Source organism: Bacillus sp. D386 (assembly GCF_006346415.1).
In genome coordinates, this window is the sequence record NZ_VEMV01000002.1 from 634,386 (window position 1) to 749,728 (window position 115,343).

A 115,343-nucleotide genomic window follows, 5' to 3' on the forward strand; every position below is an offset into this window, starting at 1 on the left:
TGTTTTGTTAATTTGCTCCAGGGCTTCATCCTTGTGGCCCTGTTGATTTAAACAAAGAGCAATATAGATTCCTGCAGACTGTACCATTCCTACATCGATTGGATGCACCAACGCACCGGATAGATGACATTTAAGCAGATTTTCCAAAGCTCGATCAATTTCTCCCAGACCATATAGTGCTCTCCCATATTCCAGATAATAAAGTTCGTCTATCTTTTCCGGATTTATCGCAAATTCTTCTAGGTAGTGAATAGCTTTTTTGTAGTCTTTTGTTATTTCATTATGATAAACCGCATATAAAAGTGGAAACATCATCAATGCAATCTTATTTTCCGAAAAAATCGCATATTGACGAGATTTACTGATTAATCTAAGAAACTCCTTATCATCCTTCATCACAAGCGGATAATTGGAAGCAATCCTGTATATATCATCCATACGATAATAGACATTCGTCTCTTTGGACAATGCGATGGCTTCCTGCATTCTTGTATGGGATTCTTTATATTCTTCCAACGCTAATAAGACGATTCCTTCATCCAATAAAAGCTTTAATTGAAATACCGTATTTTCTTCAAGTCCATTACCAGAGTAGAATTTTCTAATTTCACTCAAAATGGATAAAGATTCATCCCAATTTCCATGAGACAAACGATACTGATGATAAATCCATAATGTTTCAGCACTGTCTAAGAATAAAGAATTCATCTTAAAATAGGAGGCTGCCAATTCGATATATTTCTTCATGTTTGGTTTATCTAAATAAAGGCCTGCTTCCGCATAAAGGCTGTATAACTTCGCCTCCATTACTCCCTGAGGCATATTTTCAGAAACCACATGGGATAATTTATCGTAAATAGCTGAATAATTCTCTTGTTTTTTATCATTCTTTATCTCATTTAATAAAGGTAGATAATCCTCTTTCTCATTCAGAAGATCACTAGGTTCACAACCAAGCTGTTGAGCAAGATATTCAAGTGTGCTCATCGATGGGGTTGCTTTACTGTTTTCAATTTGGCTCAGCATTCCTTTTGTCAATCGATTTCCAGCCAACTCGGATTGGGTCATCCCTAAAGCTTTCCGTAACGTTTTAATTTTATTGCCCAGCATGGTTATCCCCTCCTTATGGAAAGTATACGGTAAATAATTCTGATCCACAAATTAAAGTTTAATTATTTTAAACTTTTTGTTGACTTCCAAAAATTAGTATTTATATAATAAGTTTAATGACATTAAACTTTTAAACTAAAGGAGAAAAGCCCATGAGTGTACGTTATACCGAAGCAGAACAAGAGAGATTAAGCGCAAGGAATATTTTATTGTTTTTTATTGGAAAATTTATTTCATTATTTGGTGCAAGCATCTATTCATTCGCCATCGGATTATACATTTTAAAAATTACCGGTTCGGGTACAAGTTTTGCACTTGCTCTTGTGTTTGCCTCTGTTCCCAGAATTATTTTTGGACCAATTGCCGGAACCCTTGCAGATCGCTTTAACCGCAAAACAATCATTATATTGACGGAAATTCTTAGCGGAATACTCATGTTTTTTATGATTGCCTATTCTCACTTTTCGGGGCTCTCACTTGCATTGTTATATACATCAGAAGTACTGCTAGGGATTTTTTCTACTTTCTTTTCTGTGACTGCATCTTCAACCATTCCCTCAATGGCTGGGGATAAATCTATACAAAAGGCTGGCTCTTTAAATCAATCCGCATCATCGCTTGCCGGTATACTCGGTCCAATCATAGCTGGTATTTTATACGGGTTCTTAGCAATTGAGGAAATCATTCTGCTAACTGGAATCACCTTTATACTTGCCGGTATAATTGAATTATTTATTATTTTCAACCTGTACACTGAGAAAGCGGCACAACAGGAAAAGACGCAATTCATGAAGAGTTTGGCTGAAGGCTTCTCCTATTTAAAAGAAAACGATTTTTTATTCTCCCTGCTCAAAGTATCACTTTGGATTAACTTCTTCTTTGCGGGTATAAATGTTGCAATCCCCTACATCCTGAACACATCACTGAATTTTTCTTCTCAATCATACGGAATTGCTGCTTCGATGGTATCTGTTGGAGCACTTATCACATCATTGATCATTTCACAACGTCCTGAAATGAAAGATAAATTAAAGAAAATTAGATTGGGCTTAATTGGTTTAGCAATACTTGTCATTATGATTGGCTTGCCTCCTATGCTCCAAATGACTTCTGTGATTGCCAATGTCAGTTACTACATCATCGTCCTTGGAATGATAGGTTCCATCGTCATGGTTGTAAATATTCCTATTCATGTATTAATACAGCGTACAACCCCGAGCCACTATCTTGGTCGTATTTTCGGATTAGTTGAAACGATTGCATCTGCAATCTCACCGCTTGGGATGATTCTTTTCGGTGTCTTGCTTGACTACATACCAGCTTTTTATATACCTCTCATCACTGGATTTTCACTGCTCTTAATTAGCTTTCTTGCCATGTCAAAAGTAAAAGAACCAAAGGAATCTGAATTGGCAAGTTAATGATAAAGAAGTATCGCCCGGCTTGGGTTATATCCAGCCGGGCATTTTTATACTCCCCTAATTGTTTTTACTCGATTATAGGCGTATCTTGCAGATTCCTCTATAATGAATTGATTCTGATTGAATTTCTAGCTGGTTACTGTCTGTATCGACTTCGATTCGAGCCGAATCGGGCTAGATTCCGGCTGATTCACTGCTTTAATACAGCCGATTCCTCTTCGAATCCAGCCAATCTGAGCTTGAATCCGGCCGATCGCCCCTTGAATCCAGCCAAGCTCTAAATCAAGCATGACACAAACCGTCTCAGCAATTCAAAAAAGCCCCTTTATGCGATAATCTAAACTATCGCATAAAGGGAGCTCCAACTCTCATTTACTATTATTTTTCTTTAGGAAATGCCTTAGAATACAAATTATATCCGCCATCAAGGTTCTTAACTTTAATGCCGTTTCCTTCAAGTATTCTGGTAGCTAAGTAACCCCTCATACCTACCTGGCATGTAAGATATAAATCTTTATCAGTCGGTATCTCTGATAATCGCTCTCTCAGTTCATCAACAGGAATATTGACCGAGCCGGCAATTGCTCCTTTAGCAACCTCAGCAGGTGAGCGGACATCAATTAAATAACCTCCGTTTTCCACAATCTCATCAATTTCATGCCATTGCACTGTGCTGACCATTCCCTCAATAATATTGGTTGCTGCGTAACCAGCCATATTTACAGGATCTTTAGCTGAGGAATATGGAGGAGCATAGGCAATCTCGATATCCGGAAGATCCAATACAGTTAAGCCACCTTTGATAGCTGTCGCGATAACATCAATACGTTTATCTACCCCATCCTTTCCAACTGCCTGCGCTCCGTATATTTTCCCCGTTTCCTTATCGAAGATCAGTTTCAAATGCAATTGGGAAGCACCTGGATAATAGCCAGCATGGCTGCTTGGTGCAACATGAACAACCTCATATGGTATACCTAAACGCTTCAGCATCTTTTCATTGCTTCCTGTTGAAGCAACGGTCAATTCAAACACCTTGGCTATGGAAGTGCCCAATGTACCGTTATAAACACTTTCTTTCCCGTGAATATGATCCGCTACTAAACGCCCTTGACGATTGGCAGGCCAAGCGAGCGGCACATAAGTATCCGTTCCGTTAATATAATCCTTTACTTCAATGACATCACCGACCGCATAAATAGATGGGTCTGATGTTTGCAGATGCTCATTGACTTTTATCGCATTCCGAACCCCAAGCTCGAGGCCGGCATCTTTCGCAATGGTACTTTCAGGTTGAACACCAATCGCTAAAAGTATCATATCCGTTTCTACTTCTTTGCCGCTTTTCAAGCGAATGATACGACCATTCTTTTCAAAAGATGATACACCATCCTCAAGTATTAAATGAACTCCATTGTCCCGCAAATGTGTGTGGACCATTTGAGCCATCTCCAAATCAATTGGCGCCATCACCTGATTTCCCATCTCAATAACTGTTACATCTATGCCGCGCTCCCGTAAATTTTCAGCCATTTCAATCCCAATAAACCCGCCGCCAATGATAACAGCCTTCTCAGGTTTATCCTGATCTACCTTTTCTTTGATACGGTCCGTATCAGGAACATTCCGAAGCGTATAAACAGATTTAGCCTCATCGATTCCCGGAATGGCTGGCCTAACCGGTTTTGAACCCGGAGATAGGATTAGCACATCGTAGGATTCCTCATATTCCTCGCCTGTCATTGCTTTTCTGGCTATGACAGTCTTCTGCTCCCGATTGATTTTGATAATTTCTGTCCAATTACGTATATCTAAATTATAGCGTTGCCCCATTCCTTCAACTGTTTGAACAAGCAGTTTATTACGGTTTTGGATAACTTCTCCTATATAATATGGAAGACCACAATTCGCAAATGAAATATATTCACCTTTTTCAAACATGATGATTTCATCTTTTTCGCTTAGACGGCGCAGTCTTGCCGCAGCAGATGCTCCGCCTGCCACACCGCCAACAATTAAAATCTTCATTTTAATAGACCTCCATTAGTTCATCGATTAGTCTAATCGTAATATACCCTATTGGGTATGTCAATTTATCAAACTCACATGATTACACTCTATCATTGCTCCCGATAACAGTTTTCATAACACCGTTTTACTTTTAAATAATACCCAAAAAAAGCAAACCCACTTTTAACAATGGGTTTGCTTCTTATTACAGTTAAAAAGATTTTTTCAAATAATAGTTCTCGTGTTGTTTAACTTCCTCCATATTTTTAGGCAGTAAACGATAGAATAGGATTCCGCTTGCCAGAAGGATAACACCGAAAATAAATGTTTTTAAATCAGCCGTTCCTTTGATGATCACCCAAATGGAATATGCCGTCGCCAATATGGCTATGGTACCATCAATAATTCGTGAACGCATTTCATCAGATTTATATGTCTCGCCAGTCCAAACTAATTTCAGTTGGAATGAGGAGGAAATTAAATATGGCACTAAATAAGAAAGTGTCGCGATATAAATAATAAAGTCAAATGCATGAGCAATTGAATTTGAAATAGTTGAGAAAATAAATAATTGACCTAAACCATTTGAAACAATCATAGAGAAATTAGGAATCCCACGCTTATTGACCTGTAAAAACTTAGGGATAAATAAACCTTGTTTTGCTGCCTGATACGGGATTTCAGCGCTTAACAAGATCCAGCCAATTGTTGAACCAAATAAACTGATCAATCCAATGACCGCCAATGCTTTCCCACCAACAGGTCCCAGCACCGTTTCAATTGCATCGATTAATGGTTTTTCTGAATGGATAAGTGCATCCTGTGTTAATAATCCCATAACAAGTGTACTGATTCCCATATAGATAGCCAGGGCAATCAATAGCCCTAAAATGGTCGCTCTCTTTACATCTGCCTTTCTCTTCGCCCTTGATGCGAATACAACAGCGGATTCAACCCCTACAAAAGCCCATAAGGTTGAGACGGCAGCAAAATTTACCTGGCTGAGTAATCCCCGACTCTCACCATCAATTATACGAGTTTCCGCAAACGGTACAATATTAGATTGTTCAAAGGCAAATAGCCCAATTACTATGAATAATCCAAATCCAAGTACTTTTGCCGCAGTCGCAACAAAGTTTAATTTACCAGCATTCTCTATGCCTCGCATAATAAAGAAATGAACGCCCCAGAGCATGATTGTGCAGACAAGGAATGTTAAAGCATTGCCAACTTTTAGACTAAAATCCCCTATACTGAACAATTCAGCCGTACTGGTCAAACTTGGGAAGAAGGTAGATAAATACCCTGCAAACGTAGTAATGATGGCAATATTACCTGCAAAATTACCAATCCAGTATCCCCATGTAGACATAAACCCGGATAATCTTGAGGCTAAAGAATTTTCCTTGAACAATTCCTTAGCATAAATCTGAGGGCCACCTGTTAAATGTGGCTTACGAACAGCCAGATTCCCAAAAACCAGCGCAATAGTTAGTACACCCAATCCTGTTAATCCCCATGCCATAATTACTCCGGCAGGACTAGCTACTTCTGCCAGCGTACGCGGCAACATAAAAATACCAGACCCAACCATATTGCCGACTACAAATGCCGTTAAAATCCAAAAACCCAGTTGCTTCTTATTGTGCACGATAATTCCCCTTCCAAAGCTGTCATGTTACTCTCTATTTTTGAATTATCCATTTCTGTGTAAATAAACTAAATAAAAAACACACCTTATTGTTAAGGTGTGCAACATTTTATGATTAGCCACACCAGACAATAAATGGATAGTTCTCCATGGTCTATATACATATCGCGATGTATATATTCCATGACAGTCCTGCACCTATTCGGATACAGTCCCAGCTGCTCTCTTCGGAAAAAAAGAGCGCTTCGGCAGATTTTCCTTTCAACTAAAGTCAGCAAGCTTTCCGGCTCTCTTTTTAGTTTACTAATAAAATCTGCGACCTCTACCTCATCTTTTAGTCCGATGAGGATTTGTATTAAATTAAATTATTCCTGTATAAAGGATACAGTGAAAACGCGAATGCTGTCAATATTATTCGACAATGTTATTTTCAAATCAACTTATTTATGATTAATCCATTTGTTTTGGAAAGCTGCTATACTGCTATATTCAGTCTCCAATTTTCTGTATATATTGATGTAAATTGGCAGTAATTCCTCGTATCTTTCTACATTTGCTTTAACCGGCGTATGGACATGTGTAGTTCCCACATAATTTGATACAACGGATAGGTCTTCAATTTCACCGAGTGCATATCTGCCGAGTACAACTGCTCCTAAACAAGAGCTTTCAAAGCTTTCTGGCACATCTACTTCCTGATTAAAAATATCCGCAAGCATTTGCCTCCATAACTCTGAGCGCGCAAATCCCCCCGTTGCCCTGATTTTACTTGGCACACCTATCAATTCCTGCAAAGCTAATAAGACTGTATAGAGATTAAAAATGACTCCTTCAAGCACCGCTCTGACCATATGTTCCTTTTTATGATGAAGTCCCAAGCCAAAGAACGATCCTCTGGCATCAGGGTTCCAAATGGGCGCTCTCTCTCCAGCTAAATATGGGTGGAATAGTAGTCCATCTGCCCCCGGCGCTACTTTTGATGCTATCTTGGTGAGTACTTCATATGAGTCAATTCCGAGGCGTTTAGCTGTTTCTACTTCCGCTGAAGCCAGCTCATCTCTTAGCCATCTAAAAGTCATACCTCCATTATTAACTGGTCCGCCAATCACCCAATGCTTATCCGTCAATGCATAACAAAAAATTCGGCCCTTTTCATCCGTAATCGGCCTATCTGTTACCGTACGAATGGCTCCGCTCGTTCCAATCGTGACTGCTACAATCCCTGGATCAATCGCATTGACACCCAGATTGGAGAGAACGCCATCACTGGCTCCTATTACAAATGGAGTATCCGGCAACAGCCCCATATCCGCAGCATAGGCGGAGTCCATGCCAGATAAATAATATGTAGTTGGTACTGGTTTAGACAAATGGGTCTCTGTAATACCCGCGATTGCCAATGCCTCAGAATCCCATTCTAAATTTTTAAGATGAAACATTCCTGTTGCTGAGGCAACCGAATAATCAATCACATATTGCCCAAATAATTTATAAAAAACATATTCTTTAATGGAAATGAATTTATATGTCCTACCCGCTAATTCGGGATAATCATTCATCAACCAGGTGATTTTTGTAAGAGGAGACATTGGATGGATTGGCGTTCCAGTTCTCCGATAAATTTCTTGTCCATTCCTCTCATTTTTAATATAGTCGGACCACTTCTTTGAACGGCTGTCAGCCCATGTAATGCATTGAGTTAATGGATTTCCATTTTCCTCAACCGCAATTACGCTGTGCATAGCCGAGCTAAAGGATACTAACGACAGTTCATCAGGATTTATTTGGCTTTGGACCATTACTCCTCTTATTGCATTAAGTACAGCATGAAAGATCTCATCAGGCTTCTGCTCTGCTGTAAGTGGAGTCGGGCTATATAATGGGTACTCTACATGATAGGTGCTGAGCACAGATGCGTCTCCCGAAAATAATACAGCCTTTGTACTCGTGGTTCCTATATCAACTCCTATATAAAACATCTATCTTCCCTCACTTCCCTAAAAGCTCAATACTAGATTCTTACCTTTATTCATATTTTTATAAACAACTTAACACAATTTGATGCCCATTGATTAATTTTTTCACGACTGGCAAATACTTTCTACTAAATAAAAACGACATCAGGAGGCCTCATCCAAATTGAAGAATAAAACAATTGCCATTCTTGCTCCATTCTTTTTATTCATATTTCTATTTATTTACACGCAGACACAAAAAGAGTCTATTACAGAGGAAACTATACCTGTTTTGACTCAAACAGGAATTAAAGAAGGTCAATCTGCACCTGATTTCGAATTAAAAACTCAGGACGGAAAAAGCATAAAATTATCTGATTATCGCGGTCAAAAAGTTTTATTAAACTTTTGGGCAAGCTGGTGCCCTCCCTGCAAAAAAGAGATACCAGACCTCAATGAATTTTATGGTGAACATAGTATGGAGAAGATTACTGTATTAAGCGTGAATATGACCTATTCAGAAAAAAACAAGCAAATCATACAAGCATTTCAAGATATGTATAAGATCAGGTATCCTGTATTACTGGACCAAACAGGAACTATTGCAGGATTATATAAAATTATAACAATCCCAACCAGTTATTTCATTGACTCCAACGGTATCATACAAAAGCGAATAATCGGACCCTTGCAAAAAGAAACGATAAAAAATCTGATGGAAACAATTGATTGAGGAGCGACCCAAAGTATACCCAATAAAAAATAACAAAAAAGACAAAATTATACTTTTTTATTTTATACCTAAACCATAGTAAAATAAAATCTATGAAAAAAATCAATTACAAATCAAGGGGTGTTGATTCACGAATGAAAGCATACAATATTTTAATTACATTAATGCTTGTGTTAATCAGCGTGTTGTCTATTAAAAATTTATATGCAGGCCATTGGGATTTGCAATACTCCCTATTAAACGGCGGAATGGCTATTATTGTATTAGGTATCTTTACGGCTTATACACAGTCTTTAAAAGAACAATCCAATTAAATAACAGCTGGTTTGGGAGAATCCAAACCAGCTATTTTTGTATCATTCATGATTTCTTGCAATCGCTTGAACACAAACGGGTTTCGAAAGAGAAATCGTATTCCCTGTAAAGGTTGGAATACCTTCTTTATTAATTTCAAATAAAACTAATGAATCACTTTGCTCATTTGCTGCAATGAGTACTTTTTCTTCGTCTATTAACTCGAAATTTCTCGGTCCCTTTCCTTCCGTATGTGTAAATGCGATAATTTCCGGTATACCTGATTCTGCCACTTTGTACGTTGCAATACTGTCATGCCCTCTATTTGAGGCATATAAGAATTGGCCATCCTCTGAAATATGCAAATCGGCTGCTGTATTTTCCTCTTTGTAATCATCCGGCAATGTAGTAACCACCCCTAGAAGAGAATCCGGTATATGTTGGTCATTTAATTCAAATACTGCGATTGTATTGCTTAATTCCTGGATGACATACATGATTGGCAATGTAGGGTGAAAGGCAAAATGTCTTGGACCCGATCCAGGAATAGTAGACATTTTAGCCAAATTGGCAAAATCCTTATCATCGTATACATAAATTTTATCAGTACCTAAATCTGCTGCAACTACAACGGAGGAATTCGGTACCGGTACGATTGAGTGAGCATGCGGTGCATCCTGTCTGTCTGCCCAAACCCCTGATCCAACATGTTCATTTGTTGTCGTATGTTCTCCAAGTGTTCCGTCCTCTTGTAGTTCTATCCTAGTTACCGTGCCACCATAATTACTAATGTATAAACAAGATTCATTTTCACTAAGACTGACATAGCAAGGTGCCATCCCATTCGTAGATTTGCGATTTAACTCTCTAATCTGTTCGGATTGCCGATTGATTGCATAAGAGACAACCATCCCATACTCAACTTCACTTACCGCGTATAAATGGGTCTGAGCTTTATTTATAACAAGAAAGGAAGGATTTTCAATACCCGTATATTTCTCAACTAAGTCAAGTTTTTTTTCTTTCACGTTCAATTTGAATAGATGAATACCCGTACTTGTTTCTTCTGCATAAGATCCGGTATAAATCATCCATTCATTTTTCTTATTTCCTTGAATTTCATTCATCTTGACTGCCCCCATCCCGTGTTAAATAAACTAATAGTTTCTGTTTCATTTCTATTCCCCTTTTTAAAGATATTGAATCTTAAAAAAAAACCCACAACCTATATTTCAAGGAAGTGGGGTCATTTATCCGTATTTATATTAATTCGTAACCAGCTCGGATTGTGGATACGCAGCATCATGCAATTCAGTTTCAAGCTCTTTAGTATACATTTCTGTTTGCTGTTCAGTCCAATGCAGTACTTTTTTCATATACGAAATCACTTGATCTTTGTATTCATGAACATGCTTAATATCAAATAGGACCATGCCAGTTCTGCGATTAAAGAAATCAAGCGGCGTATAAGCCAATTCATATTCAATTGCATAGCCCAATTTAGCCAATACTGGTAATGGCAGCCCTATTTCGCTCGCTTTTTCTTTGTTTTTTCGGGCTATTTCAAACAGAAGCGGAGCATTGGATCCATATGTTGAAATAATCTCTCTTGCTTCTGTATCTGATAACCCGGTTCCGATTGCTTTTTCTTTAGTTTTGCTTATATATGAACTAAATTTCGTTGAGCCTCCAACACGGCCGCCGGATATCGGCATTTTTTCAGTATAGCAGCTACCGAAATGTTTATATCCTTCATCTCTGAATTGTTTAGCTACTAAATCCAAAACGGTTTCAGCCATTTTACGATATCCTGTCAATTTTCCGCCTGCAATCGTAATTAACCCAGAATCAGATACCCATGTTTCATCTTTCCTGGATATCTCAGAAGCACCTTTCCCCTCCTGGCTGATTAATGGGCGCACTCCAGCCCAACTGGATTCCACATCCTCTTTAGTAACGTTTACTGAAGGGAACATATAGTTAATAGCATCCAATATATAATCTCTGTCTTGATCAGTCATTTTTGGATTGATTGGATCTTGACCATAGAATGTATCTGTTGTCCCAACATAGGCTTTCCCTTCACGCGGAATCGCGAATACCATTCTTCCATCAGGGGTATCAAAATAAACCGCTTGTTTCAAAGGGAAACGGGATTGGTCAATCACTATGTGTGCACCTTTAGTAAGCTGAAGCACTTTACCTTTTTTAGAATTGTCTTTTTCACGTATAAAGTCTACCCATGGACCCGTTGCATTTATAATCTTCCTAGCTTTAATTTGGAAGGAATCCTCATCCAATATATCCTTAACATTTACACCTACTATTTTTCCATTTTCATAGATTAAATCCTCGACCTTGGCATAATTCAGTAAGCTTGCTCCTTGTTCAAACGCTTCTTTCATGACTTCCATCGTCAGGCGGGCATCATCGGTTCTGTATTCAACATAGTAGCCCCCACCCTTTAAGCCATCTTTTCTAACCAATGGAGCTTTTTCAATTGTTTCATCTACTGTAAGCATAGTGCGGCGTTCTTCCTTTTTCACTCCAGCAAGAAAATCATACATCTGTAAGCCAATGGAAGTAGTAAATTTACCAAATGTACCGCCTTCATGGAAGGGTAATAACATCCATTCAGGTGTTGTAACATGAGGACCATTTTCGTAAACAATAGCCCTTTCTTTCCCAACCTCTGCAACTACTCCTACTTGCAATTGCTTTAGATAGCGCAATCCACCGTGAACCAGCTTGGTTGAACGGCTTGATGTACCGGCTGCAAAATCCTGCATTTCAACTAGGCCCACCTTCATCCCTCTTGTAGCTGCATCTAAAGCAATCCCTGCTCCGGTAATTCCTCCACCAATGACAAGCACATCGAAATGTGTGTTTTGTAATTTATTTTTATATTCATGTCTATTTAAACTATTTAAACCCATCCTCTTGTTCCTCCTCTGTTGATAAGTGCTATTGAGATAATAAAAAGAGACCACAAAATACATTACCCTTATTTAAAGGAATGTACTCGCGGTCTCTTAAAATCTCTAACCTTATATTAACTTATTTTCATTATATCATTTTTTGAGTAAAACTCATACAAAATTGAATTATCATTTAAAGGTTCTGGTACTTGCCACAGCTCTTTCCCAACCATCAACTAATTCATTACGTTTCTCTTGTTCCATAGTTGGTTCATATGATTTATCAATGATCCATTGGGCAGCAATTTCATCCTGGCTTTCCCAGAATCCAACAGCCAGCCCAGCTAAATAAGCAGCTCCAAGGGCAGTCGTTTCATTAATTTTTGGTATTTCAACCGGCACGTTTAAGATATCACTCTGGAATTCCATTAAGAATGAATTCTTAACGGCCCCGCCATCGGCACGCAATGTTTTCAATTCAATTCCGGATTCCTCTTCCATTGCATCAATAACAGCTTTTGTTTGGTAAGCTAAAGATTCAACTGTTGCTCTGATAAAGTGATCTTTTGTAGTCCCTCTTGTCAGACCGAAGACCGCTCCTCTTGCATCACTATCCCAATATGGAGTACCAAGACCTACGAAGGCTGGAACGACATATACTCCATCTGTAGAGTCAACTGCCCGGCAATATGTCTCGCTATCAGCAGCATCCTTAAGCATCCTTAATCCATCTCGGAGCCATTGAACAGCAGAACCCGCTACAAAGATACTACCTTCCAATGCATATTCAACTTTACCATTTAATCCCCAGGCTAAAGTCGTCAATAATCCTTTTTCCGATTTAACCGGTTTTTCACCAGTATTCATGAGCATAAAACAGCCTGTTCCATATGTGTTTTTAGCCATTCCTTTTTCAAAGCATGCCTGGCCAAACAATGCTGCCTGTTGGTCACCAGCAATACCGGCAATTGGGATACTCTTACCAAAGAAGTGATAATCAATGGTTTGTGCATATACTTCAGATGAAGGACGCACTTCTGGAAGCATGGATTTCGGAACATCTAATATCTCCAGCAATTCATCATCCCATTGCAGGTCATAAATATTGTACATCATTGTTCTTGAAGCATTGGAATAATCAGTTACGTGAGCTTTACCGCCGGATAGCTTCCAGATTAGCCATGTATCAATTGTCCCGAATAACAATTTTCCTTCATTGGCTAAATCACGCGCACCTTCTACATTATCGAGGATCCACTTAACTTTTGTCCCAGAAAAATAGGCATCTATTAATAAACCAGTTTTGGAATGAAAAAGATCATTGTGGCCAGCATTTTTCAATTCCTCGCATATATCTCTTGTCTGGCGGGATTGCCAAACTATCGCATTATAAATAGGTTGACCTGTTTCTTTATTCCAAACCACCGCTGTTTCACGCTGATTTGTAATTCCGATTCCTTCAATATCTGTTGCCTCTATACCTGATTCTGAAAGACAGCCCGCAATAACAGCAAGCACTGAACCCCAAATTTCGTTGGCATTATGCTCCACCCAGCCCGGCTTTGGAAAGTACTGTGTAAATTCCTTTTGAGCACTATGTACAATTTCCCCTTTTTTATTGAATAAAATAGCTCTGGAACTAGTGGTCCCCTGATCAATTGATAAAATATATTTCTCCATTTTTTTCATCTCCCATCTACTAATTTTTATATTATAATCGATTTCTCTAAAGTTAGTAACTTATAACCTTGCTTTTGCTGGATCATTAGCTTGTCGTAGTGCTTGTTCTGAATCTTTATTAGTCATAAAATAAGCGATTACCAAGATAACTACAGTGCCAGCTAATACTGCCCAGAAAGCGCCTGTCAACGTATTATTGAAGACCGCTTTATGGAACAAAGCCCCCAAGGATCCGCCGAGAATAGGACCTACAACCGGAATCCAAGCATATCCCCAATTAGATGGGCCTTTCCCCGCTATCGGAAGAATCGCATGTGCAATACGCGGACCTAAGTCACGTGCCGGATTGATGGCGTAACCAGTTGTTCCCCCAAGAGCCATACCGATTCCTACGATTAAAAGACCGACTGCGAATGGATTTAGGCCTTCCGTAAAATCATTTGCTCCAATAAATTGCAGACCAAGCAATAAAATAAATGTTCCTATAATTTCACTAAGTAAATTTGAAAATGTATGAGGAATAGCCGGACCAGTTGCGAAAACCCCTAATTTTGTCCCTGGATCTTCAGTCGCCTTCCAATGTGGTAAGTATTGTAAATAAATAAGAGTTGCCCCAATCATTGCTCCAATCATTTGCGCCAAAATATATCCAGGTACATCTGCCCAAGCAAAATCTCCGCTAAACGCAAGACCAAATGTAACAGCAGGATTTAAATGAGCACCGCTAATGCCGCCGACTGCAAATACGCCTAATGTAACACCAAGCCCCCAAGCTATAGTGATAACAATCCACCCAGCATCCTTTGCATAAGATTTAGTTAAGTTGGCTCCAGCACACACTCCTGCTCCAAAAACAATCAAGATCATCGTGCCTACTAATTCACCCCAAAATGGTGTCATTCCTTCCATCTCCCTATCATATAATTTCAAAAAAAAATGAAGAAACAAGCACTAAAGTATTCCTACTTATTAAGGAATACTGCCACCTGTGTCTCCATGTCTTTCCACATACTTATTAACTTAAACACAGTGTAAAACTTTTTGTAAACGCTGTCAAATAAAAAGAAATAAATAGGGAATTCGACTCATTCCCCTGCAAAATACTGCCAAAGTTCTCGTTTAGACGAGGTTATCGAGACAGCACCAGCTTCAAGTGCTTCTTTCGCTTCCTCAACTGTTCGGATTAAACCACCCGCAAAGATCGGCAGCTGAATTTCCCCTGCAACTTCTTTAATCATATTAGGAAGTGCGCCCGGTAGTACTTCAATATAATCAGGCTGTGATTTTTTGACCATCTTATAGCTGCGTTCGAGCGCATGGCTATCAATCATAAAGATTCGCTGCACAGCTATTGCCTGATGTTTTTTTGCTTCTTGGATAACCGCTGATTTTGTGGATATGACACCAAATGGTTTAAACTCCTGACATAAATATTGAGTACCATATTCATCATTTTTTAATCCATTGATTAAATCCACGTGAAAAAACAGTTGTTTATCTGCCATTTTGGCCATTTGAGTAATATGTTTGATTTGCCCAAGATGAGTCTCTAAAATAACACCTGTTTTAAATCCTGATTGTAAAAACTTTTCAAAGTCCTTCATAGTTGAAGCTGCCGGTAATATTTTCTGATTCAATCTAATCTCTCCCATTCGGACCCCTTATTCATAAGTAAAAATCCCTTTCAATATAGAATACAATTAATCTATGCATTCTTCTACTAAAAGGGATTTATATAATTATATTTACCTTACTATTTCTGCATCTCCTCCTGATTCATTTTTTTTGAAAAAGGATAATCCAACGGACAGTCCAGCAAACAGGAGCAGGAACACAACTAGTATCGTTGCATTCGCAAACATCATACCGATGTCATCCAATGATACTAATGCTCGGAAGCCTGCAATCGAATAAGTCATCGGCAAGAAATTGCTTAGAGTACGTAAATATTCAGGCAGCATATCAATTGGCAATGCAGATCCGGTAGTAGATAGCTGCATAATCAGAAGTGCCACGCCTATAAACAAACCAATGTTGCCGGCAAGCATAGTCAGGAAGAACACAATGGACATAAATGAGATACTCGCCAATACAGCAAACAAGATAAGCAACAGGCTATTCGCAAATCCTGAATTAACAAAGAATATGGTAAAGCCAGAAAGAAGGATGGCCTGACCAGCTACCAATAAAGCAAGCAAACCAAATCTTTTTGAATACCATGCGAAGCCTGAACTAGCTTCATCCATTGGTTTTCTAACCCCAACAACTAACATCATTAATAAAACACCCACAAATAATGCTAACGATAGTACATATGGTGCGTTTGCGTAACGATAATACGGATAACTATTAATTTTCGAATCGATCAGCTCAACCGGCGAGGAGAACATGCTAATCGTTTCATCAGTAGCATTTATACCGGCCGTTTTTTCAGCTCCGTCACCTAAGCCGTTGGATAATTCAAGTGTACCATCTTTGATTTGACCGACACCTTTATCAATTTCAGTTACCCCTTCCTTCATCGTACCCCAGCCAGTATTAACCGTTGCGTTACCATCGGCTACTTGCTTAGATCCATCAAATAGCTGCTTAGATCCATCAACAGCTGTTTTCCAGCCTGCATTCACTGTGGCATTACCACCAGCCACTTCAGCAGCACCATTTTTCAACGTATTCAAAGATGTTGATAATGTACCCCATGCGCTATTCACTGTTGCTGTTCCATCGGCCACTTGCTTGGAACCATCATAAAGCTGTTTAGAACCTGCTACTGCGGTTTTCCAGCCATCGTTTACCGTAGCATTACCGTCTGCCACTTGCGCAGCACCTTTATTTAGCGTGTCTAAAGATGTTGTTAACGTACCCCATGCAGTATTAACTGACCCTGTGCCTGCTGCTACTTGTTTGGATCCGTCATAAAGACGTTTGGATCCGTCTACTGCAGTTTTCCAACCTTCGTTAACTGATTGATTTCCGGCAGCTACTGTGGTAAGACCGCCATTAATTTCACCAACACCATTAGTGATTACTCCCCAATTTGTTTTTACTGAATCCGTACCAGATTTTATTTGTTCAGCACCCACTGTTAATTCTGATGCTCCTTGAACAATATCCTTTTGACCCGGTATTATTTGATTTTCAAATGCACCATTTAATTGTTCTATACCTGGTTTAAGCTTTTCAGAAATACCTGAAGCCAATAAAGCTGCACCTGCATTGAGACCATTTTCTCCCTTTATACCTCCATTTACCAGAGCAGTTCCTTCAGCTACAGCTTTTGCACCTTTTAATAACTCTTGATAATCTGGGTTAAGTTCTATCCCAGGAATTTTCTCAGCTAATTTTTCTATACCTGCCGCAACTCTGGCAGCTCCATCTGCTAAGTCAGGTGTTTTCGCTGCTAATTGATTTAAACCTCCAGAAATTTTAGCGCTTCCATTTTCCAGTTCAGGCATACTACCATTTAATTGTTTGACTCCTGTTTGAGCTGATTGTAAACCAAGCAACATATCAGAAGTACCTTTTTTCAACTTTTCAGTCCCATCATAAATAGCTGCTCCACCATTAGCCAACTCCTCAATCTTACCTTTATTGCCATCAAGCTGGGAATAAAGATAATCTGATCCATCTTTAAGTTCTTTGGATCCTTTTGCAAGAGCCTCAATATCCTTCTCCTTCGCACTAAATGTTCCTGACAAGGTCCCTAAACCGTCTTCAATTGACTTTGATCCATCTGCTAGTTGTTGAATTTCAGCGGCCTTACCGCCAACGGTTGAATAAATTAAACCTGAGCCGTTTCTGAGATCAGCTGCCCCATCAGCCAGCATGGCAATACTAGCTGAACTTCCTGCCATTGTGCCATTCAACTGGCCTAACCCATCCTCAACCTGCTTCGACCCACTTGCAAGTGTATTGATATCGCCGGTCTTACCACTTACTGTTGAATGCATAAGGCTCGACCCATCACTGACCTGAGCTGCTCCATTTGCCAATCTTGCGATATCAGCTGATTTTCCAGCCATTGTTCCATTCAATTGACCGAGTCCCTGTTCAAGTTCCTTTGAACCGTCTGCCAGTTTTTGAATATCTCCTGATTTTGTCGTTAAAGAATCCAGAAGAGTTCCAGTACCATCCTTCAGTTTAACAGAGCCTTCATGGAGCTTTGTTGAACCATCCGCACCGGATTTAAATCCTTCTGCTACATCACCAAGCTGGGCAAAAACTGTACTGGTATAGGTAGCGGTGATTGTATCAGCAAGCTGCTCTTTAATTGTTCCTATAGCTGTTTTCGTTGCTGTTGCAGCTATAAAATGCAACCCTTCATTCTGCGTATACTTTAGTTCCGGTTTTTCCGGATTTTCATCCATTACGGTTGCTACCTTTTGGGAAAAGTCTTCAGGAATCTCAATTACCATATAATATTCATTATCATTAAGTCCGCGATTTGCTTGTTCCTTACTGACAAATCTCCATCCCAGGTCATTCCCGTCTTTCAGTTTCGCTACCAAATCTCTACCAACATTAACTTCCTTACCGTCTGTTACAGTACCTGAATCATTATTCACAACTGCGACCGGCAAGTTTGAAAGATTATCATATGGTCCCCAACTTGGCGTTAGCATAATCAATCCATAAACTAACGGTACCAATAATACAGCAATTAATGAGATCCAAAAACCTCTCCTGCGACCGAGTTCTGACATCCGATTCCCATTACCTAAAGCGTTCATTCATTACCCCCACTTGTCTGATTTATCTATATTAAGGTGGTTATGAAAGCGCAACCACTCGTATACTGATTATATATTCTGAATATTTAGTGAAAGTCCTTCTAGTAATTTAACAAATTTGTAAATTAATTAGATATTTTGTACCTTTTTTTAATTTTTAATAAGAAAATCTTATGACTTAATTAAAGAAAAACTTATCTTTTATAGTCTTTTAGACCTTTTCTATTACCAAAAGAACCCATAAAAAAACCTCCCTACTTGAAGTGGGAAGTTTTGTACTCTATTATTTTGGTCTTTCCAGAATAAATTGTTCACCAATCTTCATAAAATTTTGGCCAGCAAGCCGGGAAACAGGCTTGAGTAATTCTGTACTGATTGTACCATCCTTGTAGATGGCTTCATCTATATGATAAAAAACAATATTACCGATTAGTAGATCACAACCTGCATCTTCTGCGGTATGGCCTCCAAGCGGTATTACTTTATGTACGGTACATTCCATCCGAATCTTCGCAGGGCTAAGCCCTGGGACTCGTACATGAACACTATCTACTGTTTGAAAGGGAGATCCTTCTAGTTCACTTTGGTCCGGAGGCAATTCAGCTGCTGTCCAATTCGCTCCCTCCACGTTTTCTTCATCTGTAATATGGAGGACAAATTCTCCCGAATCGATTGCATTTCTTGCTGTATCCTTTCTTTCGCCATTCCGTCGCTGGATTGATACAGCAATCAGCGGGGGATTTGAACTAACGATCGTAAAATAACTAAAAGGTGCAATATTCATAATTCCTTCGTTAGAAATGGTTGAGATAATGGCAATCGGTCTAGGAACGACTGCCCCTGTTAAAAAGGTATAATTCTCTCGCTCACTCATTTCAGTTGGATTTAGCGATATCATCTAATCATCTCCAATTTATTTAAATTGCTGAGAAAACCATAATCCTGCAGCCTCTACCTCTGATTGTGTCAGCTGGTGTCCATTTTGTTCCCAATAAACCTCTACTTTGGCTCCGGCAGCCTTCAGTATTTCACTCAGTTCTTTTGTTTCTTCCGGTGAACAAATTGGATCGTTTTTGCCGGCACCTATAAAGATTGGCAGACGTTCCATTTCTGGCAGCTTTATTCCTCTTAAAGGAACCATAGGATGATGCAAAATAGCTCCTTTTAATACATGTTGGTAGTGAAAAAGCATACTGGCAGCTATATTAGCTCCATTTGAATAACCGATTGCCAACACATTGTTTCGGTCAAACCCATACTTGACTGAGGCTTCGTTTAAATAATCGTTTAGTTCCTTTGTACGAAACTTTAAATCTTCAACATCAAAAATACCTTCAGCCAATCTTTTAAAGAACCTTGGCATTCCATTTTCCGAAACGTTGCCTCGTACACTTAAAATGGAGGACTCAGGTGAAATTAATTTAGCAATCGGCACTAAATCATGCTCTGTTCCACCTGTACCATGCAGCATAAAAAGTGTTGGAAGTTTCATATTTGTTCCCTTTATAAAATAGTCTCTCATGCATATTCCCCCAATTGATCGCTTGAAACGTTCCAATTTATCCCTCGAATTCTTGAGATTCTTACCTCACAGGATTTCAATTCTATTAAGATCACTTTAAATTTATCTTGAAACTAGTATATTATACAACTTTATTTATTACAAAATTGAGTAGCAAGAGTATTACCTCTATTAAAATAATCGATTAGCATAAAGGGTCATTATAGGGAATGACCATTAACATTATTCAGATAACCACTCAATACAAAAAGGTCCCGATCAGTATGGAAAAGCTCTGATCAGGACTAATCATTGATACCGATAATATGGTTCCACATTGTTTCTTCTAACCTTTCTTTCCATCATGGTTTTGTCTTTTTTGGTACGAATCATTTAAACTATCTTATTAAGCAGTTAAACTATATGTTTGGAGTCTTTCGATAAAATAGGGACAATATTAAATACATACATGCTTTGAATTCTACTTTTCCAAACATCTCATTGCCATGCATAACTCTTTTTCATATATAGTGCCTTCAATCGGGATAATTTCAATTGATTTACCCGTATGCGGTGAATGAAGAAGTTTACCTTGTCCATAATAAATCCCGACATGATGAATGGCTCCTTTTCCATTATCATATGCAAAGAAAAGCAAGTCCCCCCTTTGTACCCCATTCAGCGCAATCGGCGTACCATATTGCGCCTGCTCACTTGCATCACGTGGAATACTATAGCCATTTGCCTTATAAATTGTATAGGTAAATCCTGAGCAATCATACCCATAACTGCTCAGTCCACCCCACAAATAGGGTAAGCCGACGAATTGCTCTCCAGAAGTGACAATGTCTATATCACTCCCTGGCTTCCCTCTCTCTTTACAGTTAAATAAAGCTATATCATCTCTGTGTAAATTTCCAATACCTAAGGGGGTGTCTACAAGTATCCGTCCATCTTTTTCACCAAGGTATGATAACTTCGTTTGATAGCTTAGCACTAGGGTATCTTGTGTTTTTTCCAGTGTAAGCAAAGCCTTCCGACTTGTAATCAAGGCAAAAGTGTCATTGGATGCAGGTTCATAATTCTCCAGCTGGCATAGAGGTACCCAGCCTGGATATCCTCTGGAATCTTTCTTTGAAGACTGCTCGATGGCAATGATATGGGCCCATCCATGTTTATATTCGAGCAGCAGGACCTGTTCACCAAATAATAATTGGGTCTGGATTCTATTGGATTCGCATAAATCAAGCCGCTCAGCCTCATTCATAAATAGAAGCCAATCCTCCAATCGGACCGGATGGCTAATGGCTGGACGATCAAGCTCTCTATAAGACTGATTTGTAGTCCAAACGGTCGCTACAGTTACATTAACGGTCATGATTTTGTGAGTAAATCCCACTTTTTGATCCTCCTCTCACTTGAGCTGAATATTCCTTATACCTAAGCCTTCTATTTCGGGTAAAGTAAATTTACTACCCTTATATTGTATGCCGCCTTCAATCAGGGAGCGGGATAACATGAGAGGGGCATCAAAATCATAGCGGGTAATATTACGTTTACTTGCAGCAAAGTGAGCAGCAGCTGTTAAACCTAAATGTGTTTCAATCATACTGCCCATCATGCATTCCATCCCTGCCGCCTCAGCTAATTGGTTAATGTACTGGGCGTAAAAAATCCCTCCAGTTTTCATCAATTTAATATTAATCATGTCTGCACTCCGTGTACGAATGACCTCTAAGGCTTGCCTTGGGGTAAATACACTTTCATCTGCCATAATAAATGTATTTACCTGATTAGTTACTTGTCTGAGCCCTTCCAAATCATCTGCCTTGACCGGTTGTTCCACCAATTCAATTTGTAAACCCATTTCCTCCATACGGCGGATTGCCTGAATCGCTTCCTTCGCAGTCCATCCTTGGTTAGCATCCAGACGTATCGTAATCTCATTCCCCACACACTTTCTAATTTCTTTCACTCTCGCAATATCCTCATTTATATTACCGAGACCTACTTTAACCTTTAAGGTTGTAAAACCGCTCTTTACATATTCCAATGCCTCCTCCCCCATTATGTGAGGGATATCCACACTTACCGTAAAGTCTGTTTCAAGCCGAGAGCTTCTGCCACCTAAATACTGATAAAGGGGCAGCTTACTATTTTGGGCCAGACAATCATAAATAGCCATATCAATTGCCGCTCTTCCGCTTGAATTTCTTGTCATAATAGCGGATAGGTCATGAAAAATCTCTTCGAAACACAAAATATCTTTTCCTATTAAACTGGGTTTAAAAAAGTCGTGAATAGCTGTTTCTATTGATTGTAATGTATCACCAGTAATAACAGCAGTTGCGGTTGCTTCTCCCCATCCAACCAAACCATTGTCACATTGAATTTTGACATAAACAGAGTCAGCTGTATTTACAATCCTTAATGCTGTTTTAAATGGTTTAATTAAAGGAACTTGTATACGATAGGTTTCGATATTACTAATTTTCATCTGCAATTCCGCTTTCAATGGTAAGTGTCTTCTCTGCAGTGCTGATTTTGGCTTTCACGCCAAGTGGTATTCCAATATGTGGATTGCAATGACCAATTTTAAATCCACCCATAGCTGGCTTATTAATCAGTTTTGTATAGTGAGTCAATACCTCATCAAGGGTGAGTGTCCGTCTGCTTTTTGGCTCGCAATCGGCAAAATCACCGATGACAAGACCGGCAATATCACTTAACTTTCCAGCCAACCATAAATGATTTAAGAAGATATCAATATTCCTAGGCTCTTCATAAATATCTTCTATTAAAAGGAGCTTTCCTTTCGTATCTATTTCGAAAGGAGTCCCCAAGGTCGTTGTGATCAAGCTTAGATTTCCTCCTACTAATTCACCCTCCGCTTCTCCCTCAATAAATGGGTGTAAAGGGGAGATATCCTCTTTATAATTCACTTCTTCTGATTGAAAAAGCTGTTTAAATGATTCCTTAGAGCGAGGATGTATATCATCATTTCCTAAATCAGATGCAAGCATAGGACCGTGAAAGGTAACCAAGCCAGTCTTTTGTCGAATTGCCGTATGTATAAATGTAATATCTGAATATCCCCAGAAAATCTTTGGGTTATTCCTAATGACTTCATAATTAATGGCATCCGCAATTCGCGCCGTCCCATATCCCCCACAAGCACAGATAATGGCTTTTACGTCTTCGTCCTTAAACATCGCTTCAAGATCTTCCACCCGTTCTGCGTCTTCGCCTGCAAGATAGCCATATTCCTTATAGATATGACTGCCCATTTTTACGGTAAGACCTAAATCCTGTTCCAGAAAAGACAGTGCTTTTTGAAGGGCCTCCTTCTTTGGAGGACTGGCAGGAGCAATGACGCCCACTGTATCTCCCTTTTTGATCCGTTTTGGTTTAAGTTGTTCTAACATCTTCTCACTCCCTGATTATGTAATAAAGGATTCTCTATTGAACATCCATAAATTAGCTGAGAACTATAGGTTCATTTCTTTATAGGAATCTTTAATATTAATAACTTCTTTGCGATTCCTACTTAATAAAGAGCCAACTAAAATAAATGTATGTAAAATAAATCAGTCCTATTCAGTTCTATAACTAAAAACATATCCACATGCCCTTACCTATTTTCTAAATTATCAATCAATTAATGCTATAAGAAATCTTAGAAAACCCATTTCTTCAAAAGAATACAAAAAGTACTTTTACTATCCCTTATTCATAATAACAATAACCCCCTTAATTTACATAAGTAAACAACGATTTAGAGGAACGATTTTTTAATATCAACAGGCAAAAAAATATCATAGGTAAGCCACTTGGAGATTGGATTTATGATTGGAGTTGCCGTGAACTGACATTCATTGGATCACCATAACAAGATCCTGAGGCTTATTTATTATTGACTGTTTAACGTAAAGTTTCTCGTTAGTTGATTTTGTATCGAAAAATATCGTATTGCTCCATTTAGCTTTACAGCATCTATGGTTACAATAGTTATAGGAGGTAGTTGTATGTACTCATTAAATTTTTCACATAACCTTGCTAACCTGCGCCGTAAAAAGAAACTCACCCAAAAGGAATTAGCGGATTTTATCGGTGTTACGAAGGCATCCGTATCTAAATGGGAAAATAAACAGAGCTTGCCGGACATCTTACTATTACCCCAGCTCGCATCTTTTCTAGATGTAAGTATAGATGAATTGCTGGGCTATGAAGCACAGTTGAGTCGGGAACAAATCCAAAAGCTATATGTGGAGCTTGCTTCTGACTATACAAGACTGCCCTTTAATGAAGTGATGAATAAATCACGAGAACTGGTTCGCCGCTATTATTCCTGTTATTCCTTTTTACTCCAGATCTGCATCCTTTGGCTGAACCATTTTCCTCTTGCAAAGGACCATGATGAGCAACAAAGAATTTTGCACGAAGCTGTAACACTTTGTGAGCATATAGAGGAAAATTGTAAAGTAATAGATATTTGTAATGATGCTATCACTGTGAAAGCTGTATTCAACCTCCAACTCGGTAAAGCTGAAGAAGTCATTGAAGCATTGGAGATGATAGCAGATCCAACTCGCATCTATCACCAAAGTGATTCAATTTTGGCACAGGCCTATCTGACCGTCGGGGATTTAGACAAAGCCAAAAGCTATACACAAATCAATATGTATCTACATGTGATATCGCTGATTACAACTGCGGTCCAATACCTAGCCATTCATATGGATGACCTTGCAGTATGTGAAAAAACGATTAAAAAAACAGAGGGATTGATTCGGCTATATGATTTAAACAACCTGCATCCCAATAGCGCAGCACAATTTTTCTATCAGGCAGCACTTGTCTATATCACACATGGAGAAAAAGAAAAGGCGCTGGGAATGCTAAATCAATATGTTCAGGTAGTTCGAGTGCTTTTTACCCATGAGCACGCGTTGCTCCACGGCGATGCTTATTTTGACAGGCTGGATGAATGGATTAGCAAACTTGACCTAGGAGCATCACCGCCACGAAATATGCGCCTTGTGGCAAAAAGTGTACTGGAGTCTTTTAAGCATCCATTATTGACAGCACTTCAGGACAATCTAGAATTTAAGAGAATACAAAGAGAACTTACGGAAGGAGTGAAATATTATGAATGAAGTTAAAGAATTCTTACCCTTTATTATTCCTTTGGTTATTGCAGAATTTACATTGCTGGGTTATACCATCCATCATATTTTGACACATAATACCTATAAGCGCGGCAGTCGTACCATGTGGCTAGTTATCGTGATAATCGGCATGCAATTCATAGGACCTATTCTGTATTTCCTGCTTGGAAAAGAGGATGAATGATGAATATGTTAACTTTATCTCATGTAAAAAAGCGGTTTGGAGATAAAAAAGTATTAGAGGATGTCACTTTTTCTGTACCGGAGCATACTGTTTTTGGTTTTGTGGGTCAGAATGGCGCTGGGAAAACTACGACTATGAAAATTATTCTTGGCTTGCTGGAGGCAAACAGCGGGGAGATTACTGTTGGCGGAGAAAAGGTTCGCTACGGCGATACTCCCACAAATCGGCTTATTGGATATTTACCTGATGTACCTGAGTTTTATTCTTTTATGGCTCCTAAAGAATATTTGCATTTTTGCGGTGAGCTCACAGGGATGTCATCTTCGAGTATCAAGGCTCGTACAACGGAGCTTCTGGAGCTTGTGGGACTCTCCAATGAGAAACGGCGAATCAAAGGTTTTTCACGCGGCATGAAGCAACGGCTCGGAATTGCACAAGCGCTTTTCAACCGACCTAGACTGTTGATTTGCGATGAACCGACCTCCTCTCTCGATCCTGTTGGAAGAAGGGAAATTCTAGATATTCTTACCGCAGCAAAGGAACATACAACTATTCTCTTTTCCACGCATATTCTTTCCGATGTTGAGCGTATATGTGATGAGGTCGCATTCCTTCACGAAGGCCAAATCGTGTTGCAGGAATCAATGGAAAAGTTAAAAAGAGACTATGCAAGCATCGGGTATGAAATTGAGTTGGAGTATCCAGAAGATACGGCAAAACTACTTGCTGCTTTTCCAAGCATCAAAAAAAGCAATGAGAAACACCTATTGCTGGAGCGAGCTGATCAGGTACAGACAGAAGCCGTATTACGTTTTATATTGGAACATCATATTCCTTTCCGCCGTTTCGAAAAGCAGGAGCTATCGCTGGAATCTCTGTTTATGGAGGTCGTCAGTAAATGAAATCTTTTCTAGCTTTTTTCAAAAAAGAGTGGATGGAATGGAGTCGAACAGGACGATTGCTCATTCTACTGCTAGTATTTGTACTTTTCGGGATTATGAATCCAGCTATAGCAAAGATAACTCCATGGATGATGGAAATGATGGCAGACTCTCTGGAGGGATCAGGCCTTGTCGTTACAGAGGTTACAGTAGATGCCTTGACCTCCTGGACTCAGTTTTATAAAAACATGCCAATAGCCCTGATTATTTTTATACTGCTATGCAGTGGATCCTTTACTTCAGAATATCAAAAAGGAACACTCATCCCTGTTCTGACAAAGGGTCTTTCTCGCTGGAAATTCGTTATCGCAAAAAGCATGATGATATTTATATCGTGGACAGCTTGCTATTGGATTTGCTTTGGTATCACTTATGCTTATAATGCTTTTTATTGGGATAATAGCATCGCCATGTACACTAGCTTTGCAGCAATGTGTTACTGGCTTTTCGGGCTTTGGGTGTTATCATTTATGGTGCTGTTTTCTACACTATCCTCTAGTAATACCACTGTTTTACTCGGAACTGGTGGTACTGTACTGGCGGTTTATCTCATCGGACTTTTCCCAAAGCTAGAATCTCTCACACCGATGAAGCTAACTGAAACCATGAGTCTCCTGACAGGGCTCAAAGAACCGGGAGAGTATGTCACGACGATTGCAATATCTGCCGGCATAGTCGGAATATGCCTCGCTGTTGCGGTTATGATTTTCAAAACAAAAAAGATATAAGATATGTTAAAACAGAAGCCCCTGTCAGGTCATCCTAACAGGGGCTTCTGTTTTCTCTACATTATAATGAACAATATGTAAAATATTTTTTAAGAGCTAACTTTACTTCTCGCAGGAGAGAACCAATTTTTCCATGAAAGTACTACGATGAAAATCAAGAAAAAAATGACCGCAATGAAGCTTAAATACTTGAGACCAATCATATTTCCGAAATAAAATCCAATCGTCATATAAAAGGTTGTCCATAGTAAGCTTGCTAAAAACGCGAGCGAGAAAAATTTTGCATATGGTAATTCACGTGTTCCTGACATATAGGGAGTTAGCTGTCTAAGTCCCGGTAAAAAATATCCTATAACAACCATTTTATTTTCAAATTGATCAAACCTTTTATGCATACTCATCCAGCGTTTCGGTGTGATTTTCACTAGATTTCCATACTTCTTGATGATGGATGTCCCAAGCTTCCTTCCAATCATATAGGTAAAAAGCATACCCACATTAGTACCCAATAGTGCAGCGCAGATGGCCCAAAGAAAATTGAGGTTTTGTTCAGCAATGACAGCACCGATAAAAATAACAAATGTTTCTTCAGGTGCAGGAATTCCCACAATCCCGCAAAATAAAACTAAGATAATCACCCAGTATCCATACAGCTGTATATAATTTGTAATAGCATCAAGCGTCATGTAGTTTCCTTCCTGTTTTCAAACCAAGATACATATATAACCCTGTTAGCGAGATTTATATTGATTTTCCTGGTTCGCCTGGTCTTTTTGATCTTCAGTATAGTTGTCCACATCAATGGCATAAATCGGCCTTTGTTTAACCTCTTTAAAAATCTTGCCAATGTATTCACCCACTATTCCAATACCAATCAACTGCAGGCCACCAATAATCCACAGAGAAATCATGATGGATGTCCAACCAGATTGTGTATTCCCCAGTGTTTTTTGAATCAGAGCATAGCTGCCTGCGACCACACTGATAAACAGCGTCAAAAAGCCAATGTAGGTAACACAGCGTATCGGCGCAACACTAAAGGAGGTAATCCCATCAAGCGCAAAAGAAATCATTTTCTTCAACGGATATTTAGACTCTCCCGCTTCTCTTTCCTTCCGATCATAAAAGACTTCAGCGGAGGAAAATCCAATCATTGGAATCATACCTCTTAAGAATAAATTCCGTTCCTTATATTTTAAAAGTTCTCCCAATGCACGCTTGCTCATTAATCTAAAATCTGCATGATTAGGAATTAGTTTGATTCCCAATTTGCCCATCATACGATAAAAGCTAAGCGCTGTAGTCCGCTTGAATATAGTATCCTTCTTTCGCTGATCTCGGACTCCATAGACAATATCATATCCCTGATTGTATTTTTCAACCATCTCTTTAATGACCTGTATGTCATCCTGTAAATCAGCATCGATGGAGATGACACAATCAGAATGCTTTTGGGCTGTTGCCAGACCAGCGAGCAATGCATTTTGATGACCTACATTGCCAGCTAATTTTAGCCCCTTGACTAAACTATTCTGTACACTCTCCATTTGTATTAAATCCCAGGTATCATCAACACTGCCATCATCCACAAATAAAATAGCACTCCTTTCTGAGATTACACGGGAGTCCAATAACTCTTTTAGAATGGATGAAAGCTCTTCAGATGTTTTAGACAATACCTCCTGTTCATTGTAACAAGGCACAACGATTGTTAATACAGGCAGATTCATTATGAGTAACTCCTTTACATGACATGATATAGATAGATCTTCCAAGCTGAATCTTCATGATCAAAAACATCCATCAATTCAAGGTTATTCTCATCTGCATTCACAATAGGTACAGCTGAGATTATATATTGACCGCCCATTTCTTTCAGTACCTTCGTATTCAACTCTAAATTTTTTATTGTTTTGGATGAATTTTTTTCGTAATCATATTTCTTACCAAGCTCATCCACAAAAATATAACAACGCCCGCCCCATTTATCAAAATATTTTTTAAGCTGAGCGTTCTTATCCAGCTCCTTCTCAATAATTTCTCGGAACTGATGCTTGTACGCCAATGGATAGTAATTGTTATACGTATCCAAAGTATAAAAGCCATTATATTGAGCAATAGCAGGATGTAATCCTATACTTACCACTCTGTACGTATCCTGAGGTTTTCCAATATAATCTTTTATCTCAGTAAATTGGTCAACAGCATAAAACTCCCTAAAAGTCGGTGAATCCAGTCTTCCATAATACACTTCCGGATTGTACATAAATAAGACAATCAGCTGAGCGACAATGACTCCTTTTGAAAACTGCCTCCATCTCCCTCCATTTTTCCAAAGAATACGGCAGGACAGGGCAAACAATAAGTACAAAACTAACGGTCTCAGGAAATGAAAACGGGCAAAATTAAAATTATTTAAAAGTGAAATTTGTTCTTTCAAGGATGCCCATCCCTCATAAAACCAAAACGCATACCATGCAGATAAAATAAAATTCAAGATAAACAGCTGAACATAGCGTTTCTCACTTTTCCAAAGCTTATTCCGATAAATAAACCATAAAGCTATAAATGACACAGGCAAAATAATATATTGATGAAGCGTTAATACATGATTATGTCCAATTATGTAATTTTTAAATATCAGACGGACAGATCGCGCAAATCCTAATGCAGAGCTGAAATATTCATCCCGGCTGTTGGGCTCTTCAGGAAATATCAAAGAATAAACCAAGCGATATTCAATCAACAGGTAAATAAAAGTCATTAAAGCAATACTGCCGAAGAATTTCCAATTAGGGTCTTTTTTCTTGATCCAATCATAAAGCCAAAGCAATCCCATAGCCACCAGGAAGAAAAAGAACCCCAGTACAAAGCTCGAATAAAAAGGCAGAAGAATTAAAATGAGCCAATCCGTCCATTTACTATCTCTGCCTCTAATATTCAAAAAGGCATACAAGGCTAATGGATGCCCCAATGTGGCAAGCATTCCGGATGGCCAAAAAGGAGTCAAAGCAAAGGCCAATGCAACGAATACACGTATAAAGCCATGTTCCTCTTTTCTAACAACATGCTTTTTAAGTAAGAGATACATTCCAATAAACGCAAAGATTCTAGTAATCGCCTGACTGATTGAATATGCCGTCATGGATGGTAATAAATAATGGAGCCATTCAATTCCGCTGAATTCAGTTCCAATTGAATTCCTCGGCAAACCATTAATGATTTGTGGAATAGTCTCATTTATCGGTCCAAACAGCATTTGATTATCCTTCAGAACCTTGTACCAAGCGATATTGGAATCTAAGTTATCATGCACCCGTATATGAGAATCTTCACCAAGTATAAACATCGGAGCCAAATAAATGATCAACAACACCATCGCAGCTATCAATAACTTAGTTTCCTCAGTCCATTTGTTTCTTAATTCCCCCACTGCTATACACCGACTTTTCAAGATATATTTAAATCAACCCACCAATAATTGTAAAATTATAATGTACTCATGGTAGCTATTTATATACCCCATGTCAAGGAGCTATTGGGTCAATATGGATATTACAAATCTTCACCCTCAACCTTTTTTAATGTAAACTAGGTAATTTTCAAATATAGGCTTATTGTTGTATGTAAAGGCAAATCATCATTACGAAAACAGTCAAAAATAAAAAACCAATTCAACCTGGGGTACTTAACCCCTTAAGGATGAATTGGTCTCCGCGACACTTCTTGAAATTTCTTTCACAAGATATTCATAATTATATTTCCTTCAGCAATGGTAGTAAATCCGCCAGTTTCTTAATCTCATAGGTAGGCTTCACTTGATCCGTTACTTTATGATGGCGGTTTACCCAAACAGATTTTATTCCTGCACGATTGGCACCGAGAATATCCGTCATCAGATTATCTCCAACCATCAGGACTTCTTTTTTTTCAACCTCTAATAATCCTACAGCATGTTCAAAGAGTTCGGGAGCCGGCTTACCTTGTCCAAAATCCCCTGAAATGACAATATGATCGAAATAGGGAGCTATTTCAGGTGTTATTTCCAGCTTTGTTGTTTGCAATTGCGGGGAGCCATTTGTCAGTAAAAGAAGTTTAACACAACCCTTTAATTGATCCAGCACTTCAAAGGTATCCTCATAAATAAAGGGATGTTTTCTTCTTTCTTCAGGAAACTTTTCCGCTAATTCCTGTCCTAACTCTGCATCCTCTATTCCCAATGCTTTCAACCCATTCGTCCACGCATCCTTGCGATAGAGCGGCATAATTTGAGCCATCTTTTGAAATTGCTCATGTTTGTCCTGAAAATCCCCCCATAATCCCTCAAATGGATTTATCCCAATCATTTGTGTAAAAGCGAATGTTTCATAGGAGCTATACAGTTTAGTGGCTTCCTTTCTAACTGATTCTTCTAGCTGCACTGGGTCAATCTGATATTTGTTTATAGACAGCCCGCAGGTTACCCTGAAAGCTTCCTGAACACTTTTTTGATCCCATAACAATGTATCATCGAGGTCAAACATGATTGCCTTTACCATATCGGTTCCTCCGTCCCAGCATCAACCGCTCCGGTTTGATCCTATTAATATAGAAAAGTTTTGTTCTTTGGATAATGGCATTATGAAACATTTCTATTATTCGATTTACCACTTTTCCTTACACGCTTACACTGGTAAAAAATTCATTGTAAAGAGCAGCCACTGCTCGGTTTTCCTGAAGTTCTTTCACACCAAACATCATACTGACTTCAGAAGACCCTTGATTGATCATTTCGATATTAATGCCGGCATTTGCCAAAGCCTTGGATGCCCTCGCAACTGTACCAACATTCGAACGCATTCCCTCTCCCACAATCATAATCAAGGATAAATTGTGTTCAATTTTCACCTCGTCAGCCTCTAATTCCTCTATAATCCGGTTCCTAATAATCTCTTCAAGCTCAGAGTCCATTTGATTCTGTCTTAAAATGACAGTCAAATCATCAATTCCCGAAGGAACATGTTCATAGGACAACTTTAAATCTTCAAGGATTTGAAGAAGTTTACGTCCAAAACCTATTTCTCTGTTCATTAAATATTTGCTGACATAAATGCTGCAAAAATCATTGTCACTTGCAATACCGACAACCGGACCATTGGTTAGCTCTTTTTTATTCACAATCATGGTACCAGGTGATAACGGATTATTCGTATTTTTAATATTTACTGGAATCCCTGCTTTAAAGGCGGGAATTAACGCTTCATCATGTAAAACACTAAATCCTGCATAGGAAAGTTCACGCATTTCCCGATACGTCAATACACTGATTTCCTTAGGTTTATTAATAATCGTTGGATTAACCGAAAATACGGCATCAACATCTGTATAATTTTCGTATAAATCAGCTTTAACTGCATTAGCCAGAATTGCACCTGTAATATCCGAGCCGCTCCGCGGGAACGTCATCACCTTTCCATCCGTTGTATAACCAAAGAATCCTGGAAATATGACAATTCCTTTTTTATTTCTTAAATGATACAGATTGGCATACGATTCTGCTAAAACCTGAGCATTCCCCGGCTCATCACTGACGATTAGTCCTGCCTCATGAGGATTCATGTATTCAGCCTCTACACCTCTGGCTTGGAAAAAAGCAGCTACCAATTTGGCATTATTGTCTTCTCCACTGGCTTTAACGGCATCCATAAACTGACCCTTATCGCTCAGGTCTCCATTAAGAATTTCCATTAAATCAGCTCTAATTCTTTCGACAACAGAGCCTGAAATAGATAAATCCTCTGCTATTAATCGGTATCGATCAATAACCATATCAAATAAATATTGATCACAAGCCCCATTTAACCAGCTTTCTCCACAGGCAATGAGCAAGTCTGTCACTTTAGTATCGGATGAAAATCGTTTACCTGGTGCCGATACTACCACTATTTTACGTTGTGGATCTGATACGACAATCTCAAAAACTTTATTCAACTGCTCACCGGATGCAAGAGAAGTTCCCCCAAATTTAACTACTTTCATTCTGCATATCCCCTATGTTTAATTTTCAGATAATATTAACTATTATCACTTCTCAGCGCTAAAGTTTCAAGAGAAAATATGAAAAATTTCAAATAATATCCATCGGGACTTCTATTCTTCGGAAGTAAGTCTCATTCACCAAAGAATTAGAATGGCAGGATGTTCATGAAGGCGTAATAAATATTCTAGTTATCGATAAAATTTTGATGCCGTAAAATAAATAAATTATAAATTTTAATAGATTATGTCGTAAACCTGTCATTTATAGACATAAGTTGGAAGTATAATTCTTAAAAATAAAGAGCGTTGAGGAAAAACAAGGTAAAATAATTATAATATTTAGTCTGGAGGGTTATCTTATGATGGCGGCATCTTTATTTGGATTAATTTCCATATTGGTATATTTAGGGATTATCGTTTTTATTATTTATGTAGCACTTACTATCTTAAAGTTAATGTAACAAAAAAATGAATATCTAAAGGATATTCGTGACGAAATCAAGAAAAGCAATAGCATCAATCAGTTAAATCCATAATTTTGATTCAATCTTTGATTCTTTATAACTTGTACCAATAACAATAAAAGGGCCGTCACTATGACTGACCCTTTTTTAAATTCTTGAATTTTTTAGGAACTATTATTTTACTTCTTCTTTATTTAATTTACTCCAATTGTACCAACCGTAAATCGCATTGATTGTCCACGAAACATACATGGCAACCATAGACCACTGTCCAAGCATAATGAACATAACCAAGCAAACAAGGTCAATTACAATCCATACGAGCCATTGTTCTCTATATCGTAATACCATGAGGATTTGAGCTACTATTGCCATTACATTAGTAAATGCATCATAGTAAGGCAGAGTATTACCGAGATAATTTTTACCGATATAACCCAGTGCGATAGTACATATAACAATTAACACAGCTGTAATGATCATCTGCACTGACTTAAGACTTTTTGCTTTTACTTGCATTGTTTCCTCGGTCATATTCTTCTTCCAAATAAATACACCGAGAATACAAGTTACGAAGTAGAAAATATTTTCGAAGAACTCAAGATACAGCCCCAACCCCCATACGATATACATATAGGTTACAATCTGTATAAAGTTGAAGATATAAGACGACAGTTTGCCTTTCGCTGTCAAAACAACACAGATTACACCTGATACTCCGCAAATCATACCGATAGGAGAATCAGGAACAAAGCAATATACAATGATTTGAAGCAGTACCATACTTATCATAAATATTTTTTCAAAGAGATTATAACCGTTCCAAAATTCGTTTTTTAGATAATTTTTAATTCTTTCCATTTTCAATGATTCTTTTCACATCACTTACAATAGTTTTGAAGTTGTTCCAATAGCCGCCATTTAGAACCGTTACCTTGTCCCAATTTCCCGAACTTTTAATATTGTTGCAAAGTATGTTGAATAACTCATTGCGTTCCTCCATTCCAGAATGAGCCATAAATCGCTCGTGGTCATCCACAAACTCGCCGCAAGGACATAGTAAATAAATTTTATCCCACCGACATTTTTTTGTGATTTCATCGGCCACTATAGCAACTTTTTCAAATTCTTCCTCTGTTAAGTCACATTGGCTGTCTCTGGAATACCCCTCTGCGTACATTCTTGTTACCATCGAGTCGGAGTCCGCAAAAAAGATTCCTTGATTGGAGGGTGAGTTAATTAATTTTTTATTGAGATTATACTGCCCTTCAAGAAAAGCCATATAGTCCGTTCCGTTTAATTCCCATTCTGCTATATTACTTTCTTGCATGTAGCCTCTTGCAAACTCATAACTGTATGGCGCATTGAAATATTTGCCCAGGTCGGCGGTTAATACTGATTTTCCTTCCGAAGCAGTACCGCATATAAGAATGTTTGTACTAAAAACTCTCCGGAATGGATACGTTATTTTATCCCAATGCTTTATGGGGTTTTCCCTTATCATCGTTGCTGATATTGGAGTTAATGCAAGTCGGTCAACCAAGATTGAGGTTTCATTAAACTTTCCGATTAAGTCCTCATGGTAATTCCTATCCCCGACATACCAAATTCTGTCGGTATCTGTAGGTATTTCTACCGCCTTGCGATAAATAGTTTCAAACTCTTTAAGCCAACCGTTCCAACCATTAGGATAATTTTCAATACCAATTTCATTTTCATTGATTGCATATACAGCAACCAAATCATCATCCGAAAAAAACTCTCTCACGTAACGATATCGCATTTTATGAGGCATAAGTGGTTCACCTTTGTCCCCGTCATATCCACATACAATGACAATACAACCGCCGTCGTTTTCTTTTTTTGCTTGCATAATTAGATCCAAATGCCCTCGATGAAGCGGAGCGAATGATCCAAATACAATACCAACTTTTTTTCCTTTAAGGGGTTTTTGGTAAGAGTTTAACACTTTTCTTCTCCCTTCTTTTTATTCTATAAATATAAAAATTAAAAGAAACTACGCCCTCGACTGAACCTCTATTTCTCTCATAGTACTACATGTAAATTTAGCTAGTTCTTTATTTTATTATACTAAAATAACATTATGAAAGAGGTAAGATTTACTGAAAGCGTACAGTTATACCAGAGAAAAAGAAACACCAAAAAAGGAGGATACACATTTTGAGTGAATCCTCCTTTTTTCATTGCTTTCATATAGAATGTTTCTTCTAAGTAAAAAGGTTATATACAGTTAGCTAATTCAACCTACAGGATGAGGTAATTCCGATTTAAGGATTGTCTAAATCTAAAGTTTCATCAAGGTGCTGGGCATAGTAAGAAATACCACGCTTAAAGTACTGAAGTATTTCATCATTTGTAGTTTCCATTAAATTCATTAAGACAATTTCCATAGCCCTTTTATATTCCCCTGTATTATATAAAGCCATAGAATAAAAGACTTGCAGGGCTCGATGTTCAGGAAATTCAGTCACACCGCGGCGAAGGACGTCAACAGACTCTTTATAATGCCCCAAAATGCGGTAACTGCTTCCTAAACCAAGGAAACATCTTTGTAAATCAGAACCGGATAGACCTAGTTCAATTGCTTTAACATAGTAAGGAATTGCTTTGTTACATAACCCAGAATTATCATAGGCAATCCCAATCTGATAATTTATTTCTGCATTTTCCGGATCATTTTCTGATAGATTTAACAGAAGATTAAGTGCATGATTTAAAATAGTCGAATCCTGTTTCTCACGACCATCTTCACGCAGCGCAATAGCATTATCCAGAAGTTCACGTGGATTTTTATTCATTTATTCCCACCTCATTGTTTCTTGTAATTTACAATCAGTCGCATTCCTTGTTCCCTACATTCGACAATATCGAATAAAACCCCTTTTTAGAAAGTACAATTAAATCCAGATTTCTAAAGGAGTTATTTATTTTATGAGTCACGCAGAACGACGGGGCAAGAAATATTTTGATGAGATTTTATTAAGAATTCTAGCTAACACGTCTACTAAATGTTACATCCCTCTGTTATTTTTACCGTTGCACCTCTAAAAACTCAACGGGTACTGTTTTTGTTAACCAAACATGATTTTTTGAACGATAAAATACATATCCTTGTTTCATCATTTCACCACTTCGTACACGATACACAACCGGTCTCCCATGCCGTTTCCCTACATTGATTGCTGTTTCTTCATCAGATGATAGATGAACATATAAACGACTCTTTGGAATTAGTCCAATACGTTCAATGGATTCTGTATACTTTTCTCCCGTACCATGCCATAAAAACTCTGGTGGATCCACGATTTCCAGTTCTACATCAACCGAAATGGAATGTCCTTGATTAGCTCGAATAAGTGACTTGTCCTCATTAAAAGAGTATCTCTGCTTATCATCGGTTCGCACAATTTCCTCTAGGATGTTCATATCAAAAGGATATTTTTTAGAAATACCCTTAATCAATTCCTCGACATTCGCCCATCCATGCTCATCCAGGGTAATTCCAATGGATTCCGGTTTGTGACGAAGAATCAAACTCATAAACCTGCTCGCTTTAATTAAACTCATTTTTTGGGATCCTCCTTTATAACATAAAAATGAAAAGAGAATAGAAGCTCCATGTTCGAAGCTGATTCTCGATTATTCGAATAGTTTCTTCTATTTTCTCATATAATACATCGATTTTCGCGAAACCAATGATTTAGAATAGCTAATCGGCTCGTGATATAATGATGAATAATTATGTACAGAGGACCCTAAAACAGGAGGCAGGTATTTTGTCCAAACTAGTAACTTTATTAAAAGAATCTAACTACACCGTTATCTTCACTGGTGCAGGTTTTTCGACTGAAAGCGGGTTACCTGATTTCCGCTCAACTAATAACGGATTGTGGAAGAAGCAAGATTCAGGCACTATTGCCAGTACAGATGCACTTAATCAAAATGTCAAAGAGTTTTTTGAATTTTATCGCCAGCGTGTGGTAGGAGTGAAGGAACACGGCCCACATAAAGGCCATTCTATTCTCGCTAAATGGGAACGTGAAGGTATTATTCAAAGTATTATTACGCAAAATGTAGATGGTTTCCACCAGGAAGCCGGCAGCAGTCGGGTAGCAGAGTTGCACGGAACCTTACAAAAGGTACATTGCCAAACATGCGGTAAGGAATATGGCAGTGAAATGTATTTAAATGAATCCTATCAATGTGAGTGTGGCGGCAAGCTTCGTCCATCCGTCATTTTATTTGGTGAAATGTTGCCTGAAAAACCATTCATGATGGCTGAGGCTGAAAGTGAAAAAGCAGACCTGTTTATTGTTCTCGGATCATCGTTATCAGTGACACCTGCTAATCAGTTCCCTTTAATTGCTAAGCAAAATGGTGCGAAACTGGTTATTATTAATTTAGAGCCTACTAATTTTGATTTTTATGCAGACCTCGTGATTAATGACCGTAAAGCCGGCGAGCTTTTGGCAGAAATAGATGCCGAGTTAATTGAAAATTATTAATAGATTCAGGCCAATCTTTGAGAAGGAGATTGGCTTTTTTATATGCAGTTATCTTCCATCTCAGTACCTGAAAGCTGTACAAATTGTAACTAAACAAAAGGCTCTGTTCGTATATATTGCTGCTAATGTCTGTTAATTAACAAATGCCTGAGCTACTTCATACAATATTTTAAAAAATGGAGTTGTTATTCATGGCGAGATGGATTGACATATCAACATCGAAACATCAATTAAAACTTTTTGATGGAAATAGGCTGATAAAAGCTTACCCAATTGCAGTTGGGAAAATATTATCACCAACACCTTCTGGGACATACAAGATAATCAATAAACAACGTAATCCAGGAAGACAATTCGGAGTTCTTTGGATGGGTTTGTCAAAGCCTCATTACGGTATACATGGAACAAATACCCCAGCTTCAATCGGTAAGAATGTCTCACATGGTTGTATTAGGATGTTTAATCATGATGTTCTAGAATTATCATCTAGAGTTCCAATTGGTACTAGGGTTGTTATTCATAAATGACTCTGTTAATCTAGCTCCCCTAACTGCATAATTTTGGTCAAAAATACGACATAAAAGCATCGCTTCTCTTATTCCACTAATCTTTGCCTTGGTTGAATAAGAACGGGAATTCAAAAACGAACATTATCTACAAACAGAGTCAAACAAAAAAACGACCCACTCATGAGCCGTAACGATATCATTCAACTATTATTCATTTAATTTAAGATTTTAGAATATCGTGGTCAACATACCGTTCCCCATTCAGAGAACTGATTACATTAATCGCGACTCTTGCTCCGTCCCCTGCTGTAATAATTGTATGCATGCTCACACCTGCAACTGTGCCGGCTGCCCAGACATGATCAAGATAGGTTTTACCGGAATCATCGACATCAATCACTTTTTTAATACGCGGTTCAGTACCTTCCTTTGTTTTGATGCCTGAAGCTTCAGCGAGGTCAACTAACATACCAGAAGCCAAGATCACTTCACTTGCCATATAGTTGGATTCTTCCGTTTGGATGATTACTCCATCATTCGCCACTTCGATTTTTTCAGCGGTTGCAACCTTGAATTCAGCGCCAAATTTCTCTGCCTGTTTTTTACCGATTGCAATAAGGTCAGGTCCAGTGATTTCTTCTACACCATAATGATTTTCAATCCAGGCACGTTTTGTGACACTTTTATCATTATCCAACACCAACGTTTTTTTACCTGCTTTGGCAGTGAATAATGCAGCACTTGCACCGCTTGGTCCTGCTCCAATAACTATAACATCATACATATCCTCAAACCTCCCCCAACCAATTATAAAATCCCTCTTATTATAACAGGAATAATTACCAATTCTATTGAAGTGATTTTTCCATCGATACCTGACCAATCGTTTCAGTGAACCAAGTTCTTTTATAATAGTCACCATTTCTTTATTAGCCAATGGTAGGTTAATAAAGAATCTGCTGGATACCTCAACTGACTGGAAAACATGTTTTAAAAGAACATACCTATATTCCAATCAGCGTTATGTTTAATCCACATCTGTACTTATACGTAAGTTGTTCGCTTGCAGAAAGCCTAAATCCTCTTTAATAACTCAATTCTTTCACCATTATTCCCCTCAATAAAAACAATTGTCCAGCCATTTCCCATCCTTATTGGCCCCTCTAAAATAGATACATCATTTTCATTTAAAATTTGTAAACAATCCGTTTCAAAACATATATGTGCCTCGTATAATCCTTTTTCATCAATCATTCCATTTTCAATCAATTCAATCCTTAATCGGTCATTCACTAAGAATACGATCTTTTCTCCATCCAATTCCATGTATTGTTCAGTGCGAAATCCTAGATATTTTTCAAAAAAGAACCTTGTAAGCTCCAGGCTTCTCACCTCAAAACCGACGTGATGGATATTCAACTTTTTCATATAATTAAGTTCACATCTCCAAACTCATGCCATAAATACTCCTTTAGTACGGCTTCCTCATACGTTTTAAAAAGGAACTCCGAATCAATAAAAGCAGTGAGCATATCCAAATGGCTCGCCTCAGGTTCATGAAAACCGGTTAGGATACCATCAACTGCTTTCATTTCGTAATCAGGTCCTATATACAAATGGGTGCTACCCTTGAGCTTTTCAGTTAGTCTAGCCGTCTCCAAAGCACGAACGACCGTGGTTCCGACAGCAATCACTCTTCTCCTCTCTTTTTTCGCATGCCGAATCATATCCATTGTCTCACTGGGGATTTCATAGAGTTCAGGATTGGTTTCCGGTTTTACTGGCCAGTAGTCATCTAGTAAATAGCTCAAGCCTGTGTGAAGCTGAATAAACTGAAGCTTAACTCCCTTTCTTTGAAGATTGAAAAGCATTTCCCAGGTAAAGGCTCGGCCAGCAGATGGCATTTCAACGGAGCCAGGGACTGAAGCATAGACCGTTTGATAGAAGTTTAAATCAAGTGCCTGTTTCGCATATTCATACCGAATGGGTTCTCCTTTCTGATATAAATAATGTAAAATACGATCCTCTGATTGAGAAAAACAAACACTCCACAAAGGGGTAGCTTCTACCCTGCCACTTATCTCTCCTTTCAATTGTCCTTCAGAAAAAATGAGCACATCTCCAACTTCTATATCTTCATGCAGGGCCAGCACTTCCCAGGCGTTATTCTCAATCTTTTTTGCAAACCTTATTTCTACAGCTTCGGCTTTAACGATCCCTTTTCTAGTAATTGTTGCCCTTGCTGAGGCAGGAATTGTCCTGCTATTATTTAAAACCAGAATATCACCTTTCTTCAGATACCGATCTAGATGGGAAAATTGAGTGTGTTCCATTGTTCCAATCCCTTTATCTGTCACCATTAGCTTGACTTGGTCCCTTCTCATACCTCTGAACTCGGGAGGTTCGGACGCATTTAATTCTTGAGGCAGAAAAAATTTTTTCCTGAGAGGCAATGCCATTATAATCCCTCCTGTTCAAGCTCGAACTTCTGTGCTTCAAACCGTTTACCGTTAATATGCCGTGAATGATTCGAGGCTAAATAAACAAAGGCACCCAGTACCTCCTCCGGTTTAGCCAGCTCCTCATTATGATTAGGGTCTGCCAATGCATACATGTCCGTATCCATACTGCCGGGGTCAATCATATTGATTCGTATATTCGTTTCCGAGAGCTCATCTGCCCATGTTTCGGTCAGTCCTTCCAGTGCAAACTTCGAAATTCCATAGGCTCCCCATCCCGCATATCCTTTTTGCCCTGCTTCTGATGTCACATTGATAATAGAGCCTTCATTACGCTGAAGCATTCCAGGCAGAACACGTTTTGTGACCATAAATGGACTTAGGCTGTTTGCCTTTATAACATTCATGAAATCAACCTCTGAATAATCCAGTAAGAGTGGCATCGGGCTAGGCCCCAATACAGCAGCATTATTAATTAAAACATCAATTTGACCAAATCTGCTTTCTGTCATGGAAATAAAGGCTTCCACATCACGCTGATTTGTAACATCCGCTTTTACTGCCAGAACTGTACTACCCAATTCCTCAGTCATTCTTTTCACTTCCTGTAACCGCTCTTCTCCCCGCGCACAAATTGCGAGATTGTATCCTTGTTTTGCAAAAGCAAGGGCTAATGCTTTCCCTAATCCTTTAGATGCTCCTGTAATCACAACTGTTTTCATGATTTATACCTCCTATAGAAACTTATACTTATAGCGTATTGCAAAAAAACAGCCATGCCCTCGGAGGATGGATGGAGTTTCAGCTACATCTTTAGTAGTACTCCACCATAAAAAATGTATAATAATAACAAAACATCTATTAAGGAGACTAAAGGTGGTCCGTAAAATTTTTCTCTCAGAGATTCATATATTGAAAGAAATCGCTGAAACATTAAACGAAGGCACTGATTTAACAGAAGTTTTGGCTCAGGTATTAAAGAAGCTTTTAAAAATAACCTCTTTGGAAACCGGCTGGATCTTCCTTATTGACGAACGGGGCAATTACAAATTAGCCGCTTCTGAGGGACTGCCGCCCGCTTTAAAAATTTCAGACTATGAACCCATGTGTACAGGTGACTGTTGGTGTGTGAATAAATTTTTAAAAGATAATCTACATAAAGCTTCGAACATTATGGAATGCAAGCGGTTGGAAAATGCAAGATTGAATCAATGGGGCGATACGTATGGCCTTGTTTACCATGCTACTGTTCCCTTATCAGCTGGGGATGAAAAATTCGGCGTATTAAACGTAGCCGTAACGAATAAAGAAAGATTCGAAGCAGAAGAGTTGGGTCTCTTAGAATCCGTTGCCTATCAAATCGGCAATGCCCTGAGACGAATCCATTTAACAAAACGGGAGCAGGAACTGAAAGTTGCAGAGGAACGAAATCGCTTGGCACGGGACCTGCATGATTCTGTAAATCAATTACTTTACTCTATTAATGTGACATCAAAGGCCGGAATCAATCTATCAAAAGAGGATTCAATCAAACAGATTTTTGCTGATATTGGGAGGATGTCACAGTATGCACAGGCTGAAATGAAGGCATTGATCTGGCAATTACGGCCAGATGGACTAAAGAACGGACTCGTTTGTGCCCTCAAATCATATGCTGAAATACTCGGTTTACAAGTTATTGTTCAGGTGAAAGGGACAGGATCTCTCCCTTCAAAAATCGAAGGAAATTTATGGAGGATTGGGCAGGAAGCCTTCAATAATGCCATTAAATATTCCGGTCAAAAAGAAGTCTTACTTTTTCTTGAATACAAACAAAATCATATTATCATGTCGGTTGAAGATGGCGGAGTAGGATTCGATATTTCATCAGTAAAGGGATTGCCGAGTCTTGGGCTTAAGAGTATAGAAGAACGCGTAACAGCCCTGCAAGGGAAATTAAGCATAATTAGCAAAAAGAACTCCGGCACCAGTTTAACGGTTGAATTGCCATACTAAAGGAGAATTTTAATGACGATAAAAATTGTTTTAGTGGATGATCACCATGTCGTTAGGAAAGGACTGGCATTATTATTAAATAGCCATCCTGATATGAGCGTAATTGGAGAAGGAACAAACGGTAAGGAAGCAATTGAACTGGCCAAAAAACTGACTCCCGAGATTATGATAATGGACTTACTAATGCCTGTAATGGACGGAATCGATGCAACAAAACACATTGTGGAAACCATACCGAATGTGAAAGTTTTAATCCTCACCAGCATGTCAGATCAAGACCATGCCATTCCTGCCTTGGATGCGGGAGCCAGTGGCTATCTATTAAAGGAAAGCGACCCAGAGGAACTAATCCTAGCTATTAAAAAGGCAGTAAACGGAGAAATCTATATTCATTCCAAAATTACCGCAGAATTAATGACAGTTCTGCAAACGAATAAATCCAAGCAGAATTCGTTAGAATCATTGACTCAAAGAGAAAAGGAAGTTCTCAAGGAAATCACCAACGGCAAAAGCAATAAAGAGATTGCTTCAGCACTTTACATAACCGAAAAAACGGTAAAAACTCATGTATCCAATATCCTGTCTAAGCTAGAGCTGCAGGACCGTACTCAGGCTGCTCTTTTTGCGATACGAAATGGTTTTTAATTGATTTGGATTCGCTGTTATTTTATTGGGGATTTATGTACTCTTCCATTCAATTCATCCGGTAAAAAAAAGAGAATAGAAAATCTATATAAAAAACCAGGTGAGTCATGACTCACCTGGTTTTTTATACGTAATTAAGCAATTAGCGAACTGCTTTCTCACGGGTTATAAGTACGTAAATAACCATCGACATGAATACGGACACAGCCGCTGTCATATAAATACTGCTGTAGCCAAATGAATGTCCAATCTGTCCGAAAATCATAGCTCCTATCCCTATACCTAAGTCAAAGAACGAGTAAAATGTAGCATTAGCCATTCCTTTACGATTTTGGGGTGCCTGATCAATTGCCCATGCCTGTAAGGCTGGCTGAACGCTTCCAAATCCAAATCCATAAAGGAAAGCCGCAAATAACATCATGCTGGTGCTAGGCAGCCAGGATAGTAATAGCATCGCAATAAACACCAACAATGTTCCCGGTATAAATACAGCCTTGTGCCCTTTACGGTCATATAATTGTCCGGCAAACGTTCTTGTCAACATAACAGATAATGCATAGATAACAAAATACCACTGGATTCCATCGATTCCCTTTTGTGCTGTATATAAAGGAAGAAAAGTAGCTATTCCCCCAAAAGTAAATGTGATGAAAAATGCCAGTATGGATGGTTTTAACGAGCTTTTTTCATATAGATCCAGTATCTTCTTACCAGTTGGCTGCACAGTCACTTTCTCAGCTTTCTTGAACTTAATCTGCGTTGCTACCAGAAGAGCAATAACTCCTAGAATAGCACAAATTAAGAAAAACTGATTAAATGGTATCATAACAACCAAAGCAAGACCAAGAGATGGCCCAATAGCCATCGCAATATTTCCGGACAGCCCAAAGTAACCCATTCCTTCACCCCGTCTTGATGCCGGAACCAAGTCTGAAGCAACCGTACCAGTAGCTGTAGTTAATGCTCCCCAACCCAATCCTTGAATAATCCGCATCATGAACAGCAAAGCAATACTTGCCATAAAACCAAATGACCCGAGGGTAAGGATAACAACAATTAAACCTCCGAAATAGACAATTCGTCTTCCCTTCGTTTCCAATGCCTTGCCGGCAAAGGGCCTAATCAGCAAAGCTGAAAATGTAAATATCCCCACAACTACTCCTATTAGCTGGTCACTTCCACCGAGATGTTTAACGTACAACGAAATTGTCGGCAAGGTCATTTGAAAACCTAAAAAGATCAGGAAGTTTGTAATACAAATGAAGACAAAATCTCTTGTCCATATTTTTTCCTTCTTTATTTTTTGTTTAACTCCTTGTTGTGCTTGATCAATCATTTTATACCTTCTTTCTGCTCCTTTACATTATTTATATTACCCGAATACGAAACTATCTTTCTATGGAAATTTAAAAAATACACAAAAAATCCCTTCTTTTGTAGGCAAGGGAGTAATATATTGTTATTCCCATTTGATAGTATCCTACACCTTTCTGTATTAAAGACTACTTGCTTAAAATGTATTTATAAATTAACTTCCTATAATGTTGAAAGGTTCCACATCTGAATCTACCAGCATACTATCAAACAATTTTTATAATATCATTTTTATTTGAAATGACAGATACTTATGATAGCTCATGCTTGTAAAAGTCCAGTGTGTAGTCTTTATTCTATTAAATTTATTAATAAATTTTTATTAGGAGGTTGTAAATGAGAAAAATAGGAGCGACTGTATTAATTTTGTTAACTTTTATCGGAATTGGATTAGGCTATATTCAATATAAAAAGTCAACTGTTGAACAACGTGTAATTGAGTATCTGACAACTGAAGAGAACATTTCAAAGAATGACATTATTTCCAGTGAACCATTTATTGCAAATTTACGAGGAGATAAGAATTGGATGGTTAGTATTCGACTAAAAGATGATAATAAAACCTACTATTATTACAAAAATAAAAATGAAGTAATTTTAGAATCGTATGTAGAAAACGGAGTAGAACACGTTCAATAAAAGGTAGTAAGGGGAAAATCCTTCATAAATAGGATTTCCTAAATTAATTGGATATAATTAACACTTAAGTTTAACATATCCATAAATAAAAGAGCTCAAATCCATTTGAATTAGAACAGTCGGAGTTGAGCTTCACTTTATTATTAAAATTATAATGATAATTATCTTAACAAAAGTGATTACCATACTCATTCAATCGGTAATCTATTTTGTTAATTTATGATGGAAAGCATAAATTACTGCTTGGGTACGATCCTGAACTTGAAGTTTACCTAAAATATTGCTCACATGTGTTTTAACCGTTTTAAGTGCAATAAATAATTGATCTGCTATCTCTTGGTTCGTCTTTCCTTCCGCCATTAATAATAAAATTTCTATTTCTCGTGATGTTAAATCTTCGTGCAAATCTCTTTTATTTGCGTTCCTAAATTTAGACATGAGTTTATCTGTCACTTCCGGTACCAGAACGGATTGCCCTTTATAGGTTTCGCGTATCGAATCTGCTATTTCACTTGCTTTCGAGGTTTTTAACATATAGCTGATTGCACCTGCTTCAAGAGCCGGGTACACTTTTTCATCATCAACAAAACTCGTCACAATGATTATTTTTGCCTCCGGCCACTCCGCTAGAATCTGCTTGGTTGCCTCAATCCCATCCATTTCAGGCATTACCAAATCCATCAATATTACATCAGGCTTTAGGCTCAATGCCATTTCGACACCCTTAAGTCCATTTTCCGCTTCCCCTACCACTTCAATGTCGGATAAAGAAGATAAATAAGCAGAAACACCTATACGAACCATTTCATGGTCATCTACAAACAATACTCTTATCATACTTTCTCACCTACATTCACTAATGGTACTCTTACTTCGATTCGCGTGCCTTGCTTTGGTACCGAAACCACCTTTAGAATGCCGCCAATTTCTATCGCCCGCTCTTTCATATTTTGTAACCCGTAAGAGCCAGCCTTCGCTTCATCTGCGGTAAATCCAACACCATCATCAATCACTCTCATAATTAAAGAACGTTCATGCTGAATAATATACACTTCCAATAATTGTGCTTTAGCGTGCCGTAATGTATTCGAAACGGATTCCTGGAGGATTCTAAATAAATGATCCTCAATCCCTTTCTCCAATTCCAGATCTTCTACCTTCCATTTTACCGTAAAAGGGATTTTTTGTTTGAGTTCGCTCAAAAGATTATCTACGCCTTCCTTCAAACTTTTATCCTTTAAATGTACAGGACGGAGATGTAAAAGTAAGGCTCGCATTTCTAATTGGGACTGTTGAATCATACTTTCAACCATCCTAAGCTGTTTTTTCTCACTTGTCTCTTCATCCCCACCTGATTCATTGATGGCTGACATAAGCATAGAAGCAGCAAAAAGCTGTTGGCTGACAGAATCATGGAGTTCTCGGGCCAATCTGTTTCTCTCCTCTTTAACCATTGCCTGAACTCGTTTTTCCTGTTCCACTGAATTTTCAGTAGCCAGTGCCTGAGAACGTTTTGCCTGATCAAGAAGGACCGTTTGGATTTGTTTTACTTTCTCGACAGATTCAGATAACTCCCTTGTCTTAATCTCTTTTTCCGAAAGATTTTCCCCGAGGTTTACACTTCGCAAAGTATCATTCAACTGATTAATTTCAGATTTATAGAATAACCCGCTTGCAATTCCGAACAAAACACCAAACAACAGGGAAATACTTAGCGCAAATAACAGAAATGGCACATTAAAGATCTTCTTCTCATATAGAGGAGTCCAATCAGAGGAGAAAAAGATTACATAATAACATAAGAATATAGTTAAAAATAGCAGTAGAGAGATTGATATACAGATCAGTAATTGGCGTTTTAGTATACTCATATCCACTTCACCACCAAATTGCCAGCACCGATCGAAGTAACGACCTTTATTTTATAGCTAGCCTCGTTATATCCTTCTGACCTATACATAATTTGCTGATTTCTAAGCTCTTTTTCCTTTTCTTCAAATAAACGTACTGTTCCAAATAAACAAGTGTGGGAAATTTGCACACCCACATCGTACGGTACAAATATTTCAATGTCCCCAATACCATTGCGAATCGAAATGACTGATATTTCCTTTGGCAAGACTGTATTGCTCAAATTGATATGAGTATCTCCGTATACGCTTATCACATTCAGATCATTCCATTCGTATACGTACTCAGGAGTTTGCTGACTTCCAAAAATTCTATTGGTAATCACAGGCTTAGATATTTCACCATTCTGTTTTTCCTGCTGTTCCAACGATTCTTTAGGTTTGATTTGAATAGGTTCACGTCTCTTTTGAAGATGCTGAGAAATAAAATAGAGAAAAAGAATAAAGAAAATGAGTCTGACAATGAATAGATGAATTAAGCCTATAAGACCTGATATTATACCCATCCAAAATATCATTTTCCCAAATAGCTTAGAATAACGGGAATAGCCATAATAAATACAAATTCCCGAAAATAATACGCTAAAAAGAATTTGATGAAAGCGAAAAAAGATAATTTCAATTAAAGCAATGATTAAAATAGCAATTACTATTTTTTCTGCCCAATGGCCTTCTTTATATCTCTGCATATTCCTACCCCCTATCCGTCATTCATCTTAGATGAAACTTGCTGATTACTAATCTAAAACAGACGCAGCAAAATACTGCGTCCTACATACTAGAATACCATTTTTTAATTCACTGTTTCCTTCCTTTTTAAATCTTTTTCAATTTCTGCAATGCGGGTATCAATCGTTGCTTCATAATAATTGGATTTCACTCTATTTTCTATTTGCATCATATAATCATCAATTTCTAAGGATTGTTGCCCCTCACCCTCTACTGCTTCTTTACCGGACTCCATTAACTTATCCATTTTATGATGAACCTTTGCAATATTTTCCCGTCCCATCAGCTCAAGTCTCTTTATATGCATATCTTTCAGCTTTTGCTTCATTAAAGCAAACTTCTCTTCAAGCTGTTTTAAATCAAGGCCAATTTGCACAAGCAGATGTTCAATTTTGGCTGAACGATCCTCATAAACCGCCTGTTCCTTAATGGCAAATTCGAATAATTCACTCACATCGCCTGCTTCCTTTGCAATATGAGCCTGGTGTTTACGTTTATCAGCCATTTCCTTAGCAACAGCTAATTCACGCTTCATTTCCTCTTTCAATCGATATTGACGTTGTATTAATTGTTGAACCTGTTCTACCTCTCTTTCGGATTGTCTCAAATATTGATTCAATTTTGAAATTGGATTCCTCTCCTCCTGCTTATCGATTAAATCATGAATATCTGCTTCCACCGAATTTTTCATACGAGTAAATAAATTTGCCATGTTCCCTGCACACTCCTCATTTAAAATTTTTATTTAATTGTTCCCATTCTTTTTCAAAGTTTGTAAATGGATCATCATGACTCACATAGTCCTTTTCCTGCTTATGTTCCTTATATAGATAATAAAGAACATACATAGCAACCAAGCCGATTAGCGCAGGTATATTACTAACTGAAGCTAATAATGTAATGACCGCAATTGCTCCCCAAACCACTTTCGATAAATTGGTATCTGCCTTCATAAAGCCTTTCACGGCAAAATACAAAATAGCTAATGTAATGGCCAATGTAATAATGGGACCAATATGACCGATCACGATTAGACCAGCCACCATAACAATCAAAATCAATCCGAGATTTTTCATTGATATTCCCTCCTTATGTCTTTAGTTTAGCTTGGAAGAATATTCTTTATAACGACCCTGAGCTTGATTTCCAACTAGGTCTTGAGGCGTAGCTAAACTAAGACTATTAAAAGCTCTACAGTACTGCTTCCAATAAATAGCGCAAAAAACATTGAGAGAATCGAGTATTGCACTGGGAGAAGAAAATCCTATACAGCTAGTGCTGAGACGACTGTACAGGCCCGATAAGCATAAGAAGAGGCGCGCCAGGGGCGATTTCTCCTACCGTAGTGGCTATCCTTATGACCTCGAGGGACTAGGAATCGAAGCCGAATCACACCATATATTAAGTAAAGTAATAATGGAAAATCTAACAGACTATCTAAATAACCATCTGCCCCGGGGAGCATACGTAAGTTTAATAGTTGATTCCCCAGCTGATAAGCTTTATGAGAAATTCGATTTTGAATATAACGCTCCCCAATCTGTCGGGATGTATCGAAATTAATATAGTTTTAAAGAATACATACTCAGAGCCAAAGAACGCTGAGTTTTTGGTTGTCATTCAAGTTTTCTAATAATGTCAATATCTCTTCTTTTTTGCTACTTACCAGTTAAAATGGCCTTGTATACTTAAAAAACACACTTTTCTACTCATCTTCCTTCTGTGTGTTTCTACCCACTCTTCTCTGTTTTTCGAGCATAAACCCCATAATTAGCTAAGTCGTATTTACTATTTTTTGAAAAATCAAAAAATTAAAAAGACTATTTATAATCGTGGTGGTAAATTAATAGTGTGGTAGATAGTAAATTATTTACCTAAACTTTCATTTTCAATTAAGGGGTGATTTTGTAGATTTCAGATATTGACAAATAAAAAGGAGGTTGGAGCTTTGCATTTCAAAAATACTAAGAATGTCGTTTTTGTTTTACTATCACTGGTATTACTATTATCTAACTTATTAATCGGTATAGGTACAGCGAGCGCTAATACATATGAAAACTCTAAACTAAAGCCCTTTAGCAACACAGTAAAAAAGAAACTGGATGTAAGTAAATATGACCCAGATGAAAAGGTGCGCGTTATTGTAGAACTCGAAGGTACTCCTGCAATTGATTACGCCACTAAACAAGGTGTTATGTTTAAAGAACTCTCCAAATCAAAACAATCGGAATTACAAGCAAACGTTAAAGACCAACAATCCGATTTCCTATCATCTATTAATAAAAAACGTGTAAAATTCGACGTTGAAAACTCCTTTACAGTAGTCGCAAATGGGGTCAGTGGTGAAGTAAAGGCTTCAGACATATCAAAAATTGAAAGTATCTCCACTGTTTCATTTGTATATATCGCTAATGAATATAAGCGACCGGAAGTAAAACCTGAAATGGTATCCAGTGGTGATATCGTTGAAGCAGAAGAAACATGGGTCAAAGGATACAATGGTACAGGTACAGTTGTTGGTATTATTGATACTGGAATTGATCCCAGCCATAAAGATATGGTTCTAACTGATGAAAGCAAAGCAAAGTTAACAAAATCGGATGTAGATGCAAGCATTTCTAAAAATAAATTACCAGGAAAATACCATACAGCGAAGGTTCCATACGGATACAACTATTATGATAAGAATCAAGAAATTCTTGATCTTGGCTCTGATGCATCCATGCATGGTATGCATGTTGGTGGAACGGTTGGAGCAAATGGATCCAAAGATGCTGGAGGCATTAAAGGAATTGCTCCTGAAACACAATTATTAGCTTTAAAAGTATTTGGTAATGATTCAGAAATGCCTTCTACATGGGGCGATATTTACGTTAAAGCAATTGATGATGCCATTTTGCTTGGTGCAGATGTGTTGAATATGAGTCTTGGATCAACTGCAGGATTCCAATCTCCTGAAGATCCTGAGCAAAAGGCGATTGAAAGAGCTGTTAATAACGGTGTATTAATGGCCATTTCAGCGGGTAACTCTGCTCAGATCTCTGATGGATACGCAGATCCTTTTGCAACGAACCCTGATATCGGGCTTGTAGGATCACCAAGTGTTTCCAAAGATTCCATCTCAGTTGCTTCTCTTGAAAACACACATGTATTTGTAGATAAATTTGAATTTACGATTGGTGGAACGACATACTCAGCTGGATATAAAACACAATCCTCTCCTCTACCATTAGATGTTTTCGGTACAACTGAAAAAGATGTTGTTTATGTTGGTAATGGTCATCCAGATCAATATCAAGGAAAGGATGTAGCTGGTAAAATAGTTTTTGCTGTCAGAACAGCTGCTACTCCAAACTACGGTGAAATCCAAAAGCAAGCCGAAGCTGCCGGAGCCATCGGTGTTATTATCAGGGGAACTCCTGCACATGGAGATTTTGTCAGCATGGCTCTAAACAGCCCTACTATCCCATTGGTTTCACTGCGAGTAAGCGATGGTACTATGTTTGAAGAAAAAATTAAAGCAGCTGGTGATGTAGGTAAAGTTAAATTCACCGGGGAAATGATACAACTAGAAAACGGTACAGCCGGACAGTTGTCTACCTTCACTTCATGGGGAGTAACACCAAACTTAGATTTTAAACCTGAAATCACAGCACCAGGTGGAAAAATCTATTCAACATTAAATGATGATAAGTATGGAGTTATGAGCGGTACATCCATGGCTGCACCGCATGTAGCAGGCGGATCTGCCCTTGTGTTGGAATATGTAGAGAAAAATTTTCCAAATCTTGAAGGCAAGGATAAAGTCCAACGTGCGAAAACTTTATTAATGAATACATCTGAAACTATTAAAGATCCTCTCGGTACAACCTATTATTCACCACGTCGTCAGGGTGCCGGGGTTATGAAATTAAACTCAGCAATTACTTCCCCAGTTTACGTGGTAAATAAAGGAACGGATGATGGAAAAGTTACATTAAAAGAAATTTCCAACGATAAGTTCTCTTTTACACTGACTGCTACTAACTTCAGTGAGAAAGATGCAACATACACAGTTGATACAACTGTACTATCCGATGCTCTGTACGAAGCAGGTGGATATACGTTCAATGATCTGACACCACAGGAAATCAAAAAAGCAATTGTTACATCCGATAGTGAAATTACTGTTGCAGCTGGTAAATCTAAAGATTTTACAATCACAATTGATTTAAAAAATGCAAAAGCTGATTTAGAAAAAGCGATGAAAAACGGATACTTTGTTGAAGGCTTCGTATTCTTAAAAGCTAAGAATCTCGAAGACTCTCTACCTACTTTATCCATACCATTTGTTGGATTTAAAGGTGACTGGAATAAACCAAACATTATCGATCCAATGAATAATTCCGTCGATTCATTCTATGGATATACAGGTCTTGCCGATTCTAATACCGGTGAATTTTTAGGAGTTAGTCCATTCGATAAGAATCAAATTGTTGATCCATCTAAAATAGCTTTTTCACCAAATGCTGACGGTCATTATGATGCAGTGGCCCCTGCCCTATCATTTTTACGAAACAGCAAAACGGTGGAATACAGTATTACCGATACAGATGGTAAAACATTGCGTAAAATAACTACTGATAAGTACCAAAGAAAGAACTATGCAGCAGACTCTATCGTAACATTCGAGCCATACTTCACTGAATGGGATGGTAAAGTAAATAACAAATCTGTTGAAGAAGGACTGTACTATTACCAAGTCAAGGCAATAATCGATTACGAGGGCAAGGAACCTCAAGTATTTAAAATGCCAATCCTAGTAGATAATACAGAACCAACTGTGTCTGATCTTAAATATGATGATGCAACAAAGACAGTTACATTTAAAGCTGAAGATACAAATTCAGGCGCAGGACTTCAATATATCGAGCTTTCCGTTAACGGTAAAGCACTGAAAGATTATGTAGCACCAAACAGCACCAACACATACAGTGTCAAATTATCCGACCTGAAGTATAGCGATGATACACCAGTAGAAGTGAAAAACGGTGACAATATCAACGTAGTTGCCCATGACTATGCTGGGAACCGCGGTGCTAAATCATTATTGGATAAGACAATTCCTTATATCAGTGTCATAGAACCTGCACCACTTGGAATCTACAATGAACTTGAAGTATTTGTCTTCGGATATATAACTGACGATTCTGAGATAGATTATGTATGGGCTGAATATGAAGGGAAACGCCAGAACCTTATAATTGAGTTGGATGAAGAAACTAAGGAGCCTTATTTCTTTGATATTTTTGAGTTCTCCAAAGAAGGTAAACATGATATTCGATTCTATGGAGCAGATGTAGCCGGTAACAAGATTGATTTCAACAGAGAAATCTTTATTGATACTAAAAAGCCAACAATTGAAGTTGACTACAAGGCATTCTCCACAGGTGATAGCCAAAAAGTTAAGGTCAAAGTTGGTGATAACTACAATGCTCTTCGACTAGTCGTTAATGGAAATGAAGAAATAAACACATTTAATGATTTGGGTGACTTACCTGTTTACGCACCTTACTCTGTAACTCAGGAAATTGAACTTCCATTAGCGGAAGGTGTGAACGAGTATGAATTCGTGCTTGAGGATATAGCAGGGTACCAAGTTAAGAAGAAAATTGAAATTAATAAGGTGCCAATTCCTGTTAAGCCATCCGTAAATGCTGTAACGGATGCCAGCACAAAAATTACGGGAACTGCACCAACCGATTCAAAAGTAACCATTACAGATAAAAAGAACTTAACACTAACAACTACAGCGAATGATGGTAAATTCTCGATAGATTTAAAAACGAAGCTGAAAGCCGGTACTAAATTATACGCTACTGTTACAGATCCGAAAACTGGATTAGTGAGCGAAGTAACAACGATCACAGTAACGGATAAAACAGCTCCTTCCGCTCCTTCTGTCAATGCTGTTTCAGACAAGTCTACAACTGTAACAGGTAAAACGGAAGCTGGTGCAAAAGTAACAGTTAAGGCTGGTTCTAAAACTCTCGGTACAGCTACTGCCAATAGCAATGGAAACTACACTGTAAAAATCAAGAAACAAAAAGCCGGAACTTCCCTTTCTGTAACAGCATCAGACAAAGCAGGTAATATAAGCAAAGCGAAAACAGTTAAAGTGGCAGATAAAACAGCTCCTTCCGCTCCTTCTGTCAATGCTGTTTCAGACAAGTCTACAACTGTAACAGGTAAAACGGAAGCTGGTGCAAAAGTAACAGTTAAGGCTGGTTCTAAAACTCTCGGTACAGCTACTGCTAATAGCAAAGGAAACTATACAGTCAAAATCAAAAAACAAAAAGCTGGCACTTCCCTTTCTGTAACTGCGAAAGATAAAGCTGGCAATACGAGCAAAGCAAAAACAATAAAGGTAGTAGATAAAACTGCTCCATCTACTCCTTCTGTTAATCCAGTAAAATCAAGTTCTACAAAAGTGACAGGAAAAACAGAAGCCGGGGCTAAAGTAACGGTCAAAGCCGGTTCTAAAACTCTTAGCACTGCTACGGCCAACAGCAAAGGGAACTATACCGTTAAAATCAAAAAGCAAAAAGCCGGTACGACTCTTTCTGTAACTGCCAAAGATAAAGCTGGCAATACGAGCAAAGCAAAAACGGTTAAAGTGAAAAAATAAGTAAAGCAAAAAGGTGCCCTGGCTTGTCGCCCAGGGCACCTTTTATTTTTACCTAATAATCTGTCTTTTAAAGCTTCGATTCATTCTGATAGAAGATGAAACTACTGTTATACCAAGAGGGATTTGTTCATGTTAGATATGTTCTTATATAATTGGCAGGTTAGAGATGAGTGGTTTAATTGGTGTAACAGTACCCAAAGAAGAACTGACAAAAAAACGCATGGGTGGAATGGGTAGTATTCCACATAATTTATATCATGTCATCGATTGCGAACAAATTTGGATTAATATCTCACCAATACATGCCAAAGGAGCTTTAACTCCTGTAGCACCTCTTTGACAGTTCCATAATCAGACCAATTCTCAGGATAACAGCACAGGTCTTTTGCTGCTGAACCAATTACGCTTGCATCAATATAATCACAATTAGTTATTCGTTTTGCCAGATGAGGCATTTTCGCTCCTCTGAAATCTGAAGGGACGTCCTTGCTATTAAGTTTAAAGCCCTTTCTCCAATATAGGCTGATTGAATACTGTCCGCAAAGCTGCTCTAGCATATTTCCGATTTCAGTAGCTTGAAAAGAATCATCAGCCACAAGTGCATCAACATCCTTTTCAAGCGATACTTCCCCGTGTACTTGTGCTTCAATGTAATAATCCAGATTGCGATTAGGTTTTCGTTTCACAAGGTCTGATTGTATATTATATAGGTTGGCCAAATAACTTATTAGCTTAGGTGGTCGTAATTCTGATTTGCCAAGTACAATTTCTCTGGAAAATGACTCTTCTAAAAGCGCTGCCAAAATTAAATCGAATTCTTGATATATCCCTTTTTCCTTTAATTCGAGGTGTGAGTCCATATATGTGTAGGTAGAACGATAGGAGACTTTCGGAGAAAGCAGAAAACAACAGGAACCAAAACGTGGTGCAGGTCCATCAGAATGTAACATAACATTCAATGCCCCATATTTAGGATGTTCTTTATGGCTTGTGCCTTTAAACTGATAAGCTCCTCCAAACATTCTTGTCTCCCAAAGATCACGCTCACCCCCTTGATAGGCAGAGACACTTCCATTTGAAATGAATGTTTCAAATTGACTCTTGTATACACCCTCATTGAATAAAGATTCAGCCACGCTTATCCGGTTGTGAGTGAGCCGATCCGGATGAAAATGCAAGCCAATTCTTGCGTTATTCTTCATATTATTAACCGCTTGCTCAAATACTTCTGTTGATATATTTGACATCGTCAGTACATGATTAAGAGTTCGTTTTGCATCTTTTTGTAGTTTTTTTGAGTATGCTTCAATATACTGAATCGCCTATCGTTGAAATGCTGTTAACATCTATTCCCCTACTTACCAAAACATAATTAGGAGTGCATTTTGACAAATATTTTGGCTATTTTAACTCCATACTATAAAAACAATGGATAAAATATACTTCACTTGCAAATTATGCATCCAATTGATATATTAAGTTTTTGTGTAAAAGTAACTTTTTTACTATTCTCAGACAGAAAAATACTAACCAGAGGTGACATAATGAATTACTTATGGGGAATGCTCGGGATTATCTGTATTTTAGGAATCGCCTTCCTTCTATCAACCAACAAACGAAATATTAATATTCGAACTGTAGTTGTAGCATTGGCTATTCAAATTTCTTTTGCTTTTATTGTTTTAAAATGGCCACTTGGACGTGCAGCATTTCAGAAAATAACCGATGTTGTGAATAACATAATCGGTTACGCAAATGAAGGAATAAACTTCCTGGTTGGCGGTCTTTATACACCACAATCAGGCATTACAACCGTTTTCTTATTTAATGTTTTAGGAATCATCATTTTCTTCTCTGCTTTAATCTCTGTTTTGTATTATTTGGGGATTATGCAATTTGTCATTAAATATGTAGGTGGCGCTCTTGCAAGACTATTAGGCACAAAAAAAGCCGAGACATTTAATGCAACAGCTAATATATTTGTTGGGTGTACAGAAGCACCTTTGGTTATAAGGCCGTTTATAGATAGATTGACCAATTCCGAATTATTTTCTGTTATGGTCTGTGGGTTGGCTTCAGTATCAGGTAGCGTACTTGTAGGATATTCTTTATTAGGTGTTCCCTTAGAATATTTGCTAGCAGCAAGTATTATGTCTGCACCGGCAGGACTATTACTTTCTAAGATCATGATACCTGAGATGGAACACAGTCAGGAAGATGCGACAGGTTTTGAAATGGAAAAGGATGAAGAGGCAGCCAATGTAATAGATGCAGCTGCTAACGGAGCATCAACTGGGCTTCAATTAGCACTGAATGTTGGAGCCATGCTGCTTGCCTTTATCGCTTTAATTGCTCTGCTGAACGGTCTGTTAAGTTTCGTTGGTGGATGGTTTGGATTTGATCAGTTATCAATTGAATTACTATTAAGCTACATATTTGCTCCATTAGCTTTTGTCATTGGTGTACCTTGGAATGAAGCCTTGACAGCTGGGAACTTCATTGGTCAAAAGCTTGTTATAAATGAATTTGTGGCATATAGTAATTTTGCTCCAATGATTGACTCCTTATCAAATAAAGCCGTTGTCATTATTAGCTTTGCACTCTGTGGATTTGCAAATCTTTCTTCTCTTGGTATCTTACTTGGAGGACTTGGAAAGTTATCTCCAAAGAGGAGACCTGATATCGCACGATTAGGCATTAAAGCGATCATAGCAGGTGCACTGGCATCCTGTTTAAGTGCTGCAATTGCAGGAATGATTATTGGGTAGGAAATATTCCGGATTTTTAAAGCTTAGGATATTAAATACTATGGCCTCAAGTGATTTTAAGACTTGAGGCTTTAATTTTTATGAAGCACTAGCAAACATCATATACCTGTTCTCAAATCTCTTTTTAATTCTATATCCCCGATATTTTCCATATCGCAAGTGAAATACATTATTTTAACAAATTCCCCACATCCAGTATAGATGAAATAGTTACGGAGAATGACAAATATACCAATGATTTTTCATATTGTTTTACCACCTTCTTCCATGTATATTTCTAGTTAATAGTTAAAATCTTTGTTGATACAGCATGTTATACAACCATGATTAATAACCAATAAAAAGGAGGCATTCTAGATTTGAAAAAAAGATGGTTCTCTCTATCTGTACTATGTGGAATTATGTTACTAACTGGAACCTATGTAGGTGCAAAAGGATGGTATGAAACAAAGCCTGTACCAAAAGGAGAAAGACATCAACTTTCTGAAATTATTCCCCCAAAAGCAAAATGGGAAAAAATCGCAAAAGGCGATGAAGGGTTTATTGAAGGAATAAATTTCGACCGCAAAGGAAATATCTGGCTGGTCAGTCCAACAACCGGTGAACTTCTCACTATAAAAAAAAATAAAATAGAAGTAGTAAAACAATTTCCCAGTCCTGTTGGTGCAAAGTTCCATAAGGACGGAAGGTTATTTATAACAGATTTAACCGGGGTTATACATGCCTATAATCCTAATACGAATGAAAGTACAGTCGCAGTAGATTCTTTTAATGGGGAACCTTTAAAAGGGCTGAATGATTTAGTATTTGATGAAGATGGGGGCCTGTATTTCACTGAACCAATGGGTTCTAGTGCAACTCACCCCGTCGGTCGCGTTTTTTATCTTCCTCCAAATAGCAATGAAGCGCAACTGTTTGCCGAAAACATAGCTTATCCGAACGGGATCGCTATCTCCGCAAATCGCCAACGTGTTTATATCTCTGAGTTTAATAAAAACAGAGTACTCTCTGTCCCTTCCAAAAATGCCCTTTCTTCACCTGAAACTGCTTTTATCTTTGGGCAATTTGAGGGCGGAATCGGTCCTGATGGCTTAGCAGTCGATACTGAGGGAAATTTATATATAGCTCATTTTCAAGCCGGTGAAATTGTAGTCCAGGACTCAGATGGATTTAAATACGGGGTTATTCGTCTGCCTGTCGGTGCTGGAACATTTATAACTAATCTAGCCTTTCATGACGGGTACTTGTATATTACTGAATCCTCAAAAAATGAAGTGTGGCGAATTCCTGTAAAAAAAGAGGGATCACAACCATATGGATTACAATAGAAAGTAAGTAGCCCATAGCTGAGCTTTTTAACACACAATTTCAAACCTAGTTCAAATACAAAAAGGAACGCCTTAGATGGGCGTTCCTTAAAAATTTTCTATTGATTATTAATGAACGCGCACAACACGTCCGTTAAATTTTTGTTTCCAGTATCCTGTTTTAAGGCTGGCAATTGCTACACCAGTAGAGCTTTGGGAACCGATGAATTTTCCACCGCCAACATAAATGCCGACGTGACCGTCTTTTTTATACGTATCGAAGAAAACCATATCTCCCGGTTGCATTTGGCTTGTTGGAATCTGTCTTCCAGCATGTTTCAGAGCATCTGTGCTCGCTGGTACAGAATATCCACCTTGTTTAAATGCCCAGCTAACAAAACCGGAGCAATCAAAGCGTCCTGCTGCAATATCAGCTTGAGTTCTTCCACCGCCGAATACATAAACAGAGTTCCCAATATATTTATTGCCTGCAGTAATAACGGTTTGAATATTTTTATTTTGGGTAGAACTATTAGTAGAACTTGGCTTCTTATTAGAAGAGTTTGAATTAGCTGGTTTAGAGCTAGTTTGTTCGTTCTTCGAAGTGCTTACAGCTTCTTCTTTAGAGCTGGAATTCACTTTATTTGTTGTTTCATTCTTAGTTGAAGAGTTTGTTTCTTCTTTTTGAGTATCAGCAATCTTCTCAATTTTCTCTTTTACATTGGAAGATTCTTTTACAACAACTGGCTCCACCACAATGTCGATATTTCTTGCTTTAGCATCTGCTAATTGACGTTGACTTTCTTTTTCCTTAGCTTTAAGCTCTTCCTTTAAGGAATTTGTTTGATCTTGTTGTTGCTTAATATCCTGCTGCATACCAACAAGCTCAGTTTTCATATCCTTTAAACCAGTAAGCTTTTCTTCTACTGTTGCTTGTTTATCCTCAAGTTGGGTCTGATCCTCTTGAATTTCATCAATTAATTGACGGTCCGCTTTAACAATTGTTGATACGGCTCCGATTCGTTCAATAAAATCTCCAAAACTAGTAGATCCAAAAATTACCTCTAAATAGCTGACGTTACCATTTGTTTGTTGGTACGTAATAGCACGCTTCTTTAAAATTTCTTGGCGTTTTTCATTTTTTTCTTCCAGTTCGGTAATTTCATTATCTAAAGTCTCTACTTGTTTTTCCGTTTTGATAATATCATCTTCTGTTTTATTAATCATGTTCTGATTATCTTTCACAGCCTGGTTGATTTGATCAATACGAGTATTCAGAGTAGAAATTTCAACTTGTACCTCATTTAGAGCAGCTTGAGCTTTATCAACCTCAGCTTGCCTAGCTGGGTCTTTTGCAGCACTTGCTGATGGAGTGCCTATGTAACTGCTGAACCCAAGCAATAAAGCCGTACTTAGCGCAATAATTCTTTTATTCATCATTAAAGTATTACCTGCTTCCTAGTTTTTTAATTTATCGGGTCTTTCATACCATTTCTATTTATCTATTTATCTAACATGGATAAGTATATCATGCTAATTTAACAAATAAGTTATAGTAATATTACAATTATATTTCAAAAACATGTTACTAGTTTTTAATTTGTAATAATAGGGCATAAATAACTTCGATTCTATAAAAAAACTTACAAAAAGTAAGTTTTTTAGTAAAATAATTGTAAATTACTTTTAACAGAAGGAGAAAATTAAGCTAAAATCCACTTAAAAATCCCGTGATTATTGGCGAATAAAACATCTAAACTATCTAAGTATTTTCTTTAATCCTCTTATTTCCATATTTCTAATCTATAATTCCCATTCTAATAGCCTTTACAGCTACTTCTGTTCGATTTTTGGCATCCAGCCTTCTCATAATGGTTGAAATATATTCTCTGACCGTATACTCACTTAAATAAAGCTGAACAGCTACCTCTGTTGTAGAAGCTCCTGCAGCCAATAACTTAATAATATCAACTTCATGAGAAGAAAATGATAGTTTACGATTTAAATCATTCTGTGTTACAGAATTTTCAGGGTTCGTAAACCTAAGCAACAGCTCTCCTGCATTTGCCCCTATTTCATTAATGCAGGATACCAAGCTCCTATCTCGCTCAAATTTCCGCTCTGGCCCTTTATCTAGTAAAATGCCGCCAATCACCTTACCTTCTTCCGGAACATAAATAGGGACAATTAACATGGATACGAGATTAAATTGCTTAATAAATTTTTCAGGAAAACCGTATGTGGCATCCTCTATAAAAACAGGCTGAAAATTACGCAGCTCATTTCCTGCTGGTTTTAATTTATTCAAATAATGTGTCAGTGCAGGAATGTTTATGATTTGTTCCTGATTATCTATATGGTGGGCGTATACTCCTATTGCTCAGGTGTAGGTGGTCAGATGGAAGATAGCAGTGAAGAGGAATTAAAGGATATTATTAAGAGTTTACAAGAGGGGACTAAGAAGAAACAAACAAGTCAGAGGAGCAAGATAAAGAAGAAACCAATAAAGAGGAAGAATCGGACAAACCTTCGGGCGATCAGCCTGCAGCTGAACCTGAAACACCGGAAGCTGAGACACCGGCTATCGAACCTGCCCCAGATCCTATGTACCAACTGAACCAGAAGAGGAAGAAGACAGTGAAAATCCGGATGATGGTGTAGAAGAACCTGATCCTCCTGTGGACGATGGCACAGACGAAACTGAAATACCAACTCCGCCACCTGCTTCATAAACTACTTATCTATCTAAAAAGGAGCTGTCGAAATGAATCGACAGCTCCTTTGTCATGACGGTTTAAACGAACTTACATTTGGAAAGAGATAGGGTTGAACGGTCGTATCACTTCTTACAAACAACGGATGCAGGGGATGCCCCTCTCTTGTTGTACCCAGGCAGTTAGGATCATATCCCTTAAACCAGTCCGATAATAACTGATAATCTTTGTGATGGATGGTACAGTTTTCTCCCCAGCCAACGATAATTTCAGAACCGCTGTGTAAGGCATTTTCTAAATAGAAGCGGTTTTCAGGACCTGTAGCCTCCTCCAAGGACAGATTCCTGAGATCTCTCCATTCCCTGCTCCGATAGGCAAATACATTCACCAATTCCACAGAACCGCAATCTAATTTCTTAGCAAACGAAACACAACGCATGGTCGTCCGGTCATCCACTCTGTCATCAGCCTCGCTTGGGTGTAAAAGAACAAAGACAGCTTTTCTTAAATTGTAATCATCCCATTCCCTCTTTAGGGAATATCGATAATTTCCTTTTATAATGGCACTCCTTTTCAATCGATTTCCCCCTTTCCGTTCCTATTATTATGTATAAGCTCCTCAGGTGACTTTTATGATAAAACCGGCCAACAATCATTGAGAACAATTTTGTTCCATTATTTTATTTGGAGCTTGACTTGCTTTTTGTGGGTAAGTGGGTAGGTGTCTAATTCAATATTAAGAGGACCCTTAATGATTTCTTCTGGTTTATAGTAGAAGCTTATAGCGTCTAAACCGTCTATTTCCCAGTACTCCGCTTCCCCTGTTGAAATTTCTTTACCTGTTCCATCAGTTATCATTCCACCGCCAGAAACAGTATCTTTACTCTTGGGGATTTCCATGAAAATAGACACCTTATTTTCTTCTATCTTAGAAGATTTCACTAATCCATCCGATGGATATTTCAATAGCCTGCCTGTTTTTTCATCAACTTCAATGATTAACTCATCCTTATCTAGAGCATGAATACCATCGAATAGTAGGTACAGCTTCTCGGGTTTCCGAAAATAATTACTTTCTATATAGATTTCACTTTCTTCCTCATTAAAATGACTGCCAGTAGATCCCCATATCTCACCTTTATCATCCATTAGCCTAACATGATTCAAATGAAATATTTTTTTTGTATTATTCGGATCATATTTTACGTCAACCCTGACACTTAGTGGATCAATTTCTACTTTTCCAAACGTAATCCGCTGATTGTCTATGGTCACTGTTTCATCAATGGCCATCTGTTTATGCTGACCTTTATACAAGGAATGATCTATTTTCAAAGGGAACTTAAATGGACCTATTAAGCTAGTGTCATTTTTCAGATGGACTTTTAGTTCTATTTCTTCTCTATCTTCAAGCTGATGCACTAGATTAAAATCTAAGGAGCCGAACCCATTTTCATGAGCTGAATAGGATATGGATTGCTCGACACCGTCTCCGTCAATCAATAGATCGGGAAATTCTATTTGTATTTCATCCCCTGCTCCCTCTATATGATAAAAAACAACCATCCTATGCCTATCAACAATTAAGGATTCAATCGTTACCTTATACCCATCCTTCTCTTGCGTCTGTCCAACTGACTGTAAAAAATCATTCTCCACTGCAGACATATAGCCTTTATCGTTTCGGATTAGATTGATAATTTTTTCTGCGCCCGGTATAGAAGAAAGGGCATTTGCAAAGGACGGTGACACTCGTACCAGGCTAATGCAAAACAGGAGTACAATAGCAGCCGCTGCTAATCCTGTATATTTTATAAGTCTTTTTCTCTTCTTGTGTTTGGCTTTACTAAAGCCTGACTGAATGGCTGCGGAAACTTTTTCGTTTGGTACAGGCACATATTCCATTTGTTTTTTTAAATCCAATAATTCTTGTCTCTCTTTTTCATACATGGCGGGTACCTCCCGATTCCTTCATTAGTTCCTTGAGCTTCCGAAGGCCTTTGTAAAGTCTTGTTTTAACCGTACTTTGTGGGCATTCACATATATCCGCAATCTCACTTATGGATAGGTCCCGTAAATACTTTAATACGATGATTTCACGTGATGGTTCATCCAGGAACATGAGCGCCTCTTCTATTTCAAGCTGACCATAATCATCCGTATGGACCATTTCCTGTCCAATGAAATGATGGTGTATTTTTTTGGCCTTCAATTCATTTGAACAAACGTTTAATAAAATTCTTACAAGCCATGTAGAGAAATAGGATGGCTCTCGCAGCTTTTTAATTGAACGGTATGCTCGAAAAGACGTTTCCTGGATAGCTTCCAGAGCTTCTCCTTCATTTTTTAAATAGACAATGGCCATTCGATACAGCTGTTCCTTATGAAGATCTAATAAAGTTAAAAATGCTGTATCATCCCCTTTTATAGCCCTTTGTACTAAAGAAGCATCTTCATGCATGCGGCTCCCCCCTGTTTTCTCTCTACTTATTAGACTGTTTATCCTAGAAAAAAGTTTCAATATATTATAAAAAATACCATAATTTTATAGTTTTAAGATTTATAGCATAAATAAAAGACCTCAAAATCAAGAGGTCAATAATTAAGAATCTAATTAGAGGACATAAAGTATAGAAGTGTTATCAATGGAAATATCATAAATACTATATTTAATATCTGAGTGAACCATAGAAACAAAGTCTTTTTTTGGGCGGTTTTATTAATATATAGAAAAGAAGCTGCACCTATAACACAGGGGATCAAGCCTAATAATGGATATCTTTGAGGAGTTGAGTTGATCGATTGGATAAGGGCCATTATACATACCACCAAGCTTACCCCCATTAAAAGCGCTGGAATCCATACTTTGTTTCTTTTCATTCCCAATACCATCCTTTCTGCGGAACAACTAATATTTCATATAAATTGATTCGTTTAATCCCATTTTATGTACTTCACTTTCTAATAAATCCTTCTCACTATAAAACAAAATAAAAAATGATTGGTAAAGTGATTAAGCTAAGTACTGTACTTATAAATGTACAAACCGAAACAAATTCCGGCTTTGTATTAAACTGAATGGCATACATCGTCGTATTTGCAGCAGCAGGCATTCCGGCCATGATAATCATTAATTGTTTAAGCAAGGTATCGATTGGCAAAAGGGCTGAAATTCCCCACGCTACAAGGGGCGCCACTGCCAATTTAATGATTAGTGCATACGTAACCTTTTTATATTCAATATTCTTCAGACTGATTTTGGCTAATTGCATACCTAAAACAAGCATGATTGTCGGAATAGCCGCGCTTCCAACTAAATCAATGGTAGTCATTAAGGAATGGCTGATGGTAATACCCGTGTACTGAAATAACAGTCCAAAAATCGCTCCATATGCAACAGGCATACGTAATACAATTGCAAGTGTATCTCTAATCCCTCCGCCTATATCACTTCCTCGCGCCGCTACATATACCCCAATTGTCGCCATCACGATACTTTGGGTGACCATTAAGATGATGGCATAATCAAATCCGGCAGCGCCAAACAATAATAACGCAACAGGTGTTCCATAATTACCATTGTTCATAAAAACCGAACCAAGAATGAGCCCACAGGTTTCCTTTATGTTGTATTTATTTATAAAAGCGATAAAACATACAAAGATAATAAGTGCTAAACAAAGCCCAAACGCGTAAATAACAATATAAAGATAATCTAACGTCAGTTCATTAGTATAAAACGTTTGAAACACCAGTAATGGTGTCATTAAATAAAGGGACATCGTTGAGATCGTTTTTGGATCAAATCCTATCTTCTTCTCGCCTATATATCCTAAAGCAAATATAACAAATACCGGAATCAATACATTAAAAAACTCCATCTGCTTACCTTCTCTCTGGTTGAAGCTATCATCTTTCACACACCATTATACCAATTCCTTCCTTTAAAATTTCAAAATATTTAAAATTTTTTAAACAAATATTCTCTTTTACCTATTTATCTATTAAAATAGAAATTATTGGAATTTAATTAAAGGAATCAGGAGGCATTATGCAGTTTTTTAAAAATTTATTTAGTCCATATCGGGGGTTACCCAAAGAAATTTATATTATATTTTTTGCTCGAATTATTAATAGTCTGGGAGGGTTTGTACATCCATTACTTGTTTTAATCCTCACTCAGAAGATCGGCATGGATAGTGCGCAAGCAGGGCTATATGTTACTTTAGTCAGTGTCATTTCTGCACCAAGTATGATTTTAGGCGGAAAGCTGGCTGATACCTTGGGGAGAAAATTTATTATTGTAGTTTCGCAAGGTCTAGGAGGCATAACCGTTATATCCATAGGTTTAATAGAGCCTTCGATGACCATGGCTTATTTGCTCATGCTATCATCACTCTTCTTTGCTTTGTGCTCACCTGCCTACGATGCACTATTGGCGGATTTAACTACCCCCGAGAATCGGAAAGGTGCTTATTCATTAACCTATATGGGTTTTAATTTAGGTTTTGCGGTTGGTCCAATCATGGCCGGTCTACTATATAAAAATCATTTAGATCTTGTTTTCATCATTGATGGAATTGCTACGCTCTTAGCAACAACATTAATTTTCATTTTTATAAAAGAGACAAAAACCAAACATATTTCAGTAACAGAGAAAACGGAAAGAAAGCTTGAGGAGCATGTAGAAGGATCTGTTTTTAAAGTGCTGAGGGCAAGACCAATATTAATTATGTTCGCTTTTATTCTATTATGTATCGAATTTGAATACGCTCAATGGGCATTTACCATACCGCTGCATTTAGAGGAGTTGTTTAATGATTCTGGCGCAGCCTATTACGGAACACTTGCCGCATTTAACGGTATATTGGTTATCTCGTTTACGCCGATTATTACGAAACTGACAAATAAGATAAGGCCTATAAAAGTGATAGCCACCGGAGCCTTGTGCTATGCTTTTGCCTTTGGTATGCTCGCCTTCACCACGATACTTCCCTTCTTCTATGTATCTATTTTCATCATGACCATTGGAGAAATCATGATTGCAATCAATGCTTCGACCTTTATAGCTAATCAAACACCAGCTTCGCACAGAGGCAGAGTCAGCAGTATTCTCCCACTGATAATTGGCGCCGGATATGCAACAAGCCCAATGATTATGGGAAGCTTTATTGCAGCATACTCGATTACATCTGCCTGGATGGTAATTGGATCCCTCGGATTCATTTCAGCAGGACTCATGTGGCTGCTTCAGAAGAAAGATTTAACCAATCAGCCTGACACCGACCATGTGAAGGTTGGTGCTTAATCTAATAGCACAGAGAGGGGCAATCACATTCTCTTTTCATAATGTGATTGCCCCTTTAATGGATGATAGCAAACTACTATTACTGAATATCTTTAAGTGTTTCACATACAAACAGCTATTCTCCTGTGAGCTCGGCTTACCGACCTGGTTTCTTCTTATTTAGAAAGAGCATGGAAGTGTTATTCTTTTTCAAGCCTTTCAACCCAAACAAAATATTCATGATCAGGAATAGGCACAATCATTCTTCTATCATTTTCTACTGCTGTTTCCTTACTTACTCCTGCAACAAAAGTATTTGTTTTGGATGAATATGTATCATGTTCACTTTTTGGTATAGGAATATTAATGGTGTCTTTTACATACCAATATAAATCACATGAAGTCATAATATGTATAAAGATCTTAGTTAAGAGTTAGCCAATTGATACATCCTCTTTTGAAACGATTTCCCATCCATTGGCTGTAAGCTTATTTATATAATCATCGAAACTAATTTCCTCTAATTCAATTGCCATTGGACTAAGCGATACATAGCATTCATTCTTCTCATAATTAACCGTCACCTTCACAACCTCATATCCATTGTGAAATCCCTGATCAAATCCAGGGTCTTCAATAATGTCTCCTATTACCGGACGGAAAGATGACTCAACTGTTTTCATCATCATTTCGCTTCTACTATTTTCTTTATCCTTGGTAGATGTTAAAAAGACGTATAATTTAATTTTCATTTCTTCTCTCCTTCCAAAATTGGTTTAAAAAACTTTAAAGGCATATTCAATGGTGATTTCATTGCACGATTGGTTCTTTTACAATCACCCCCTACGAATTGTAAATTTAATGATAAACCTGTGTACTGAATGGATCGATTTGTTGCTCACTTACTTTTGCGCGAACTTTTAAGGTCTCAATAATTTTATAATTACCATGTCTGACAACTGTTCTCGTTGTGTTGAGTTTCAATTCGTCTGCATATTCTTTAGAAATTTCCACAATACACGAAGCTTCCCTCAGTATTATAATTTCTCCAAAGATAAATAAATTTCCTCTTTTAAAGACAATCACATCACCTATTTCTCCCTGTACATATTGATCCCTATACTCGAAATCCATTTCACTACTCACCGTCCATGTTTTTATAATCAATCAATTAAAGATATATGTCATTGTTACTATCGACATTTTATTATGTATTTTTACACTTTTTTATTTCTATAATGTGGCTAAAAATATACAATCATACATATCTTTAATTTATAATAAACATATCGAGTTTTAACAGTTAACGAGGTAGGTGCAAGTATGGATCAGCAACAATTATATTTTTCAAGTACAATTGGCAGTCAAAAGCCTGAAACTATCCGTAATAAAACAGCAGCCTGCCCCTTTTGCCAAAGAGATGAGCTTACCGATATTCTTGAGACAAAGGGAGATATTATTTGGTTGATGAATAAATATCCCACTCTTCTGGATACCTATCAAACGGTCATTATTGAAACCAATCAATGTCACGAAGATATAAGGGGATATGAACAGAAGCATATGCGTGAATTAATTCGCTTCAGTATTGCTAAATGGCTTGAAGTGGAGAAGACTGGTGAGTATGAGTCCGTTATCTTATTTAAGAATCATGGTCCCTTTTCAGGCGGCAGCATTCAGCATGCCCATATGCAAGTCATTGGAATGAAACATGTAGATTACCATAAGAATATGGCAATGATTGATTTTGAAGGCACAGAGGTTTACAAGAAATCCGGTATTGAGTTAAATGTATCAAAGTATCCAGTTATCGGTTTTACTGAATTCAATTTAATATTGAACACATTAGATGAGATTGATGATTTTGCTGATAAACTTCAAATCCTGGTCCGTTATATTTTGGATGGTTTCCATAGGGGATGCACCAGCTATAACCTTTTCTTTTACCATTTTCATGACTTGATTATTTGCAAGGCGATCCCACGCTTTGTTGTATCTCCCTTGTTTGTCGGCTATAAGATTCCACAGGTACTTATGGAAGGTCGGCTCGATATCATTAGGAACGATTTATCCAGGTTACTCAGCCAGACATAGGCTTTTCGCAAGTCTCCCTCCCGTCTTATACCGGGAGGTTTTTTGAATTTCAGTATTCATTTCTGAAATAGAAACCATATTAATAAAAATAGTATCATCAGGAACAACCAAAATACGACTTAGAGTTTTGAAAGGGGATATCTCTAATTAATGCTGTTTTATAAAGCTTACCCCAGGCAAAGTTTTTCACGATTTGATTAACAACTAGCTCCTTCATTACTTGTTGGTTATCCAGCACGTTTGGCGGATCGTCCCGTTTTTCAAAACGTTCATCATATAGTAGATAATCCTTATATGCGTAATAATAGGATGTTTGTACAATATCAGCGTTATCCTGTTCTATTCTTTCAACTAACCTTTTTACCAAGGTCAAATCAATCCAATCATCTCCATCCACAAAGAATGTGTAGTCACCGCTCGAATAGGCCATTCCTGTATTTCTCGCGTCTGAGACACCGCCATTTTCTTTATGAACCGGAATGATTCTATGATCACGTTCCCCATAATAGTCGATAATTTCTCCGCAGGAATCCTTTGATCCATCATTGACCAGGATGATTTCAATATTTTGATAGGTTTGGGCAATCAGACTTTCAATACAGCGCGGTAAATACTTCTCCACTTTGAAAATGGGTACAATGATACTCACCTTTTTCGTTTTCAACATCCTACTTCAATCCTTTGCTTCTCAAATAGAAACAGCTATTTTACACTTTACTTTTCCACTTAATATACTCAATTAATGCACGGTACTCATCCATTTGCTCTTTATCAATTACGGCTGTCTTTAATTCCTCGATTAGTTCGATTAATTCCTGATTCAGATTTTGATCGTTTTCATCACTTTCCTGTACGCGCAATAATGTTTTTAAATCTGCATTTAAAACAAAAGCCAGCCTTTTCAATACTTCAATTGAAGGATTTTGATTCACTCCCCTCTCAATATTGCTTAAATAGGATTTTGATATTCCGGCATTGGCAGCTAGCTGGGTCAGTGTCATTCCTTTACGCTTACGTAAATCCTGTATATTTTTTCCTATCATTTTTCTACCTCTTTAGCTCAGATTATTTACTTCATTAAGGCCCTCTGCAAACAGTCAATTACTCTTTCCATATCATCTTCTGTCATATGGGTACCTGATGGAAGACAAATGCCTTTGTTGAATAATTGTTCAGATACAGACACATCATCCTTGTGGGTAAAAAAATCTACACCTTTGAACAGCGGCTGCATATGCAATGGTTTCCACATGGGTCTGGCTTCAATATTTTCATTTGCAAACGCCTGCAAGCAACGGGTAACTGCATCGTTATGTTCCAGTGTGAAGACTGTCAACCAACGATTCGAGACGGTATGTTCTAGTTCCGGCAAAAAGTTTAGACCGTCAATCTCCGATAAAGCTAACCGATACATTTCATAGATTAATCTCTTTCTATCAATTCTTTCCTGTAAAACCTCAAACTGCGCCCTTCCTATTCCTGCCAATATATTGCTAAGCCGATAATTATATCCGACTTCCTTATGCTGATAATAGGGGGCAATTTCCTTTGCCTGCGTGGCTAAAAATTTTGCCCGTTCAAGAGCCTCTGCTGCATCCTCTAGAATTGGCACTTTGTATTTAGAACATATTTCACAAATCTCATTCATCTTCGCACTTTGCCCATATAAATCCACAACAATAACAGCTTTAGGAAGTTTATGCCTTTTCGCTGCGAATTCAAGCGCTCATTCAAGAGCCTCCGGGGACATATTCCACGTCTCCGGTTCAGAATCAATAAAGACAAGCTGAGCACCCTGATAAATCACTGGATTGGCACTGGCAATAAAGGTAAGTGATGAACAAAAAACAATATCACCTTTGCCCACATTCATTAAAGAAAGCGCTAAATGAATTGCCGCTGTCCCAGAAACTGTTTAATAAAATTTTTACGGAGTCCCTATTATTTTTGATCAAGGCGAGCATCAGGTTCAGCTCTTTGGAAAAACCGGTCACTTGCAAAGGTTGTCTATCCATCATTTTTCCTCCTTCTGATCCCCCATTCTTTTCGCGAAGGTTCCCACTACTGTGTATGCTTCCTTCCCATTGGCTCCAGCTACAAAATATAATCCACTCCGCAGCCAGGCATGAGCCTTCATCTTTCCATCCTTATCTCTTGCTGTTGCCATATAAAGAGTGCTTTCAATTCCACGCCGCTCAAGCATTCTCATTCCTGCAATCGCCATTACAAGACATTTACTTTCCCAAAGTGTATATCTGCTCATCGTCTCCAAACTTTTGGATACTGACTCCAGGATTTCAGCATGGGCTGGCACATACGTTAAGGAGGTCTCTTCCATTTTCCTTCCTAGTTTAGGCGCAATTTTGGAAAAGGGCAAACTCTTTTGTATCCTGGCCACTCCTAAGGAACAATAAGCTTCTACATACATCATGAAGGTGTTGCTATCTAAGGACAGCAAGGTTCGAGCTTTCTGAATGAGGTTCATAAACATAACTCCTTAGGAAGTAATGGTTTAATCAATTAATTCTTCTTTTTTCAACATATCCAGGAATGAACGAACCTGACTTTCACATTCTTCATGGCTAACGTCATACTCTTCTGTTAAACAATGACCCCTGCGAGCGGAACAGATTTTTGTAGAAAATCATCCAGAACAGGTACTGAAAATTTCGTTTCTCTTCCATATAAAGGTTGATAATTCGAGGATTTCATTCCAAAATGATCCAATGATTCCTGCCATAGCTTTTGAGATGGATAGGATGGAATGACCATGGGTCAATCCCCGGTAAAACATATTGGAATAACATCATCACTTAACAGTTTATATCCCTGACTCATAAAGGCTGAAGCAAGTGTTGATTTTCCGGCACCTGACTCGCCAACAATTGCATACGCTTCACCATCCAGTACGATGGCACTCCCATGGAAAGGCAACAAATGATGCTGCATCAAAATAACTCCCATACATGTCCCCAACACATAGATCTGAATCCAGATGTGGTGAAATGCTGATTGTTTTACCAGAATCAACTGCAAAAATCGCTACCTGATCAATTTCGAATAAAACACGATTGTCTCGAACCCAGTATCCTTTTTCTTTTTCCTCAGCACAGTTCCATTCATCAGCTAAATCTTCATAATTTATGACGATATCTAACGGAGATTCTGATTCTTCAATTTTCATTCCTTCACCCCCTTATGTATATGTTCTTTATTTAGAACAACAAGAGCAAAACAGAGCCCTTTTCATCCTATTATTGTATTGAATTACATCTATATGTCACAGATATAATCCAAATTACAATCTGTTCTTTCAAACTTCTATATATAATTCATAGATCAATAGTCGCAAGTTCTTTATAGAGAACTAACGCATCCTAAAAATATCATCTTTAGTAAATTATGTCAAACAAATTTACAGAAAAATTTTATAATTTTTAATATACACAAAAAGACCAACCGAATGATAAAATTTGCGTTCAATATCGCCAATTATTAGACAGATTATGGTGATAAATATTACAGGCTTTACTCTGAAGTGTCTCAGATAGATTATGAGGATTAAGTAAGTGTGGATAGAGGCTAAGTACCTCCCAAAATTTAATAAATCGTTTTTTGTGCCTACATGGAAGAAAGATCCTGAAACAAAAATTCATCTTGACTTTAACTGACTTACCCTTTATATTAAATATTGTTAATTAAATAGTATTTTGATTCCGTAGCTCAGCTGGGAGAGCACCACCTTGACAGGGTGGGGGTCGCTGGTTCGAACCCAGTCGGGATCATACCAAAAACCCTTGATATATCAAGGGTTTTTTCTTTTATTTCTTAAACATAACATTAACAATATAGCTCCATAGTGGCGGTTTAGTGGCGGTTAGTCATAGTGTCTATAGTTTAGGTTATTGTGACTGTTCTCTCTGTCTACTTTGACAATCTTAGTAATGTATTATCAATTTTTTCAAACAGATAATCTGAGGGTTCATTTCCTGTATCTTTAAGATTAAGCAGTTCTCTTAAATCTTTATCATCAAGACCAATAATCAACTTCCCTGTTTCCCTTAATATTCCATCAGTTGCTTTTAAAGCACTATCACTTAAACCTCTACGTGAAATAATAAAACACACATTTCTTAATGCTGTTTGGAATAAATACTTTTCTGTAGTATAGATTTCAGTCTGTTTAATCTTTTGGGAATAATTTTTAAACTCAAATATAATATACCTTGATTGGAAATCATTAATTAAATACTCCCAAAATTCGTTTCCACGAAGAATTCTACATACTAAATCATATCTATTTAATCCATCGTCTGTTGTTACTTGCGGGTGCCACCCTTTTAAATTCTGGTCAAACAGGTACTTTAAAATTTCCTCTCCCTTTTTTTCATATAAAGAAAATTCATTTCGCCCAGCCCTTATCTCTTTTAAGTCCCTATATAATTTATTTCCAAGCGATAATGCTTCTTTGTAATCAGAGGAAGTATTTGGGATATCATTAAATATAAAATCATTGATACAATCAAAAGGCTTCTCACTATCTATTCGAACATCAAAGAGGATTTCATTCATTAATCTATAAAATCTATCAATTAACTCGACATCATTGTTTATCAAGAAAAGTAAATTGTTACTATCAAGAATTGAGGTATTTGGAAATTCTTTTGTTAAGTCAAACTTTATTTCTTTATCTAAAGGACAACCTACAATAAATATATTTTTAATTACACCTATCTTGGTAGCTGATTCTTTTAAAGAAAAAAGGGATTTTCTCAACATTACTTTACTCGGTTGCTTAGTTAAATAAAATTTCACATATACTGCTACTCTCTCAATCTGTCTAGTTTCTAATATAAAGTCTATTCCAAAGGTATCAAAAACCTGAACTTTTATACCCTTACTCTTGAAAATATCATAACAAAGTTCTTCAAATTCAAGCCCACTTTTTAATAAAGGAGCCTTTCTACTCTTCCTATCCTTCATAAAAAATCATCCTAATCACGCAAATTTATTTTGATTCATTATCTATTGACTAAAATCCATAAGCGTAAATCAATTTCCATATACCACATAAATATGTTAATATATGTTACTATCATTATAAAAGAATAAAGTGTTAGGAGGCAAAACTATTGGATTGGGCAAATGTGAAAGTAATACTTAAAAACTATACACAGCTTAGGCATTTTCAAATTTTATTCGATAAATACAACTTACCAAAAAAGTCATCTCGTAATGATATGATAGATTACTTACAAAATGAAATAGAACAACCCAATTTGGTAGGTTCATTAATCCCAGATGAATTATTCGAAGATTGGCTTGCTCTTCATCAAATAGATGGTAATAACTATTCTTTTATTTATAATTTAGATAACAAACCAAAAAGAGAGTTACTACAGAACATATATTTAAATAGGGATAAACATATAAACCATAAACTATCGGAATTCAATATAGATAATACTAGCGATGATATAGAAACAGTACTTCCTAATTTGAATAAAATTTTACTTGTAGGTTTACATCGTAACAATGAAAAAGGTGAATATATATTTTCTTATATAGCACCCTGTGTAATAACCGGTACACTTTTAGATGGCACTAAGAAACTATATAAAAGAATCTATTTCGCACATTGTGTTCTTTTTGACGATAGTAATGATTTGAAAATTGTGATTAATCCTACTAGCAATTTACTAAATGTTAACGGGGTTAGTAAACAACGCTATGATTGGTCTCCTATTGCAACTCAATTCTTCAATGAGTTCAAAAAATTAGTTGGTAAGCATACGATTATTGCTCCTAAATGGATACCCCGTGCATAATATAGTCTTGCAGAAGATGCTACTAATCATAATAACCCCGATATAACAAAACAATTATTTGATTTACAGGGTCAAATAGAATCTTTTGCTGAGAATCTTCTTAAAAAATCTGGAATAGACATTGTTCAAGAAAAAAATCAGGCTTTATTAACACGATTTATACAAGATATACAACAATCTTTTGAAGCACAATTAATTGAAAAATTTGGTTCTAACCACGATGAAAACTTCATTCTTTTTCGACAGCGTTCAGATGGTATCACTCATACTATTAATGTTGAATCCAGAAAAGATGGCTTGAATGGTTCTGCTGCTCAAGCCGCTAGACGCTCTAGGTCTGATGGTGACTTAGATTTGATTGGTATAATATACAAATCCCCAGAAAAAAGTTATAGATTTTTAGTTGAACAAGGCTCAGATTCATATTTAATCAGAGGTACAAACGCTTTTGTTGAAGAGGAGGTTGTTAATATTGTCATCCGTAAACTTAACGAATATAGAAAACAAATACAATCTACCTCCTTCTATCCTATTCAAAGTAAAAATGGAACTACTTTCTCTTCGACCTAATGATGTCATAACAACAAATATAATGGCTATAAAAGTTAATTTAACATACGATTTTGCAGAGCTATTATTAGCTGACTTAACAAATGAGGGATTATTAAATGTGCTACTTGTTGTGAGTTGTATCAATGAAGATTATAACCATCCATATTTTTTTAATTCATTTGATGATTTTTATAAAGCAAATTCTAAAATGAAATGTCCTATATGTGGGGATGTTTTTGATTTTAAAAATGTTAAGATTGGTTTTAAGAGAGGAAATTATTAATGAACATAAATACTTTCGATGATTTAACAAATTTCATTGATAAATTAGACGATAATTTTTTTTGGAAGCCAATAAATTCAGATGAAACCTCACTTGCCGAATTTGAGCAATATGTTTCAGAAGTAAAAAAATCGTTTAGTTGGAAAAAAGATTTAAATTGGAAAAAAGGAAAAGTCCTTGAAGAACTCGCCGTATTTATCTTTAACCGTTTTCAGGATACAAATGTGGTTTCTAATAACCGTCCAGCTGATAATGAATCAGATATTGAAGCTACCTTATCAGAAAAAACACGTCCATCTTTTATGAATGATTTTATTGGACCTAAAATTTTGTGTGAATGCAAAAATTATAAGTCCAAATCTATTGATGTAGGAATGATAACAAAGCTTGCTGAGTTGATACCAATTAGAGGAGCACGTTTTGGTGTCTTTTTTTCTATTCTTGGTATAGGAGGATATGAATGGAGATTCGGCGAAGGTAAAAGAAAAAAAATACTCTGTAAATCTGATATTCCAATTATCTCTTTTAAGTTCGAGGAAATTGAAAGTCTACGTGACGGGAAAAATTTTTATACTATGCTAAAACAAAAGGTTAAAGCTTTATATGATGAAGTAGACGATGAATCACCAGACTTTCCACCAGATGGACATACAGAATATACTTATAGAATGTTAGAGATAGCTGACCATTTAAAAAAATGTAATATTATTAGCCATGAAGAGAATTTTAATATCAAAATTCGTATCATTTCTATGTATGGCTTAGACGAATTAAATTAATTATCATGTATAAATAACCACCAATTACTTCAATTAACTTAACCAAAGGATAATGAATTCGATATAATAGATAAAGTCCATATATCCACAACATATTGATGATACTAAGTTAGTTATCAATTAATAAAAGACCTCATATCAACAAGGTCTTTTTTCTATTCTTTTTACTTTAGTAATAACCAATTGATTTATTACAAATATTGTATATTGGATATTTTATCGAACTTTTAATATCATTTTGGACGAAAAATCGAACTTTTATACACTGATAGCACCTTTATAAGTATCATGTGCTATTATGATTTCTCTTTTACTGATTTAATCGTTATATTAGTGGATTTTGCAGGGGGAAAATGATTTAAAACAAAGCGCTTCTCCGTCATTAGTATCAATTGTAGTCTTGATTAATGAAATTAGAATAATGCGAGTAATATCCATCGCTTACAAAAAAAGGCACCCAATAATCATTGAGTGTCCTTTAGATATTAATTTACTTGTTCTTTAAGAACGTCTTTTATTAATTCAATTGCATTTTCGTCCAAGGGGTCGTTTGTGCCAAGTTCACCTTTGAAAGCTCTTGTAAGAATGGATTGTTTTATTTCTTCAATTTTAACTTGTAGTTCTAATAAAGAATCTCTTTCTAGAGCAACTAATTTTTCAATCTTATTAACAATCTCTTTCTGTTCTTCAATTGAAGGTATAGGAATTACAGTGGTCGCTAATTCCTCAGTGTTTATATTATTTATGCCAGCAGAAGATTTTGATTTTGAAAATAATTGATTCCGAACATTTTCTGATTTTAAAAGCCATAAAACATATTTTGAATCAACCATTATAGGTCGTAATCTTATTAAATAAGAAGCAAACGCAAACTCTGATTCACTTTCTGTCACAATTGAACATTTTCCTACAAGGTCTTTACTACCGTTAGAGCGTACTATTAGAATATCATCTTTCTTTACAGAAGAATTTATATGCATAGTTTCATTATTATTCAAATATTTTAAATCAGAAGTATTAATAAACTCTTCGCCAATATTAGGTATTCTTATTACGGGAGTGCCTTTATATAGGTAATCACTTTTTTCAGAAGTTCCATATTTAAAATCATAAACAATTTCACCTAAAGTACAGTAAATCCAATTTGAAGGAATTTTGGGATAATAATCATCATTAAATTCAGTTTTGAATTTTTTAGGTTTTGCAGGCTTCTTTATACCTTTTATTTTAGCCTCATGTAATAAAGCCTTGTACACCTCATCTTTTTTTTCGCTAATAGAGTTTAAATCTATTGTGGTAGTATTCTTTGTATCTTTTCTCCACTCTTTAGTTAACTCCCCACGAAAAGCCTTATTCAATATAGCCGCTCGCCGAATTTCAAATGATTCTTTTGCTTCTTTAATCAAACACTCTGCTTCATCAATTTTATTTATAAGCCGCTCCAACTTTTCAGCAATGCGTTTTTGCTCATATATAGGTGGAATAGGAATTGGCATCTTCTCATAGTCTGTACTTCGAACCGAAGGAGAATTATCTCCCCTTGTATGGTCAATCAAATATTGAGTAGCATAATTAGTACATAGATAGCGATATAAATAATTAGCTTTCAATATTTCTTTAGGTGTACAAACATAAAATGCTGTAGACACTACCAATTTATTATCCTCTACCTCTATATGAGCAATATTTTTTAAATATGGTCGTACTAGTGAAATAATCACATCACCTTTAGAAACTTTTCTTTTTGCTCTACTGGGTGCTAAAGTTATTTCTATTTGCTTTACTTGTCTAACTGTTTGTTTTTTATTATCAATCGCATCAACATCTATATAATTAAAGACTTCTCCATCTAATTTTTTTGGCTCTCTAGTTTCCATCGGTTTTATAGTATTTTCAATTCTTGTCCATACCCAATTTCCAGGCACTTCGTAAGGTTGCTCTTCCTTTGGAACCAAGGCCTCTTCTAACAACTCATCTACTGATTTCTTTTTCTTCCCCATTATCTATTCACCTTAACTTCTTGTGTTTCACGTAATTCTTCAACAACCTCATATAACAAATTCATTGCTTGTTGGAGTTTCATAATGGCATCTTCAGCAGATTCAATTGGGTCAGGAAGATTATCATAGCTGGATAATGCTTCATCAGCAATCAGACCAATATCTAGACTATCATATTTCTTAGCAATTTCTTCTCTTTTAAATTTATTCCATCTTTCGTCTTCTATCTTAGAACGCTCTTCTGCAATATAGGCTTTCATGAAGTCTTCAAAATGAGCCATCGTTAACCTGTTCCTCTTACCAAAGGATGGCATATTAGTTCGTAAATCATATACCCATACATCTTTTGTATTGCCTTGGTCTGTTTTTCCTCTTGTAAAGAACAAAACATTTGTTTTTACACCTGGAGCATAAAAAATTCCTGTAGGTAAACGAAGAATAGTGTGCAAATTACACTTATCCATTAAATCACGTCGAATCTGCGCTCCTACTCCACCCTCAAATAAAACATTATCAGGAACGACAACTGCAGCTCTAGCCTTGCCATCATCCTTTAAAGCATTATAAATAAGTTGTAAAAAGTTTAATTGTTTGTTAGAAGTCTCAAATGTTAAATCATCACGTGAGACTCTTTCTCCACCTTTCTTTGTACCAAAAGGAGGGTTTGTTAATATCACATCAAAGTTCTTCATCCATTTACCGTTGCCTGATAAAGAATCCCCGTTTTCTAGTCGACCTTCAATATTATGAAGGAGTGCGTTCATAAGCGCCAAACGATGTGTTCCCTTTACAAGTTCCATTCCGCTAAAAGCTTCTTTCTTTTGAAACTCAGCTTGTTGAGGGTCAATGCTAAAATATTCATCTGTTTTATTTTTTAAATATTGGTCAGCGGCTATCATAAAACCAAATGTTCCTGCCGCTGGGTCATTGCAACGTTCTCCAACTCGGGGGTCAATAAGTTGAACCATAACATCAATTAGTACACGAGGTGTGAAGTATTGACCCGCTCCTGATTTTGTTTCACTCGCATTTTTTTCGAGTAAACCTTCATAAAGATTTCCTAATCCCTCTTCTTTTGCATTATACCAATCAAGGGCATCAATAGATTTTATGATTTTTTCTAAGTTCTTAGGTTCATCAATACTGGTTGCTGCATCATGATAAATTAAGCGGAGTTGCTCATTTTCACTATTACCCAATTCTAATAATAGCCGTTGGTAGTAATTCTTTAATTCTATCCCTTCTTTTACCGTAAGGTCATCCCAACGATATCCCTCAGGAATGACACTCTCAGTTTCCTGTTCTTTCATCATTTTAAGAAATAATATATAAGTTAATTCTGTAACATATTGTTGATACGTAATCCCGTCATCACGCAGAACATTACACAAGTTCCAAAGCCTTTGTACAATTTCTTGGTTGTTCATTTTCTTCCTCCAAATAGTAAAATATTATTTATCAATACATCCTTAAAATTTAAAGTCACGCTTTATATTATAACTCAAAAAAGCCTCAATAAGAGGCCATTATTTTAACTGATGTATAAGTTGTCGTTTATTGTTTTTACGATTTTATCAATCTCTTCACCAAATTCACGTTTTAACACTTTATATCCACCTTGACTACGGAATGGTTCTTCGGCAAAAGCATCTTGTGGAGTTGGGGCTAAAACAGGTATTTTTATAAGCTGCTTTTCAATACGTTCTAGCCATTTTTTCTGCCTTGGTGTCCAATCGTGAAGAGAGTAAACCTTTTGCATCGCATGTTTAATTCTTGTTTCATGGTCTACTAATGCTTCTCCTAAAGCTGCCTGCCGAATAAAACTTATAATATCTGCAGCGATTTCTTCATTTTTTGTTTGTTTCCAAGCAGACTGTAAATGAGATTGTTTAAATCCTTTTGTCTCCAAAATCACTATAAGCTCTCTTAAATCTTTTTTCGTTAAATCCCTTGGTCTTGTACATACAATATGGAGCGAAGGAATTTCATTAATATTTTCCTTAATAAACTGAATGAACCCATCTAAATAGTCTTCTGGTCGTTTATTTCCTTCCCCGTATCCACGAGTAACATCCTTAATTGTGTCTTCCTGGTTAGAAATATAGAGTTTTCCTCCCTTAACTCTATAAGCATCAAAGTAATCAAACAAGATATCACTTTGTCTAGCTTTATCAGGTGTATAGGATTGTACTTCTTTTACCCATTCATCAACCGTTCTTCCTTTAGATAGCTCCTCGAATTTTTGTTTCCCCTCATCATTTAATCTCTGTTTTTTTCGTTGAATTTTGGCTACTAACTGTTCACGATAATATTTTATTTCTTCTTCCGAGTTAGCATGTACAAGTGAATCATACAATTCACCAATTGTAGTATTTTGATTCTTTACAACAGGTTTCATCTCCGTATATGTTTGTAATTTATCATAGATACCAACAGCATCATAAATATTAAAATGAGTTTTCCCTATATCTGGGCAAAGACGGGTTGCACGACCAAGCATTTGGTCATATAAAATACGAGATTGAACACGTCGTAGAAATACGATATTGGTTATAGATGGGACATCTATCCCTGTTGTTAATAAATCAACAGTTACAACAATATTGGGTAATCGTTCATTTTTAAAGCGCTTAATAGCATCATTAGGCTTATAAATATATCCTGTGATTTTCATAATTGCGTCGTCTTCTATATCATCACCGCGCTCTTTATAAGCCTCTTTCAGTAAGCGAACAACCAAATCAGCATGTACATCTGTAGCAGCAAAAATTAACGTTTTCTCTTTACTTGAAGGGTCAATATAATCAACTAATTTATTGAGTACGACTCGATTAAAAGATTCTGTTATTACTCGTTTGTTAAATTGCTCTACCTCAAAATGAATAGTATCCTCCATTTTTTCTAAAACAACTTCGCCTTCATCTTCGTCATATACCTCTACCTCTTCATCCTTTTCAAATGTAATACCTATTTGAGTTAATTCGGTTTTAAATAAATAGGGAGGCTCATGGTCTACTAAGAATCCCTCTAACACTGCTTCACTATAGGAATATTTAAAAATTGGCATCCCAAAAATTTCAGTTGTATGGAGAGCAGGTGTAGCGGTTAATCCTAGACAGGAGGCATCAAAATAGTCAATGACCCGACGATATTGACTAATATACTCATTTTGGTCTCTAAATAGCAATTCTTCCTCTGTCATCTCTCGGTCACTTGTATAACCACGGTGTGCTTCATCTACAATAATAAAATCATACTGACCAATAGTAGGTGTTTTATCATCTTTATTATAAAAAATTCTACGGACCATGCCTTGTACTGTAGCAATATGCACTTTGGTAGCTACTTCAGGTTCAATATCATCCAATGACTTAATATCATAAATATCAGAAAATGATAATCCTTCAATTTTAGTATCTATCAGTGCATCCTGTGTTTGTTTCCCTAGTGAGTTTCTATCTACAAGAAACAAGATACGTCTACATTTTTTTGTCTTAATTAAGCGGTACATTAATGCAATTGCTGTTCGGGTTTTACCTGTGCCAGTAGCCATCGCAATAAGCATTCTTCTTTGTCCGTCCATCAAACCCTTTTCTGCCGAAAGAACGGCTTCCTGTTGATAAGGTCTAAGGCCAAACTTTGTTATATCTTCTTCTTTTAGCTTATTATTAGCATCTTGGTCATCTTGGCTTAATAAAAGCTCTAAATCTGCAGGGGAATGCCATCCTTCCAATGGGCGTGCATACTCAGTGGGCTTGCGTGAATCCCAGAACCATATACCTGACTCTTCTTGCAGCTGCTTTAAATAAGGGCGCCCATTTGTCGCATATAAAAACGGTACTTTATATTCATTATTTGGTGGTAAGAAATTTTCTTCCCCCAGTTTAATAATGTTCTTTGCATATGTCTTTGTTTGACTTTCTAACGCCCCAGGAATAGTTCTATGCTTGGCCTTAGCTTCAATTATACCGACTAATTCCATGCCGATAAATAAAGCATAATCTGCTCTACCACCTTTAACTTTCCATTCTGCAATAGCCATATTTCGGTTCTTCTCTGGCATCGTTCCATGTTTTTGATTATTAATAGCGGTACTATCAGCATACCAGCCAGCTTTTCTTAACTTCTCATCAATAATTAAACGAGTTTCAGCCTCAGTTAATTTATTTTTACGTACAAACTGTTTAGATTTCTTTTTACGTTGGTCCTTTGCATCTACTTGCTCTAATTCTGCTTTAGCTCGAATAGATTCCATTTGTTGCTCTAATCTCTGAACCTTTTCATCATATTCCCTTTGCAAACTTTCCGTATCAACATTTGTTTGCTCAATAGGTTCTATATATTCTGGTGATTCAAATTCCCAGTCTCCATATACCTCCATAAACCAAATGGATAATCGAAAGGTTAATTGTAGTAATGTTTTTGCATCTTCTGTCTTTCCATAATCCCCTTCATGCATTGCGTAATTTCCTTTACGCCTTAAGGTATCAAAGATTTCAATTAACTCTGGTTCTACAAAACCTTCCCTGCGTAAAGTATTAATACGGTCTACTTGGGTAGTTCCATTAAGCTCTCTAATATTTTCAGATGCTAACACATATCTCGCCACTGTCTCCGCAAACAACCTTAATTTCATAATGGTTGTATGTGGGTCATGATATACATTCTTCTCCGCTGTTTCTCCTAAATTAGCCAGGACATCCCATTTGCCACGAAAGAAAGAAAAGTTGCTTCTCATGGTTATCACCGTTTCCGTATATTTTATGTATATATTATATAACAAACAAGTAAATGATGGCTTTTATCAGTGTATTACGTAACTTAATTATTTATTAAAATCTATATTATATTAAGAAAGATAATCAAAAACTGAAAAAGAACGCCAAATTTCTCTTTTCTCAATCTCCAGTTTCGTGTTTAAAAAATATTGTTTTCACTATCTCTCTTTTAATGTCAGGTATATTATATTGAAATTCTTTGGATGGTATTGTCACTTCAATCCTAAAATCAAATTGAAATGAGTAAAGTTGTTCTGCATTAACTCTAATCTTTGGAAACATATATTTTAAATAAATATATTTTTGAACTTCTAGTTCAAAATCATTTATATGACGGTACTTGTATCTAATTACTGAAAGAATATTACTATTATCCACTCCTTTTGTTGGTGCGATTTCCCAATCATTTGCACTATAATGAAAAGGTATTCTGTTTTCCATTATAATTTTATTTATTATCACTTCATACTTTCCTTCATTCCATAGTTCTAACATTACGTATTGAGGTTCCGCTATATCTAAATCAGATACTTTAAAAATAATAGTATCATTATTAATAATCTGATTCTCATTCTTTAAATTAATTGTATCTTGTAAATATGTTTGGTAATTTTCTTTATTTATGACCTTGCTTTGTACCTCCCAATATTCATATAACAATTCTCTATATTTTTTCACTTCAGATTTTGTATAGTTCTTTGACTGACTTGTCCTAGTGTCATATTTGTCATGATGGGGTAAACAAAGAAAAGCCAGATTATCAATATTATTATTGTTTTTATTTTTATCAAGATGTGCAATTTGCCCTTGTTTTTCTTCCAAATCATTATCTAACCAATAACATATGCAACATCTTCTTTTTGATTTAAAAAATAATTCATTTTCAATTTCATCAGACACTTTTTTTCTATTATTCATATGTTTCTCCTTATTAATGTCTATTATTAAATTGCTTGTTACCACGCTGATAACTATTTTCTTCATTCAACAAAAATGGATAATAATAAAATCTGAATCACGATTGTAATTATCTTCCTGCGAAAAACCAATCACAAGATTAGGTATTTTAGTATTTGATGATAATTCGACATAAGACACACTATTTTATCTTCACACATTTCACTCTATTCTCTTATCCAAAATTAACCAGTTTATATTATATCACTTTTACACTCTTAAAAGGGTGTGAAGAAAATTTAATAATTAAATTAAAATTATCGAATGCATGTACAAATCTGAAGTGTAAATGAGAACTATAGTGCCTCTCTCATTTTGCTTCTTAATCCCAGTTAATTCTTCGACTTCTTTGGAAGTTCCAGAGCTACAGTATTTAAACTATAGTGTTTTTTATTTGTCTCCTTCTGAAAAATATCCAGTTTCTTTTCAACTGCTCTTCCTTCCTGTCTCTACGTTTCACAATTAAGTTTCATTCCATCTCAGCCATAGCTAATAATGTAGTTAAGAAGAACCTTTCCATCGTTATCCATTAAATTTAGTCATCATGAATTTTCAAAATTTGAAAATGGTATAATAAACATCGTAAGGAGTGTGAAAAATATGGGGGATATAAAGTTATTTAAATTAAATGATAATGCGGTAGAAGAATTACAAGGTCAATCCGTTACAATTGAAAAATCATTACAACATATCATTGAAAAACATTTAGAAACATTTCTAGGAGTGCGTTTTTTAGCTTCAGAACATAGTACAGGAAAACGTCATGCAGGACGTATTGATACCCTAGGAATCGACGAAAATAACTCACCCGTTATAATAGAATATAAACGGTCTATTAATGAGAATGTTATTAACCAAGGCTTATTTTATTTAGATTGGTTACTTGACCATAAAGCTGAATTTGAGTTAATGGTTATGCGCAAATATGGTAGCGATTATTCAGACTCTATCGATTGGAGTAGCCCTCGTTTACTGTGTATCGCTGGAGGATTTACTAAATATGATAAACACGCTGTTCAACAAATCAATAGGAACATTGAGCTATATCAATATAAACATTATCCAGATGGTTTTTTATTGTTAGAATTAGTTAATTCTACGGCCGCCCAAACAATACAAATTAGCGACCATGCTACATTACCTTCTCCATATAATCGGAACACTAAAGTTAAAACTGTATCCGACTATTTAGAACAAGCAGATACAGAACTAACCGATAGATTTGAAAAACTAAAAACTTTTTTGATGGTTCTTGGTGATGACGTACAGATGAAAGTCCTAAAACATTACATTGCCTTTAAACGCATCAAAAATTTTGCGTGTGTTGAGATACACCCGCAAACCGCAAAAATATTACTTTACCTTAAAGTAAATCCTGAAAGTATTACCTTGGAGCAAGGTTTTACCCGAGATGTTCGAAATATAGGACATTATGGGACAGGAGATTTAGAGGTGACCATATTTAAAGATGAAGATTTTGAAAAATCTAAACGACTCATTGAAATGGCTTATGATGTTAGTTGATGTATAGACATATATGCGATGAAAAGGTAAGAGGACTGAAAATCAGGATTTGAATTTCAGTCTTCTTATATTTTCTCAATAATATATACCGCTAAAAATAAAAAAATCCACAATCTGCTTGCGGGGATTCCAAAAATCTATATTACACTCCGAACTGCCAATCCTAGTTGAAGATAATGTATTATATTAAAAGCCTTATACCAGTTACGGCATAAAGCTTTATAAGGGCATATTTACATTTATAATTTGTTTCTCTTTATGGTATATGTGGTATAACTATTCACATTTAAAAATCTTTCGTTTGGACAGAAATTATACATGAATCGATGTCATCTTAAAAGACTGTTTATTATTAATAATTTTTTGTTTTTATTTAGTATCAGCTAAAGCATATGTACGATAATATCTATCCCCTGTTTCACTATTAATAAGACACTCATCACCATCGGCATCTTTCCCATATATGAGATGAACATTAAAATTATCATAATCCTTTTCCCAAGTAGGAATATATGTAATTGTCACCTTTTCGCCATCTTGCTCCCAAGTAGCTGATTCTGCAAGCACAATCCCTTTGGAAATGCCATCATATTCATCCTCGCCTCGTAAATATACTATATCTGCTGTACCATCTGAATTTAAGGTGAGACTTGCCGAAATTGAATTACCTTCAGTCCACCACTCTCCTTTAGCACTGCTTTGCAAAAAGAAGGTTAAAATCAATACGACTACTACCAATATTGCTGCAACCAGAAGAAATATTTTTTTATTAAACTTTTTTAAGTTTTTAAGTGGTGAGTCTTTTTTTAGTAGCTTATATCCACAATTGATACAAACTTCAGATGTATCTGATATCTCCTTACCGCATTCTGGACATCTAATTAAAGCCATAATATACTCCTCCTAATTATCATTATGTTCTAATAATAATTTTAGGCTCTTTCGACTAAAAATCCAATAAGTATTAAAGGCCTATCGTATACTAAAAAAATGAATCCGAAGAGGAGTAAACATGCAACATTCACGAATTAGAGCATTGCAAGAAGATAAAGATATAAATCAACCATACATGGCAAAATAATTATCTGTGAATCAAAGAACATATAGTCTCTATGAGACAGGGGAACATAAAATTATTCTTTTAGCTTTGTATATAATTGCAGAGTTCCATGGAGTCAGTGTTGATTACCTGCTAAATCATACAGATATCAAAAAACATTATCCACCTTCTAAAAAGCAATAGGCCATTATTCACTATAAATAATTGGCTCATATCCCTAATTCTTCATATACATTTTTTCACTAATATTGTAATCACTTTTAAATGTGATGTAGTATACCTTTCAATTCCTCTATCGAAAGTACTTCATTCTTTTTCCTATGTATCATTCTATGACAGTTAGAACACACCGGAACTAAATCAGTTTCTGGATTTATCTCTATTTCTTTTTTAATAGTACTTATAGGATGAACATGGTGGACTTCAATGAAATCTTTACCTCGTTCCCCATAGACTTTTTCAAAATTAAATCCGCATACAGTGCAGTTTAAACCGTGCATTTCAATAGCTCTTTTGCGGTTCTGTGGATTTCTCTCATATCGCTTTCCATAGTACTCTATAACTTTTCCTTCTTTAAGGAACTTGTCATCGTTTCCTTCTTCTAGAATTTCTGCCTCTACATCTTCTTGAACTTGTTTTAAAGACAGAGGTTCTTCAAAGCTTAGCTTATATTGATTATCTATACTCTTTTCGAAATACAATTGAGGCCGTTCATCTTCTAGTACTTCTTCATTATGTTTAAATTTGATATAAACTTCTTTATATACCCCTCTTATTATTTTTGAAAAATCCATATTCCAAATCAATCTTGTTCTATTATGGAAATCCATTTCTATATGAGCATCAAAAGGCATTTCTTTATACATTAAAATGATTTCCATCTTCTTACCGACTTCTAAGGAGCCCGCCTTAAAAAAGCCTCTTATTTCTTTAGGTATACCCGTTCCGTTATGGAGAAACGCTGACTTATCAAGATGTTTTATGGCAATATTAGTTGGAGTGATTTGCCATGAAAAACTATGTATAGCTTTATTTTTAGAATCCCATAAATTATTTAGTTCGGCTGCTTGTTCCTCTGATAATAAATAATTTGTTTGCTGACGGAGTCTTAATATTAACAAATCACAAAGAATAGGATTATCTTTTAGAGATAATCTATTAATAAATCCCTTATCCTTTTCTATGCGAAATTCAATAACTTCTAACTTGACTGAAAGGTAGGGATTTTTCCAGTCTTCAGTATGCCAATACTCTTTGGCTCCCTCATCATCTGTTTCATCTGTAGGTAGAGCTACTACTTTTGTTTTAGCTATTATACCTCCACTTTCTTTTACGTAGCCATCTGACCTCCATATGAAAACAATATCATTTAATTTAATATTTTCTTTAAAATGTTTCTGTCTTAATGACCACCAGATATACTTATTATTCTGAACATAATTATCTACATCAAATACTTTTGGATTCCCTTGAAATATCCAAGTATTAGTATGATTTTGTTTATCTATCTGTTCATGCACTCTTTCTTTATATTCATCTTTAATCTCAAAACCATACTCTTCTAATCTAGTCCTCACAATACGTCTTTCTTCTATAGTAAATAAATCATGATATTTTTGATTTAATATTAATACTTCTACAGTTAAATCTAATCTTCCCAGTTCCCATAAACTTGTAAATCCTTCGGAAGGTTCATTATTATTAATAAACTTCTTTGCTACATTTAACCCACCTTGATTAGCAACCATTTGTTTAAACCTCGAAGCATTGTAACCTATTTTCTTTGCATTTTCATAAATACCCAACATATCCTTGTGAAATTGCATTTCTAATTGTTTAATTTCATTTTCCATGTAACTCTCTCCTAATATAAATAGTTACAAACAGATTTTTCAAACATTTTATTCGAGTACAATGTCCCTTAACTATGAATAACCGAATAAGTAAAATACAATAGTCATTTTCAAGGGAGTATGCTTCTATCTTTATAGAATACTCTTAATGAATTAAATTCAAAAGGTGTTAAGAATTTCATTTTATGAATGCTGCTAAAACAATCTTCCCATGTAATCCAGCTAATACGTTTCATAAGATTGACTAGTTCTTCATGACACCAATTTGAAATGGTTGGTATATCGTTAGCAAGTACCATTGGGTCAGTTTGATATTGCCTCATTTTAAAATAGTACAATCTATTTCCTGGAAACTCCCTGTAACGTTTAGGAGTAACTAATACAAAATAAAAATTATAGCCAACAGCTTCCAAGCCTACTTCAATACATCTGGCTATTTGGTTTCTATCAGTTATATACGTTGTTTGATACGATATATCAGAAGTATATTTGCACTCGAAGAAAATCTTCTTATCATTATTGATTTCTAACAAAGCATCAAAATTAGTTTTTCCTTCGACCAATTTCTCAGAATTACATTGTTCTCTTATATACCTGACTGGATTAGAAAGAGCCCGACTTCTTAATCTATTCTGCATATTCTTTGAAGGTGAAATAGCTCGCTCTAACAATAGTTTTGTATTATTTATGTTCCATGACTCGCTTGGATAGCATTTTGTTAGTATATCTTTCCACCCATTATTCCCACCCTTTTGAAGGGCTGCGAAGGTATAGAGTGTAATAATTGTTTCATCTTTATCAGATTGGGGGATAGACTTCAATTTTTTTTGTATTATATCTTGTCTATTAAAAGAATATTCATGTTCCCTTTGAAGAGAATCTTCTATTCTACTAACCCTCTTTTCTTTATCTCCAGCAAAAAGAGACTTTAAATAATCTCTATCAAAAATTAATGAAGTCATCTATTTCCCACCTTATGATTATATAGTTTATAAATATTTATTATTTACACAGGAAAATAATACCATGTTAATTTAAATAGGAGTAGCACCCGTTAAATACTACTCTCTTAAAAAATTTAAACATATGTTTAAGTACTTATGGACTACCTTCCCATATCCCTATCTCTTTTATAATTCAATTGAGTTCCCTTTAGCTGCCTTGCTACCAATACATAGTTTATTGTTCTACTAATCAAAGTTCATTTCTTTATTTCCGCTTTAAACAATACTAAGGCGTACAGTACCTGCTGCTTAAAATGTTTACTAAAAGTCTACCTTCTCTAAATAAGCAGCAAGGATTGAAACTTAATGAAAAAGTATGAATATAAGAAAGTTCCCTTCTTTAAAATGCAAGAAGAACATTATTCTGCATTAGACTTACATAAGCTAAATGAAGAAGGAAAAAGTGGCTAGGAATTTGTTGCAGTCAGCAGAGGAGAAGTCTTCTTTAAAAAAGAAGTGGAAGTCGACACAGAAGAGTAATTGATTAGAATATCCTACCAAAATAGTAATGTCTAATTATTTTCTATTGTGGTAAAATAAGGCTAAATTTTTTTTGCTTAATTTCATTAGGAAAGGGTGGTTTTGTGAGCAAGAAAACTTTAATCAGGGTCTTGATTGCAATCGTTATTATAATAGCTGGTGCAGTAGCCTATGTTCAAGGAAAACACTACGTAACCAGGAAAGAAGTTAAAAACTATCTCTTAAATGAGGAAGGGTATTCTGAATCTGATATTACTGAGATGCAATCAGTCACAGCTAATCTACAGGGTGATAAAAACTGGTTAGTATTGATTACGGTAAAAGGGGATAAGGGACGTTACTATTATTATTACGACCGGGATGAAGATAAAGTTCTTTTAGAGACTTATATCATAAATGATACAGAGTATACCGACCCAGCTGAAGCACGAGAAGACGCAAGAGAAGAATAAAAAGAGAGGCATATGCCTCTTTTTTCTACTGTTGCTTAGTTAAAATTTACCATCTACTAATTAAATCCGTTTCTCTCATAATCTACATGGTCTGTGAAATCATATGGCTTCATAAGGGTTGGCACTGTCCAGAAAAACTTATCTTGTTTTGAATTGTAGTTCAATGTTTTATAAGTAACACCAGCTTTATAGTAACCGTACCAAAAAATCATCGAGTAAAAGCATTTGTTTTTGTATGCTTCTTTCTAAGTTCTCTTGAACTTTTTCGGAGGAAGCCGCCTCATATACGTTGGCCACCTTTTTCTGATTGGTAGTCAAACTTCCTAAAAGGTCACCACCCAATTCATTGCCTTTACCCTATTATTCAAGGTCGCTAATAAGGTGCAATAACTTTCAAGTATTTACACTTAAATGTATTTTTATCTTAAGTTTAGCTTTTATCCCCCTTACGATAGTAAATTGAAAATCATATAAAAATAAGATGGAAGAGATTTTTGAAAAACTTGAAGGCAACTTGAGAGGGTATTTCAAAATAAAAAAGAGAGGATGTATTCATCCTCTCGGCAACCGATTATTTAATTTCTTTAGGAACCACTGTCCATGCGTCACTTTCTTCTGCCGAAGCATAGTTAGCTTCTGGGTCACTTAAATCCAAGTACGTACTTGCGTCTTTTATATAGCCTTCTATAACATACTTTTCTCCTGATTCTAATTCTGTTTTTATATCAGCCGAATTCACGAACATATAATTGCTATCGAACTCGATATTTTTTTCTTCAGGGTCATATGGTTCAGTGTATAAATCAGGTTTAATACTGAAAATATGGTCATCATTGTTATGAATTATATATGGGCTAACATATACCGTTTCAATCTCAAATTTAGACATGTACATTTCATCCTGGAAGATTTCTTTTTGGCTTTCTTCGTCTTCAATCGAATTAAATATTGTGGACATAAGTTCAAAGTCATTTTCATTCAAAGCTTGGTTTATCTGCTTTTGTTCCTCAGAATAAAAAATTCTTTCTAGATTTTCTAACGGTTTACCTGCTTCTACCACTTTTTTATAGTTTTCCATTTGTTTCACATTCACAAACATTCCAACAAAAATATTTTCGTGAAGGAAATAAGCTTCTTCATCCGCTTCTTCAACAGAATGTTTTTTCGCTGCCTCTACAGTTTCAAATTCTATAATTTGCATGACAGGAACTTGGGCTATCATTACGCCAGCTATGGAAATTATATCTTCTAAATCTTTGTAGACTTCTGCAGTATATGCATCTGCAACCATATCTTGCTTGATAAGTCCGGATTCTACAAACCAATTATAAACGTCCAAACTTTTATTATCTGTTGATTCTATTTCCACCGTTTCATTTTTTGCTATTTCTGTTTTTGCTGCTTCCGCTTTTATTGGTTTTTCATTTGTGGCATCACCTATTTCTGTTCCACAAGCCGTTAATAATAATGAACATAAAAAAATAAGTGTTATCAGTGCTTTTTTCATAGTTTCCCCTGTCTCTGATTAATTTGTTTAAAATACTCATTTAACTTTATCTACAAAAATAGTCATTAATAGTCCTAAAAATCATGAATTTTATGAGTTTTATGAGTTTTATGAATCTTGTTCTGAATTGACTAGTTTTGTCAGAACACAATTAAAATATAAAAAAAGTTTAAAGTACGATTCTTTTATTGACATTCACATGGATAACTACTGCAACGATAGCAGCAACGACAATTTGCATAACCACAATCTCTACAACATTCACAAGGATAAGAATTGCAATCTCTACAACAGCGACAGTCCGCATACCCGCATTCTCTACAACATTCGCAAGGGTAGGAATTACAGTCTCTGCAACAACGACAGCTCGCATACCCGCATTCTTTACAGCATTCACAAGGGTAGGAATTACAGTCCCTGCAACAACGACAGCTCGCATACCCGCATTCTTTACAGCATTCGCAAGGGTAGGAATTACAGTCCCTGCAACAACGACAGTGTGACTCCGGCTCGTCACATCCTGAACACCTTTTTTCATAGCGTTCATCTTCATAATCTCTTTCCTTTTGAGAACGACCTAAATCATCGTCTGCAGCATCAACTTTCCACCGAGGTCCTCCGTGAGTACGGTAGAAATAGGCGTCATCTTCTCGTTTTTTTTGCTCCCAATACTCATCATCACGGTTGTTTGTACTTTGTTGAGTATTTCGACCCTTCCCGTTATCTGAATGCTCATAGGCATTTGAATAATCAGATGAATCATTATCACTAGCTCTCTGTGCAGAATCAGAAGAATGGTCGGTATACTCTTCATAATCTTGGAAAGCGTATTTGTCTTTATTTTTTCCAGGCCTTCGTGTTTTTGGATTTAACTCTGCAGATGCACTCACTTGCTCGAATGCCTCACTTCTTGCCGAACGTCTCCGATTAGTAGAATCAACATTTTTATTTGTTTTTGATTTTATTTTCTTACTCTGATGAATCAAAAACAGCACAATACCAATAATGGCAGTTAAGTATATACTTTCTGGAGCATCATTTTTATATAAATAGTAAAAAATCAATATGAATATGTACCACTTACCGAATAACCAAAATGGAAGTGAATAATAAAACCAATAGCCTACTGTAATTTGTTCCACTTTAAAAATTTCAAATACATCATTAATCCCTGGGAATCCATACCCCCAAAAGAGAATTAAATTGACCAACAAGGGAATGAACCTTTTTGCCACACCAACACCTCTTCCTTTCATACTTTTTCAACATTTTTATTCAGCTTTGTAACTCACATCAGATATCCGTATATAACAATATATGTAAAACGAACTATTGTTTTACAATATTTTATTACAAAACTAAAGTAATAGTTTCAGATACTAAGAAATAAGTATCACTTTTTCCTTATCAAAAGGAGGCTTAACTATTAATTTATCTAAGAATCCTACCTTAAGGAGAAACCTCTTGAAATCCTCCCATACATTTGTGTATTCACAAAGATACCCTTCGGTTAACTAGATTTCATCCGTATTGGTCTCCTCCCAAGCAACACTGCCATTTTACTATCTTTCTTAAATGTTCTTATGTATTGTATTTATAAAGTTTCCAGTAGATGAATCCATAAAAAAAGCGATTAATTTAATAGTTAATCGCTTTTTTAAAGTTACATTTCTGATTTTTTAATTGCCTCATTACGAATAGCTTGAATATTTTCGTTGATTTTAAATAACACAATTAGCAATTCGCAATAAATTCGTACCAAAAATGGTCCACCTACCATAAGAATTAAACCGAATAATACCATTGCTCCACTACCGTAAGTACCTAAGTTACCTATGATAATGAAAAGTCCGATGACAATAGCGGCAGCGGATGAAATCCCCCACACAAACTTGATAATAGATGTAGTTATCATCTTGTCAAACTTAAAAAAATCATTCATATTTGCGACCCCCAAACCTTATTTTTTCTTTGCTAGAATAATATACCATAACAAGGAGTTTTGTCCCAAATATTAGAATAATAATACAAAAATAGGTAATTAGAACTAGAAAAAGACAAAAAAATTTTCTGTACAGCTAACTTACTACTGTCGAAGATTCTAATCCTGCATATGGCTCTGAAATAGATAATGTCCCTCGTAGTTTCCCCTACATATAAATTAGAGTCATCACCGATATATTGGTCTAATTAAGGAAAGAGATAATCCAAGATGATATTACGAATGTATACTTTCTGCGCATTTTTTGTCCAAAAAGTAGCTGTATCAAGGCATGAGATATTCTTTCAACACAACTTACCTTTTAGCTATTTTTCACCAAACCCATCTGTACTACGAATAGGAATATTTTCATATAAATCAACAAAAAAACGATTTTTATAGTTCGATAGTTTTTAGTTGGAACTACATAAAATTTGAGTCATGATACTAAAGGTATTTACATTAAATTTTACTACTTATCTATGATTCTTAACTAGTTTTTATGCACTGATGATTCTCTCAAAGAATCAGTTTATTAGTAATATTTTGTCTATATACAAAACGATTAAGCAGAAGGTAAAGTAAATATATAACCTTTCTTTTTTGATACATACTTATAAAACAAATTTACAATATAGCTGCTATCCTATCCAAAACCTACATGAAAGAAGGAATGCAAGATGGAGAAGCTTGAAGTGATAGTGGAAATGAAAGAGGGAAACCTGATTCGTCTCTATGCCAATAAAGTATATGATACTTTAGGAGAGACCTATCACGGGGATATCTTCACGACAAAAAGTGAATTGTTAAAGCATTACCCAGATTGCGAAGTGATGAATGGATATGGGTTAGCAGACCCGCAAACCAGCCTTTTAATCTCCGGAATAAATGATTGGTTTGATACGATTGAAGAAGCGGTGACAACACTCCAAGCATTACATCACAAACAAGAGCTGGACGCTTTATACGAGGCAACAGCAAGCTATTATAACCTGCTCAAATCAAACACTAATTTAGCAAGGATAATAGAAGAACTGGACAATCGTGATACAACATCATTCCCCGAAAAAGTAATTTCATTATATATGATTACAGGGTTCGCAAATGATTGGTTCCCAGATGAAATCGCAGAAGATAAACGGCAAGAGGTCAAGAATGTACTAGATCAAGCTTATATGAAATGCTCAAACATTGTAATGGCACATCAACAAGCAAAGAAAGCTCAAATGATGATCACGGCAACAGAATACCTGGGTCTACGCAGAAAATTTTATTCAAAACATTAAAGAAAGCAACTACAAATTATGATGTAGTTGCTTTTTTTGCGTTAAAACTCATTTAAAACTAAAATATTTATCACTTCTTCTGTTGTTCGATGCTTTTCTAGCATCTACATAAATAGTTTCATTAAATATCCTAAGAAAATACCCACGATCGCGAAATCGGTATCGCCAAATGTTGTACCTTCAAAACCTAAGTCTCCTAAGACCGGTAGTAATAATGCTGGCAAGAAGCTGATCAGAATACCGTTAACAAATGCACCTAACATAGCTCCTCTTCTGCCGCCGGTAGCGTTTCCGAATACACCAGCTGTTGCTCCGCAAAAGAAGTGTGGTACTAGACCAGGAACAATTACTTTCAAGCCAAATAACGGAAGTAAAAACATACTTATAATACCTCCGAGAAAGCTAAAAATAAAACCGATAATGACTGCATTAGGGGCGAAAGGGAACACCACTGGTACATCCAATGCCGGTTTAGCATGAGGAACAACTTTGTCCGCTACCCCTTTGAAGGCAGGAATGATTTCTGCTAATAATAATCGAACACCCGCTAAAACGATATAAACACCTGCAGCGAACGTGATTGCTTGGATAAGGCAAAATACAATAAAGTTTTGACCGCCGCTCAACTCATTTTCAATGTAAGCTGGACCAGCAGCAATCGAAACGATAAAGAACATAACTAACATAGTTAAGGAGATTGCTACGGATGTATCTCTAAGGAACCCTAAACTTCTTGGCACCCGAATATCTTCTGTTGACTTAGCTCTATTCCCTGCTCCTTTACCTACTAATCCAGCAACCCAATATCCGAATGAACCAAAGTGACCGATCGCAATGTCATCATTACCTGTAATCCTTCTAACAAAGGGCTGTAGCAGGGCTGGACTTAAAACCATTAATAATCCTAGAATAATAGACCCAATTATAATTAAAGCTGCTCCATCTAGTCCGCCTGTCGATAATACGACTGCTAACAAACAAGCCATAAACATAATATGGTGTCCTGTTAAGAATATATATTTAAATGGAGTGAAGCGAGCTAAGAGGATATTAATAATCATACCTAACAACATGATTAAAGCTGTTTCAGTACCAAAAGCATTTTGAGCCATCGCAACGATCGCTTCGTTGTTCGGGATAACACCATCTATATCGAAGCCCTTCTCTAACATTTTTCCAAAGAAATAGAGTGAACCCGTAATGACAGTTGCACCAGCACCAATAATCAGGAAGCCCATAATAGTCTTTAATGTTCCAGATACAACCTCAGTAGCTGCTCTTTTCTGCAGCAATAAACCAATCAGAGCGAATAAACCAACCAAAATCGCCGGAGTACTTAATATGTCTACTATCAAATCCATGTTATATATCCTCCAGATGTTTTTCTAAAACAGTTTTGATTTCTTCGACATTGAATAAATTAATGAGCGGAATGACTTTCCTTCCATCTCCCTCTAACTGCTCCATGATTTCAGGTGAACCAATATAGTAATCTACTGTCTCCGCTTTGGCGGATGTTAAATCGGTATGCCCTACTTCTGCCTCCCGATTCATTTCACGCAAAGCTTTCTTTACATTCATTTCTGCAATAAAACTACTTCCTAAACCGTTCCCACATACAACTAATATTTTCATCTTGCTGCCTCCTATTGTATAAATGAAAATAATTGCTCTAAAAAATCATCTTTGGATTTGGAATGGATTAGTTGTTTCACATTCAATTCTTCACCTAAGACAGCTGCCAATTCAGATAGTGCTTCTAGATGTGATTGATTATCCACTGCTGCCAGTACAATAATCAGCTGAACCTTATGGTGGTCCTTATCCGAAAACCATACAGGTTCTTTCATAACGAGAAAGCTTAATCCCATCTGTTTTACACCAAATTCCGGTCTTGCATGAGGCAAAGCAATGTTTGGGCCAAGTACATAATAAGGACCTAGTTCCTTCGTATTACTGATTATTTTATCTACATAAGTCTGTTCAATAGAATCTTTTTCTATCAAGGGAGCAGCCGCTAATTGAATAGCTTCTTCCCATGTATTCAATTGATCCTTGAACTGGATTAGCTGTGTATTCAGAATCTGATCTAACAAGACCCACCCTCTCTCTAAACTTTCCTTCATTTATAATTCATTCATATAAATCTACTTGTAGATTTATTCCCTCTATCTTTTTGAAATTTATTTTTAGGACATCATGTTAATACTCCATATAATCATCTACTTCCTGAAAATTAACGATAATGCAGACATAAGTTTCAACTTTCTTTCAAATGTCTTGGAAAAATAGAGAATGATATTTTTGCTTCATAAAAAAAAGCCAGTCTTAGACCGGCTTTTAATTTAATGATATTCATATTATTAATAGTTTACTACTTAGCAAAAATGCTTATTCTACTTCCCCTTCAAAACGAATCAATGGGCATGTAGTCCAATCATAATTCTGCACTTCTTCCCACGTTTTAAAATAAGCTTGCAATGATTCTGTGATCATTAAGTTGCAATATTCTTCTTTCTCGTGGAAGACAAAGATAGGTTTACCAATTGAATAAGCTAACCCAATCTCAAACATTGTCCCAGAATCCGTTTCATCATATATCGCGAAAATGAGATCTGCATCTTTTACATGGTCTACATCATTCTTAAAAACTACATCTCTCCAAGGCTGTGTATTATACACATATTCCTTAAATTGATGCTCTCTTGGACTAAATACGTCAAAGCCCATATTTCGCAGAACTTCTTCTGCTTTGGAAAGACGCTGTGCCTGATTATCGTTAAACCAACCACTTGCTAAATAAATCTTCTTGCCTTTTAAATTCATGTTGTCCTCCGCACTACTTAATATATTACCAGAGGAATTATATTAAAATACGAATCAAATGACAAGTTTAGGGTAACTACTAATTCATATATATATTGGAAATAATTATCCTAATATTTATATATTGTTACAAAAAACTCACAAAAATCACGTATATTCAGAAATATCTCTTCATTGTTTCTTTGTCGTCAGAAAAAGTAAAATAAAATATCTACAACTAAACATGATTATTATCATGGCGCCAATGGAACTTGAAAAAGTTATACCACAATACCTTTTTACAGTCCCTTTATCATATAGTTAAAAAGATATATTCCAATGGCTCTAATGTTCTTATGCCTTTTTGAGAATGTTAGAGTTTTTCATCTTAATATATGTCATATTCTAATTATTTTCACAAATTGGACAAATAACTTGAAATAATTAGAATTATCGGTGATAATCAATTTATTGATAGTGTCACTATCAAAAATGGCAAAGGGGATGATTTTTTGTCTAGTAAAATACCTACTAATTGGGACAAAGAAGTAGATGTAATCGTTTTAGGGACTGGTGGCGCCGCTTTGACAGCTGCTGTGGCCGCTTCTGAAAGCGGTTCCAAGGTTCTTGTGTTAGAAAAGACCCATCAAATCGGTGGAACAACTGCTTTTTCAGGTGGAGTTCCTTGGATTCCACTTAATCATTATATGAAAGAAAAAGGGTATGAAGATAATCGTGAAGATGCTATTAATTTCATAAAACGCTTAGCACTTGGCCGAGCAGAAGATTCTATGATTGAAACTTTTGTAGATAAAGGACATGAAATCATTAAGTTTTTAGATGATCATACTCCTGTCAAATTTGTTTCTCCAAAATCTTATCCAGAATATTATGCACGTATGGATGAGGCATTAAAACATGGGACACGTTCATTAGACCCTGCTCCATTTGATTTAAATGAAATTGGAGAATGGGGTTCATTAGTCCGTCAAAACCCAATTTTCCCTCCTCTGACATTAGAAGAAGGCGGAGCCGTTGGAGGAATTGACTTCCAGTTAGTGGCTGAGCGTATGCAAAATAATATTGTTACTATGGGTCGCTCATTAGTCGCTTCTTTATTTAAAGCATGCTTGGATCGCGGCGTCGAAACCTTAATCGAAACAGCTGGTAAAGAGCTAATTATGGACGAGGATGGACAAGTAGTCGGAATTGTCGCTGAAACAAAAGATGGAGAAATTTTACGTTTCGCTGCACGCAAAGGAGTAATTCTAGCATCAGGCGGATTTGAATGGAATAAACAATTAGTCAAAGCCTTCTTAAAAGCTGAGTTCACTCATCCAGTTACCCCTCCTGGTAATGAAGGAGACGCACTCTTAATGGCTATGAAGGCTGGCGCTGCACTTGAAAATATGAGTGAAGCATGGTGGTATCCAGCAATGGTGGATCCAACATTTGAATATGAAGATAATGTAATGGCGCAGCTAGGTGGTGGCCGTAATGGTCCAAACTCTATCATCGTGAATAAATACGGACGCCGATTCGTCCATGAAGGAACAACCTATAACGATATGCCAAGAGCCTTCTTTAATTATGATCCAGTAAAAGTAGAGTTTCCAAACAAAGGACCAAACTGGATGATTTTTGACCAACAGCTAAAAGATAGCGAACTCATTATTACTATGGCACCTGGTGATCCTGCACCTGAATGGGTAGATCAAGCTGATACTATTCGCGAGCTAGCTGAAAAAATTGGTGTTGATCCAGACGGTTTGGAAATGGAGATTCAAAAATGGAACGAATATTGTGAGCAAGGTGAAGACCCTGATTTCCACCGCGGTACGATACAGTTTGAAGCCTTAACAAATGGCGGCGGAAGTCCTGAGAAAAACCTAGGCAAAATTGAAAAAGGTCCATTTTACGCATTACCTATCTATTTAGGTGCACTCGGTACGAATGGCGGACCAAAAATCAATGAAAATGGACAAGTTGTTAACTTTAATGGTGAACCAATTAAAGGTTTATACGCTGCCGGAAATGCTTCAGGAAATCCACTTGGCCCAATTTATCCAAGTGCCGGCGGAACAATCGGGCCTGCTATGGTATTTGGCTTCTTAGCTGGACAGCACGCAGCCAATTCATAATAAAAAAACAAAGACTTTCTTAGATAATGACTCATTTGCGTCAATAACCATATAAAACAACCATACAGAAACGGGAAGGTGCAGATCATGCCACAAGGAACACATACAGTTGAAGTACCATTAGATATTCAAACAATTTGGGAATTTGTTCATGACATGAACAAATGGGCTCCACTTGTTCCAGGATATATCGACCATGAAATTTTAAGTGAACGCCAATCTACTTGGGCATTCAAGGGTGACTTAGGGTTTATGAAAAAGACAGTTAAGCTCCAAATCGATATTAAAGAATGGAATGAACCATCCGAAGTAATTTTTGATCTAAAAGGTTTGTCTGATAACTTTAATGGCGGAGGCTATTTCCGTGCCGAAGTCATTGACGAAAAGACAACTAAAATGTCAGGACATCTTGATATCACTGCTGGCGGTATGATGGGTGCAATGGTCAATCAAATACTAACCAAATTTGTTCCACAGACAGCACAGGAACTAACAGATGCAATTGTAGATAAATTACTTGAAATTAATACAGTAAAAAAATAATAGAAGCGATCTACCCATATATAAAGTTCTATTTAGGATTGTTTATCATAAAAAGATAGAAAAAAAGACGTGTAAATTACGCGTCTTTTTTTCTTCTTTCATAGTTTGAAACCATGATGACAATATTTATTGTGCAGTATTTTATAAGAAAAACTAATAAATCATACATCTCAAATAACGGAACCCTTATTACTTCCCTTTTTGTAAGTATGATAGAATTATATCCTTTACTATAATTAAATTTTCCTTTTTAGGAGCAGAGATAAAAACATCCTCTGGTATTAAAGAATATAATGAATATTTCTTTACAGCAGTTCCGAACATATTCATGATCGTACTTATAATCACTTCATTGGTTTGTGAAAGCTGTATGCTTCCATCCTTCTTACCTTCATTAATAATTTTTAAAATTATGCCGCTAATTTTCCCGTAGGCCTTATGTATTTCTTCTAGCAATCCAACTTCAATTTGGATAAATGCAATATAAACTTCGAAAGCTTCCAAAAGTTTTGATGATATGCTATTTTCTTCGTTTATATACATAATATAAGCAGTTAGCACGTCATCCATTTTTTCTATACCCGTTTTGTTAGATTCTATAATTTTCTCAAAAATTGGTACCTGTTGTTCTATGACTTCTTTTATAACTTCAATAATTAAATGCTCTTTTTTCGGAAAATAACGAAATAGAGTTGCCACACCTACACCAGATTCATCTGCAATTTTCTGCATGGTTGTTTTTTCAAAACCATGCTCTGCAAATAATTCTTTAGCAGCTTTAACCATCCTCTTGCGTCTCTCCAATTTTTTATCCATTTCATCACCCACCAAACAATATTATACTACTTTTATTAAAAGAAGGCCGTTAGTAGGTTATATACACTCCATAACACTATGCCATAAAGTGTAATAACAACTAGCTTGAAATGTTTAATTAAATGTTGAAACAAGCAGTTCAGAAATAGTCGAAAGTGATGAGCAAAACATCCCCTAACTGAATAACGTATTTTCAGAAGGAGGAATATAGCTTGAAAAAACTGATTCTTTTTGCTGGTCTTGTTGGTCTGTTGGTTGCTTGTGGTGAAGAAGAGGTAGTTAAGCCGAAGGGAGAGCCTAAAGAAGAAGTTCCTGCAGCAGTGGAACCTAAAGAGGAAGCTCCCTCAGTAGAAGAGCCTAAAGAAGAGGCACCTGCAATTGAGGAACCTAAAGAAGAAGCTCCCCCAGCCGTGGAGCCTAAAGAGGAAGCCCCTCCCCCAGTACAAAAGGGGTCCATTGACCCTCAAGTCGCTCTGTCAATCCTTCAAGACGCATACCAAGGAATTGCCAAGGTGGAGTACAACGCAGAATTAAAAGCCTTCCTGATTCTGCCGACCGATCCGAACTTTATTGTGGAAATGGAAATGATTTTAACCGGTAAAATGTCGAAGGACGACTGGAACTATCTGGCTGACTCAATAGCTAAACTTAGTGGTGAACTGGGACCAGAATACCTTGTGTTCCTGCTCAACCCTGCAAATCCAGATAATTATATTCTAATGGCAGAGAACGGAGTCATCAAATACGATGCACTTAATGAGGATGTAAAGAGTCAGGATAAAGCCCTTTAACTCTTTAGGACATAGCAACAGATTACTGCATAGTAATTGGTATACAGTGCTTGAAGATATACCGAATATACACACCAGTTAAGAACCTGTTTTTCTGATATTCCACGTTTTATACTGAATTACCGTGAGTAACCGCAACATATAACTTCTGGTTTAAGTTACTTCACAGATCTTACATGATGATACAAGATAGTAGAAGAAGACCTCTCCAAAAAAATGACCCCCAAAAGTTAGAATCCAACTTTAACTTTTGGGGAGATCCATCAAATAGCAATATAATTTCATTTTTATAAATTCTTTATTGTTCTACATTTTAGTTGTTTGATTATACCGTTTATCTCTTCAAGTTTATTCCCCAAAATAATGACGTGCTTTATTTCTACTCCCCCTGCATAATTCGCTGCAGGACCTTATCCTCCAATAACGTTAACTTATTGTCTGTAAATTGTCGCGGTCTAGGTGCATCGACTTTTACATTCATTGATACATAACCATCCTGTATAAGGATTATCCGGTCTGCCAGACGAATTGCTTCTCTTACGTCATGAGTGACGAGTAAAGCATTAAATCCAGTTCGTTGCCAGAGGGTTTCGATTAAATTTTGCATTTCCATCCTTGTAAATGCATCAAGAGCGCTTAATGGTTCATCCAGCATGAGCAAAGATGGTTCATGAATGAGCGCACGCGCTAAAGCGACACGTTGTTTTTGTCCTCCTGATAATGTAGACGGCCATTGATCCTTGAACGATAATAAGCCAACTGCGTCCAACACTTCCTCTGCTTTTGCTTGCCAATTCCCATCAAGACCGAGCCCTACATTATCAACAACGTTTTTCCATGGCAACAATCTTGAATCCTGGTACATCATCGTCACATTGGCAGTTGATTGATTGGATGCTACTCCATTAAATAGCAGTTCTCCGCTTGTTAAAGTCTCTAGTCCTGCGACAAGTCTTAAAAGCGTACTTTTCCCACTTCCACTTTTCCCAATGATGGCTACAAACTCTCCTTTTTCAATGGTTAGCTGTATATTTTTTAATACCTCTTTGTCACCGAATTGCTTGCTAACATCATTGATTTCAATCTGAATCGCCTGATCATTAACTATTTCTTTCTGACTCTCCCACTTTACAGCTGCCAGCTTACTCACTCTTACCACCTCCTCCTTCATTTGTTGTAGCTTACGTTCCACTTCAGCGCTTTTTTCTCACCTAATTGGGCAATGATATCTGCCAGTTTACCCAGTAACGCATAGATTACAATACTTAATATAATGATATCCGTTTGCATAAATTCCCTTGCATTCGTTGCTAAATAGCCAATTCCTACTTGTGTTGGAATTGTTTCAGCAACGATTAAGGTTAACCACATTACACCGAGAGCATATCGTAAACCAACGAAGATGGAAGGAAGTGCACCAGGCAGAAGAATTTCCTTAAATAATCTCCATCCCTTTAATTTATACATTTTCCCCATTTCAACTAGTCCTGGATCCACATTACGAATGCCGTGGAATGTATTAACATAGACAGGGAACAACACACCTAATACAACCAGAAATATTTTTGCACTTTCGTCAATTCCCAACCAAACAATGACGAGCGGCAATAATGCTAAGTGCGGTATATTGCGTAGCATTTGAATGCTCGTATCTGTTAAACGATAGGAGCGATCTGAAAGGCCATTAAATATACCAAGTGCAAAACCGATTAGTCCGCCAATCACCATCCCAACAACAGCGCGCCCTAAGCTTGCCCCAATATGAGTGACCAATTCACCGCTCGCGAGTAACTCCCAACCACTAATTAATACACTGATAGGGGCAGGAAAAAGGGAAGCATTAACAATTTCTAATCTGGCGACGACTTCCCAGACAATCAGGATGATAACTGGAATAATCCAGGGCTCAATATTCCTAACTATTTTATGATTCATTGTCTTCATTCCTTTTTAGTTGATTGGCATATCTTTAGAAACATCGAGTTCTTTCGGTATCAAACCAATTTCAAAATATTTATCAGCTTGTTTTTGCTGTGTATCCACAATCTCCTGAGTTAATTTCGTTGCTCCGAATGTTCGACGATCCAACTGCTTTTTCACGATCTTTTCGTCAATCCCCAATGCCTTGGACATAATCTTGACTACTTCATCTTTATTTTCATTTGCCCATTGGTCTGATTTATCCGTAGTTTCTAAAATAAGATCAACTAAATCTGAATGCTCTTTCGCAAAGTCTGGCGTTGCATAGTAGAACGTACGATTGGGATATTGATAATCCACGTTTTCTGTAAATGTGATCGTATCTAATTCAACTTCAGCAGCAGCAAAGAATGGGTCATAGGATGCCAAAGCATCCACTTTTTTCGTTTCAAAAATGGATCTTCCCTGCGCAGCATCCTCCGGATATACCCACTCCACATCATCAACCGACAGACCGGCCTTTTCAATTGCCAGTACCGCTAAATAATGATGATTACCACCTTTTAAAACCCCTATCTTTTTTCCTTTTAACTGTTCAATCGAAGTAATCCCTGATTCCTTTAAAACCATCAATCCAACACCTTCAGGATTTGGTGCATCTGCCCCTACATATACAAGTGGTTTACCGGAGGCTTGAGCAAAGATTCCGGATCCGTCAGCAGCGTGTCCATAGTCAATGGCACCGGCATATAATCCTTCTAACAAGGTTCCGCCATGAGTGAACATTTCCCATTTCACCTTGTACCCTTTTTCCTTCAAGGTTTCTTCCAGATAGCCAGATTCTTTTAAAATATGTAGTGTATTCCCTTTTTGATAGCCAATCGTAATCTCTTTATCTCCATTTTTTGAAGCGTTACCTGAACTTTCTTTTCCGCAACCAGTGATGAATAATACACCAACCAGTAATAGAATTCCGATTATATAGTTTGATGTGCGCTTTTTCATAGGTCCCCACCCTTATCTTTCATTTATTTTGAAAATCTATAGATTGCTTTAGAAATTTGGACCTCTTCATCCTGTCCGGCACCGCTAAATTGGACTAAAAATGGCTTTTCTCCTCTTTTATTTAAAATGTCGGATACACGGCCTTCTCCATTCGGGCTAAATAAAACAATATCTCCACCCATTACATGCAGCCTTTTTCCAGTAGCATTCAATGAAGAATCGATAAAGGTTTCTCCTTCCTGCAAATCTAAATATTCAGCCCATTTTTTCGCTGTTTCATCATGCTTTTGAACAGCAAATCCTACGTATGATAAATGAATGTCACCTTTTTCATGCTTTGCGATGACAGATCGATCTTTTAAATCCTGTTTGCGTTCTTCGTCTTTTTGATCCCATTCAATAAAGAATGGTAAATCTAGTTTTGCTCCCTGTTTCCCTGCGTATAATAGCTTCCAGCTGACCACACTTCCATCGGGTCTTTTTCGACTCATCGGGTGCGGCCAATATACATCCAATCCATGTTGACGAAACCTCTCCGCAACACTTTCTAAATCATTGGAACGCAGCGCAATCCTTGATAATCCTTCTACGAATTGATCGTTCTTCAATGTTTCCCTTAAGCTATATTTCATACCAGAGGAAGATACTACTGCCTCTTTGTCATAAACACCGATCAATTCTATGTAACTTAAATCAAAATAACTAAGAGAATTATATGTACCTAAACTCTCATGCTTACCGCCTTCAACAGCGTGTAAGCCAACATCGCGAAACTGCTCTATTGCCTCTACTGGGCTATTAACAAAGTGAACAAGATGGTCAAATTGAAACATAAATCTTCCCCCTAGTCTGTTACTAAATAATGATTAGCTAATTGTAGAAAAATACGGCTTAACTGCAGCAATGCCTTTTCATCAAAATCAAATCGCGGATGATGGTGAGGGAACTGTGTTTCTGCCTGTTCATTATGTGCTCCAACATGGAAGTATGCCCCTGGTCTCTCTTCCAGATAATAAGCAAAATCCTCAGCTCCAAGGACGATGTCTTTTTCAACAAAGGCATCCAAAGAAATCGTTTCTTTTACTAATTTTTCAATTAATAAGGCTTCCTCTTTATGATTGACCAGGACTGGATATCCGTGGATATACTCTAATGAATACTCAATTCTATCAGCAACCTTCATCCCATCCAGAATGGCACGAATTTCGAACTCGATTTGTTGACGAACATTCGAGTTCATAGCGCGAACAGTTCCTTCCAAAACGGCCGAATCTGCAATAATATTAAAGGCATTTCCAGCATGGAAGCTTCCAACCGTTACAACAGCCGGTTCAACTGGATCAACACGGCGGCTGACTATCTCCTGCAGATTAGTAACCAACCTGCTCCCAATTGCTACAGTATCAATGGTTTGATGCGGTCTTGCACCATGCCCTCCTACCCCCTGCAAGGTGATTTTAAATGCGTCAACAGATGCCATGACAGGACCCGGTCTTGTTGCTATCTTCCCCACAGGCAAATCAGTCGCAAGATGCCCACTAAAGATGAAATCCACACCATCCAAAGCACCCTCTTCTATCATAAATTTTGCACCGCCTGGTGGCTTCTCCTCCGCATGTTGAAATAATAAAACTACTTTCCCCTTTAATTGATTGCGATGATTGTTTAATACTTTCGCTACCGCAAGTAAAGCCGATGTATGTCCATCGTGACCGCAAGCGTGCATGACTCCGTCAACACTTGATTTATACTCAACGTTCTTTTCATCATGGATTGGTAAAGCATCAAAATCAGCTCGGAAAGCAATGGTTTTTCCCGGATGATTGCCCTCAATAACACCGATCACTCCATTTCCTCCAACCTGCTCCTTCACGTTGATCCCAAAGCTTCGCAGCTTATCTGCAATGAATTTAGCAGTGTTGGACTCTTGAAATGACAATTCCGGATTTTGATGTAAATATCTCCTCCAGGAAACCATTTCCTCAAAATCTTTACTTAATTGGTCATAAAATCGTTCTGTCATTTGAACACCTCAAATACTGCTTAAATTTTTTAAATCCGAGCTATCAAATTAATGATTAAGAATAATCTTACAATTTATCCAAACATTACGTCAATAGTCAATTCCAACTAATTAGCTATGTTTTGTATGAATTATTGTTATTACTAATAATCGAAGAATTAATAATTTATAACCTAAAGCTCACTCTTCTGTATAATTAAGGTAATATGCGTTCTGATTATAAAGGGGTAGGTGCAAAATATGAATATAAAAATAAACGAATTAATTGATTCTACCAGAGCTAAATTTGGTTTGGATAATTATTATTTGAAACGACATTCATTATCTCGCAAGTTAAATATCTTAAATGAGACGGTATATTTTCTTGAAATGGAGTGGTTTCCTAATCATGTGGAGGAACAAGAGGAAGAAGAACTTAACCCTGAGGGCACAGCAGTTATTGAATTAGATATTAATAGCCTAAGATATGAGAGAGTAATTTTTGTAGGTGACATTTCTTATGCAAACGGCTTTAGATTTACTGAAGTTAATAGAGACACCGTTGTAAACTGGATTGAACAAGAAACTGGTTTGTCATATGGGAAGCACTTTAAATTGCATAAAGAAGAAAATGGGGAATTTAACTTTGAAGCATGCTTTGAAGATATATATTTTTCTCCCTCGGGTCATATTAAAGTGATTGTAGATCATAATGGTAACCTCACCCTCTACTCTAAACATGGTCTATTTCCACCCAATGAAATGATAAAGAAAGAAGTATACACACTATCTCTTGAATCAATAGAACACCTTGCATGGAAACAATTAAAGTTACTCAATTTCCCATCCTTTGAATCGGAACAACTCATCCCCGTTTATGGCGTGGAGGAAATTTATGTTACAAATGAACAGAAATCTGTAATCCCATTAGATTTCAACAAAGATATGAGACCCTTAGAAATAAATAAACCTATATATTGGGATGAACCCAACCTCAAACCATTTGAAAGACAGGAACTTAAATTGAGTTGGGATGTAACAATCGAGCAAGCAATATCCAATGAGCAGAGCCCGGATTCATTCCCAATTAGTAAAGCTGAGGAAGAAAAATGTATAGTAGGGGTCACTGAATTTTTGCGCCAGGTATACTCAAATGAAACAGGAAATTGGACACTGAAAACTCTACACCGTGATCAAGGATACATCCACGCAATATTACGATTAAATCAAGAAGACACTAAATGTGTTTTTCATAGAAAGCTTATGATTATTTTTGATGCGAAGAGTTTGCAAGCTATTAATTACATGGATAATCAGCCTTTTATTGATCAATTTGGTCATTTTTCTTGCTCAGAAGAAGTTTTGGTCAATAAAAACGAAGCTTATCAAAAAATTAAAGATCATTTTGAGCTGACACCTCGTTATGTCTTTGATTCTCAGCAAAATAAATATATATTATGCGGACTATTAGATTGTCATTATGGAGTACGCGCCTCGAGCGGGGATATTATCTCGTTAAATGATTTGTAAGCACAGTAACCAAATAGATAAATCATTGATATAAAAAATCCGCCCATCGTTTAAATTGGCGGATTTTACTTTTGCTTATGGGGTGGAATCTTTGTAGATTTTTTTTGAATTTTTGTTGTAATTCCCAATTTATTTCCTTTAGTTCACTCTCTACTTTTATATTTGTATAGATAAAAAAATCAGCGGATAGTTAATCTCAAACATATTTCTGAATAGACACCTATATTAATTGCATTGTAGTAATGCAGGTATTGTCGTCCTTAAAGGTAGAAATCGTCGTTTCAGATGTTTTTTCTCCATAGTTAATTCTTACCTGATATGTTTTCTCCCGTGGTAACCATATATCTATAAACCCATTTTCCAAGGAAGTCATGGTTTCATCAACAATGACCTTGCCATCTTCATCTTGAATATATACATTGAAATCCTTATTAACCAGTTCCCCCTGGCAGCCTGTTAAACTGTGGATTTCACATGGATGAGTCTCTTTAACATAGGGTGCAATGGAAACAAAAAACTCTTCCGCAGGAAGATCATAAGACTTCTCCTTATCATCCTTCACAATTAACTTACGTGATGTAATGGACGCAGAGACATTATCAAAACTCCCCGTACTATAATCTTGAACCATTTCCCTTATATCCTGTCCTTCTTCTTTACTTTCCTCTTCCGAATTACATCCCATCAACAAAAAAATGGACCATAAACTGATCATGATAAATAAAGCTTTTTTCATCTTTTCAACTCCTGTACACTAGTTCTATACAGGAATATTTTAACATACTAATAGATTTATATTTCTGTAATTGTTAACATTTATAGTCATTTAAAAAATGAAAGAGCCCTCACAAGGTTTTGCAAGCCAGCGTATACCAACAATTCTTTTACAATTTTATAATGCTATCTATTTTAGTTAAATATTTTCCAAAATATTGATTGATTTTCGTAGATTCTCTTTATCTTTGATTTCTCAGATGTCACAATATTACATATATTAACAAATAAGAATACAAATCTTAGCAATCTTGCTCTGCTAGACTGTACTCCTTGAGGATCTTACATAAGTTTGCCAATCAATTTAAAATACATACTACATCACTAAAAAAGTCATTCCTTCCTATCCCATGAAATGACGTTTATTTAGGTTAGTTTTTAGCTTTTTAAAGATGAGCTAGAGATAAACACCTCAGTAGTTTTAATTTGTTGCCAAACACATGTTCAATATTTTCTATGATTAGCACGCTGGAAAAAGGGATAAACGAACAAATTACAAAGGAGTGGAAGGCTAATGAAAAGAGCGATGATTAAAACTGGGCAAGGAAATTCTGTTAGTGGAAAACTGGCTGAAGAGATCAGTTATGAAGATCTAGTAAGCTATGGGAAAAGAGCTAAGCAAACATATTTTCATTTTGAGGAAGTACCCGATTTTCCCTTTCCAGGATTATCACCTACCCTGTATCCAATCTGGGAAGAAGGTGAAGGAGACGGTTGTTTAGTACTCTATGCTGATTATAATTTCCTTCCGCAAGCTGCCCTCTATTTAAGCGTCAATATTGATTATTTAATGGAGGAAATGGAAAAAGTGGCAGAACAAGCTAATAATGATGCTGGTCACCAAATGTTTGAAATCGCTTATGCTGCAGAAGAAGATTATGATTATATGATTTCAACAGGGGTGGCTATAGATCCCGAAGAGGCCAGTAATCTCAATGATTATCTAGAATTTATCAGCCTCACTTATATTTATCCTCTATTTGTATCTTCTTTGCGTTTTGCTGCATTGAGACATCAGGAAGACTTGAAGCAATTGATTGAAGATATGAACGAAATCATGTATGAAGATTCTGAAAACCAAAGTTCCTAATTATCATATTGGGAAGGCGATTTAATAAAGGGAATCCTCTCTTTCTATCATTTATCTCTAACTACTTCTATTGCTTCAATAACAAATCGTCATTAAAAAACTGCCAGTCAAATTGACTGGCAGTTTCTTTTAGTCCATCTATTAATATGGATCAGCCTCATGGCTTTTCTTCACAGCATCTTTTGTTGCTTCCATTGCTGCTGCCGTACCTTGACCGAATCTGGATTTACCTGCTTCACGGCCTGGTACTGCAGATTCTTCCTTCATTTCTGCTAATTCTTTCATTTTCATTTCGATGCCTTCTCTTACACGGCGTCCATATTCTTCATCTGCTTGAGTGAAGTATTCCACCATGGCATCTTGAATACGTTTATCACAAATTGCAAGAGCATTGGATAGGTTGTTAATTAACTCATCACGTTCCCAATCCTCAAAGCTGCGATATGTTTCACCTGCTTGACCAAAGTTGTTAGGACGGTCAATTGGTTCACTCATGACTGCAGCATTGTATGTTGGACGGTGTTGCGGACGTTCTTCTTTACTTGCTTCCTGGAATCCGCCAACCATAGATGGCTCATAGTTAATATGCGGATTATCTCCGGATTCTTTTGGATCGCGAACATCCATTTGGCCGCGATGCTGATTAGTGCGAACTGGCACTTTTGGTGCATTCACTGGCAATTTAAGATAGTTCGGTCCTACACGATAACGTTGTGTATCAGAGTAGGAGAATGTACGTCCTTGCAGCATTTTATCGTCTGAGAAATCCATACCATCAACAAGAACTCCAGTACCGAAGGCAGCTTGTTCAATTTCAGCATGATAATCGACCGGATTACGATCTAATACCATTTTACCAACTGGCAACCATGGGAATTTGTCCTCTGGCCATAGTTTAGTATCATCAAGAGGATCAAAATCAAGTTCAGGATGATAATCATCCTCCATAATTTGTACATATAACTCCCATTCAGGGTATTCTCCACGTTCAATCGCTTCATATAAATCCTGTGTTGCATGGGCAGTTGTTTTAGCCTGGATAGAATCTGCATCTTCTTGTGTCAAGTTACGAATTCCTTGTTTTGGCTCCCAGTGATATTTAACCAACACTGCTTCGCCTTTATCATTTACCCATTTATACGTATTTACACCAGATCCCTGCATGTGGCGGTATGTTGCTGGAATACCCCATGGAGAGAATAGGAATGTAATCATATGTGTTGCTTCAGGTGTGCGGGAAACAAAATCAAACATCCTTCTAGGATCTGCCACGTTTGAAGCTGGATCCACTTTAAATGCATGAATCATATCAGGGAATTTCATTGCATCACGGATAAAGAAAATTTTAAGGTTGTTCCCAACCAAATCCCAGTTACCGTCTTCTGTATACATTTTAACAGCAAATCCACGTGGATCACGTGCTGTTTCAGATGAATCTTTTGCACCTGCCACTGTAGAGAAACGAACCATTAATGGGGTACGTTTTCCAGCACCGGAAAATACTTTTGCACGAGTATATTTTTCTACTGGCTCATCGCCAACTTTTCCATATGTTTCGAAATATCCAAATGCTCCTGCACCACGAGCATGAACGACACGCTCAGGTACTTCCTCACGGTCAAAGTGGGAAATCTTTTCAATAAAGTGATAGTTCTCAAGTGTTGCAGGTCCACGATTTCCGACTGTGCGGATATTTTGGTTATCCGTTACTGGATGGCCCTGACGAGTTGTCAAAGTCTCGCGTTTCATTTCTTCTTTCTTTGAACCATTATGATCTTTGTTCTCTGCCATACTGAAAACCTCCTCTTTTAATAGCTCTCCTTATAACCCCTGTATGATGAATATACAGTATTAAGGAGTACCATCTTTGGAATTAATTTCAATCTATAATAATTATAAACAACTTCTATTATTACTATAAATTACAGGTTAAAAAGATTGCAAATGATATGGTATTTCTAAGTTTTAAACCTCTTTTTTCAAAAAAAATACATGAAATTTATCCTATATTTCTACCAGAATTTTTAATAACAGCAGTTATCTAATGTTGTATGGTGAATGATAATTCTGTGAAGTAGATAAAAGAACCATAAATATATGTACCTTTATAAATGAGAAAATCTTTGTGTCCAATTCTAGTAGAAATAAAATATAGGAGTTTATTGGTGAGAAGCTGACCAATCTATATTTCATTTTTATAGAACACCTCTCCTTCTAGATAGGTATCGCCAACACTTTATTAGGCAGCATATAAAAGGCACCACAATTGTTAGTAGACTCTAACATTTGTGGTGCCTTAAAATCTCCAAATCTTTTGTAATTTTTCAAAAAAATATAGTTCCTGTTAATTTATATTTTCCTCTGTTTGATCTGTTTGATTAACTCTTCCAACCAGTAAATAGTATGATCTACTCTAGCAGTCACATACTCCCCTATAAACTCTACAAGGTTCTTGTTTTCCTCGTCTACTTCAACCTTTTTTTCAAAATCTTTAATATGCATCCATTGAGCACGGATATGCTCTGATTTCTTGTTAAGAATAGTTAGAACCCGATCACGATCGACATACCTGATATTAGCAATACCTACTACCATATCACTGATATCCTCGGCATTTTCCAACAGTTTGTATATTTTCTTAGGAAGCTCTTCACGTCCCTTATCCGTAATCGCAAAAACTTGTTTATCTGGACGATGTTCCTCTTTTATAACTTCAACTTGTTCAACCAATCCCTGTTTAGCCAACGATTCAAAGTGATAGTACAGTTTGCTTTCTGTTAATCCACCTAATTGATCCAATGGAATTGGCTCTGAAAGCTGCTTTTTTAATTTATAAGGATAATTATTATCCTCCATTAGTTTGCTTAATATAAAGATTTGGATAGCCATTTCTAAGCTCCTTCAGCATAATTATCTTTATTTTAGCAAAATTAAGCAGGCATTTCAGCAGTCTTCTCATTTTCGGTTTCATTTATTGCTTCATCATTCTCAACTGGAACTGATTTGTGGAAGGTACTCAAATAAATAGATTCAGGGAACTTCAGCCAGTCTGTTGTTCCCTTTTTTATTGCTAAAAATTTTAATGCATTTTCTTTAAACAATCGCCGCTCCGCTATTCTCACTAATTTATCTCTCTTTACTAGTCCAAATGACCACTTCAAACCATCCTGTTCATCATAGTCTAATGTATATTGTGAAAAAGGAGACCGACAACATGAGTCCAAAACTGGAAAAGTTCGTGGATCCACTCCAAATTATGAAAACCCTGAATCCCAAGGAGAATGGTCGAGGCGGAACATATTATGAAGTAAGAATGCAGGAGTTTCAACAAAAGCTACACCGAGATTTACCGCCAACTCGCTTATGGGGTTATAACAGCCAATATCCCGGGCCTACTATAGAAGCCAAGCAGGGGGAGGTTGTAAAGGTTAAATGGAAGAATAATCTTCCTGACAAGCATTTTCTCCCTGTCGATAAAACATTCCATCATCTAGAACATATGCCGGAGGTTCGAACAGTTACACATTTACATGGCAGCGAAACCCGTCCCGATAGTGATGGATACCCGGATGCCTGGTTTACAAATAATTTCAAGGAAGTTGGCGAAGCTTTCACAAGAAAAGTATATGAATATCCAAACAATCAGCGTGGAGCTACCCTCTGGTATCATGATCACGCCATGGGCATTACCAGACTGAATGTATATGCTGGTCTTGCCGGAATGTATATTATTCGGGATGAACAGGAAAAATCGCTGAAACTGCCAAGCGGTTCTTTTGAAATTCCCCTATTGATACAGGACCGGACATTCAACGATGACGGCTCTTTATTTTATCCAAGCCAGCCGGATAATCCCGCAGAAGGTTTACCAAACCCTTCCATCAGACCGTTCTTTCTTGGAGATACTATTCTTGTAAATGGGAAGGTATGGCCGTTTTTAGAAGTGGAGCCACGCAAATATCGTTTTCGTATTTTGAATGGTTCGAATACACGCGGTTACCAAATGGAACTTGATTCCGGACAATCTTTTTATCAAATTGGATCTGATGGCGGTTTATTGCCAAAAACAGTAATGATGGACAGCATTCTAATTGAACCTGCAGAAAGAATGGATGTCATCGTCGATTTTAGCCAATATGAAGGCAAAACCATCACGCTAAAAAATAATCTTGGACCTAATACAGACCCAGCTGATCAAACAGGTGATATCCTTCAATTCAGGGTAAATCAGCCACTTTCCAGCCAGGACAATAGCCATATTCCCAACAGATTATCCTATGTACCCTCTTTAAAACACAACAATATATCGGCCATTCGCAACCTCAAATTAGTAAGTACAACCGACCAATACAGCCGTACTCTGCTTTTACTCGATAATAAAATGTGGATGGATCCAGTGACAGAAAAACCACGATTAGATACGACTGAGATTTGGAGCTTAATGAATCTTACAAACGTTACTCATCCAATTCA

Annotated in this window: 108 protein-coding genes, 1 tRNA gene, 1 pseudogene and 1 riboswitch (2 of these 111 cut by a window edge); of the genes and pseudogenes, 31 read left to right on the forward strand and 79 right to left on the reverse strand. The window is 36.7% G+C overall.

Annotation, left to right across the window (positions count from 1 at the left end; all coding sequences use genetic code 11):
- A protein-coding gene (locus FHY45_RS08055; RefSeq protein ID WP_139891334.1) for a helix-turn-helix domain-containing protein crosses the window boundary here: on the reverse strand, positions 1 to 1,110 show its 5' portion. 96 nt of this gene lie to the left of the window's left edge; only the first 1,110 of its 1,206 coding nucleotides appear in the window; the start codon lies at positions 1,108 to 1,110; its stop codon lies off the left edge, out of view.
- Positions 1,111 to 1,262: 152 nt separating this feature from the next.
- Here FHY45_RS08055 and FHY45_RS08060 point away from each other — a divergent pair, with 152 nt between their 5' ends.
- Entirely contained in the window at positions 1,263 to 2,531 is a 1,269-nt protein-coding gene (locus tag FHY45_RS08060; protein ID WP_066101053.1) for an MFS transporter, read from the forward strand.
- 378 nt (positions 2,532 to 2,909) lie between these two features.
- On the opposite strand, the gene cdr is transcribed toward FHY45_RS08060, so the two are convergent.
- The 3 genes from cdr to gntK form a co-directional block, all read right to left on the reverse strand.
- Positions 2,910 to 4,559, reverse strand: coding sequence for a CoA-disulfide reductase (cdr, locus tag FHY45_RS08065; RefSeq protein ID WP_066101056.1), 1,650 nt, complete (start codon positions 4,557 to 4,559; stop codon positions 2,910 to 2,912).
- A gap of 193 nt (positions 4,560 to 4,752) precedes the next feature.
- Complete coding sequence (locus FHY45_RS08070) at positions 4,753 to 6,192, reverse strand: amino acid permease (RefSeq protein WP_139891335.1); 1,440 nt, start codon at positions 6,190 to 6,192, stop codon at positions 4,753 to 4,755.
- Between the two features lie 132 nt (positions 6,193 to 6,324).
- Positions 6,325 to 6,525, reverse strand: a riboswitch (Lysine riboswitch).
- A 107-nt stretch (positions 6,526 to 6,632) separates the two neighbouring features.
- Positions 6,633 to 8,171, reverse strand: coding sequence for a gluconokinase (gene gntK / locus FHY45_RS08075; protein ID WP_139891336.1), 1,539 nt, complete (start codon positions 8,169 to 8,171; stop codon positions 6,633 to 6,635).
- Positions 8,172 to 8,331: 160 nt separating this feature from the next.
- On the opposite strand from gntK, the gene FHY45_RS08080 reads away from it, so the two are divergent.
- On the forward strand, positions 8,332 to 8,880 hold the full coding sequence (locus FHY45_RS08080) for a peroxiredoxin family protein (RefSeq protein ID WP_139891337.1): 549 nt from the start codon (positions 8,332 to 8,334) through the stop codon (positions 8,878 to 8,880).
- A gap of 134 nt (positions 8,881 to 9,014) precedes the next feature.
- Complete coding sequence (locus FHY45_RS08085; RefSeq protein ID WP_139891338.1) at positions 9,015 to 9,194, forward strand: hypothetical protein; 180 nt, start codon at positions 9,015 to 9,017, stop codon at positions 9,192 to 9,194.
- Positions 9,195 to 9,236: 42 nt separating this feature from the next.
- Here the strand turns inward: FHY45_RS08085 and FHY45_RS08090 are convergent, their stop codons facing one another.
- From FHY45_RS08090 to FHY45_RS08140, 11 genes are all read right to left on the reverse strand, one after another.
- The gene (locus tag FHY45_RS08090) at positions 9,237 to 10,301 is read right to left on the reverse strand and encodes a lactonase family protein (RefSeq protein WP_180349916.1); all 1,065 of its coding nucleotides are present in this window, start codon (positions 10,299 to 10,301) and stop codon (positions 9,237 to 9,239) included.
- A gap of 138 nt (positions 10,302 to 10,439) precedes the next feature.
- Positions 10,440 to 12,110 carry a glycerol-3-phosphate dehydrogenase/oxidase gene (locus FHY45_RS08095; RefSeq protein ID WP_066101068.1) on the reverse strand — a complete coding sequence of 557 codons (1,671 nt, stop codon included), beginning with the start codon at positions 12,108 to 12,110 and terminating at the stop codon, positions 10,440 to 10,442.
- Positions 12,111 to 12,281: 171 nt separating this feature from the next.
- Entirely contained in the window at positions 12,282 to 13,772 is a 1,491-nt protein-coding gene (gene glpK / locus FHY45_RS08100; protein WP_139891340.1) for a glycerol kinase GlpK, read from the reverse strand.
- 60 nt (positions 13,773 to 13,832) lie between these two features.
- Positions 13,833 to 14,672: an MIP/aquaporin family protein gene (locus FHY45_RS08105; protein ID WP_066101072.1), complete on the reverse strand. Its 840-nt coding sequence runs from the start codon at positions 14,670 to 14,672 to the stop codon at positions 13,833 to 13,835.
- 185 nt (positions 14,673 to 14,857) lie between these two features.
- A complete protein-coding gene (locus FHY45_RS08110) occupies positions 14,858 to 15,409 on the reverse strand; it encodes a glycerol-3-phosphate responsive antiterminator (RefSeq protein ID WP_066102330.1) in 552 nt (183 codons plus the stop codon).
- Positions 15,410 to 15,517: 108 nt separating this feature from the next.
- Complete coding sequence (locus FHY45_RS08115; RefSeq protein WP_139891341.1) at positions 15,518 to 18,502, reverse strand: YhgE/Pip domain-containing protein; 2,985 nt, start codon at positions 18,500 to 18,502, stop codon at positions 15,518 to 15,520.
- Between the two features lie 283 nt (positions 18,503 to 18,785).
- Positions 18,786 to 19,400, reverse strand: a complete 615-nt coding sequence (locus FHY45_RS08120; protein WP_066101077.1) for a flavin reductase family protein — start codon at positions 19,398 to 19,400, stop codon at positions 18,786 to 18,788.
- Between the two features lie 15 nt (positions 19,401 to 19,415).
- Positions 19,416 to 20,024, reverse strand: coding sequence for an alpha/beta hydrolase (locus FHY45_RS08125; RefSeq protein WP_139891342.1), 609 nt, complete (start codon positions 20,022 to 20,024; stop codon positions 19,416 to 19,418).
- A gap of 460 nt (positions 20,025 to 20,484) precedes the next feature.
- Positions 20,485 to 21,402, reverse strand: coding sequence for a C40 family peptidase (locus tag FHY45_RS08130; RefSeq protein WP_306821537.1), 918 nt, complete (start codon positions 21,400 to 21,402; stop codon positions 20,485 to 20,487).
- A 15-nt stretch (positions 21,403 to 21,417) separates the two neighbouring features.
- Positions 21,418 to 22,500 carry a dipeptide epimerase gene (locus FHY45_RS08135; protein ID WP_066101083.1) on the reverse strand — a complete coding sequence of 361 codons (1,083 nt, stop codon included), beginning with the start codon at positions 22,498 to 22,500 and terminating at the stop codon, positions 21,418 to 21,420.
- Entirely contained in the window at positions 22,490 to 23,428 is a 939-nt protein-coding gene (locus FHY45_RS08140; RefSeq protein ID WP_139891343.1) for a S66 peptidase family protein, read from the reverse strand. The genes FHY45_RS08135 and FHY45_RS08140 overlap by 11 nt, the downstream gene beginning before the upstream one ends.
- Positions 23,429 to 24,028: 600 nt before the next feature.
- On the opposite strand from FHY45_RS08140, the gene FHY45_RS08145 reads away from it, so the two are divergent.
- Genes FHY45_RS08145 through FHY45_RS08160 form a run of 4 tightly spaced genes read left to right on the forward strand, consistent with a single transcriptional unit; the run spans position 24,029 to position 27,024 of the window.
- Positions 24,029 to 25,159 carry a helix-turn-helix domain-containing protein gene (locus tag FHY45_RS08145; RefSeq protein ID WP_139891344.1) on the forward strand — a complete coding sequence of 377 codons (1,131 nt, stop codon included), beginning with the start codon at positions 24,029 to 24,031 and terminating at the stop codon, positions 25,157 to 25,159.
- A complete protein-coding gene (locus FHY45_RS08150) occupies positions 25,152 to 25,355 on the forward strand; it encodes a PLDc N-terminal domain-containing protein (protein ID WP_066101089.1) in 204 nt (67 codons plus the stop codon). The genes FHY45_RS08145 and FHY45_RS08150 overlap by 8 nt, the downstream gene beginning before the upstream one ends.
- Positions 25,355 to 26,257, forward strand: a complete 903-nt coding sequence (locus FHY45_RS08155) for an ABC transporter ATP-binding protein (RefSeq protein WP_066101092.1) — start codon at positions 25,355 to 25,357, stop codon at positions 26,255 to 26,257. The genes FHY45_RS08150 and FHY45_RS08155 overlap by 1 nt, the downstream gene beginning before the upstream one ends.
- Positions 26,254 to 27,024 carry an ABC transporter permease gene (locus FHY45_RS08160; RefSeq protein WP_066101095.1) on the forward strand — a complete coding sequence of 257 codons (771 nt, stop codon included), beginning with the start codon at positions 26,254 to 26,256 and terminating at the stop codon, positions 27,022 to 27,024. Before FHY45_RS08155 ends, FHY45_RS08160 begins: the two co-directional genes overlap by 4 nt.
- Before the next feature lie 89 nt (positions 27,025 to 27,113).
- Here FHY45_RS08160 and FHY45_RS08165 read toward each other — a convergent pair whose 3' ends face one another.
- From FHY45_RS08165 to FHY45_RS08205, 9 genes are all read right to left on the reverse strand, one after another.
- Positions 27,114 to 27,710: a DedA family protein gene (locus tag FHY45_RS08165; RefSeq protein ID WP_066101096.1), complete on the reverse strand. Its 597-nt coding sequence runs from the start codon at positions 27,708 to 27,710 to the stop codon at positions 27,114 to 27,116.
- Between the two features lie 45 nt (positions 27,711 to 27,755).
- A complete protein-coding gene (locus FHY45_RS08170) occupies positions 27,756 to 28,754 on the reverse strand; it encodes a glycosyltransferase family 2 protein (protein WP_139891345.1) in 999 nt (332 codons plus the stop codon).
- Between the two features lie 14 nt (positions 28,755 to 28,768).
- The gene (locus tag FHY45_RS08175; RefSeq protein ID WP_257468956.1) at positions 28,769 to 30,457 is read right to left on the reverse strand and encodes a DUF6044 family protein; all 1,689 of its coding nucleotides are present in this window, start codon (positions 30,455 to 30,457) and stop codon (positions 28,769 to 28,771) included.
- A 322-nt stretch (positions 30,458 to 30,779) separates the two neighbouring features.
- Positions 30,780 to 31,562, reverse strand: coding sequence for an HAD family hydrolase (locus FHY45_RS08180; protein ID WP_139891346.1), 783 nt, complete (start codon positions 31,560 to 31,562; stop codon positions 30,780 to 30,782).
- 118 nt (positions 31,563 to 31,680) lie between these two features.
- Positions 31,681 to 33,042 (reverse strand): aspartate kinase, encoded by a 1,362-nt coding sequence (locus tag FHY45_RS08185; RefSeq protein WP_066101103.1) that lies wholly within the window; start codon positions 33,040 to 33,042, stop codon positions 31,681 to 31,683.
- A 638-nt stretch (positions 33,043 to 33,680) separates the two neighbouring features.
- On the reverse strand, positions 33,681 to 34,367 hold the full coding sequence (gene pnuC, locus FHY45_RS08190; RefSeq protein WP_139891347.1) for a nicotinamide riboside transporter PnuC: 687 nt from the start codon (positions 34,365 to 34,367) through the stop codon (positions 33,681 to 33,683).
- On the reverse strand, positions 34,354 to 35,475 hold the full coding sequence (locus tag FHY45_RS08195) for an AAA family ATPase (RefSeq protein WP_139891348.1): 1,122 nt from the start codon (positions 35,473 to 35,475) through the stop codon (positions 34,354 to 34,356). Before FHY45_RS08195 ends, pnuC begins: the two co-directional genes overlap by 14 nt.
- 319 nt (positions 35,476 to 35,794) lie before the next feature.
- Positions 35,795 to 36,325: a tetratricopeptide repeat protein gene (locus FHY45_RS08200; RefSeq protein ID WP_139891349.1), complete on the reverse strand. Its 531-nt coding sequence runs from the start codon at positions 36,323 to 36,325 to the stop codon at positions 35,795 to 35,797.
- A 232-nt stretch (positions 36,326 to 36,557) separates the two neighbouring features.
- On the reverse strand, positions 36,558 to 37,094 hold the full coding sequence (locus tag FHY45_RS08205) for an RNA 2'-phosphotransferase (protein WP_139891350.1): 537 nt from the start codon (positions 37,092 to 37,094) through the stop codon (positions 36,558 to 36,560).
- 209 nt (positions 37,095 to 37,303) lie between these two features.
- On the opposite strand from FHY45_RS08205, the gene FHY45_RS08210 reads away from it, so the two are divergent.
- Together FHY45_RS08210 and FHY45_RS08215 are read left to right on the forward strand one after the other, a co-directional pair.
- The gene (locus FHY45_RS08210) at positions 37,304 to 38,032 is read left to right on the forward strand and encodes an NAD-dependent protein deacylase (RefSeq protein ID WP_257468957.1); all 729 of its coding nucleotides are present in this window, start codon (positions 37,304 to 37,306) and stop codon (positions 38,030 to 38,032) included.
- Between the two features lie 191 nt (positions 38,033 to 38,223).
- Positions 38,224 to 38,559, forward strand: a complete 336-nt coding sequence (locus FHY45_RS08215) for a L,D-transpeptidase (RefSeq protein WP_139891351.1) — start codon at positions 38,224 to 38,226, stop codon at positions 38,557 to 38,559.
- Between the two features lie 202 nt (positions 38,560 to 38,761).
- On the opposite strand, the gene FHY45_RS08220 is transcribed toward FHY45_RS08215, so the two are convergent.
- The 4 genes from FHY45_RS08220 to FHY45_RS08235 all read right to left on the reverse strand — a co-directional run bounded on the left by FHY45_RS08220 (position 38,762) and on the right by FHY45_RS08235 (position 41,722).
- The gene (locus FHY45_RS08220; RefSeq protein WP_139891352.1) at positions 38,762 to 39,325 is read right to left on the reverse strand and encodes an NAD(P)/FAD-dependent oxidoreductase; all 564 of its coding nucleotides are present in this window, start codon (positions 39,323 to 39,325) and stop codon (positions 38,762 to 38,764) included.
- 290 nt (positions 39,326 to 39,615) lie between these two features.
- Positions 39,616 to 39,969 carry a VOC family protein gene (locus tag FHY45_RS08225; RefSeq protein WP_139891353.1) on the reverse strand — a complete coding sequence of 118 codons (354 nt, stop codon included), beginning with the start codon at positions 39,967 to 39,969 and terminating at the stop codon, positions 39,616 to 39,618.
- Entirely contained in the window at positions 39,966 to 41,000 is a 1,035-nt protein-coding gene (locus tag FHY45_RS08230; RefSeq protein ID WP_139891354.1) for an S-adenosylmethionine:tRNA ribosyltransferase-isomerase, read from the reverse strand. Before FHY45_RS08230 ends, FHY45_RS08225 begins: the two co-directional genes overlap by 4 nt.
- Positions 41,000 to 41,722, reverse strand: a complete 723-nt coding sequence (locus FHY45_RS08235; protein WP_139891355.1) for an SDR family NAD(P)-dependent oxidoreductase — start codon at positions 41,720 to 41,722, stop codon at positions 41,000 to 41,002. Before FHY45_RS08235 ends, FHY45_RS08230 begins: the two co-directional genes overlap by 1 nt.
- 154 nt (positions 41,723 to 41,876) lie before the next feature.
- Here FHY45_RS08235 and FHY45_RS08240 point away from each other — a divergent pair, with 154 nt between their 5' ends.
- Both FHY45_RS08240 and FHY45_RS08245 read left to right on the forward strand, forming a co-directional pair.
- On the forward strand, positions 41,877 to 42,995 hold the full coding sequence (locus FHY45_RS08240) for a GAF domain-containing sensor histidine kinase (RefSeq protein ID WP_257468959.1): 1,119 nt from the start codon (positions 41,877 to 41,879) through the stop codon (positions 42,993 to 42,995).
- 12 nt (positions 42,996 to 43,007) lie between these two features.
- Complete coding sequence (locus tag FHY45_RS08245; RefSeq protein WP_139891357.1) at positions 43,008 to 43,640, forward strand: response regulator; 633 nt, start codon at positions 43,008 to 43,010, stop codon at positions 43,638 to 43,640.
- 142 nt (positions 43,641 to 43,782) lie between these two features.
- Here FHY45_RS08245 and FHY45_RS08250 read toward each other — a convergent pair whose 3' ends face one another.
- Positions 43,783 to 44,976 carry an MFS transporter gene (locus tag FHY45_RS08250; protein WP_139891358.1) on the reverse strand — a complete coding sequence of 398 codons (1,194 nt, stop codon included), beginning with the start codon at positions 44,974 to 44,976 and terminating at the stop codon, positions 43,783 to 43,785.
- A 374-nt stretch (positions 44,977 to 45,350) separates the two neighbouring features.
- Here FHY45_RS08250 and FHY45_RS08255 point away from each other — a divergent pair, with 374 nt between their 5' ends.
- A complete protein-coding gene (locus tag FHY45_RS08255) occupies positions 45,351 to 45,653 on the forward strand; it encodes a DUF3139 domain-containing protein (RefSeq protein WP_066101154.1) in 303 nt (100 codons plus the stop codon).
- 204 nt (positions 45,654 to 45,857) lie between these two features.
- Here FHY45_RS08255 and FHY45_RS08260 read toward each other — a convergent pair whose 3' ends face one another.
- The 5 genes from FHY45_RS08260 to FHY45_RS08280 all read right to left on the reverse strand — a co-directional run bounded on the left by FHY45_RS08260 (position 45,858) and on the right by FHY45_RS08280 (position 49,368).
- Entirely contained in the window at positions 45,858 to 46,490 is a 633-nt protein-coding gene (locus tag FHY45_RS08260; protein ID WP_066101156.1) for a response regulator transcription factor, read from the reverse strand.
- Positions 46,487 to 47,524, reverse strand: coding sequence for a sensor histidine kinase (locus tag FHY45_RS08265; protein ID WP_139891359.1), 1,038 nt, complete (start codon positions 47,522 to 47,524; stop codon positions 46,487 to 46,489). Before FHY45_RS08265 ends, FHY45_RS08260 begins: the two co-directional genes overlap by 4 nt.
- Positions 47,521 to 48,252, reverse strand: coding sequence for a cell wall-active antibiotics response protein LiaF (liaF, locus tag FHY45_RS08270; protein ID WP_139891360.1), 732 nt, complete (start codon positions 48,250 to 48,252; stop codon positions 47,521 to 47,523). Before liaF ends, FHY45_RS08265 begins: the two co-directional genes overlap by 4 nt.
- 104 nt (positions 48,253 to 48,356) lie before the next feature.
- On the reverse strand, positions 48,357 to 49,004 hold the full coding sequence (locus FHY45_RS08275) for a PspA/IM30 family protein (protein ID WP_139891361.1): 648 nt from the start codon (positions 49,002 to 49,004) through the stop codon (positions 48,357 to 48,359).
- A 16-nt stretch (positions 49,005 to 49,020) separates the two neighbouring features.
- Positions 49,021 to 49,368: a lmo0954 family membrane protein gene (locus tag FHY45_RS08280; protein ID WP_139891362.1), complete on the reverse strand. Its 348-nt coding sequence runs from the start codon at positions 49,366 to 49,368 to the stop codon at positions 49,021 to 49,023.
- Positions 49,369 to 49,519: 151 nt separating this feature from the next.
- Here FHY45_RS08280 and FHY45_RS08285 point away from each other — a divergent pair, with 151 nt between their 5' ends.
- Entirely contained in the window at positions 49,520 to 49,855 is a 336-nt protein-coding gene (locus FHY45_RS08285) for a hypothetical protein (protein ID WP_139891363.1), read from the forward strand.
- A 385-nt stretch (positions 49,856 to 50,240) separates the two neighbouring features.
- Positions 50,241 to 54,959 (forward strand): Ig-like domain-containing protein, encoded by a 4,719-nt coding sequence (locus tag FHY45_RS08290; RefSeq protein ID WP_139891364.1) that lies wholly within the window; start codon positions 50,241 to 50,243, stop codon positions 54,957 to 54,959.
- A gap of 284 nt (positions 54,960 to 55,243) precedes the next feature.
- On the opposite strand, the gene FHY45_RS08295 is transcribed toward FHY45_RS08290, so the two are convergent.
- The gene (locus FHY45_RS08295; protein ID WP_306821542.1) at positions 55,244 to 56,278 is read right to left on the reverse strand and encodes a DUF3626 domain-containing protein; all 1,035 of its coding nucleotides are present in this window, start codon (positions 56,276 to 56,278) and stop codon (positions 55,244 to 55,246) included.
- 225 nt (positions 56,279 to 56,503) lie between these two features.
- Here FHY45_RS08295 and FHY45_RS08300 point away from each other — a divergent pair, with 225 nt between their 5' ends.
- The gene (locus FHY45_RS08300) at positions 56,504 to 57,727 is read left to right on the forward strand and encodes a NupC/NupG family nucleoside CNT transporter (protein WP_139891366.1); all 1,224 of its coding nucleotides are present in this window, start codon (positions 56,504 to 56,506) and stop codon (positions 57,725 to 57,727) included.
- Between the two features lie 359 nt (positions 57,728 to 58,086).
- The gene (locus FHY45_RS08305) at positions 58,087 to 59,055 is read left to right on the forward strand and encodes an SMP-30/gluconolactonase/LRE family protein (protein ID WP_257468962.1); all 969 of its coding nucleotides are present in this window, start codon (positions 58,087 to 58,089) and stop codon (positions 59,053 to 59,055) included.
- A 108-nt stretch (positions 59,056 to 59,163) separates the two neighbouring features.
- Here the strand turns inward: FHY45_RS08305 and FHY45_RS08310 are convergent, their stop codons facing one another.
- The 6 genes from FHY45_RS08310 to FHY45_RS08335 form a co-directional block, all read right to left on the reverse strand.
- On the reverse strand, positions 59,164 to 60,474 hold the full coding sequence (locus FHY45_RS08310; protein WP_257468963.1) for a C40 family peptidase: 1,311 nt from the start codon (positions 60,472 to 60,474) through the stop codon (positions 59,164 to 59,166).
- Between the two features lie 358 nt (positions 60,475 to 60,832).
- Positions 60,833 to 61,342: a LuxR C-terminal-related transcriptional regulator gene (locus FHY45_RS08315; protein ID WP_139891367.1), complete on the reverse strand. Its 510-nt coding sequence runs from the start codon at positions 61,340 to 61,342 to the stop codon at positions 60,833 to 60,835.
- A 476-nt stretch (positions 61,343 to 61,818) separates the two neighbouring features.
- Positions 61,819 to 62,325 (reverse strand): DUF1643 domain-containing protein, encoded by a 507-nt coding sequence (locus tag FHY45_RS08320; protein ID WP_066101187.1) that lies wholly within the window; start codon positions 62,323 to 62,325, stop codon positions 61,819 to 61,821.
- Positions 62,326 to 62,423: 98 nt separating this feature from the next.
- Positions 62,424 to 63,698, reverse strand: a complete 1,275-nt coding sequence (locus FHY45_RS08325; protein ID WP_139891368.1) for a DUF4179 domain-containing protein — start codon at positions 63,696 to 63,698, stop codon at positions 62,424 to 62,426.
- A complete protein-coding gene (locus FHY45_RS08330; protein ID WP_066101192.1) occupies positions 63,691 to 64,209 on the reverse strand; it encodes a sigma-70 family RNA polymerase sigma factor in 519 nt (172 codons plus the stop codon). The genes FHY45_RS08325 and FHY45_RS08330 overlap by 8 nt, the downstream gene beginning before the upstream one ends.
- Positions 64,210 to 64,726: 517 nt before the next feature.
- Positions 64,727 to 65,629 carry an AEC family transporter gene (locus FHY45_RS08335; RefSeq protein ID WP_066101200.1) on the reverse strand — a complete coding sequence of 301 codons (903 nt, stop codon included), beginning with the start codon at positions 65,627 to 65,629 and terminating at the stop codon, positions 64,727 to 64,729.
- Positions 65,630 to 65,799: 170 nt separating this feature from the next.
- Between FHY45_RS08335 and FHY45_RS08340 the strand changes: the two genes are divergently transcribed.
- Positions 65,800 to 67,056, forward strand: a complete 1,257-nt coding sequence (locus FHY45_RS08340; protein ID WP_139891369.1) for an MDR family MFS transporter — start codon at positions 65,800 to 65,802, stop codon at positions 67,054 to 67,056.
- Between the two features lie 179 nt (positions 67,057 to 67,235).
- Here FHY45_RS08340 and FHY45_RS08345 read toward each other — a convergent pair whose 3' ends face one another.
- The 3 genes from FHY45_RS08345 to FHY45_RS08355 all read right to left on the reverse strand — a co-directional run bounded on the left by FHY45_RS08345 (position 67,236) and on the right by FHY45_RS08355 (position 68,169).
- On the reverse strand, positions 67,236 to 67,442 hold the full coding sequence (locus FHY45_RS08345; protein WP_139891370.1) for a hypothetical protein: 207 nt from the start codon (positions 67,440 to 67,442) through the stop codon (positions 67,236 to 67,238).
- 27 nt (positions 67,443 to 67,469) lie between these two features.
- On the reverse strand, positions 67,470 to 67,787 hold the full coding sequence (locus tag FHY45_RS08350) for a hypothetical protein (RefSeq protein ID WP_139891371.1): 318 nt from the start codon (positions 67,785 to 67,787) through the stop codon (positions 67,470 to 67,472).
- Between the two features lie 106 nt (positions 67,788 to 67,893).
- Positions 67,894 to 68,169, reverse strand: coding sequence for a DUF2187 family protein (locus FHY45_RS08355; RefSeq protein WP_139891372.1), 276 nt, complete (start codon positions 68,167 to 68,169; stop codon positions 67,894 to 67,896).
- A 189-nt stretch (positions 68,170 to 68,358) separates the two neighbouring features.
- Here FHY45_RS08355 and FHY45_RS08360 point away from each other — a divergent pair, with 189 nt between their 5' ends.
- The gene (locus tag FHY45_RS08360) at positions 68,359 to 69,129 is read left to right on the forward strand and encodes a DUF4931 domain-containing protein (RefSeq protein ID WP_139891373.1); all 771 of its coding nucleotides are present in this window, start codon (positions 68,359 to 68,361) and stop codon (positions 69,127 to 69,129) included.
- Between the two features lie 97 nt (positions 69,130 to 69,226).
- Here FHY45_RS08360 and FHY45_RS08365 read toward each other — a convergent pair whose 3' ends face one another.
- The 9 genes and pseudogenes from FHY45_RS08365 to FHY45_RS08395 all read right to left on the reverse strand — a co-directional run bounded on the left by FHY45_RS08365 (position 69,227) and on the right by FHY45_RS08395 (position 72,313).
- Positions 69,227 to 69,796 (reverse strand): glycosyltransferase family 2 protein, encoded by a 570-nt coding sequence (locus FHY45_RS08365; protein ID WP_139891374.1) that lies wholly within the window; start codon positions 69,794 to 69,796, stop codon positions 69,227 to 69,229.
- 40 nt (positions 69,797 to 69,836) lie between these two features.
- Complete coding sequence (locus tag FHY45_RS08370; RefSeq protein ID WP_139891375.1) at positions 69,837 to 70,172, reverse strand: helix-turn-helix domain-containing protein; 336 nt, start codon at positions 70,170 to 70,172, stop codon at positions 69,837 to 69,839.
- 26 nt (positions 70,173 to 70,198) lie between these two features.
- Positions 70,199 to 71,038 (reverse strand): annotated as a pseudogene (locus tag FHY45_RS08375) (DegT/DnrJ/EryC1/StrS family aminotransferase); the annotation flags it as partial.
- A complete protein-coding gene (locus FHY45_RS20500; protein ID WP_180349917.1) occupies positions 70,983 to 71,144 on the reverse strand; it encodes a hypothetical protein in 162 nt (53 codons plus the stop codon). The gene FHY45_RS20500 and the pseudogene FHY45_RS08375, both read right to left, overlap by 56 nt.
- Entirely contained in the window at positions 71,144 to 71,614 is a 471-nt protein-coding gene (locus tag FHY45_RS08380; protein WP_139891376.1) for a lasso peptide biosynthesis B2 protein, read from the reverse strand. The genes FHY45_RS20500 and FHY45_RS08380 overlap by 1 nt, the downstream gene beginning before the upstream one ends.
- Before the next feature lie 27 nt (positions 71,615 to 71,641).
- Entirely contained in the window at positions 71,642 to 71,761 is a 120-nt protein-coding gene (locus tag FHY45_RS21215) for a PqqD family peptide modification chaperone (protein WP_139891569.1), read from the reverse strand.
- Complete coding sequence (locus tag FHY45_RS20505; protein ID WP_180349918.1) at positions 71,731 to 71,901, reverse strand: hypothetical protein; 171 nt, start codon at positions 71,899 to 71,901, stop codon at positions 71,731 to 71,733. The genes FHY45_RS21215 and FHY45_RS20505 overlap by 31 nt, the downstream gene beginning before the upstream one ends.
- Positions 71,902 to 71,904: 3 nt before the next feature.
- Positions 71,905 to 72,078, reverse strand: coding sequence for an ATP-binding cassette domain-containing protein (locus FHY45_RS08390; RefSeq protein WP_180349919.1), 174 nt, complete (start codon positions 72,076 to 72,078; stop codon positions 71,905 to 71,907).
- A complete protein-coding gene (locus tag FHY45_RS08395; protein WP_139891378.1) occupies positions 72,026 to 72,313 on the reverse strand; it encodes a hypothetical protein in 288 nt (95 codons plus the stop codon). The genes FHY45_RS08390 and FHY45_RS08395 overlap by 53 nt, the downstream gene beginning before the upstream one ends.
- Before the next feature lie 528 nt (positions 72,314 to 72,841).
- Between FHY45_RS08395 and FHY45_RS08400 the strand changes: the two genes are divergently transcribed.
- Positions 72,842 to 72,914: transfer RNA gene (locus FHY45_RS08400), tRNA-Val, on the forward strand.
- A gap of 139 nt (positions 72,915 to 73,053) precedes the next feature.
- On the opposite strand, the gene FHY45_RS08405 is transcribed toward FHY45_RS08400, so the two are convergent.
- Positions 73,054 to 74,112, reverse strand: coding sequence for a restriction endonuclease (locus FHY45_RS08405; RefSeq protein ID WP_139891379.1), 1,059 nt, complete (start codon positions 74,110 to 74,112; stop codon positions 73,054 to 73,056).
- Positions 74,113 to 74,261: 149 nt separating this feature from the next.
- Here FHY45_RS08405 and FHY45_RS08410 point away from each other — a divergent pair, with 149 nt between their 5' ends.
- The 3 genes from FHY45_RS08410 to FHY45_RS08420 all read left to right on the forward strand — a co-directional run bounded on the left by FHY45_RS08410 (position 74,262) and on the right by FHY45_RS08420 (position 76,571).
- Entirely contained in the window at positions 74,262 to 74,957 is a 696-nt protein-coding gene (locus FHY45_RS08410) for a hypothetical protein (RefSeq protein WP_139891380.1), read from the forward strand.
- A gap of 472 nt (positions 74,958 to 75,429) precedes the next feature.
- Positions 75,430 to 75,792, forward strand: coding sequence for a hypothetical protein (locus FHY45_RS08415; RefSeq protein WP_139891381.1), 363 nt, complete (start codon positions 75,430 to 75,432; stop codon positions 75,790 to 75,792).
- Positions 75,792 to 76,571 (forward strand): hypothetical protein, encoded by a 780-nt coding sequence (locus tag FHY45_RS08420; RefSeq protein WP_139891382.1) that lies wholly within the window; start codon positions 75,792 to 75,794, stop codon positions 76,569 to 76,571. The genes FHY45_RS08415 and FHY45_RS08420 overlap by 1 nt, the downstream gene beginning before the upstream one ends.
- Before the next feature lie 485 nt (positions 76,572 to 77,056).
- Here the strand turns inward: FHY45_RS08420 and FHY45_RS08425 are convergent, their stop codons facing one another.
- The 4 genes from FHY45_RS08425 to FHY45_RS08440 form a co-directional block, all read right to left on the reverse strand.
- Positions 77,057 to 78,571, reverse strand: a complete 1,515-nt coding sequence (locus FHY45_RS08425) for a restriction endonuclease subunit S (RefSeq protein WP_139891383.1) — start codon at positions 78,569 to 78,571, stop codon at positions 77,057 to 77,059.
- Entirely contained in the window at positions 78,571 to 79,998 is a 1,428-nt protein-coding gene (locus tag FHY45_RS08430; protein WP_139891384.1) for a class I SAM-dependent DNA methyltransferase, read from the reverse strand. The genes FHY45_RS08425 and FHY45_RS08430 overlap by 1 nt, the downstream gene beginning before the upstream one ends.
- 104 nt (positions 79,999 to 80,102) lie before the next feature.
- On the reverse strand, positions 80,103 to 83,309 hold the full coding sequence (gene hsdR, locus FHY45_RS08435) for a type I restriction-modification system endonuclease (protein WP_139891385.1): 3,207 nt from the start codon (positions 83,307 to 83,309) through the stop codon (positions 80,103 to 80,105).
- 160 nt (positions 83,310 to 83,469) lie between these two features.
- Complete coding sequence (locus tag FHY45_RS08440) at positions 83,470 to 84,267, reverse strand: hypothetical protein (RefSeq protein ID WP_139891386.1); 798 nt, start codon at positions 84,265 to 84,267, stop codon at positions 83,470 to 83,472.
- Between the two features lie 639 nt (positions 84,268 to 84,906).
- Here FHY45_RS08440 and FHY45_RS08445 point away from each other — a divergent pair.
- Entirely contained in the window at positions 84,907 to 85,830 is a 924-nt protein-coding gene (locus tag FHY45_RS08445; RefSeq protein WP_139891387.1) for a DUF5655 domain-containing protein, read from the forward strand.
- A gap of 369 nt (positions 85,831 to 86,199) precedes the next feature.
- On the opposite strand, the gene FHY45_RS08450 is transcribed toward FHY45_RS08445, so the two are convergent.
- The 3 genes from FHY45_RS08450 to FHY45_RS08465 form a co-directional block, all read right to left on the reverse strand.
- Positions 86,200 to 86,721 (reverse strand): zinc ribbon domain-containing protein, encoded by a 522-nt coding sequence (locus FHY45_RS08450; protein ID WP_139891388.1) that lies wholly within the window; start codon positions 86,719 to 86,721, stop codon positions 86,200 to 86,202.
- Positions 86,722 to 87,150: 429 nt separating this feature from the next.
- Positions 87,151 to 88,743, reverse strand: a complete 1,593-nt coding sequence (locus FHY45_RS08460; RefSeq protein WP_139891389.1) for an EVE domain-containing protein — start codon at positions 88,741 to 88,743, stop codon at positions 87,151 to 87,153.
- A gap of 110 nt (positions 88,744 to 88,853) precedes the next feature.
- Complete coding sequence (locus FHY45_RS08465; RefSeq protein WP_139891390.1) at positions 88,854 to 89,705, reverse strand: hypothetical protein; 852 nt, start codon at positions 89,703 to 89,705, stop codon at positions 88,854 to 88,856.
- 626 nt (positions 89,706 to 90,331) lie between these two features.
- Between FHY45_RS08465 and FHY45_RS08470 the strand changes: the two genes are divergently transcribed.
- Positions 90,332 to 90,679, forward strand: a complete 348-nt coding sequence (locus tag FHY45_RS08470) for a DUF3139 domain-containing protein (protein WP_180349920.1) — start codon at positions 90,332 to 90,334, stop codon at positions 90,677 to 90,679.
- Between the two features lie 571 nt (positions 90,680 to 91,250).
- On the opposite strand, the gene FHY45_RS08475 is transcribed toward FHY45_RS08470, so the two are convergent.
- The 4 genes from FHY45_RS08475 to FHY45_RS08485 form a co-directional block, all read right to left on the reverse strand.
- The gene (locus FHY45_RS08475) at positions 91,251 to 92,186 is read right to left on the reverse strand and encodes a hypothetical protein (RefSeq protein WP_139891392.1); all 936 of its coding nucleotides are present in this window, start codon (positions 92,184 to 92,186) and stop codon (positions 91,251 to 91,253) included.
- 169 nt (positions 92,187 to 92,355) lie between these two features.
- A complete protein-coding gene (locus FHY45_RS08480) occupies positions 92,356 to 92,733 on the reverse strand; it encodes a hypothetical protein (RefSeq protein WP_180349921.1) in 378 nt (125 codons plus the stop codon).
- A 30-nt stretch (positions 92,734 to 92,763) separates the two neighbouring features.
- A complete protein-coding gene (locus tag FHY45_RS20510) occupies positions 92,764 to 92,949 on the reverse strand; it encodes a hypothetical protein (RefSeq protein WP_180349922.1) in 186 nt (61 codons plus the stop codon).
- 900 nt (positions 92,950 to 93,849) lie between these two features.
- Entirely contained in the window at positions 93,850 to 94,128 is a 279-nt protein-coding gene (locus FHY45_RS08485) for a DUF4282 domain-containing protein (RefSeq protein WP_139891393.1), read from the reverse strand.
- A gap of 719 nt (positions 94,129 to 94,847) precedes the next feature.
- Between FHY45_RS08485 and FHY45_RS08490 the strand changes: the two genes are divergently transcribed.
- Positions 94,848 to 95,453, forward strand: a complete 606-nt coding sequence (locus FHY45_RS08490) for a hypothetical protein (RefSeq protein WP_066101221.1) — start codon at positions 94,848 to 94,850, stop codon at positions 95,451 to 95,453.
- Positions 95,454 to 95,557: 104 nt separating this feature from the next.
- On the opposite strand, the gene FHY45_RS08495 is transcribed toward FHY45_RS08490, so the two are convergent.
- The 4 genes from FHY45_RS08495 to FHY45_RS08510 form a co-directional block, all read right to left on the reverse strand.
- Positions 95,558 to 96,814, reverse strand: coding sequence for a PTS ascorbate transporter subunit IIC (locus FHY45_RS08495; RefSeq protein WP_066101224.1), 1,257 nt, complete (start codon positions 96,812 to 96,814; stop codon positions 95,558 to 95,560).
- Between the two features lies 1 nt (position 96,815).
- Entirely contained in the window at positions 96,816 to 97,088 is a 273-nt protein-coding gene (locus FHY45_RS08500; RefSeq protein WP_066101225.1) for a PTS sugar transporter subunit IIB, read from the reverse strand.
- Between the two features lie 11 nt (positions 97,089 to 97,099).
- Positions 97,100 to 97,549 (reverse strand): PTS sugar transporter subunit IIA, encoded by a 450-nt coding sequence (locus FHY45_RS08505; RefSeq protein WP_066101228.1) that lies wholly within the window; start codon positions 97,547 to 97,549, stop codon positions 97,100 to 97,102.
- A gap of 295 nt (positions 97,550 to 97,844) precedes the next feature.
- On the reverse strand, positions 97,845 to 98,279 hold the full coding sequence (locus FHY45_RS08510) for a nucleoside 2-deoxyribosyltransferase (RefSeq protein ID WP_066101231.1): 435 nt from the start codon (positions 98,277 to 98,279) through the stop codon (positions 97,845 to 97,847).
- Positions 98,280 to 98,770: 491 nt separating this feature from the next.
- Between FHY45_RS08510 and FHY45_RS08515 the strand changes: the two genes are divergently transcribed.
- Both FHY45_RS08515 and FHY45_RS08520 read left to right on the forward strand, forming a co-directional pair.
- Positions 98,771 to 100,399, forward strand: a complete 1,629-nt coding sequence (locus FHY45_RS08515; protein ID WP_175354222.1) for an FAD-binding protein — start codon at positions 98,771 to 98,773, stop codon at positions 100,397 to 100,399.
- Between the two features lie 87 nt (positions 100,400 to 100,486).
- A complete protein-coding gene (locus FHY45_RS08520) occupies positions 100,487 to 100,942 on the forward strand; it encodes an SRPBCC family protein (RefSeq protein ID WP_066101234.1) in 456 nt (151 codons plus the stop codon).
- A 189-nt stretch (positions 100,943 to 101,131) separates the two neighbouring features.
- Here FHY45_RS08520 and FHY45_RS08525 read toward each other — a convergent pair whose 3' ends face one another.
- Positions 101,132 to 101,758, reverse strand: coding sequence for a TetR/AcrR family transcriptional regulator (locus tag FHY45_RS08525; RefSeq protein ID WP_066101237.1), 627 nt, complete (start codon positions 101,756 to 101,758; stop codon positions 101,132 to 101,134).
- A gap of 212 nt (positions 101,759 to 101,970) precedes the next feature.
- On the opposite strand from FHY45_RS08525, the gene FHY45_RS08530 reads away from it, so the two are divergent.
- Positions 101,971 to 102,549: a hypothetical protein gene (locus FHY45_RS08530; protein WP_139891394.1), complete on the forward strand. Its 579-nt coding sequence runs from the start codon at positions 101,971 to 101,973 to the stop codon at positions 102,547 to 102,549.
- Between the two features lie 379 nt (positions 102,550 to 102,928).
- Here FHY45_RS08530 and FHY45_RS08535 read toward each other — a convergent pair whose 3' ends face one another.
- Genes FHY45_RS08535 through FHY45_RS08555 form a run of 5 tightly spaced genes read right to left on the reverse strand, consistent with a single transcriptional unit; the run spans position 102,929 to position 107,497 of the window.
- Positions 102,929 to 103,699 carry an ATP-binding cassette domain-containing protein gene (locus FHY45_RS08535; protein ID WP_225983666.1) on the reverse strand — a complete coding sequence of 257 codons (771 nt, stop codon included), beginning with the start codon at positions 103,697 to 103,699 and terminating at the stop codon, positions 102,929 to 102,931.
- Positions 103,700 to 103,716: 17 nt separating this feature from the next.
- The gene (locus FHY45_RS08540; RefSeq protein ID WP_139891395.1) at positions 103,717 to 104,484 is read right to left on the reverse strand and encodes an ABC transporter permease subunit; all 768 of its coding nucleotides are present in this window, start codon (positions 104,482 to 104,484) and stop codon (positions 103,717 to 103,719) included.
- 15 nt (positions 104,485 to 104,499) lie between these two features.
- Positions 104,500 to 105,474 carry an aliphatic sulfonate ABC transporter substrate-binding protein gene (locus FHY45_RS08545; RefSeq protein WP_139891396.1) on the reverse strand — a complete coding sequence of 325 codons (975 nt, stop codon included), beginning with the start codon at positions 105,472 to 105,474 and terminating at the stop codon, positions 104,500 to 104,502.
- 23 nt (positions 105,475 to 105,497) lie between these two features.
- Positions 105,498 to 106,307, reverse strand: a complete 810-nt coding sequence (locus tag FHY45_RS08550; protein WP_139891397.1) for a VOC family protein — start codon at positions 106,305 to 106,307, stop codon at positions 105,498 to 105,500.
- 11 nt (positions 106,308 to 106,318) lie between these two features.
- Positions 106,319 to 107,497, reverse strand: a complete 1,179-nt coding sequence (locus tag FHY45_RS08555; protein WP_066101254.1) for a M20 metallopeptidase family protein — start codon at positions 107,495 to 107,497, stop codon at positions 106,319 to 106,321.
- A 240-nt stretch (positions 107,498 to 107,737) separates the two neighbouring features.
- Here FHY45_RS08555 and FHY45_RS08560 point away from each other — a divergent pair, with 240 nt between their 5' ends.
- Entirely contained in the window at positions 107,738 to 109,006 is a 1,269-nt protein-coding gene (locus FHY45_RS08560; RefSeq protein ID WP_066101257.1) for a hypothetical protein, read from the forward strand.
- 220 nt (positions 109,007 to 109,226) lie between these two features.
- Here the strand turns inward: FHY45_RS08560 and FHY45_RS08565 are convergent, their stop codons facing one another.
- Positions 109,227 to 109,742, reverse strand: coding sequence for a CueP family metal-binding protein (locus FHY45_RS08565; protein ID WP_139891398.1), 516 nt, complete (start codon positions 109,740 to 109,742; stop codon positions 109,227 to 109,229).
- Positions 109,743 to 110,294: 552 nt separating this feature from the next.
- Here FHY45_RS08565 and FHY45_RS08570 point away from each other — a divergent pair.
- Positions 110,295 to 110,870 carry a hypothetical protein gene (locus FHY45_RS08570; protein WP_139891399.1) on the forward strand — a complete coding sequence of 192 codons (576 nt, stop codon included), beginning with the start codon at positions 110,295 to 110,297 and terminating at the stop codon, positions 110,868 to 110,870.
- Between the two features lie 141 nt (positions 110,871 to 111,011).
- On the opposite strand, the gene FHY45_RS08575 is transcribed toward FHY45_RS08570, so the two are convergent.
- The 3 genes from FHY45_RS08575 to FHY45_RS08585 all read right to left on the reverse strand — a co-directional run bounded on the left by FHY45_RS08575 (position 111,012) and on the right by FHY45_RS08585 (position 114,031).
- On the reverse strand, positions 111,012 to 112,661 hold the full coding sequence (locus tag FHY45_RS08575; protein ID WP_066101268.1) for a catalase: 1,650 nt from the start codon (positions 112,659 to 112,661) through the stop codon (positions 111,012 to 111,014).
- Positions 112,662 to 113,219: 558 nt separating this feature from the next.
- Positions 113,220 to 113,759 (reverse strand): PadR family transcriptional regulator, encoded by a 540-nt coding sequence (locus FHY45_RS08580; RefSeq protein ID WP_066101271.1) that lies wholly within the window; start codon positions 113,757 to 113,759, stop codon positions 113,220 to 113,222.
- A gap of 41 nt (positions 113,760 to 113,800) precedes the next feature.
- Positions 113,801 to 114,031 carry a hypothetical protein gene (locus tag FHY45_RS08585; RefSeq protein WP_139063792.1) on the reverse strand — a complete coding sequence of 77 codons (231 nt, stop codon included), beginning with the start codon at positions 114,029 to 114,031 and terminating at the stop codon, positions 113,801 to 113,803.
- Positions 114,032 to 114,084: 53 nt separating this feature from the next.
- Here FHY45_RS08585 and FHY45_RS08590 point away from each other — a divergent pair, with 53 nt between their 5' ends.
- A protein-coding gene (locus FHY45_RS08590) for a multicopper oxidase family protein (protein ID WP_139891400.1) crosses the window boundary here: on the forward strand, positions 114,085 to 115,343 show its 5' portion. Its footprint extends 283 nt past the window's final position; the window shows 1,259 of its 1,542 coding nt (coding positions 1-1,259); the start codon lies at positions 114,085 to 114,087; its stop codon lies off the right edge, out of view.

Excerpts from the sequence above, each read along its gene's own strand:
- FHY45_RS08060 (WP_066101053.1), top strand. The coding sequence starts at position 1,263 with ATGAGTGTACGTTATACCGAAGCAGAACAAGAGAGATTAAGCGCAAGG.
- cdr (WP_066101056.1), bottom strand. The coding sequence starts at position 4,559 with ATGAAGATTTTAATTGTTGGCGGTGTGGCAGGCGGAGCATCTGCTGCG.
- gntK (WP_139891336.1), bottom strand. The coding sequence starts at position 8,171 with ATGTTTTATATAGGAGTTGATATAGGAACCACGAGTACAAAGGCTGTA.
- FHY45_RS08085 (WP_139891338.1), top strand. The coding sequence starts at position 9,015 with ATGAAAGCATACAATATTTTAATTACATTAATGCTTGTGTTAATCAGC.
- FHY45_RS08090 (WP_180349916.1), bottom strand. The coding sequence starts at position 10,301 with ATGAATGAAATTCAAGGAAATAAGAAAAATGAATGGATGATTTATACC.
- FHY45_RS08095 (WP_066101068.1), bottom strand. The coding sequence starts at position 12,110 with ATGGGTTTAAATAGTTTAAATAGACATGAATATAAAAATAAATTACAA.
- glpK (WP_139891340.1), bottom strand. The coding sequence starts at position 13,772 with ATGGAGAAATATATTTTATCAATTGATCAGGGGACCACTAGTTCCAGA.
- FHY45_RS08105 (WP_066101072.1), bottom strand. The coding sequence starts at position 14,672 with ATGACACCATTTTGGGGTGAATTAGTAGGCACGATGATCTTGATTGTT.
- FHY45_RS08115 (WP_139891341.1), bottom strand. The coding sequence starts at position 18,502 with ATGAACGCTTTAGGTAATGGGAATCGGATGTCAGAACTCGGTCGCAGG.
- FHY45_RS08120 (WP_066101077.1), bottom strand. The coding sequence starts at position 19,400 with ATGATATCGCTAAATCCAACTGAAATGAGTGAGCGAGAGAATTATACC.
- FHY45_RS08125 (WP_139891342.1), bottom strand. The coding sequence starts at position 20,024 with ATGAGAGACTATTTTATAAAGGGAACAAATATGAAACTTCCAACACTT.
- FHY45_RS08135 (WP_066101083.1), bottom strand. The coding sequence starts at position 22,500 with ATGAAAATTAGTAATATCGAAACCTATCGTATACAAGTTCCTTTAATT.
- FHY45_RS08140 (WP_139891343.1), bottom strand. The coding sequence starts at position 23,428 with ATGTTAGAACAACTTAAACCAAAACGGATCAAAAAGGGAGATACAGTG.
- FHY45_RS08145 (WP_139891344.1), top strand. The coding sequence starts at position 24,029 with ATGTACTCATTAAATTTTTCACATAACCTTGCTAACCTGCGCCGTAAA.
- FHY45_RS08150 (WP_066101089.1), top strand. The coding sequence starts at position 25,152 with ATGAATGAAGTTAAAGAATTCTTACCCTTTATTATTCCTTTGGTTATT.
- FHY45_RS08155 (WP_066101092.1), top strand. The coding sequence starts at position 25,355 with ATGAATATGTTAACTTTATCTCATGTAAAAAAGCGGTTTGGAGATAAA.
- FHY45_RS08160 (WP_066101095.1), top strand. The coding sequence starts at position 26,254 with ATGAAATCTTTTCTAGCTTTTTTCAAAAAAGAGTGGATGGAATGGAGT.
- FHY45_RS08165 (WP_066101096.1), bottom strand. The coding sequence starts at position 27,710 with ATGACGCTTGATGCTATTACAAATTATATACAGCTGTATGGATACTGG.
- FHY45_RS08170 (WP_139891345.1), bottom strand. The coding sequence starts at position 28,754 with ATGAATCTGCCTGTATTAACAATCGTTGTGCCTTGTTACAATGAACAG.
- FHY45_RS08180 (WP_139891346.1), bottom strand. The coding sequence starts at position 31,562 with ATGGTAAAGGCAATCATGTTTGACCTCGATGATACATTGTTATGGGAT.
- FHY45_RS08185 (WP_066101103.1), bottom strand. The coding sequence starts at position 33,042 with ATGAAAGTAGTTAAATTTGGGGGAACTTCTCTTGCATCCGGTGAGCAG.
- pnuC (WP_139891347.1), bottom strand. The coding sequence starts at position 34,367 with ATGGAAAGAATTAAAAATTATCTAAAAAACGAATTTTGGAACGGTTAT.
- FHY45_RS08200 (WP_139891349.1), bottom strand. The coding sequence starts at position 36,325 with ATGAATAAAAATCCACGTGAACTTCTGGATAATGCTATTGCGCTGCGT.
- FHY45_RS08205 (WP_139891350.1), bottom strand. The coding sequence starts at position 37,094 with ATGAGTTTAATTAAAGCGAGCAGGTTTATGAGTTTGATTCTTCGTCAC.
- FHY45_RS08215 (WP_139891351.1), top strand. The coding sequence starts at position 38,224 with ATGGCGAGATGGATTGACATATCAACATCGAAACATCAATTAAAACTT.
- FHY45_RS08220 (WP_139891352.1), bottom strand. The coding sequence starts at position 39,325 with ATGTATGATGTTATAGTTATTGGAGCAGGACCAAGCGGTGCAAGTGCT.
- FHY45_RS08225 (WP_139891353.1), bottom strand. The coding sequence starts at position 39,969 with ATGAAAAAGTTGAATATCCATCACGTCGGTTTTGAGGTGAGAAGCCTG.
- FHY45_RS08230 (WP_139891354.1), bottom strand. The coding sequence starts at position 41,000 with ATGGCATTGCCTCTCAGGAAAAAATTTTTTCTGCCTCAAGAATTAAAT.
- FHY45_RS08235 (WP_139891355.1), bottom strand. The coding sequence starts at position 41,722 with ATGAAAACAGTTGTGATTACAGGAGCATCTAAAGGATTAGGGAAAGCA.
- FHY45_RS08245 (WP_139891357.1), top strand. The coding sequence starts at position 43,008 with ATGACGATAAAAATTGTTTTAGTGGATGATCACCATGTCGTTAGGAAA.
- FHY45_RS08250 (WP_139891358.1), bottom strand. The coding sequence starts at position 44,976 with ATGATTGATCAAGCACAACAAGGAGTTAAACAAAAAATAAAGAAGGAA.
- FHY45_RS08255 (WP_066101154.1), top strand. The coding sequence starts at position 45,351 with ATGAGAAAAATAGGAGCGACTGTATTAATTTTGTTAACTTTTATCGGA.
- FHY45_RS08260 (WP_066101156.1), bottom strand. The coding sequence starts at position 46,490 with ATGATAAGAGTATTGTTTGTAGATGACCATGAAATGGTTCGTATAGGT.
- FHY45_RS08265 (WP_139891359.1), bottom strand. The coding sequence starts at position 47,524 with ATGAGTATACTAAAACGCCAATTACTGATCTGTATATCAATCTCTCTA.
- liaF (WP_139891360.1), bottom strand. The coding sequence starts at position 48,252 with ATGCAGAGATATAAAGAAGGCCATTGGGCAGAAAAAATAGTAATTGCT.
- FHY45_RS08275 (WP_139891361.1), bottom strand. The coding sequence starts at position 49,004 with ATGGCAAATTTATTTACTCGTATGAAAAATTCGGTGGAAGCAGATATT.
- FHY45_RS08280 (WP_139891362.1), bottom strand. The coding sequence starts at position 49,368 with ATGAAAAATCTCGGATTGATTTTGATTGTTATGGTGGCTGGTCTAATC.
- FHY45_RS08300 (WP_139891366.1), top strand. The coding sequence starts at position 56,504 with ATGAATTACTTATGGGGAATGCTCGGGATTATCTGTATTTTAGGAATC.
- FHY45_RS08310 (WP_257468963.1), bottom strand. The coding sequence starts at position 60,474 with ATGATGAATAAAAGAATTATTGCGCTAAGTACGGCTTTATTGCTTGGG.
- FHY45_RS08325 (WP_139891368.1), bottom strand. The coding sequence starts at position 63,698 with ATGTATGAAAAAGAGAGACAAGAATTATTGGATTTAAAAAAACAAATG.
- FHY45_RS08330 (WP_066101192.1), bottom strand. The coding sequence starts at position 64,209 with ATGCATGAAGATGCTTCTTTAGTACAAAGGGCTATAAAAGGGGATGAT.
- FHY45_RS08335 (WP_066101200.1), bottom strand. The coding sequence starts at position 65,629 with ATGGAGTTTTTTAATGTATTGATTCCGGTATTTGTTATATTTGCTTTA.
- FHY45_RS08340 (WP_139891369.1), top strand. The coding sequence starts at position 65,800 with ATGCAGTTTTTTAAAAATTTATTTAGTCCATATCGGGGGTTACCCAAA.
- FHY45_RS08345 (WP_139891370.1), bottom strand. The coding sequence starts at position 67,442 with ATGACTTCATGTGATTTATATTGGTATGTAAAAGACACCATTAATATT.
- FHY45_RS08350 (WP_139891371.1), bottom strand. The coding sequence starts at position 67,787 with ATGAAAATTAAATTATACGTCTTTTTAACATCTACCAAGGATAAAGAA.
- FHY45_RS08355 (WP_139891372.1), bottom strand. The coding sequence starts at position 68,169 with ATGGATTTCGAGTATAGGGATCAATATGTACAGGGAGAAATAGGTGAT.
- FHY45_RS08360 (WP_139891373.1), top strand. The coding sequence starts at position 68,359 with ATGGATCAGCAACAATTATATTTTTCAAGTACAATTGGCAGTCAAAAG.
- FHY45_RS08365 (WP_139891374.1), bottom strand. The coding sequence starts at position 69,796 with ATGTTGAAAACGAAAAAGGTGAGTATCATTGTACCCATTTTCAAAGTG.
- FHY45_RS08370 (WP_139891375.1), bottom strand. The coding sequence starts at position 70,172 with ATGATAGGAAAAAATATACAGGATTTACGTAAGCGTAAAGGAATGACA.
- FHY45_RS20500 (WP_180349917.1), bottom strand. The coding sequence starts at position 71,144 with ATGGATAGACAACCTTTGCAAGTGACCGGTTTTTCCAAAGAGCTGAAC.
- FHY45_RS08380 (WP_139891376.1), bottom strand. The coding sequence starts at position 71,614 with ATGAACCTCATTCAGAAAGCTCGAACCTTGCTGTCCTTAGATAGCAAC.
- FHY45_RS20505 (WP_180349918.1), bottom strand. The coding sequence starts at position 71,901 with ATGGTCATTCCATCCTATCCATCTCAAAAGCTATGGCAGGAATCATTG.
- FHY45_RS08390 (WP_180349919.1), bottom strand. The coding sequence starts at position 72,078 with ATGCAGCATCATTTGTTGCCTTTCCATGGGAGTGCCATCGTACTGGAT.
- FHY45_RS08395 (WP_139891378.1), bottom strand. The coding sequence starts at position 72,313 with ATGAAAATTGAAGAATCAGAATCTCCGTTAGATATCGTCATAAATTAT.
- FHY45_RS08405 (WP_139891379.1), bottom strand. The coding sequence starts at position 74,112 with ATGAAGGATAGGAAGAGTAGAAAGGCTCCTTTATTAAAAAGTGGGCTT.
- FHY45_RS08420 (WP_139891382.1), top strand. The coding sequence starts at position 75,792 with ATGAACATAAATACTTTCGATGATTTAACAAATTTCATTGATAAATTA.
- FHY45_RS08425 (WP_139891383.1), bottom strand. The coding sequence starts at position 78,571 with ATGGGGAAGAAAAAGAAATCAGTAGATGAGTTGTTAGAAGAGGCCTTG.
- FHY45_RS08430 (WP_139891384.1), bottom strand. The coding sequence starts at position 79,998 with ATGAACAACCAAGAAATTGTACAAAGGCTTTGGAACTTGTGTAATGTT.
- hsdR (WP_139891385.1), bottom strand. The coding sequence starts at position 83,309 with ATGAGAAGCAACTTTTCTTTCTTTCGTGGCAAATGGGATGTCCTGGCT.
- FHY45_RS08440 (WP_139891386.1), bottom strand. The coding sequence starts at position 84,267 with ATGAATAATAGAAAAAAAGTGTCTGATGAAATTGAAAATGAATTATTT.
- FHY45_RS08445 (WP_139891387.1), top strand. The coding sequence starts at position 84,907 with ATGGGGGATATAAAGTTATTTAAATTAAATGATAATGCGGTAGAAGAA.
- FHY45_RS08450 (WP_139891388.1), bottom strand. The coding sequence starts at position 86,721 with ATGGCTTTAATTAGATGTCCAGAATGCGGTAAGGAGATATCAGATACA.
- FHY45_RS08460 (WP_139891389.1), bottom strand. The coding sequence starts at position 88,743 with ATGGAAAATGAAATTAAACAATTAGAAATGCAATTTCACAAGGATATG.
- FHY45_RS08465 (WP_139891390.1), bottom strand. The coding sequence starts at position 89,705 with ATGACTTCATTAATTTTTGATAGAGATTATTTAAAGTCTCTTTTTGCT.
- FHY45_RS08475 (WP_139891392.1), bottom strand. The coding sequence starts at position 92,186 with ATGAAAAAAGCACTGATAACACTTATTTTTTTATGTTCATTATTATTA.
- FHY45_RS08480 (WP_180349921.1), bottom strand. The coding sequence starts at position 92,733 with ATGAACGCTATGAAAAAAGGTGTTCAGGATGTGACGAGCCGGAGTCAC.
- FHY45_RS20510 (WP_180349922.1), bottom strand. The coding sequence starts at position 92,949 with ATGATTCATCTGATTATTCAAATGCCTATGAGCATTCAGATAACGGGA.
- FHY45_RS08485 (WP_139891393.1), bottom strand. The coding sequence starts at position 94,128 with ATGAATGATTTTTTTAAGTTTGACAAGATGATAACTACATCTATTATC.
- FHY45_RS08490 (WP_066101221.1), top strand. The coding sequence starts at position 94,848 with ATGGAGAAGCTTGAAGTGATAGTGGAAATGAAAGAGGGAAACCTGATT.
- FHY45_RS08495 (WP_066101224.1), bottom strand. The coding sequence starts at position 96,814 with ATGGATTTGATAGTAGACATATTAAGTACTCCGGCGATTTTGGTTGGT.
- FHY45_RS08500 (WP_066101225.1), bottom strand. The coding sequence starts at position 97,088 with ATGAAAATATTAGTTGTATGTGGGAACGGTTTAGGAAGTAGTTTTATT.
- FHY45_RS08510 (WP_066101231.1), bottom strand. The coding sequence starts at position 98,279 with ATGAATTTAAAAGGCAAGAAGATTTATTTAGCAAGTGGTTGGTTTAAC.
- FHY45_RS08520 (WP_066101234.1), top strand. The coding sequence starts at position 100,487 with ATGCCACAAGGAACACATACAGTTGAAGTACCATTAGATATTCAAACA.
- FHY45_RS08525 (WP_066101237.1), bottom strand. The coding sequence starts at position 101,758 with ATGGATAAAAAATTGGAGAGACGCAAGAGGATGGTTAAAGCTGCTAAA.
- FHY45_RS08540 (WP_139891395.1), bottom strand. The coding sequence starts at position 104,484 with ATGAATCATAAAATAGTTAGGAATATTGAGCCCTGGATTATTCCAGTT.
- FHY45_RS08545 (WP_139891396.1), bottom strand. The coding sequence starts at position 105,474 with ATGAAAAAGCGCACATCAAACTATATAATCGGAATTCTATTACTGGTT.
- FHY45_RS08550 (WP_139891397.1), bottom strand. The coding sequence starts at position 106,307 with ATGTTTCAATTTGACCATCTTGTTCACTTTGTTAATAGCCCAGTAGAG.
- FHY45_RS08555 (WP_066101254.1), bottom strand. The coding sequence starts at position 107,497 with ATGACAGAACGATTTTATGACCAATTAAGTAAAGATTTTGAGGAAATG.
- FHY45_RS08560 (WP_066101257.1), top strand. The coding sequence starts at position 107,738 with ATGAATATAAAAATAAACGAATTAATTGATTCTACCAGAGCTAAATTT.
- FHY45_RS08565 (WP_139891398.1), bottom strand. The coding sequence starts at position 109,742 with ATGAAAAAAGCTTTATTTATCATGATCAGTTTATGGTCCATTTTTTTG.
- FHY45_RS08570 (WP_139891399.1), top strand. The coding sequence starts at position 110,295 with ATGAAAAGAGCGATGATTAAAACTGGGCAAGGAAATTCTGTTAGTGGA.
- FHY45_RS08575 (WP_066101268.1), bottom strand. The coding sequence starts at position 112,661 with ATGGCAGAGAACAAAGATCATAATGGTTCAAAGAAAGAAGAAATGAAA.
- FHY45_RS08580 (WP_066101271.1), bottom strand. The coding sequence starts at position 113,759 with ATGGCTATCCAAATCTTTATATTAAGCAAACTAATGGAGGATAATAAT.